This is a genomic window from Rhizobium aureum (assembly GCF_030182495.1).
In the GTDB taxonomy this organism is placed as follows: Bacteria; Pseudomonadota; Alphaproteobacteria; order Rhizobiales; family Rhizobiaceae; genus Rhizobium; species Rhizobium tropici_C.
On record NZ_JAQJCI010000001.1, the window covers coordinates 1,148,926 to 1,241,710 of the forward strand.

Genomic DNA, 92,785 nt, shown 5'->3' on the forward strand with positions numbered 1-92,785 from the left:
CGCGTGCGCTGCTCGCCGCTTCGTGCCGTCGAGAATTTTCTCGACATCGCGCATTTTCCGTTCGTTCACACCGACATCCTCGGCGCGGAGCCGCATACGGAGGTCGAAAATTACAAGGTCGAGATCCGCGAGAACGAGGATGAAGTCTGGGCGACACAGGTAAAATTCTACCAGCCGCAGGCTGCAAAATCGGCATCCGGCGGCATTACGACCGAATATATGTATCGCGTGCCGGCTCCGACCTGTTCGGTGCTCTACAAGACCTGTCCGCCGCGACCCAGCGAATGGGACGTCATTACCCTGTTCGTCCAGCCGCTCGCGGAGGATCTTTGCGATGTATGGCCGTGGATGGCTCTCTTCGACGACGAGACGCCGATGACCGATCTCATTCACTTCCAGCAGATGATCTTCCTGCAGGATCGCTCTATCCTCGAAAACCAGATACCCACGCTTCTTCCGCTTGATCCCGGCATGGAAATTCCGACCAGGGCCGACTTAACCTCGGTCGCCTACCGGCGATGGCTCAAGCGCCATAACTATACCTACGGCGCACAGTTGGTCGCACAATGAAGCTCTATGACTACATCTTATCGCCGAGCTGCTACAAGGTACGGCTGATGGCCGCCATCCTCGGCATCAAGCTCGAAATCCGGTCGGTCGATTTCCATCCCGGCGCGGAGCATCGCGGGCCGGAGCTTCTGGCGCTCAATCCGGCGGGTTCCATCCCCATCCTCGAGGATGGCGATCTTGTGCTGACCGAGTCCTCGGCGATGCTTGCCTATCTAGCTGCCAGCGGTGCACCGGAATGGCTGGGGCAGGGTTCACCGCAGGAGACGGCGCGCGTGCAGCAATGGCTCTCCTTTTCGCATCGCCTGACGGCGGACCTTGGCGGCGCGCGGCTCCACGAAATGCTTCTGCGGCCAGGAGATATCAAGGCATTGCAGGCTCAAGGGATCGCAGCACTGCGCGAGCTGGAAGCAGGCCTCTTTGAACAGGGCGAGCGCGGCATGCAGTTCCTTGCGGCAAGCCGGCCGACGATCGCTGATATTGCCTGCTTCCCCTATGTGGCGCTTGCGCCCGACGGCGGCATCACGCTTGATCCCTATCCCTCGATCCGGCTCTGGATGCGTGCCATCCGCAGCCTGCCCGGTTTCATCGAAATGCCCGGCATTCACCGCCTGCACGAGCTGAAACCCGATCCGCATCCGGCAGGAGAGACGTGACTGGATGACCGGTTATCTTCTGAAAAATTGCGCGGCTGTGATCGTCGATGAGGGCAACGGGCCGAGCGTGCGCCGGAACGTCGATCTGCTCACCAAAGGCCCGGCTATCCAGGCGATCGGTGAGAACCTGTCGCAGAACGCGCTTCCCGAGGGCACCATCGTCCAGGACGCTACCGGCTGGTTCGTCTATCCGGGGCTCGTGAACACCCATCACCACTTCTTTCAGTGCTTCGTACGCAACCGGGCCGAGCTCGACTGGACGAAGCTTTCCGTCATCGAATGGCTCGACCGGATCTATCCGATCTTCTCGCGGCTGACGGAGGACTGCTTTTATCATTCTTCGGTCACCGCCATGGCCGAGATGATCAAGCACGGATGCACGACCGCCTTCGACCATCAATATTGCTTTCCCCGCCATGCGGGAAAACGCCTGATCGACCGTCAGTTCGAGGCAGCCGACCTTCTCGGCATGCGCTTTCATGCAGGCCGTGGCGGCAACACCCTGCCGAAGTCCGAGGGGTCGACGATCCCGGACGCCATGCTCGAAACCACCGACGAATTCATCGCTGATTGCGCGCGGCTGATCGACAGCTATCACGATGCCGGCCCCTTCAGCATGCGTCAGGTGGTGGTCGCACCCTGCCAGCCGGTCAATTGCTATCGCGAAACCTTCGTCGAGTCGGTCGCGCTGGCGCGCGATCGCGGCGTGCAGATGCACACCCATGTCGGCGAAGGTGAAAGCCCCGTTATCGAGGCGCGGCATGGCATGCGCACGGTCGATTACTGCGCCGAATTGGGCTTTGCCGGCCCCGACACCTTCTATGCTCATTGCTGGGAACTGACGCATGGCGAGCTACGCAAGATGGCGGCAAGCGGCACCGGCGTCTCCCATTGCCCCGAGCCGGTTTACCTCGTCGGGGCCGAAGTGACCGACATCCCGGCGATGCAGGCTCTCGGACTGCGTATCGGCCTCGGCTGCGATGGAGCCGCATCGAACGACAACTCGAACCTGATGCACTGCATCCATTCCGCCTACATGCTGCAGTGCCTGACGGCATCCACGCGCGCGCATGCCGTTCCGGCCCCGCTCGACTTCCTGCAATATGCGACCAGCGGCGGCGCAAGCCTATTGGGGCGCAGCGATATCGGGCGCCTCGCTCCGGGCATGGCCGCCGACCTCTTCGCGATCGATACGCGACGGATGGACTATGTCGGGACTCGGCATGACCCGCTGAGCCTGATCGCCAAGGTCGGGATCGGCATGCCCACCGATCTGACCATGATCAACGGGCGCATCGTCTGGAAAAACGGTGAATTCACCGGACTGGATGAGACCGCGCTGTTTGCGGCGGCCGAGGTGGCACTTGCAACAGTAGAATTCTGAAAGCCAAAAAGGGGAACTGGGATGCAGAAGAATCTGACCCGCAGAACATTGATGAAAAGCGCGGCCGTCGCAGGCCTCGCAACGGCCTTCACCGGCCGCTCCGCCTTTGCCGCGGCCGAACCGCTCGGCATTACGCTCGTCGTACCCTCGCCGATCGGCGACGTCGGCTGGGGCCATGCGCTGGCCGCCGGCCTTGATCCGATCAAGGCCGCCTATGGCGACAAGGTCAAGGTGACGGTGATCGAAAACATCGCCGAAGGCCCGGATGCGGATCGCATCATGAACAAGACGGTTGCCGACGGGAACCATTTCCTCATCGCCGGCTCATTCGGCTATCAGAACGGCGCGCTGCAGATTGCCCGTCGTAATCCGAAGGTGAGCGTGCTGCATGCTTCCGGCTTCCAGGTCGCTCCGAATTTCTCGCCCTTTGCCGCCAAGTATTTTCAGGGGACCTATCTGCTCGGCATGGCGGCGGCCGCCGTTTCGAAGACCGGCAAGCTCGGCTCTGTCTCCGCCTTCGCCATTCCCGAACTGATCACGTCAATCAATGCCTTCACGCTCGGCGCACAGGCGGTGAAGCCCGACATCGAGGTATCGGTCGTCTGGGTCAATTCCTGGTTCGATCCGGCCAAGGAACAGGAAGCAGCCAAGGCCCTAATCTCGCAGGGCTGCGACGTGATCTTCTCGAACGCCCAGGATACGCCCTCGGTCATCTCGGCCTGCGAGGAAGCTGGCGTTTATGCCTTCAACCTGAATTCCTCGATGAAGAAATATGCGCCGAAAACCTATCTCGGCTGCGTGTCCACGGACTGGTCGCCCTTCTTCAAGGCATCGGTCGATGCCCATCTTGCCGGCACCTTCAAGGGCGCCAATGCTTTCCTCGGCGTTTCGGACAAGGTCGTCGAAGTGGTCGACTGGAGCCCTGCAATTCCGGCCGACACGATGGCGAAGATCAAGGAAATCGAAGCGAAGATCGCAAGCGGCGGCTTTTCGCCGTTCACCGGCCCGATCACCAAGGCCGACGGCAGCGAAGGCGCGGCTTCGGGCGCGACATTGACGGATGCCCAGATCGTCGCGATGGACTGGCATGTCAAAGGTGTGAAGACGCCTTTGCCGAAGTAAGTCGCTCATGACCATTCCGCTGCTTTCGCTACGCGGCATCTCCAAAAGCTACGGCCAGGTCCATGCCAACAAGCATGTCGATCTGGACGTGGCCAAGGGCTCGATCCATGCCATCCTCGGAGAAAACGGCGCCGGCAAATCGACACTGATGAAGCTGATCTACGGCGTCGAACAACCGGACGACGGGACTATCGCCTGGCATGGGCAGCCCTTGAGCCTTGCCTCCCCCGCGGAGGCGAGACGTACTGGCATCGGGATGGTCTTTCAGCATTTCTCGCTGTTCGAGAGCCTGACAGTCGTCGAGAATATTCGCCTGATCGTCTCCGGCGGCAGGGCCGAGCTTGCGCAGCGCATCCGTGCTCTCGGGGATGAATTCGGTCTCGAAGTCGATCCGTTGGCGCATGTGCATGAACTGTCGGTCGGCGAGCGGCAGCGGGTGGAAATCATCCGGTGTCTGATGACCGATCCGAAGCTGCTGATTCTCGACGAGCCGACTTCGGTGCTGCCGCCGCAGGCGGTCGGGAAGCTGTTCGATACGTTGCGCCGGCTGCGCGACGGCGGCGTATCGATCCTCTTCATCTCGCACAAGCTGGAAGAGATCCAGTCCCTGTGCGACCGTGCGACCATCCTACGCGGCGGACGCGTGACCGGACATGTGGATCCGCGTGAGCACGACGCCCATGATCTCGCCCGCATGATGATCGGCCGCGACATGCCGGAGCCAATACCAGCATTGCCCTTGGCCGAGGGCGAAAAGCGCCTGGAAATCATCGGCCTCGATCACCGGCCGGACGATCCTTTTGGCATGCCGCTTTCGACCATCAGCCTGAGCGTGCGCAGCGGCGAGATTCTGGGTATTGCCGGCATTTCCGGGAATGGACAAAAGGAACTTGCCGCGCTCATCTCGGGGGAAACGCCCCTGCCCCGGGACAAACGCGATCAGATCTTCATGATGGGGCGGGATGTCGGCAGCCTCGACGCCGCCAGCCGTCGAAAACTAGGCTTTGCCTTTGTCCCGGAAGACCGGCTCGGGCATGGTGCCGTCCCCGAAATGTCGCTGACGCTCAACAGCCTGCTGACGGCTCATCCCTTGAAGCTTGTGCGACATGGTCTCCTTGACAGCACCAAGGCCACCGCCTTCGCAGCTGAGTGCATCCGGGACTATGATGTGCGCACGCGCGGCCCGGATGCGGAAGCCGGCTCGCTTTCCGGAGGAAACCTGCAGAAGTTCATCGTCGGCCGCGAAATCATGCTCGCGCCGAAACTGCTCTTTCTTGCGCAACCAACCTGGGGCGTCGATGTCGGCGCCGCCTCCGCCATTCGCAAACGGCTGATCGAGCTGCGCAATCAAGGCATGGCCATTCTCGTCATATCCGAGGAACTCGAGGAATTGTTCGAGCTCAGCGACTTTATCCAGGTGCTTTACCACGGCACGCTGAGCCCGCCGCTCGGCACGCGCGATACCCGACCGGAAGACATCGGTCGATACATGATCGGCGCACAGCCCCAACGGGAAAACCTATCCGCATGAGCAGTTCTTTCGTCGCCGCTTTGCCCACCTTTGTCCGCCGGGAACGGGCCTCATTCACCGCGAAGCTGCTAGCACCGCCGATCGCTCTCATCGTCACCATCATACTCAACCTCGGCCTCTATATCGCCATGGGTCGCGATCCGGCAGCGGTGATCTACGCCATGCTGGTCGAGCCGTTCTTCTCCTGGGCCTCATTCTCGGAAGTACTGCTGAAGACCGGTCCGCTGCTTCTGATCGCACAGGGTCTGGCGATCGGCTTTCGGGCGAAAGTCTTCAACATCGGCGCCGAGGGCCAATTCATTCTCGGCGCAATCTTCGCCTCCGCCATACCCATCTGGATACCGCAGGCAACGGGCCAATGGATCTGGCCGGCAATGCTGCTCTTCGGCACCATCGGCGGCGCGCTGTGGGCCTCCTTGACCGCCTTCTGGCGCGTCAGGCTCAATGCCAACGAAATCCTCGTCTCGCTGATGCTGAGCTTCGTCGCCGCGCAATTGCTCAATTACCTGCTTCTCGGCCCATGGAAGGATCCGAACGGTTTCAATTTCCCGCAATCTGTCATGTTCCAGTACGATGCCATGGTGCCGATCCTGTTCGAAGGAACGCGCGTCAACGTCTCGCTCATCCTCGCGGCCGGCCTATCGATCGCGGCATGGATCTTCATGCAGAAGAGCTTCGCCGGATATAAATTGCAGGTCGGCGGACTGGCCCCCCGGGCGGCAGGCTATGCCGGCTTCAAGGAGAGCTGGGCAATCTGGCTCTCGCTGATGATAGGCGGTGCTGCTGCCGGTCTTGCCGGCGCTGCCGAAGTTGCCGGCCCGCTTGGCCAGCTGCAACGTTCCATCTCGACCGGATATGGCTATGCGGCAATCATCGTTGCCTACCTCGGCGGTCTCAATCCCATCGGCATCGTTATTTCCTCGATCGTCATGGCCGCACTCTACATCGGCGGCGACAATGCCATGGTCTCCGCCAATCTACCGATTGCCGCCGTCCGCGTCTTCCAGGGCAGCCTGCTCCTCATCTATCTGATTGCTGTCGCCTTCGTGCGCTATCGCATCGTATGGCGTCCCATGTCCGCCCGGAGCACATCATGAGTGCCGTCCAATTCATCCTCGCGGGCATGCTGGCAGCCGCAACGCCGTTTCTGCTGGCAGCCTTGGGTGAGCTTGTCGTCGAGCGCGCCGGCGTCCTCAATCTCGGTGTTGAAGGATTGATGGCGCTTGGTGCCGTCATCGCCTTCATCGTCGTCTATCACGGGGGCGGCCATTTTCTGGCTTTCCTTGCTGCCGGTTTCGGAAGCGCTCTGCTTTCCATGGTCTTTGCCGGAATCGTTCTTGGCTTCAACGCGAACCAGGTCGCCGCCGGCCTTGCGCTCGGTATCCTGGGCCAGGGCCTCTCGGCGCTATTCGGCAAGAGCTATGAGAGCCTGACCGTCACCACGCTGCCGAAGATCGCGATCCTCGGGCTCTCGCAAATTCCCCTCATCGGTGGCCTTTTCAATCAGGATATCGTCGTCTGGATCTCGCTCGTCGTGACAATCGGCATATGGGCGATGTTTGCCTACGGCAAGATCGGCCTTATCCTGCGCGCCGTCGGCGAAAATCCCAAGGCCGCCCATGCCATCGGCTATCCCATCATCGCGATCCGTTTCGCCGCGGTTGCCTTCGGCGGCATGATGGCAGGCTTTGCCGGCGCCTATGCCGCAACGATCTACACGCCGCTCTGGGCCGACGGCATGATCGCCGGCCGCGGATGGATTGCCATTGCCCTCGTCGTCTTCGGAACCTGGCTGACAACGAGGATCTTCTTAGGGGCCTGCTTGTTTGGCGCGGTATCACTGATGGGGCTTGCCGCCCAGGCAAGCGGACTTGCCGTTTCCTCGCAGCTGCTGGCATGCCTGCCCTATCTCGTGACGATCGTCGTCCTCGGCATCATCTCGGCGGACCGCCGCCTGCTGAAGCTCAATGGTGTCGCCTCTCTTGGTGAGCCATTCGAACGGTAGCAGGACCACTCGACCAGCACTCCGTGCAGTCGGCAATATGTTGCGTCTGCAAGGCGAAATCAACCGGAAACTATGCCGTATATCGCAGCTTATGGATGTTTCATGGCTCTGAAATCCTTCGATAATTGCATAGTGTGAATACAAGGTTGACCGATGGGAGGCGCGCCCAACATTACCTTGCGGCGGCCCGCCGCTCTTGCCGCAAGGGGACGAACCTGCCTTGTGAGGGGGGAAGGTTTGCGCCTGCACGAGCGGCGATATTTCCGTAATTTTCCAAACATGCCAGTTTGTTTCAAACACGTGATCAACCGCAGCCTTATCGGCCCCGAATTGCCCAAGTTTGGCCGGATTTCATTCGGACGCCTCTAAAGGTCGCCCGGCAAGTTCATCGGGTTTATCCGGTGGGTAAGAAGAAGAGCATCTGCAAGCCGCAGAGTATAGGGAGCTGGCGCCATCAATGAGGGGTCCGAAATAGGCTGAAAACCGGGGGTGTTTATGCTTAGTATGCGCGACCGCCAATTGGACGGCCTGAGAACCATTGCCGTTGCCATGGTGCTCTACGCACATTTTTTCGCGGCCGATGGGTCCATCTGGGGTCATCTCGGCGTTCGTCTCTTTTTCGTACTCAGCGGCTTCCTGATCACGCGCCTGTTGTCGGAAGCGCGAGCCGATGCGCGCTATCAGCCGGCTACCGCACTGAAGGCATTCTACATCCGCCGCGCGCTACGCATATTTCCTCCCTATTTCGCGGTTCTGGCGCTGGTGTGGTTCATCAATCTCGAAGGCGTTCGCGGCACCGGCACTCTGAAATGGCATGCGCTCTACCTGGCAAACTACTGGTATGCCCTGCGCGGCGAATGGACGCCCTGGGTTCTATGCCATACCTGGAGCCTTAGCATCGAGGAACAGTTCTATATCGTCTGGCCGCTGGCAATCCTGCTGGCGCCGCGCCGGATAATCGGGCGTCTCTGTATTGCCGTCATTGCCTGCTCGCTTGCCTATCGCCTCTACTGGCCGCTGACAGGAACGCCCTCCTTGACGCGCGACTTGCTTCCTTCCGCTTCCATGGATGCGCTGGCGAGCGGCGCCCTGCTCGCAGTCCACCGCGAGAGGACACGAGCCTGGCCACAATGGATGCGGCTGGGCTGGATGCCATTGGTGGCCGCCGCCACCGTAGCGCTATGGCTCAGACCTGATCCGATAACGCCTGTTCTCGACTGGTGCATCTGGATCGGCTCGGAGGTCTTTCCGCTCGTGCCGCTCGTCATGCTGGTCGGCGGTGCCTCTTCGGGTTTTCGATCCGGTTTCGGCCCGCTGCTCGAATCCTCGCCGATGGCAGCCACCGGGCGGGTCAGTTACGGCATCTATCTCTTCCATCCGATCGTCCTTTCGCTGATCATCAAGGCTCAAGCCTGGATTCCGGTCAACGTCTCGGAACAGGGCTTCGGCCGCTTGATCGTCGGAAGTGTAGCCACCTTGGCTCTGGCTTCGATTTCCTGGCGCCTTTTCGAAAAGCCGTTGAACGGCCTCAAGCGCTATTTTCCCTATGTCGACCGCAGTCATCCGCCGGCGGCCGCGATCGGCGAACCAAGGGAAGAGCGGCGTGGTGGTAAAATATACGAAACGGCGCTCTATCACCGTGGCGACCACGATCGCGGCGACGCCGTCCAAACCTCCGATCTGCAATAGTGCGCGAGCTGAAGAATGACCGTTCCACTGGTTTCCGTCCTGCTGCCCGTCTATAATGGCGAACCTTATCTCGCCGCAGCCGTCGAGAGCATCCTGCGACAGGATCACAAGCGCCTCGAGGTCATTGCCATCGACGATGGTTCGACCGACCGCTCGCTGGACATCCTGCGACGCCATCAAGCGGCCGACGACCGCCTCCGCATCGTCTCGCGTGAAAACCGCGGGCTCATTGCGACGCTCAACGAAGGCATGACCATGGCGAAAGGCGATTTCATCGCCCGAATGGATGCCGATGATATCGCCTATCCCGAGCGCTTTTCACGCCAGATCGCCCTCTTTCGGGAGCGGCCCGTGCTTGCGATCAGCGGCACCGGCGTCGACCGGCTCATCGGCAATCGCGTCGTGCGCGGCACGCCCAACCCGATCCATCAGTCAGCTGACTGGGGTGTTTTGTCGATGTTTTACACGGTCTTCATGCATTCGACCGTCATGTACAACCGCAATGTCATTCCGGCTGGCATGCTGACCTATGATGCAAGCTATGTGCACGCGGAGGATTTCGATCTGTTCCGGCGGATCACCCGTGAATTCCCCGCCGCCATGATCGATGACAGCCTTGTTGCCTATCGCGTTCACGACGAAAGTGTCACCAACAAGCATAAGCGGCCGATGCGCCGCACGCATCTGGCGATCGCGGCAGAAAATCTCCAGCGGGAAGGTCTGATCGACGATCTCCATGCCTTGCACGATATCGGTGCGGCGGTGACGCATGACACGGTTGCCCGTGCCGCCGACTGTCTCCTCTCCATCGAAGGAAGGATCGCCGCGCGCGGCCTACAAGCCTCCGCGAGCCATCAGGAAGGACTGATGTGCTTCTTCTATTTCCTCTACCAGCTCATCGCGGACGAAAAGCAGCCCGCGTTGACGCATCAGTTCCTCACACAAACAGGCAAATGGCATACGATCCGGCGACGCGAGCGGTATGGACTTCGCGCCGCCACCTATGCGCCCTGGTGCAGCCGCCTTTGGAGTGATGCGAGCCTGCGCCTCGACGCCCTGGCGAGGTATCGGCAATCGGTACCGGCAAGCAGCGTGCTGCCGCTGCAGGGACTTGCCTGACATGGCCGGGGAGAATCCTGCCATCTCGAGAGGACATGCGCGGAAGGTCGCCATGCCCCCCGGTCCCTCCGTCGAGCGAGGTCCGGCGGCGAGTTTCATCGTCTGCACCCGCAACCGCGCCCAGGCGCTCGAGGCTTGCATCCGGTCGATCGAAGCAGCCAGTCTGGCCCATGGTTCGATGACAAGCGAGCTGGTGGTGGTCGACAACGGCTCGACCGACGATACCGCCGACCGGCTGGCCCGGATAGTGGTCACATCGAGCATCACGATCATACCGGTGGTGGAGCGCCGCCGCGGCTTGGCGGCCGCCCGCAATGCGGGGATGGAACGCTCTCGCGGGCGCATCCTGATCTTTATCGACGATGATTGCGAAGTGGACCTGCATTACCTGCGGGACCTGGAGCGGCATTACGCAGGCGGAGAGCGCCTCGTCATCCGGGGCGGCCGTGTCGAACTCGGCGATGCGCGGGATCTGCCGTTTACGATCAAGCGATCACCGGAGCCCGCCCGTTTTACGCCCGATGTCCATCCAGGCGGTTTCATCCTCGGCTGCAACATGACGATGCACCGGGAAGTCGCCAGGCGCGTCGGCCGCTTCGACGAGCGCTTCGGCGCCGGCAGCGCCTTGCAATCGGCCGAGGACACCGACTATCTCGTCCGTGCCTTCAAGCTCAGTATTCCGGTCGAATATGTTCCCGACATGAACGTGCTGCATTATCACGGACGCAACACGCGCGAGGCGATCGAACGGCTTCACCGCAATTATAGCCTCGGAAATGGCGGCCTCTGTCTGAAGCATCTGCTCGGCGCACCCTGGCTCCTTCGTCATTTCTGCTGGACTTTCCGCTCGGCCTGGCGGGAATTATGGGGTGGGCCACGCTTCGATCCGGAAGTATCCTTGTCTCATTGGCCGATCGTGTCCATGAATTTGCTGGGCGCTTTCGAATTCGCGCGATGTGCGATGACGAGTCGCCCCCGACAGCCGGAGCTGAACCAGATCAAGCAGACAACCCGTTCGTTGAGGTGATATCCGTCATGCTGAAACTCCTCCTGCCGGGCCTGCAACTCCTACGACAGGCGCTTGGCCGGCAGATCCGGCTGCTGCCTGTCGTCGTCGTCCTTGGCCTGATCGGCGCCGTGCTCGAGGGCACCGGCATCGGCCTCATCATTCCGATGCTCGGCATTATCGGCGGTGAAAAGGCCCCGACGGGATTGAGCGGATTTTCCGCCCTCTTCCAGCAGGCCGGATCGGGTCTGGACGACCGGCAGCGGATGATGGCCATTGCCGCCTGCATTCTCGCGCTGATCACCTTGAAGAATATTCTTGCCTTCGCCAATACGGCCCTCACCAACTTCATCCATGGCAAGGCCGGTCATGCGATCCGCAGCGCGCTCGCCGATCAGCTCCTTAAGATCGGATATCCATTCTTCCTGCAGGAAAGCCCAGGCCGGCTGCTCAACATCATCTCCAATGAATCCTGGCGGGCATCCGATGCGATACAGACGGTGCTTGCGGCGATCGTGAACGCGTCGGCGGCAATCATTCTGCTTGCCTTTCTGCTGCTGCTGTCGTGGCAAATGACGCTCTGCGTCGCGCTCGGCCTCATCCTCGTCCAGGCCGCGCATGCGGGCTTGTCAGCGGGCCTGAGGATGCCGAGCCGCAAGGTCGCTTCTTCCAACAATGAACTCGCCAGCCGAATGCTGCATCTCGTCCACGCCGGGCGGCTGATCCGGATTTTCGGTCAAGAGGCGCGCGAAAAGGCCGTGTTCAACGGCGCATCCAATGCTGTGAGGAAGGCGGGCTTCGTTCTCCAGACCCGCCAGGGCGCGCTGCCGCCGCTGACGGAGGTTTTGCATTCCGCGCTTTTCCTCGCGGTGGTCGTCAGCGCCTGGGCGTGGGAGGTCAGCTTTCCCATCATCGTGGCCTTCGTGGTCCTGCTATACCGGCTGCAGCCGCACGTGCGTGCCCTGCAGCAGGCATGGAGCCAGATGCAGGGCTGGAGCGGGTCGCTGGAGGAAGTCCGCTGGCTGCTGGATGCCTCCGACAAGCCACAGCCGCCGGCTGGAGACCTGCCGGCTCCCCGACTGAGCCGGGAGATAAAATTCGACGGCGTGACCTTTCAATATCCGGGCTCTGCCGCGCGGCCGGTGGTGCTGCGCTCCGCCAGTTTCGAGATCGGTCACGGTCGCTCCACCGCCCTCATCGGTCGATCGGGTGCGGGAAAGACGACGATCGTGAACCTGCTGTGCCGTTTTGTCGAACCCGACGAAGGCGAGATCCTGATCGATGGATCGCCGCTGAGCCGCATCGATCCCACGCAATGGCGAAACAGGCTTGCGCTTGCCAGCCAGGACCTGGAACTGGTTGACGGCACCATTTTCGAAAACATCGTCTACGGGCAGCACGCCTCGCCGGCCGAGGCCGAACGGGCCGCCAGGCTTGCCGAAGCGCATGAATTCATCGAAAAGCTCCCCGAAGGATACAAGACGCTCGTCGGCTACAGGGGCGCCAGCCTTTCGGCCGGACAGCGGCAGCGAATAGCGCTCGCAAGAGCGCTCGTTCGCGATCCCGATATCCTCATTCTGGATGAAGCCACCAACGCCATGGATGGACTGTCGGAGGCCGCCATCGTGGAGACGCTGAAATTGCGCGCCGGCCGCCGCACCACGATCGTCATCAGCCATCATCGCAGCACGATCTCGTTCTGTGACGACGTCGTCATCCTCAGCGGCGGGCGCGTCCGCAACCAGACGGCATTCTCCGAAGTCGCATCGCTGAGCATGGATCAGCTCTATGAGCAAGAACTGCCATAGTTTCGAGTGGATAGATTTGCTCTTGATGGGAATCAAACCTAAGGCCAATTTGTTATCGAAACCGTCGAAGTTTCAAGAATGCTCGAGTCTGGAGCTGAAGCGAAATTCTCACGCGCTAACGCCACAATGCCGATATTGGAACAGCGGACAGACGTTCCCCGAAAGGGATCACCCTGTCATGGTCGTACAAGACGATACCCGAAACAAACTTTTCTCCAGATGCTTCGGCCAAAATTCGCAACCCCGAAAAATCGGAATTCGAGACGGTTGCTGCCGCTTTTATCTCAATACCGACGATCCGCCCTCTTCTATCTTCGATGACGATATCGACTTCGTTCTGCTGCTTGTCCCGAAAGTGCGAAAACTCGAAGCGGGTTTGCCCACCGCTGGCGAGTTTGAGGATCTCCCCAAAAACGAAAGTCTCCAGCAACGCCCCGAATTCGCCCCTGTCGTCGCGGAGGCGCTCAAGAGAGAGGTCGCGAAGGGATGCGAGAAGACCAGAATCGAGGAAATGTACTTTCGGCGTCTTTGTCAGGCGTTTCAGTTTGTCGGAAAACCAAGGTTGCACGGTTCGAGCGAGGAACAGGCTCTCGAAGATTCCGACGTATTTTGGCGTTGTGATGTGGTTCATCCCGATGGCAGCCCCAATCCCGGAATAGTTCACGAGCTGGCCCGAATGCTCTGCCAGAACGCGTAGCAGTCGCGGCATTTGAGCAATCTGCTCGATTTGCGCAATATCGCGAACGTCGCGTTGAACGATCGCCTGGATGTAATCCGCATACCAGTCCTGTCTGCGGCTCAAGGTTTTGCGGCCCAATGCCTCGGGATATCCACCGGCCAGAACCGCAGCCATCAGGTCGTCTCCGACGATTGGTTCTCCGGCCTTTGCTTCGTTTTGAAAAGCGTCACTCAGGAAGCTGCTGCCGGCCCGTCTGATCTCGCTTTGCGCAAGCGGCAGCAATCGAACGACCTCCATGCGCCCTGCGAGCGAGTCTGCCACGCGTGGCAGCGTCATAAGATCGGCTGAACCGGTCAGGAGGAAACGCCCTGGGCGCTGGTCGGAGTCCACACTCTCCTTGATCGCCAACAACAGCTCGGGAGCGCGCTGAATTTCATCGATAATGGCGCGGTCCATACCCCTTACAAAGCCAACTGGATCCTGTCGCGCTGCCTCAAGGGTCGTCCCATTGTCCAGCGTGTAATACTCCATCCCCTCGTTAGCCATCTTCCTGGCCAACGTCGTTTTACCTGATTGTCGGGGACCTACGATCAGAACGACTCGCGTGTCCGACATGGCGTCGGCAACGCGTTGCTCAACGAGCCTTGGATACAGCGCCATAGCTTCATTCCATTGGTGACCGTTTGAAACTACGGTGACGACCAATTGAAAGTCACGTCGCGACCGATTGAAACAGCAAATCAAAAGTCGGTGGCATGCTAGATAGCGATATGAGGTAGGCGAGAGGCCATCGCATCCCCAAGCCCACCAGCTTTAGCAACGGAAATAATGCAGCTCTTGATGGAATTCGAACCAATGGTCATCCCGTTTGGATGGGCTGACGCCTTGAACATGGCGCACGGCTCGATAAGTGAAAGCCGCAAGGCAACTACTTCGCGAACTCATGATACGGCCCGACCGCCGATGCCTATGTATCAACATCGCGCTTGCCCGATCCTGGACACAGGCGCTGATGCGGGCAAGAACGATCTGACAGACGTCGCGACCCTTGAATAACTATCACCTTGGACTAGATCAATTGTTGTCGGCGCCCATCGCAGGACCGACAGCCGCGAAGGCGCCGAGGACGCCTTCGCGGAAGGATCCACCGGTTCTGTCCATTTTCGCAATTGCGCAAACGGTCGCGCCTTGGCGTGAGAGCGATTGTGAACAAAAGTAGAATCGCCAGAAGCGCATAACCCTCAAGCCGCCGTGGCCATGCGCTTCGTGTCGTACGAGGCAAACCATCGCGTTGCCTTGGAGCAAATCGGCTCCTCGAATTGGAGCTGATATGACAATAAGACAAGAAATTATCCGCAATAGGCTTCTCAAAGCCTTGCCACCGAAGGTCTTTGCGACGTTTTTGCCCCATATGCGCTTCGTGGATTTGCCGGCACGACACGTGTTGGTTCAAGCTGATGAACCGACAACGGAGGTCTGTTTCATCGAGAGTGGCCTTGCCTCGGTGGTTGCAGCCACGATCGAAGACGAGAGCATAGAAGTTGGTCATGTGGGCCATGAAGGCATGGCGGGAACACACATTCTGCTCATGGTTGACCAAACGCCCAACAAGACTTTTATGCAGGTGGAAGGACGGGGCGTTCAAATTCCGGTTCAGCCTTTCGTCGAGCTGCTATCTTCCGAACCCAATGTGAGAAGCTTTCTCCTCCGTTATCTGCATACGACCGATCTGCAACTTGCCCATTCCGCGCTGGCAAACGCCAGATACAACATGCATGAGCGCCTTGCACGCTGGCTGCTTATGTGCCACGACCGGCTCAATGGACCCGATCTCCCGCTGACGCATGAATTCCTCTCATTGATGCTTGGTGTGCGACGTTCCGGCGTAACCAACGAACTCCATGTCCTCGAAGGAATCCATGCCATCAAGGCCACTCGCGGAAATGTCCGCATTGTAAATCGAGAGAAGCTTCTGGAGATCGCCGGCGGCTGCTATGGCACACCCGAACGCGAGTATGAACGGGTAATGGATCTCGCCTTCGTCGCTTTCCTTTAATTTTTCAAGGTTATCGCATCAGCAAGCCGTAAAACCAGGAGGAGATATTCTTGCTGGCTGCGGATTTCGGCGTGCGGCGAACAATACCGCGCCCGATACCAGTGGCCGCCAAGATCCTCCAGAACATCGTCAAGAACGGCATTTGCGCCTCGGTGCCATGCTGTTCTGTACGTTTTCGCACATGCCGTATCATCCCGCGATGAATGTGCTAGTTTTTGCCTTCCCGGGAAGGAGCGCGCGATGAATCTCTCAAATATCTCCATTCTTTTACTTGAGGATCAGCCGCTTGCGGCGCTCGATATCGAAGATTACTTACGAGATGCTGGGGTGACGGAGATCCGTGTCATCTCATCCTGTTCCGATGGACAGGCGTGGCTCAATGAACATAATCCTGATCTCACAATACTGGATATCCATTTGAGAGACGGTGACTGCAGCCGCATCGTCGGAACACTCAAAACGCGCAGCTTGCCATACATCATCTACTCGGCATCCGACAGATCGCAATACGGCGACTTGTCCGGATTCGCGGACGCGCCTTGGATGTCGAAACCGGCGGATCCCCAGTTGTTGGTCGCCGAGGTCAAGGCATGTCTTGGTTCTTCGAAGTATCGAAGTGAACGGAGGCCAGGGGCTGTTTCATTATCGAAACACTGACGGAGGCTTGGATGACAGAGGCGGCTCCAAGGTACTTCTCCTCCGTTCCGGCATGGCAGGCATGCTCCAACGAATGCCTGCCCCAAAATTCAGATCGTGCGGCGATAAAGTGTCGAAACAACATCTTATCGTTGGTGCGATCATTTGCTAACATTATACCCACGAGCGAATTAAGGATATCTTCGTCCGGACATGACGTCTCATTACCCGACTGACAGCGATAAGAGCGGAAACACGTATTCAGACGACAAGGATAACGGCTCGTCGAGTTTTCTCACTAGCCCACCCCACGGCCCGTGGAGCGGAGGATCCAGCATCGACAGCGTTGAAAATCCGCGGGCCTGGCTTGCGGCGATTGTCGAAAATTCCAACGACGCCATCCTGAGTAAGATGCTCAATGGTACAATTACCAGTTGGAATGCGAGCGCGGAACGCATCTTCGGCTTTTCGGCGGAGGAAGTGATCGGTCAATCGATTCTGATCCTGGTACCCGAGGACCGGGTGCAGGAGGAAAATACAATTCTCGAAAAGATCCGCCGTGGTGAGCGAGTCGAACATTTCGAGACCGTCCGAAAGCGCAAGGATGGGAGCCTTATCGAAGTTTCCCTCACGGTTTCGCCCGTTCGCGGCAAGAAAGGAAGGATCATCGGCGCTTCCAAGATTGCGAGAGACATTTCAGAACGGCGGCGCCTGGAGTATCGCCAAAAGCTGCTGCTGCGGGAGATGAATCACCGGATCAAGAATCTCTTTTCCGTGGCGTCGGCCCTGATTTCCCAGACCAAGCGGTCGGCACGGAGCGTGGACGAACTGGCGGATAGCCTGCATGCACGTCTGGCTGCCTTGACGCGTGCTCATGATCTCATCTTGCCCGATCTTATCGACAGCGAGATGAAAGGCGATCGCAAAACCACGTTATTTGCGTTGCTTGAAGCTATTCTTGCGCCTTATGGTGATGGGTCACGGACCATGACGAAAATCGAAGGAACGGATGTCACCGTCGGAGGCAGCGCTCTAACCTCCTTGGCCCTTGTTCTCAACGAATTCGCCACCAACGCCGCCAAATATGGATGCCTTGCGGTAGCCGAAGGCCACTTGTCCGTACAGTGTTTGACTGATGAGCGAAACCTCCACCTCACGTGGGTTGAGGCAGGAGGACCGACAGTAGATGCTTCGCATCGCAGGGAAGGGTTTGGGGGGCAGCTTGAAAGAGCGATCATCACGTCAGCACTGCATGGAAGAATTTCGCGCGAATGGGCATCCACCGGATTGGTCATCTCAATGCATGTGCCGTTATCCCAGCTCGAGATTTAGCGCTCTCAGTCGGCCAGGCGACCCTCGCGCAAGACGCTCGGCCGCATCAGTTTGCCCGCGGCGCCGACCCGTGGTCGACGACGCGGGTGAACTTCCCAGCGATGGAAACGATACTTGGCGGGCGCTGCAATTGCCAAAATGACGCGAAGGACGCCGAGCAGGCCAGCGGGCCCATTCCCCGCATGCCGCCATCCATCCTATCGTTCACCCATCGCATCCTCCTGTCATTCGGCGGCCTCGAGACGGCGCTCCTCATCCTCGGCAGACCGGCTTTGCAAAGATACCGTCGGTAGCCGCCACCCTTTCACTAGGCCGTAGACGGCCGGAATGACGATTAGCGTCAGCAATGTCGATGATACCATGCCGCCGATCATCGGCACTGCGATGCGCTGCATGATCTCCGATCCCGTTCCCGTCCTCCAGAGGATCGGCACGAGACCCGCCATGATGGCAACGACCGTCATCATCTTCGGCCGGACACGCTCGACCGCGCCGACCATGATGGCCCGATTGAGATCCAGCTTCGAGAAGAAACGGCCTTCCTGTTCGCAGGCCTCGCGCTGCTCCTTCATGGCATGGTCGAGGTAGATCAGCATGATCACCCCGGTTTCCGCCGCGACACCGGCAAGGGCGATGAAGCCGACCGCGACTGCCACCGAGGCGTTGAAGCCCATCCACCACATCAGCCAGATGCCGCCGACGAGCGCGAACGGCAGCGACAGCATGACGATCATCGTCTCGGTCAATGCCTTGAAGTTAAGGTAGAGCAGCAGGAAGATCAGCGCCAGCGTCAGGGGGACGACGACGGCGAGCCGCGCCGTGGCTCGTTCGAGATACTCGAACTGCCCGCTCCAGGCGACGGAATAGCCCGGTGGCAGCTTCACGCTCCTGGCGACCGCCTGCTGTGCCTCCGCCACATAGCCGCCGAGATCGCGGCCTGCAATGTCGACATAGACGTAGACGGCAAGCTGGCCATTTTCCGTGCGGATCGTCGTCGCCCCGCGGCTGAGCTTGACATCGGCGACCTCCCCGAGCGGAACCATTCCGCCACCCGGCAGCGATATCTGCACGTCCCTTGCGATCGCCTGCGGGTCGCTGCGCGATGCGCGAGGATAGCGTACCGCCACACCGTATCGCTCGCGTCCTTCGACGGTCGAGGTGACGACCTCCGAGCCGAGGGCCATGCCGATCACATTCTGCACGTCGTTGACCGTCAGCCCGTAGCGCCCGAGCGCTGTGCGGTCGGGAACAATGTCGAGATAGTAGCCGCCGAGCATCCGCTCGGCATAGGCGCTCGATGTTCCTGGGATTTCCTTCAAGACGCCTTCGATCTGCCTGGCGATCTTTTCCATCTCGCCGAGATCAGTACCGTAGACCTTCACGCCGACCGGCGTCCTGATCCCGGTCGACAGCATGTCGATGCGTCCGCGGATCGGCATAGTCCAGGCGTTGGAGACACCTGGAAACTGCAGCGCCGAGTCCATCTCCTGCTTGAGACTGTCGATGGTCACGCCCGGTCGCCATTTCAACTTCGGCTTCAACTGTATGATCGTCTCGAACATCTCCGATGGCGCCGGATCCGTCGCCGTCAGCGCCCGGCCGGCCTTGCCGAACACCGTCTGGACTTCGGGGAAGGACTTGATGATGCGATCCTGCGTCTGCATCAGCTCGGCTGCCTTGGTGACGGAGATACCGGGAAGGGTGGTCGGCATGTACATCAACGTGCCCTCGTCGAGATTGGGCATGAATTCGCTGCCGATGTGCTGGGCGGGCCAGACCGTCGCCGCCAGGATGGCGACGGCAGCCAGGATCGTCAGCGACTTTGCTTTCAGGACACCGGAGATGATCGGGCGGTAGAGCCAGATCAGGATACGGTTCACCGGATTTTTCTGTTCGGGTACGATATGTCCCCGCACGAAGAGCACCATCAGTGCCGGCACCAGCGTCACTGACAGCAGTGCTGCCGCCGCCATCGAGAAGGTCTTGGTAAAGGCGAGCGGGCCGAACAGCCGGCCTTCTTGTGATTCCAGCGTGAAGATCGGCAGGAACGACACGGTGATGATCAGCAGACTAAAGAACAGCGCCGGACCGACTTCGCTCGCCGCCTCGACGAGAATCTCCACCCGCGGCTTGTCGGGTGGCGCCCGTTCGAGATGCTTGTGGGCGTTCTCGATCATGACGATCGCCGCGTCGATCATCGCGCCGATAGCGATGGCGATGCCGCCGAGGCTCATGATGTTGGCGCCGAGGCCGAGCAGCCGCATGGCGATGAAGGCGATGAGAATGCCGACGGGCAGCATGACGATGGCGACCAGCGCACTGCGGACATGCAGGAGAAAGGCGATGGTCACCAGCGCGACGACGATCGATTCTTCGACCAGCGTGCCCTTCAGCGTCTCGATTGCCGCCTCGATCAGGGTCGAGCGGTCATAGACGGGAACGATCTCGGTGCCAGGCGGCAGGCTGGCCTTGATCGTTTCCATGCTCTTCTTGGCGTTGTCGATCACCGTGAGCGCGTTCGCTCCGAAGCGCTGCAGCACGATGCCACCAGCCACTTCGCCTTCGCCATTGAGCTCGGTGATGCCGCGCCGCTCGTCCGGAACCAGTTCCACCCTCGCCACGTCGCCGAGACGCAATGGCACGCCGTTCTGGCTCTTCAGCACGATGTTCTCGATATCGGGGATACCCTTGAGATAACCACGGCCGCGCACCGCGAACTCGAACTCGGACAGCTCGATCGTTCGGCCGCCGATGTCGGTATTGCTGGCGCGCACGGCATTGGCGACATCGTTCAGCGATACCCCTTGCGCCTTGAGCCGAGCGGGATCGACAATAATGGAATACTGCTTGACGAAGCCACCGACGCTTGCGACCTCGGCGACGCCCTCCGACTTGGAGACACCGAAGCGCACGATCCAGTCCTGCAGCGAACGCAGTTCGGCGAGCGACAGCTCCTTGGCGACAAGCGCGTATTCGTAGACCCAGCCGACGCCGGTCGCATCTGGTCCAAGCGTCGGCGTGATTCCCTGGGGCAGGCGGCTCGACGCGACATTCAGATATTCCAGCACGCGGCTGCGCGCCCAGTAGGGATCGGTGCCATCGTCGAAGATCACGTAGACGAAGGAGACGCCGAAGAAGGAGAAGCCGCGCACGACCTTCGACTTCGGTACTGTCAGCATCGATGTCGTCAGAGGATAGGTGACCTGGTCCTCGACCACCTGAGGAGCTTGTCCAGGATATTCGGTATAGACAATGACCTGCGCATCGGAGAGATCGGGAATGGCGTCGAGCGGCAAGGAGCGCAGCGCGTAGATGCCGCCGGCCACGGCAAGTGCCGCGGCGACGAAGATCAGGACAAGATTATGGGCGGACCAGGAGATGATGCGCGAGATCATGGCTTGGCCTCTTTGGGGGTCATGGCGCTCAGCGCCGCGTTGAGATTGCTTTCGGCGTCGAGCAGGAAGTTCGCCGAGACGACCACCTTGTCGCCGGCGGCGACGCCCTGTCGGATTTCGGTGTTGTCATCGCCACGAACGCCGAGCTTGACGTCCTTTGGCTCGAATTTTCCATCGCCCTTGTCGATGAAGACGACCTGACGGTCGCCGGTGTCGATGACGGCGCTGTTGGGGACGGCGACGACAGGGGCCGGCGCGCCAGCCTCGATGTCAACGTCGGCATACATGTTGGAAAGCAGCTCGCCGTCAGGATTGGGGAGCTCGATGCGCACTTTCGTCGTCCGAGTCTGCATGTCGACTTCGGGATAGATCAGATCGACAACGCCCTTGAAGGTCTTGCCGGGAAGGCTCCTGATGCTAACATTGACTTCGGCACCGTTCCGGACCGAAGCCAGGTCGTATTCCGGCACCTCGGCCATCACCCAGACGTTGGAGATATCGGCGATGCGAAACAGGATGTCGCCGGGCTTCGCCATCATCCCCGTCGTTGCCATACGTTCCAGGACGATGCCGTCGCGCTGGGCGACGTAGCTGATGCTCGGTGGCACCTGGCGGGTGTTTGCTATCCCGTCGATGACCTCCTGCGGGACACCAAGGTTCTTCAGCCGCAGCGCCGAGCCGGCGTCGCCATTGCCATGCCCATCGCTCTTGCCGGCGGCATATTCCGACGCTGCGGTCGCAATCTCCCTGGAATAGAAGCGGAAGAGCTTCTCGCCCTTGCGGATGTGGCTGCCCGTCGTGACGTCGGCGACGTCGTCGACAAAGGAATCCGTCCGCATCGAGATGATGCTGACGAGGCGCTCGTCCAGGGCGACGGTCCCCGGAACCTGGATTTTACGGCCGATGCTGGCCAACTCGGCGGTGGCGGTCTTCACGCCCGTGCGCTGTAGCTTGCCGAGCGAGACCTTCACCGTCGAGGTGTCGGACTGCTCGCCTTCGTAGATGGGGATGTAATCCATGCCCATGGAATCCTTCTTCGGTACCTTTGAGGTATCCGGAAGGCCCATCGGGTTTCGGTAGTAGAGGATCTTTCCCTTCGCAGGAGCGGCTGCGGGTTCCGCCTTCGCGGCTTCAGCAACGGCAGGCGCCTTCGCCGTGTCGTCGAAGCTGATGTCCTCGCTGGCGTGCACGGCGACGAACGGCCGCCCGCCGTCGGCGTTCCTCGGCGTCGACGAGAACTGCGGCAGCCCGTCAGGATGACGGTAGTAGACGATCGCGCCCGTGGGCACGGTCATCGGGGCAGCCGGCGTGGCCATCGCCGTCTCGGCCAGACCGAGGCCGATCATGGAGGCCAGGTTGTTCGTGCCAGCCCAATAGCCTCCCCCGCCCAGCAATACGGCGAGGGAGAGCGTGGCTGCCACGCGAAATGGCGTGCTCAAGGGGCGGCCTTCAGCACGAGTTCGCCCTGAACGGTGTCCGGCTCGCCCTGGATCTTGGCAGCGAGCTTGAAGCGCCAGCTACCCGCCATAGTGAAGTCGGTGTTGAAGGCATAGACGCCGGGTTCCGTCGAGGTTGCCGCCCGGACGGGCGTCGTCATCATTTCCATGCCCTCGGGGGCCATGTCCATGCGTGTGGTGAAGACGACCGCGTCCGGGACGGGCTTGCCCGTCCGCTTGTCGATCAGACGGACGGAGACCGGTGATCCCTGACCTTGCTTTACGTCGGTCGAAACAGGCTGGAACTCGTAGTCCTGAGAGGCAGCAAGGGTCACGGTGGCGGAGCCGGCGACCAGCACGCCGGCGAGGAGCATCGCTCCTGCGGAAAGAGAGGTGTTGTTCATGATTTCCGATCTCATCGGGACGCACTCTTTGATCGCGTCCTCGGGTCAAAATTGATGGCTGTCGGATCTCAGCGGACGCGTTAATGCGCCCGGCGTGAACCGCAGGCATGTTTCAAGAATGGCTTGAGATCAGGCTTTTGGAGGTCGGGCCGGCGGCTCGAGGAACGCAGACGCCAATAGAGGAGCAGGCATCAAGTCGTAGCGATGGGACAACCAGGAAATGGCGAAGGACCAGCCGTGGTGGTCGGACACGTGTGCAGAGATGGATGTCGTGCAGACCACTGCCAGCAGGCAACCCTTGGCGCACTCCGGCTTGACCGGCTGCTTCTGAGGACAGCAGGGCATGTCCTCGGCCATCTTCATGCCGAACACCTCGCTCCTCACTGCGTCCGTTGTCATGTGACCCGAAGACGCCATCGCGCTGCTCGCCAGCCCGATGGTCATCGGGCCGATAACGACCGCGAGCATGGCGACGAGCAGGAACAGACGATGGAGGGTCCGCAGGAGAGTCATAATGCGATAATTGCACGACGCTTCCGGTATTGGAAGCCGGGCTCACGGAGATGTGTTGTATGTTGCTGAGTGCGAAGGGCCACTTCCCGGGCGATCATGCCAGCACCGCTGTCGCCGTCGCGAGCGCAATATAGCGACCCGCCTTGGCGACGGTGACCAATAGCAGAAACGTCGGCAACGGCTCCCTCAAGATTCCAGCGACAACGGTGATTGGATCGCCGACGACCGGCAGCCAGCTTGCCAGCAGCGACCATCGCCCATAGCGGCGGTACCATGCCTGCGCCCGATCGAGCGCTTTGGAACCGGCCGGAAACCACCGTCGCTCACGAAACCGTTCGATCCCGCGCCCGAGACACCAATTGACCGTGGATCCCAGCACATTACCGAGGGTCGCGACGACGATCAGCCAGAAGACGGGATAGTCTTCCGTCAGCACAAGGCCCACCAGGATGGCTTCGGTCTGCATCGGCAGGATGGTCGCGGCAGCAAACGCTGCCATGAACAGGCCGATATAACTGCCAAGCTCCTCCATTCGCTCAGAGGTATTTTGTGATCGTGTTGAACTCCTCGATCGATTGCCGCCGGTCCCTCGGAAGCGAGCCGACGGTCTCCACGAGGCAGTGGTCCAGATGCTCCTGGATCAGCGTCCGCTTGGCGTTAATGATCGCCTTTTCGACCGCGGAAAGGTGCTGGGCGATGTCGAGGCATGGCTTTCCGCCCTCGGTCATCGCGATGACGCTCTTCGAATGCCCTTCGGGCCCCTTGGCAATCTCTGAATGCGTGGCATGCGTATGTCCCATCATAGTTCTTATTTCCCCAAGGACAGGATTAGTGTCAACACAGACGGCCAACACCTGCCTTGCCCGTCCTTATGGGTTCAAAGGTGATGACCGTCCGAAAGTGCTGAGGTCGTCGGGCTAACGAGAGCCGTCCGGCGCTTGAGGAAGCCTAATCAGAACTCCGACCACTCCTGCTGAAGACGTTTAAGCGCAGCATTGCCCTGCGTGACGGGAGCGGGGCGTGCAACTGGCCGGCCAGTTGCCGGGGCTGAGGCAAGCCGGGCCACGGGCCTTGCCTGTGGCTCCATGCGCTCGGCTTCGCCTGTGCGAAATGCGCTCAGAAGCTCGCCAAGACGCTTGCTTTCTTCGGCCAAACCAGCGCCGGCAGCGTTCATCTCTTCAACCATGGCGGCATTCTGCTGTGTCGCCTGATCCATGTGATTGACAGCGCTGTTGATCTCCGAAAGCCCCATGGACTGCTCCTGAGCGGCGGTGGCAATCGCATCCATGTGCTGATTGATCTGCAGGACCAGGTCGGCAATAGCTGCGAGGCCCTCGCCGGTGTCGTTGACGAGTTTCACGCCTTCGCCGACGGCGACTTCAGAATTGCCGATCAGAACCTTGATCTCTTTGGCGGCATTGGCCGAACGCTGGGCCAGTTCGCGCACTTCCTGGGCGACGACGGCAAAGCCCTTGCCGGCCTCACCCGCACGTGCTGCCTCGACGCCGGCGTTGAGCGCAAGCAGGTTTGTCTGGAAGGCGATCTCGTCGATCACGCTGATGATCTGGCTGATCTGCTTGGACGAATGCTCTATCCTTCCCATGGCATTGACGGCATTGTTGACGACCTGGCTGGAGTTTTCGGCTCGCGATCGGGCACCGCGTACCAAGTCACGGGCATCGCCAGCCCGCTTGGAGGTCGACTGAACATTCGCCGTAACCTCTTCGAGCGCTGCTGCCGTCTCTTCCAGCGAGGCGGCCTGCTGCTCCGTGCGCTTGGAAAGATTATCGGAAGCCTGCGAAATCTCGTAGCTGCCGCTGTTTACAAGTGACGCGGCGTGGCCGACCTGAGACATCGCAGCGCGCAACTGGCTGACCGACGAATTGAAGTCGTGACGCAGAGCTTCGAACTGCGCAGCCAGCGGCGTTTCGATCTCGCACCGCAGGTCGCCGGATGCCAAATGACGAAGTCCTGTCGCAAGCGAACCCGTTGCTTGCAGCAGCCTCTCTTCGGCTTCCTCCTCGGCGCGGCGCTGGACTTCGAGGCGTTCGTTCTCCGATCTAATGCGAGCGTCGGCGGCTTCGGCTTCAAGCGCCTTGTTGCGCAGAGCTGCCTGCTGGAAAATCTGGACAGAACGCGCCATGGCGCCGATCTCATCACGCCGTTCGACGCCACCGATCAAGACCGAGAGGTTGCCTTCGGCGAGTGCGGTCATGGAATGAGTTAGCGCCCCGACGGGCCTGGTGACGCGAAAGATGATGACGCAGATGCCCGTAATGCTCAGAACCACGGAAACAAGGAAAGTAAGCCCGTAGGCGATCAAGCTGACGAACGCATCGTTCTGACTGGCGGATGCGTTCGCGACCATGCCGTCTGCGGCTGCCGCGGCGGTGTTCGTGATGGTCAGAAGGGCGGCGTTGCCAAGCGGGCGCCAGTCGTCAAGGGGCATGGCCTTCTTCTCACCAGCTGCGAACTTCGCAAGCAATGCACTGTGTTTTGCTGCAAAATCACCGTTGAAGAAGCTCGCGCTGCTGACTTTATAGGCGTCTCTGACGACCTGTGGCGTCGATGGATGATCGACCAGAGTGCCGATCTGTTCCCAGGTGAAATTCGCAGTGTAATCGAATTGTTGGATCTTGCTGACGTCCTCGGGCTTCATCGCCTCTCCGGAGGCGAGCGTGTTGACGAACAACAGGTTTGCAGCCCCAGCCGTTGCGCGCGTGTACCATGTCAGTGCACGGATCTGAATGAGTGCCGTCATTGAGGGATCACTTGTGCGGATCCGGCTTTCAATGGCGGTCGAACCTGTCTCCAACGCGGTCAAGAACTGCTGACCAATGTCCAGGGTCGCAGCCTGCAGTGTCGGGTCGCGATCAGCGAGTTTCTTTACGACTTCGCTGTCGAGCTTTGAGCGGAATGCGACCACCCGATCATAAGCGTTCATGACATCGGTGATCGGGGCTTTGACCGTCTGGTCGTCGATATCTGCAAGGACCGATTTTGCGTCACTCATATATTTGTCGACGATGCCCCTGTCCTTTTTCAACAAGGCGAGCGTTGCATCTTGCGAGCCAAGCTCAAGTTTGGCGAGCGACGAGCCGTCACCTCGCTCGTTGCGAAAGTTGGCGAGTGTCTGGAAGAGCGCGCGGTCGAGCACGGTGAACTTCGAGACGTCAGCATACTTGCCTGCATCGCGATAGGCATCAAGCGTCGACGATCCCGTCAGCACACATAGAGCGATGCTAAGAAAAAGGAAAATTCCGACAAGTATATTGCGCAGAGAAAAAATCATAATTGCTCACCTACGTTCGGGGTGCTGTGACGCTGACCCGCTTCGCCAAACCCGTATTTCTGGAGCTCTTGTGGTGAAACTTCTAAAAGAAAAGCAATCCGTGAGCCGTCGAGGCGCCGCCCGACCACAGGCGCATCATGCCCTGCCCAATCAGAAGAGAAGTTACCTCAGCTTTATTGAAACAGGATTAATAATTTCCCCTAAAAACACAGGGGGTGTTTAGACAGATCCTTTGTAAGATGAGCAGGAGCGCGAAAATAATCTTCCGCCTGCCGCACTCAACGAGATCTGCCTTCGTATCAATATCCTCTCGGCTGGGCTGAACCGGAAGAGACAGATGGGAATGCCATTCTCCGAGACAGCCGATGCGGCGGAAGGCGCAGCCGGCCTTCTCAGAACAAGCAGCCTGTGCTCGCTAGTGAAGGGCTTGGTCGCGTCGGCCCTGCGCCCCAATGATCGTCAATGCTGGTGAGCTTCGGCATCTCACCGGAGCTCCGGCTCTCGAACCTGTGTGGACCGATGCCGACCAGTGACCGACCGGCAACTTAGTCAAGCGACAGAGGACTTTATCTAGGAGGTTACCCCGTCAGTCTGCGAGGCAGTGCCGCGTGCTCGGTCGACGAAGGCAGCTCAATGACAAATTCGCCGGCCCGCCATTGCCACCTTCGGTTTAGCCCTGCCTTTTCAAGTAATTTCTTGGTGTACTGCAGTATCGCCGCAGGGCCATCTCAGTCTCAAAATCGGGAATAACTGCGAATGCGGAAAGCGCCTTCGATTTCTATCAAACGGAAGCGTCGGTGAAGTTTCAGCAACTCCTGCCTTTGTCACCGCCTGGAGCCAGCGTCAGGTAATGACGGCATCAAGCAAGTAGCTCCCGCAAGCGTACCGCCAGCTCGCGAGCTGTATAGGGCTTCTTCAACCAGGCTCCCGACTGAGCGAGACCTCGGCCGGCGATGGCTGGCTCCGCGTAGCCGGACGTAAAGAGAATCTTGATTTCCGGCCGGGTAATACGAACGGTCTCAGCAAGCTCGTCACCTGTCATGCCGCCAGGCATGGCGATATCCGTAAAAAGCAATGCAACGTCTGGGTTTTCCTCAAGCCGTTCAAGCGCCTCCTTGCCGTTGGATGCCTCAACTACGTTGTAGCCGGCATCGGCGAGCCTCAAAACGGCAACGCGCCGCACGCGCGCGTCATCCTCGACGACAAGAATCTTCTCCGATCCCCCCGGAATTGCGGATTGAGCCTGGTCTCGCTGGCTTTGATCGTGCGAATCGAGCGTATCCTTCTGCACGACAGGCAGGAAAATGCGCACACTCGTGCCCTGCCCCACTTCGCTGTAAAGCTGAACATGACCGCCGGATTGTTTGGCAAAGCCATAAACCATCGAGAGACCAAGCCCTGTGCCAGAGCCGACATCCTTGGTTGTGAAAAATGGCTCAAAGGCATGTTGCTTGGTGTCTGCCGACATTCCCATGCCAGTATCTGTCACCGCGATGAGGATGAAATTGCCGGCACGAACTTGCGGGTACATTTGCGCGTAATCGGCGTCGAGGTGCACACGGGAAATTTCAATCGAGAGACTGCCGCCGCGCGGCATGGCATCGCGCGCGTTAAGAACAAGATTCAATAGTGCGTTCTGCAATTGAGATGCATCAACAAGCGCCGTATTTGCCGAGCCGGAGATAACGGTGCGGAATTCAGTTGTCTCGCCCAGTGTCCGTCTTAGCAGGTCGGAAAAACCCGACACGAGTTGGCCGACATCCACGAGCTTCGGATGAAGTGGTTGACGCCGTCCGAAAGCGAGCAACTGACCTGTCAGTTTGGCACCCTCTTCGGCAGCTCCTTGTGCCTCCCGCAACAATGATAGAAGTTTTTTATCTCGAAGCTTGGTCTCGATCATCTCGAGATTGCCGCCGATGATGGTGAGCAGATTGTTGAAGTCGTGTGCTAGCCCGCCCGTGAGTTGGCCGATGGCTTCCATCTTTTGCGCTTGGCGCAACTCCTCCTCAATTTTGTGCCGGCTGGTCAAATCCCTGATAAACCCAGTGAAGATGCGTCGGCCGTTCGCTATCGCCTCACCAACGGCAAGCTCCATGGGAAACAATGAGCCGTCCTTGCGCTGTCCCTTCACTACCCGCCCGTAGCCGATGATGTGGCGCTCGCCAGTTGCCAGATAACGCGCAATATACCCGTCGTGCGCGTCACGATCGGTTTGTGGCATGAGGATTTTAACGTTCTTGCCGCATACTTCCTCCGCCGTGTAGCCAAAGAGCCTTTCGGCAGCGACACTGAAGGACGAGATCGTCCCGGCTTCATCAACGATCACCATCGCCTCCGGCACGGTGTCAAGGATCGAGCGCAGATGCGCCTCTCTCTCCATGAGGTCGCCCTGCGGTTTCGTCATTTGCTCACGTCCTTGCTAGCCTGAGGGATTAACGCCCTTGCGTTGTCTTTGGTGTCCAATCTGGGCAGATCACATCCAATTCTTATTTTAGACATGAAAGGATAGTGCGAACCAACAGAGCGGATGCCGAAGAGCTGAAACAATGCAACATCCGGGATGCGACCGCTTTGATCCCGGTCAATCGGTCAGCATTGTCGAGGCAACCACATCACCAAAGACAGATGCTTCCAATAAGATGCGCGGTTTGGACGGCCCAGCCCATATCGGCTCCATTTTCACGGCACCACGAGCATCGATGCTTGCGACAGACAGGTGAATGGTCCGCGCCGCGACCGGAAAAGGCCATCTTCAGATATCAAAGGCGGCCCTACCGCACCTGCGCGACGGTCGAGCGGAATCGGATGAGAGCGACAATAAAGAAGGCTGTACCGAGCAAGAGCAATGCGGCTGCTTCAGACCAAACGACCTCGAAGCCGGCCCCTCGGTAAAGGATAGCCTGAGAGAGAGCGACAAAATGGGTCGAAGGTGAAATCGTCATCGCATATTGCAGCCAGAGTGGCTGGCTGTCCATCGGTGTTGTGCTGCCGGACAGCAGGTTCATCACGATCAGGACCGGCATCGAGATCAGCCCGAACTGTGCCATCGAACCGGATGCCGTTGCGATGAGAATACCGAGCGACGTCACCGAGAATTGATAGAGCACAGCGCAGAAGATGAAGAGACCGATCGAGCCCGCGATCGGCACCGAAAGCAGCCGCTCGACGACGATGACGAGGGAAAACACCGCTGCGGCCACGATGACGAGCCCGTTCGCCCAGATCTTCGACATCATGATCTCGGCTGGCGTCAGCGGCATGACGAGGAGATGTTCGATCGTGCCATGCTCACGCTCACGGATCAGGGCAGCACCGGTCAGGATGACGGAGAGCATCGTGACGTTGTTGATGACCTGCATCACCGCGGTGAACCAGGTCGATTGCAGATTGGGATTGAAACGGGTGCTGATAACAAGATTAATCGGCTGGGCGGCCATGCTGTTCGGTAGCGCCGTCGCCACCTCCTGCAGGACGATGCTTTGGATATAGGAGGCGCCGTTGCCGGCCTGCGACATGGCCGTCGCATCGATATCGAGCTGGAGGGACGGCTTGCGCCCGGCAATCGCGTCCTCTTCGAATTTCGGCGGGATTTCTACGACGAACACGAAGCGGCCCGCATCCATCGCCGTATCGATCTCGTTTGCCCCGATCAGCACTGGCTCCTTGAAAAAGGGAGGCGCCAGTGCATCCCTCAGTCGGGCCGACAGCATCGAGCCATCCTCGTCAACCACAGCGACGGAGGCATTTTCGACTTCGAGCTTGGCACCGGTCGAAACCGTGTAGACGGCGATCGTGAAGGTGTAGATGACGAGAATGAGCATCACCGGATCGGCTCTCAGGCTATAGAGTTCCTTGATGCCAAGCCGGAAGATACGGCTAAGCTTTCCCCACATGTCATCCGCTCCGCTTTTTGAGCGCCGCAAGTGCTGCTCCGACAAAGACGATGCCAAAGGCGGCAAGCGCCAGCAGATTTGGCCAGAGCTCCGCCAGACCCAGCCCCTTGGTGATTACACCGACGCTCAGCGGCTGATACCAGGCGGCTGGGAAAAAGAGACCCATGGCTCGCCCGCCTCCCGAAAGCGAGGAAACCGGCACCAAGAGGCCGGAGAAGTTGACCGAGGGAATCATCGCGACGATCGCCGTGGCGAAGATGGCCGCTACCTGGCTGCGGACGAAGCTCGATACGACAAGGCCGAAGGCCGTCGTCGCAAAGACATAGAAAATCGTACCGACAACCAACAGGCTTACGGAGCCTTTGATGGGTACGCCGAAAATCGTGCGGGTCATGACGAGCAGCATCACAAAGCTGACAAAGGCGATCGCGATGTAAGGAAGCTGTTTACCAAGCAGAAACTCAATGCGCGTGACTGGTGTCGCCTGGAAATTGGCGATCGAACCGGTCTCCTTCTCCTTGACGATACCGAGCGCCGTCATGATCGCCGGGATGAGCACCAGCAGCAGCATGATGACGCTCGGCACGATGGCGTTGGCGCTCTTGAAATCCTGATTGTAGCGAAAGCGACTTTCGACGTTGATCGGATAGGGCGAAGCGTTACGTCCTGTCCGCCGGGCTGACGAGTCTGCGAGGTAGGACGCGACAAGACCCGATAAATAGCCCCGCGCCGTCTCCGCGCGAAACGGCATGGCGCCGTCGAGCCAGACCGAAACCTCCGGCTTTTCCTTTCGTATCAGGTCGCGGCCGAAATTAGGAGGAATTTCGACGCCAACTCTGAGTTCACCAGTCTGCAGGCGTGTCTGCAGATCGCCGGCCGATGCGATCACTGTCTTCTCCTCGAAATAGCGCGAGCCCTGCAGGCTCTCGACCAGTTGTCGACTTTCGGCCGACTGGTCCTGGTCGTAGACGGCAAAGGGCAAATGCTCGACATCGAAGGAAATGCCGTAGCCGAACGTCAGCAACAGGATCGCCGGCCCCAACAGGGCAAAGACGAGCCGCGCTCTGTCGCGCAATATTTCCAGTGTCTCGCGCCGCGTATACGCCCAGAGCCGACCCGGGTCGAAAAAGCGCTGTGGCGACGCATGTTGATCGGAAAACACCGCCGCTCCATCGGCCCCGGCAACATTTTCGCCCATACCCGCCTCAGCCAGGACGTCGATAAAGGTTTCTTCCAACGTTGCTTTGCCGCGCCTGGCACAAAGTTCGGCTGGGCTCCCGATCGCCAGCACCTTGCCCGCATACATCAACGAGATCCGGTCGCAGCGCTCGGCCTCGTTCATGAAATGCGTCGACAGGAAAATGGTGACCCCGTCGTCCCGCGACAGGGCAAGCAGCGACCGCCAGAAGGCATCGCGCGCCACAGGATCGACACCGGACGTAGGCTCATCGAGGATCAACATCTCCGGACGATGAATGACTGCGGCCGCAAGCTGCAGACGTTGACGAATGCCGAGCGGCAAATCCTCCGGCCGCTGGTTTGCGACCTCGCTCAGGTCATATTCGGCAAGCATCTCGGCGACCCGGGACTCGACCTCGTTGGCCGACAAAGCAAAGAGCCGCGCATGCAGCACCAGGTTCTGGCGCACGGTCAGCTCGCCATAAAGCGAGAAGGCCTGGGACATGTAACCGACGCGTTTGCGCGTATCGATGTCTCCGGCCTTTAGCGGTTGGCCGAACAGTCGGGCAGCACCTTCGCTGGCCGGCAGCAATCCCGTCAGCATTTTCATCGTCGTGCTCTTGCCGCTGCCGTTCGAACCGAGGAAGCCAAAGATCTCGCCCTTCGGGATTCGGAAGCTCACGTGATCGACCGCGATGAAATCGCCGAAACGTCGGGTAAGCCCTTCGGCCTCGATCGCCGGCACTCCATCGGCGATCACGCGCGGCGTAACGATCAGGGGACTTTGCTCCGCGACCGTGTTGGGCATTAGGGCAGTAAAGGCTGCCTCCAATGATGGTCGTCCCACCCTCTGCATGATTGCGGCCGGGCTGCCGGTGGCAATCAGCCGCCCTCCATGCAATGCAGCCAGCCAGTCAAACCGTTCTGCCTCCTCCATATAGGCGGTTGCGACGATGACGCTCATTTGCGGACGCTGTGCCCGGATATTGTTGATCAGTTCCCAGAACTGCCGACGGGAAAGCGGATCGATACCGGTCGTCGGTTCATCGAGAACTAGGAGATCTGGATTGTGCAGCAGCGATGTGCAGATGCCGAGCTTCTGCTTCATGCCGCCCGAAAGCTGGCCGACCGGCCGGTCGCGAAAGGGAAGAAGTCCGGTTACACGCAGCAGCTCATCCATGCGCGCTCGCCGCTGGCGGTTGTCCTGCCCGAAGAGACGGCCAAAGAAATCGAGATTTTCCGCAACACTCAGCGTCGGGTAAAGATTGCGTCCCAACCCTTGGGGCATGAAAGCGATCCGGGCGCAAACGGCGCGGCGGTAACGCATCTCGGCCATATCACCACCCAACACCTCGATTTGTCCGCGCTGGATTCGGATGGTGCCAGCCGCAAGGCCAAGCAGTGTCGATTTTCCGACGCCGTCCGGACCGATCAACCCCGCCATGCAGCCGGAGGGAACTACAAGATCGACGGCATCGAGCGCTGTCTGCGCGCCGTAGCGGTGGGTTACGGCAGTGAAACGAATGGCCGCCTCACTCATTGCGGCAGTTTCACTTGTAGCTCCCCCGGCCAATGAGCCGAGGGATCGATCCGAACATAGCCGACACCCCTCACCCCGGTTTTGACACGGGCTTCGTAATCCTTCAGCAGATCCGGCGCTATCCTCAACTTGACGCGGAAAACGAGTTTCTCACGCTCCTCCTGTGTTTCGACGGTTTTCGGCGTAAACTGCGCTTCCGACGCGACGAAGGAGACGCTCGCCGGCACGACATATTGCGGCGCGGGGTCGAGAATGATGCGCGCCTCATCACCGATCGCCAGACGACCGGCCGCCCGCGCCGGCAGGAAAATCGTCATGGAGACGTCCGAAAGGTCGAGCATGGTCGCAACCGGGGCACCCGCGGCAACCACCTCGCCGGTCTGCGCAAGCTTGTACTCGACACGCCCGCGCCGCGGCGCTCTGAGCACGGCGTCCTGCAGCAGGGACTGGATGCGCGCAACCTCGGCACGCGCCGCCTCCGTTGCCGCCTGCGTCGCATCCCGATTGGCTTGAGCAGCCCGCACCGAAGCCTCTGCGACACTCAACTGGCTACGCCTGAGATCCAGCTGCTGAATCGTTCCACTGCCGGAATTGCTCATGGCCTGCGCCCGCTCAAGCTCCTGACGCGCCAGCACGAGCTCGCTTTCGCGCTGAGCAATCGCCGCGGTCGCCTCTATTTCGCTTGTTTCTGATTTTCGCACCTGGGCCTTTGCTCCGGCAAGCTCTGCCTCGAGATCGGCAGTATCGATCCTGGCGATCGGAGCGCCGGCGTCGACGATCTGGCCTTCATCGACAAGCACCTCCGCAAGCCTACCGGCAAACTTAGCCGAGATGAGTATTTGCTGAGCTTCGATGCGGCCATTCGACATAGTGATATTTTGGGGAAGCTGTTGGCCAGCGACCTTGCTCCAGAGAGCTTTGATCCCAGCCAGCGCGCCTGAGCCGGCATCATCGGCCCAAGCATCGCTACACAGGCTCAGCCCGATCACACTGGCAATGATAAGAGCAATCTGTTGGCGCATCCTGGTATCCCCAAGCCTAACAATGCTCTGTCGGCTTCGAATTGCCTTTTACGCAGGGCGGATGCAGCGATCCTTGACCTAGATCACATTCGGACACACGGCGATCGCCGCGATCCCATTTGCGGTCCTGTTATCGCCGCGGCAGCGTCACCAGGCCGGATATGATTCCCGTCGCCAACATGTGGCAGTTTTCCAGCCGCAGGACGCAGATTCATGGACGACATCACGCGAGAAATTAAACAAACAATCCAAAGGCTTTCACTGATTTCGCAATGCTATGGATACCAGGCTGGTTTCGAACTCTCAAATCCGGCAAATCGCGCTTCCTGATACCCCCGCGGCTTTGCGAAATGCCGAGTTGCTTGTTCTTTTTCCACAAAAGCGGCTTAAGCGAGTTAAGTTCATCAAACCCCTAAGGTTACCGAAGCTCTACATGAGGCTGAAATCACAAAATCCCGCTCTTGCGACCTCCTGGGTGGCTCAACCGAAGTCGTAGATGTTATTGAGGGGAGTGCGTGTGACTATCGAAATGCTAATACCATGGCGCTTCGGCATGGTATTGGCACCGTTGCATTCACGGATCCGGCAATTGCCGAAAGAGTTGAGATTCGATGCAATAACCTGATATCTCGTCCACCCACATGCCGAAGCATATTGCCACTTCCTTCTTGCTGTCGGAGAAGACGTCATCCAGCTTCTTACCTTTCCAAGATGGATTGCGATCCTGCAACAGTCTCCACGTATGAGCTCGTTCGCCTTTGAAGGCTTCTGTCACGGGAAATTGCTGTGAAGGTCCTGAGATGACGACGAGATACCACTGGTCACCTTTGATCTCGTTTGCCACCAGTCGCCAGCGATCGGGATCCCTCGCCGCGTGCATGTCAACGCTGGTGACCAGCATCAGTCCGAATATCTTGTTCCCCTCCCGGACGAAAAACGCTGGAAAAATGTTAGGTGGGGCATCATTGCGGACGATAATGTTTCCAAACGCGATCTCATCCAGCAGCTTGAGGCAATCTTCCTTTTCGATCGATACAAATGTCGAGGACATGGCTTTTCTCCTCAAAGAACCCAAGTCTCTACCATCTTAAGCCGTGGAAGTTTGATTTGGCGCAAAGGATTTCCAACTTACATCCCCATCAAGCAAAACACCGTATTGCGTGCCGCCCGTGCACTGTTCATTACAGCATCAGCAAGCTGAAATCCTAATGCGCAACTCTGAAGTTCGCCTCCTCCAAGATGGAACCGGTGCTGAATTCTCGGCGAATAGGGTGATGTGTTGCGACCTTTGACGTCCAACCGAATTATCACCTACCAATTTTGTACGGATATTGTTGATTTCTAATTCTGGTTAAATCGCCGGATGACATGAGGTGATGAAGATCGCTCCATCTTGAACGATGACCTCTTTGAAGTGATGGCTCCGCATGAAGATCGACCGTCTGTCCAAATTTGATGACAATGCAACAATGACTGCGGACCTGGTCATCGTGGGAGGCGGACCGGCGGGACTGACGATTGCAACACAATGCGCGAAAGCGGGCAGAAAGGTATTCGTCGTCGAAAGCGGCCTCGAGTTTGAAGACGCCGAGCATTCGGCACTCAATGAAGTCGAAAATGTCTGCGAGCTTCAATCGGAAGCGCAGATCCGCCGACGGGTGGAATTTCACGGCCCACAAGCAGAGTTTTGGTCGAGTGAGATCCAACCATTCGGCGTTCGCTGCCGAGCGCTTGGGGGATCGACGCACGCATGGGCCGGCAAATCAGCACCTTTCGATGTCATGGATTTTAGGCCTCGCTCATGGGTCCCCTGTTCGGGCTGGCCAATGGATCGCAGCCAAATAGAGCCCTATCTTCTGCGGGCAATGGAGCTGCTCAATCTCAGCCCCAAGGAGCCGCCAAGGCGCTTTGACGCGGCGGATCTTCATTCCTTTTATTGGCAGTTTGCCCGCTCCCGCGTCGAGCGGCTCGACATTATGCGTTTCGGACGGGAGTTCATGGCGAAGCGGTCGGATCAGATACATGTTCTTCTGGATGCGACCGTGACGCGTATCGGCTTGACCACTGACGGATCGCGTTTTTCACACCTTGACGTCGCGAACATGGCGGGCAAGCGTGCACGCATTAAAGCCAGATTGTGTGTCTTGGCCGCAGGCGGAATTGAAAACGCCAGATTGCTGCTGGCATCCAATGATGTGCACCCGAAAGGAATTGGCAATCACTACGATCTGGTCGGGCGATATCTGATGGATCATCCTAGCGCTCGTATAGGCCGCATAGAGGCCAACCAAATGTCCCCTCTGGCCAAGCTCTTTGGGTTCTTCGGGGTTCACCACAAAGGACGTGCACATATGTTCATGCACGGCTTGGCACTAACGCCGCAGATACAGGAACGCGAGCAATTACTGAACGCCGCGATCTATTTCGCCACGGAACGCGCTCCGGATGACCCCTGGGACGCGTTAAAGCGGTTGCTGCGTCACGACGCAAATTTTCGTCGTGACCTATGCTCAGTTGTCAAAGGTTCCGGTCTCATAGTCAAGGGCGTCGGAATGAAGATCCTCTCAGATCATCGAACCCCGAAAATGCTCAAGGATTTCGTAGTCAACACTGCGATAAGACTGTCTCCGAATTTAGTCGCAGATGAATTTCAATGTCGGGGGCTTCCTCACAAGCTGACAGGCCTTCGGATCGAGGCGATCTGCGAACAGATGCCGAATGCCGACAGCCGTATCAGCCTCAGCACCAGGAGGGATCCGTTCGGAACGCCGCTTGCCAAAGTCGATTGGCGCATCAATGATGTCGAGCGCCAGACGCTTCTCAGGATAGCGCAGATATCGGCTGCATCCCTTTCAAGCGCCGGGCTGCCCGTGCCCAAGCTCGAAGACTGGGCAGTCGAGCGGCGACCTGAAGACATCGTAATCATCGACATGGCCCACACGCTCGGTACGACGCGCATGTCGGTTGACGCAAAGACAGGCGTCGTCGACCAGAATTGCAGGATCCATGACGTGCACAATCTTTATGTCGCCGGCGGATCGGTGTTTCCCACCAGCGGCCATGCAAACCCTACATTGATGATCCTTGCTCTCGCGACCCGGCTGGCCGATCACCTGAACCAGCAGCTGGCAGCCGGCTAATTCTCAGGAAAGCAAATCGCAGGCTTTTCGAGATATCAGGATCACGCTGGCGGCATCAGCAATTAAGAGCGATCTATGGTTGGTGGGCGTTGGCGAGCGCCTATCCAATTCCACACCTTGCTCCAGCGCCCGCATATATGACGTGCCTATACTATTTAACGATGCAACGCGCGAAGCTGCGGTTTTCCGGCATCGATATTGATCCCACTTGGCCCGACGACAGCGAACCGAGTGGGATTTTCTCATGACGCGTACCTTGACTAAGGCGTAGGCAGCTGCACCGTTTCGTCAGCCGGTTCTTCGCGCACCGCGCGAAGCTCGTACCAGAGCGCATTCAAAATGCCGACTGCAGCGGCCAGACCCAACCCAAGAATCCAGGCAAAATACCACATAACTTGATCTCCGATATTTTCAGTAGGCTGAATGCCCAGCCTTCTCGATGCTCGTTTCGCTCACCTTGCCCCACAGAGTCCGGTAAACCCAGGCGGTATAAAGAAGAATGATCGGCATGAAGATGACCGTCGCCAGAAGCATGTTGCGCAAGGTGGCGCGGCTGGACGATGCATCGAATACGGTCAGCGAATGAGCCGGATTTGTGCTTGAGGGTAATATCATCGGAAACATTGCCAGACCGACCGTCGCGATAATCATAGCGACCGAAAGCTTCGAAGCGAGAAAGGTCAAGCCTTCGCGACGGGCGCGAAAGCCGAGTGCCACGAAAAATGGGCCGATGACGCCGACGATGGGAACCAACCAGAGAATCGGGTGAGCCTCGAAATTGGCTAACCACGCGCCGCCGTCATTTGTCACGCTCTTCAGCAATGGATTAGAAGGGCCATCCCATTTGATGAGCGACGTGACGCGATAGCCACCGAGTAGCCCAAGCCAGACCAGAACCCCGCCGCCAGCAAAAAGGAAACCGGCAGCGATTGCTGCCTTGGAACCGATTGTCTTTGCGCGCTCTGCAACGGTGCCTTCGGCCTTGAAAGCAAGCCATGCCGCTCCATGCATGACGAGCATCGAAAGCGATACCAGGCCACAATACAGTGCCAACGGATTGAGCAACCCGAGAAGTGTGCCCTCATAGATCGGGCGCAAATCCGTGGTCAGGTGGAATGGCACGCCCTGAAGTGCGTTGCCGACGGCAACCCCGAAGATCAGCGACGGAACGGCGCCCCCGACGAACAACGCCCAGTCCCAGCGCGTGCGCCATGCCTTCTCTGGCTTCTTCGAGCGGTATTTGAAGGCGACGGGTCGCAAGATGAGGGCAAGAAGCACTAGGAACATCGCAAGGTAGAACCCTGAAAAGCTCAACGCATAAAGCGCGGGCCATGCGGCGAAGATCGCACCGCCTCCCAGGATGAGCCATACCTGATTGCCTTCCCACACTGGCCCCACCGTATTGATGGCAACGCGGCGCTCAAGATCCGTTTTCGCGACAAAAGGCAGGAGTGCACCCACGCCCATGTCGAAACCGTCCATGACGGCAAATCCGATAAGCAGCACACCGAGCAGAATCCACCAAGTGACGCGTAGCGTTTCATAGCTGAAAAGAAATTCGATCATTGAGTTGGTTCCTTTTAAATTGGGCTATTGACCGGCCTGTAACACCGGTTCGACCTCCTCGGTGGAGACCGGTCGCTGACCGGTCATCGGCACCGTTGCATCGGGTCCCTTGCGGATGGCGGCCACCATCAGCCGCACCTCGATGACAGCAAACACACCGTAAACCAGAGTAAAGCCAGCAATGGTCAGGACGAGATTGTAGATACCGAGCTCCGATGTGGCGAGAAAGGTCGGCAATATGCCATCGATGATCCAAGGCTGACGACCGAATTCCGCCACAAACCATCCGAGCTCGACCGCGATCCACGGCAATGGCATCGCAACCACCGCCAGGTTGAACAGCCAACGCGGAGCGTCTTGTTCACGTGTCGTGTACCAGAGGGAGATGACAAAGAGGATGAGCAGGGCAAAACCGCAAACCACCATGACGCGGAAGGAGAAGAAGAGCCACGGTACCTGCGGCACCGACGACCACGCGGCATCCTTGATCTGCTGATCACTCGCCGTACGCGGATCTTCGACATACTGCTTTAAAAGCAGGGCATAGCCGAGATCTTGGGATTTTGCCTCAAAAATCGTCCGTGCTGCACCGTCCCCCAGATTCACCTTCAGTTTCTCAAGCGCATCATAGGCGACCAAACCATTGCGGATGCGTTCCTCCGCCTTCGCCACCAGCTGGTTAATGCCCGGAATTTCCTTGTCTATCGACCGGGTGCCAATCAGTCCCATGACCCAGGGAACATGGACTGCATAGTGGGTCTTGTGGTCCATCAGGCTTGGAATTCCGAACGCGGTGAAGGATGCAGGTGCAGGTTCCGTCTCCCACATGGCTTCAATGGCGGCGAGCTTCATCTTCTGGTTATCGGTCAATGCGTAGCCGCTCTCGTCACCCAGCACGATAACCGAAAGGGAGGAGGCCACGCCGAAAGCCGCGGCAATGACAAAGGAACGCTTTGCGAGCGCGACATGCCGATTTTTCAAAAAATACCAGGCGGAAACACCAAGGACGAAAACCGCGGCACAGACATAACCGGCCGAAACTGTGTGGACGAACTTCGCCTGCGCGACAGGATTGAACAAAACGGCCATGAAATCCGTCACTTCCATGCGCATCGTATCGGGATTGAAGGCCGAGCCCACCGGATTCTGCATCCATCCATTGGCAATCAGGATCCAGAGCGCCGAGAAATTCGTGCCAAGCGCCATCAACCAGGTCACGATCATATGGGCGCGTGGCGAAAGGCGATCCCAGCCAAAGAAGAACAGGCCGACGAAAGTTGCCTCGAGGAAGAAGGCCATCAGGCCCTCGATTGCCAGCGGCGCGCCGAAGATGTCACCAACATAATGGGAATAATAAGCCCAGTTCATGCCGAACTGGAATTCCATGGTAATGCCCGTCGCAACCCCGAGCGCGAAGTTGATGCCGAAGAGCACTCCCCAGAATTTCGTCATGTCGCGCCAGATGGTTCGCCGCGTCATCACATAGACCGTTTCCATCATCGCGATCATGATTGAGAGGCCAAGCGTCAGCGGCACGAAGAGGAAGTGATACAGCGCAGTAAGCGCAAACTGCAGCCGGGATAGGTCGACAAGGAGTGGGTCGAACATAGATAGATCCTTTCTTGGTCGCCATTTTTTAGCGCGAACGATCCTCTCCCGAGTTGACATAGATCAACCTTAAGTACGCCGATCGATGTCAAAAGAGCGGCATGAGCAAAGACAAGGCATCAGCAGAAAACCCAGGATGCGCCCGCAGCGGCGCTGACAAGATCGACATGCTCGCGCTTGCGCGCAACGGCGCGAAAGGCAGCCTGCAAACTGTGTTTACGCTTCAGTTAATGCGCCTGCTTCTGCGGCTGGGCTTCTCGGCAGTCGCCGCCGTAGGCGCTGGGCGGCTGGTAATGGAACAAACGGTTGATCTGTGGCTACCGATCCTCGCGATCGGCCTTCTCGCTTGCTCAGCCATAGTCGGATTGTTCGGCGACACGCTCCAGGCAAAAGCGGAGGCCTCAATCGCGACGGGGTTGCGTGATCTCGCAAGAAGAAGACTAGACGCCATGCCACCAAGACAATTGCACCAACTGCCCATCGGGACTTTGGTTGTCGCCATGCAGCGCCATCCGGAGTCGGTGGCATCGCTCGTCATCGGCCATCGCATGGCCTCCCTGATGATGGGAATTGGTCCACTCGCGGCCGCAGCCATGCTCCTGCTCGTTTCCTGGCAGGCTGCTGTCCTGATCATCTGTCTGACGCCAGTCATGATCCTGTTCTTTGCATTGGTGGGCGATGCGATCCGCGGCCGCGCGGAAATTCAGGAACGGGCCTTCGGCCGTTTGGCGGGTCAATTTGCCGATCGCATCCGGGCATTACCGACCATTCTGGCCAATCACGCGCTTGCCGAGGAAGAGAACAAACTCTCCGCCCGGCTTGAGACCTATGCGCAGGAGACAATGGGCGTTCTCGCCATTGCATTCATCAATGCCGGCATCATCGACTTTTTCGCCTCGCTATCGATCGCCGTGCTCGCCGTCTTTCTCGGCCTTGGGCATCTCAAATTGACGATGATCCCAGGCTTTTCCAATCTCGCGCTGTGGCAAAGCCTGTTCATCCTAATGATCGCCCCTGACTATTTTGCGCCTTTCAGGCGGTTCTCGGAACAATATCACGCCAAGGCGGAGGGGCTCGCAGCAGCGAGAGCACTCGACCGGTTGCTCAACGTCGAGGTTCCCGAGGCGATAGCCGTCCGCGCGCTGAACCGCCCCCTTCCTCCCCTGCCCGAACACGGCCTCGTTGCAATCGTCGGCCCGAGTGGCTGCGGCAAGTCGACTCTGCTGCGCCGGCTTTCGCGGTTGGAACCAACAGCAAGTCCTGCCCAGTCGATTTCACGGGAGATCGCATGGGTTTCGACCGACAGCTTCGTTGCGGGGCGCACCCTTGGAGAGGCGATCGCATGGGGGCTCCCGCCCGTATCGCAGACAAAATTGCTCGATGCCGCAAGCGCGGTTGCTCTCCTTGACGATGCGCTTCTGCCGGGTGGCCTCGATGCGCCGCTTGCGCGCGGCGGTGGCAATCTTTCAGGCGGCCAGAGACTTCGCATTTCCGTAGCCCGCTGCATTCTTTCGGGAAAAGTGGTCGTCGCTGATGAGCCAACGGCCAAACTTGACGCAACGACATCTGCCCTCGTGCGGCACGCGCTTCTTCAGATAGCGCGCTCCCGGCTGGTGATCGTTGCTACCCATGACAAGGAACTGGCGAGCAACGCGGGGCTCACAATCAATCTTTCAAACAACGAAAGTATCGAGGTGGCTGCATGATCGGCGCCCCCTTCTTGGCAACGAGGAAGCAGTGGCGGCGGGCGACGCTGCTGGGCTGCTGCGCTCTTGGTTGCGGCATTTTACTGGGTGGAGTCTCCGCCTGGTTTTTGGGCGCCGTCGCGACGGTAGGACTGACGGCGGCGGCCGCCACCTTTAATTTCCATATTCCTTCGGCGTTCATCCGCCTGTTCGCCATCGGACGCACGGCGGCACGTTACGGCGAACGCCTTATCGGCCATAAGGCCGCACTGAACGATCAGATCCATCGCCGGGTGGACCTTTTTGCGGCCATGGCGGCGGCACCGGCCGTGCGCAGCGCCGGCTGGCAGCTTGGCGACGAGGCCCGCCTCGCCGATTATCTGGATGACGTTGACGATGTCGACTATGCATGCCTGCGCGCCAACCTTCCGCTGTTCACGCTGACAATGGGCCTTGCGTCACTTCTCATTGGCTGCGCCATCATCGCGCCATTGTCGCTGTTGCCCATCGTCATCATGTTGTCGCTTGGCGTCATTGTTGCCCGCAGACTGACAAAATCCGGCGCCGTCCTCTGGTCGCTGGCGCGGCGCCAACGTCGAAGCGGTGCGGAGCGACTGGGAGCCATCATGGCTTCAGCTGTTGCCTTGAAGGCCGAACGTCTTTGGAACGAACAATGCCACTTTGCCATGAGCGCCTTACGCGAAGCCGATAGCCAAGTATCCGCCTTGCGTCGCCTGCAATCAGGATTTGATGCGCTTGCTTCCCTCATTGGCCCGATCGCCGGTTTCAGCGTCATTGTTGCCGCGTGGCTTGCAGGCGCCCGTGGTGAAATGATGCTCCTGCCGATTGCGCTCGGATTTGCGTGGCTTGCACTCGGCGAAGCCATGAATGGAGCATCCCGAATTCAGGTCGCCAATCTGCGGCGCAAAGCCGCCTGGACAGAGATCCGTCAGTGGAAGCGCGATGCAGAGGCCCCGGCAGTTTGTTCGAAAGACAAGACACCGCCCGAGCTCCGACAGGAGCTCCTCCAGCGAATTTCTCCGTCGGGCGCCCCGATCGGCGATAGGCCGATTGCGCTTTGTTTGAAACCGGGATTTCCGACCGTCCTGGTCGGCGCCAGCGGCAGCGGCAAATCGAGCCTCTTGAAGCAGATTGCCGGCTGGATCGGCGAAGACATATTCGATGGACCGGGAACAAGCCTCTCGGCGGCGCAGCGACGCGCCATGACGACTGTCGTCCTGCACGATGCGACCATTCTTGAGGACACCGTCAGAGCCAACCTTTTCGATCCCTCGGATACCGACGAAACGATGTGGCGTGCCCTCGCGGCCGTTGAGCTCGACGCGCGTATGCGAGATGCGGGCGGTCTCGATGCTTGGATCAGGCAGGATATGCTCTCGCTCGGCGAGGCGCAGCGGCTCAATCTAGCGCGCGCCTTCCTGGCACATACGCCGGTCGTGCTGCTCGACGAGCCGACCGAGCATCTCGATGCAGCGCAGGGTCGACGGATCCTCGCTCGCCTTGCCGATCACCTGAACGACCGCATTCTCGTGATCTCGACTCATCGCCCCGTCCGGCTGCACAACGGCGCCATCCTGGAATTATGAAAATGACAACTGTCCCAAATCATCGCCTGATCGACATGAAGGTGCCGCGCTACACCAGCTATCCAACAGCGCCGCATTTCCATGATGGGGTCACCTCAACGACGGTCGCAGGCTGGATCGATGCAATTGCCGCCGATGAAGCAATCTCGCTCTATCTGCATATCCCCTTCTGCGACCGGCTCTGCTGGTTCTGCGCGTGTCATACGAAGCAGACGCTGCGATATGCTCCCCTTGCCGATTATCTAGCGACGCTCCATGCGGAAATCACCGTGCTTGGCCGGCACCTCGCGGGCCGAGGTATCGTGCGTGCGATCCATCTCGGCGGGGGCTCGCCGACTATGATCAGGCCCGACGATCTGCAAAGTCTGTTCCAGCAATTGCATGCCAGCTTCACGATCGCAGCGGATGCAAGCGTCAGCATCGAGATCGACCCTAACGATATGGACGAGGCGCGGCTGGATGCTTTGGCCATGGTCGGAATGACGCGGGCAAGCCTTGGCATACAGGACTTCGATCCCCATGTTCAGAAGGCAATCAACCGCGAACAGGGGTTTGAAGCGACGCGTCGTGTCATCGACGGGGTACGAACCCGCGGGGTTGGGTCCGTCAACATCGACCTGCTCTATGGCCTGCCGTTTCAGTCACTTACAACGCTTGGCAAGACCATCGACCTGGCACTGTCGCTAGGGCCGGACCGCATTGCGATTTTCGGCTATGCCCACGTGCCCTGGTTCAAGAAGCACCAGACGATGATCGATGAGACCGCGCTACCCGGCCCCGACTTGAGGTTCGAGCAGGCAAAGAGCGCAGCGACGCTCATAGCCGCGGCGGGTTACCAACCGATTGGCATCGATCATTTCGCCCTGCCCACGGACAGCCTCGCAATCGCGGCGCGCGAGAGCCGTCTGGCAAGAAACTTTCAGGGCTATACGGACGATTCTTGCGAAACGCTCATTGGCCTTGGCCCTTCCTCGATCAGCCGGTTTCGTGAGGGCTATGCGCAAAACGTGCCTTCAACCGCTCTTTTTAGCCGCATTGTCGCAGCAGGTGGCCTTGCTGTCGCCCGCGGATTTTCCCTTTCCGACGAGGATCGTCTGCGCGCTTGGGTTATTGAACGCTTGATGTGCGACTTCGGCTTTTCCACCACCGTCTTGCGTCACAGGTTCGGTAAACAGTCAGAACGCATTTTACGCGAGGCAGCCATGCTAGCACGGGCATCGCCGCATTTCATCGCAGACACCAATGGCTTCTTCATCAAGAGGGATAGCCGCATCCTCGCCAGGTCGATTGCGGCCCAGTTCGATCGCTATTTGCATACGGACGAGGTGCGCCATTCCCTGGCGGTATAGCGTTTGCGCGCCCTGTGGCGCATTTGCCCTGACGATAAAACACATGTTCAAGAAAGGAGATCCTGAAATGACTGATCTGCTGAAGACTGAAAACGGCGCTGTGACATTGCCGCCCTCAACCATAGGAAGCTTCGTCGAGGCATGGCAAACACCAATGAAAATCCTCTTGGAAGAGCAGGCCGAGCTGCTTGAAGAAGGTTGGACGGTCAGCACCACGTGGATGAAGCGCAGACAGGCAACCATAGACGCTGCCATAAAAACCACTGATATCATATTCCATTCACGCAATCCTGTCGTGATCATCGCAGCTTGCAGCGACTGGCTCACAGGAAACATGGACCGGCTTATGGTCGATATGAACGATGCCTGCGACCAGAGCCTGCGGCTGGCTCAGATTGGCCGAAAGTCGGCGATGGCATTTTTCTCACAAAAGGGCGACAATCACGTATCAGGCGGCTCGGCGCGCGCAACAGCAATGAAAACCGAGGCCTTCTTGAATTTCCAGCCTCAAGATATCCCCTTTGTTTTGACGGGGCACCACGCCACATCAGAACATGCTACGATATCGTGACGAACCTTTGGGAGGCCGTTATCATGCGCGCGATGATCTTAGATAGCGCCCATAAGATGCTGCGGCTCGACGAGAAGAAAGCGCTTCCGCGCCCGGGGCGTCATCAAGTGCAAATCAGAGTCTGCGCCTGCGGTGTGTGTCGCACCGACCTGCACGTCGTCGACGGTGAGCTTGCCAATCCAAAGCTTCCCCTCGTCCCGGGCCATGAGATAGTTGGCACCGTTACCGCGCTGGGGGCACAAATAACGACTATTGGGATCGGTGACCGTGTCGGAGTACCTTGGCTGGGCTGGACATGTGGCAAATGCATCTATTGCAAGAGCGGACGTGAGAACCTCTGCTCAAAGGCTCGCTTTACGGGCTATCAGATCGACGGTGGCTACGCCGAATATGCGATCGCCGACGAGCGGTTCTGCTTTCCTATTCCGGCTGAATTTAGCGATGTCGAGGCAGCGCCTTTACTTTGCGCCGGATTGATCGGCTATCGCGCTCTCAGACTGGCGGGCGATGCACCTCGGCTCGGCCTCTATGGTTTCGGAGCCGCCGCCCACATTGCCATTCAGGTCGCTCGCTATCACGGGCAGCAGGTCTACGCATTCACCAAACCGGGCGACGTCGCTGGGCAAGCCTTCGCCCGCGAACTTGGCGCAATCTGGGCGTCTGGATCCGACACGCTGCCACCTGAACCGCTCGATGCCGCCTTGATCTTTGCACCTGCCGGCGAACTCGTGCCGGCTGCGTTGAGAGCCACGGCCAAGGGCGGCACGGTTGTCTGCGCCGGCATTCACATGACGGACATACCGAGCTTCCCCTATAATATTTTGTGGGAAGAACGCGTCGTGCGCTCCGTCGCCAACCTCACGCGAAGAGACGGGAATGAATTTCTGGCGATCGCGGCAAAGATCCCGGTGCGTACCACAATTTCGCCCTTTGCGCTGAACGATGCAAACGAGGCCTTGAGACGATTACGCGATGGAAAGATCAAGGGCGCTGCGGTGCTTGTGCCCTGATAAAGCAAGGACATGCGACACCGTCGCACCCTGCATTTGATATCGTCCGTGAGAGGTTTGCGCTCATCTGGAAGGATCCGCCCGCGGATATTGGCATTCGGTTTCAATACGACGTTTGATCGAGCTCTCCTGCCAGGCATTTATCCAAGCAAACGATTTCGATCAACGGCGCCAATCAAGGCGGTCTGCCTTGCTTGCCTGGTGGACGATCTTCGATCGTATGGCCTCCAGAATGGTGACAATGTCTATCCGGGAATAATCATGCCAATCGCCGCCAAGCCCATAATAGCTGTTGCAACCCAACCGAGAATTACGATCGATCGAGGGGCGGTCAAATCACCCATAACGGATTTGCTGGAGGCAAGAAGGATCACAACCGCCATGAGGGGGACAGCGACAACGCCGTTGATGACAGCGCTCCAAAACAAGGCTCTCATAGGACTAACGGGCGAATATTGGATAATCATGCCGGCAAGCACACTGACAGCAATCACGCCATAGAAACCGCGCGCGTCTGCCGGTTTCAGCTCAAGCCCTTCTCTCCATCCCATCGCCTCGGAAAGAGCATAGGCCCCCGACCCCGCCAAGACCGGCACGCCGATCAAACCGACCCCCAGAATTCCGAGGGCAAACAAAATGAAGGCAAAGTCGCCTGCGAGCGGCTTTAGTGCGCTGGCGGCCTCGGCGGCCGTATTGATTTGGGTGATGCCGGCAACATTGAGCGTCATGGCCGTTGTCAGAATGATGAAGTAGGCGGTGATATTGGAATAGAACATTCCGCTCCATGTGTCCCAGCGAATGCGTCGCAGTTCTGCATTGGCGCTCGGGCTGCCCTTCATGAGAGCAACGCCGCCCCATTTGCGCTCCAGATCTTCGACTTCCTCGGATGCCTGCCAAAAGAAAAGATATGGGCTGATGGTCGTACCGAAAACCCCCGTGACGACTGCCGCGGCATCGGACGTGAAGGAAAGGTCGGGCCATATTGTCCTCAAGCCAACCTCACCCCAAGGAACATGCATCGTAAACAAGACGGCGGCATAGGCCAGCAGCGATAGTGTCAACCATTTCAGAAATACAACATAGCGGTGATAGGGAACCAAAACCTGAAGCAGCAAGGTGGCGACCACAAAGAAGATCGTCATGGCATGACGATTGACGCCGATAACCAGCTCCGCGACTTCGCCCATGGCTGCGACGTCGGAGCCAATATTTAGAATATTTGCGACAAGTAGAAGCGCCACAACGCCTCGAAGTATCGACGGTGGAAAGGCCGTCTTGATGTTTGCGGCCAACCCTTTGCCGGTCACGCGTCCAATTCGAGCGCACATGGATTGGATTGCCGCCATCAAGGGGAAGGTGAGCGGCATCGTCCACAGCATGTTGAGCCCGAATTGCGCTCCTGCTTGCGAATAGGTCGCAATTCCGCTCGGGTCGTCGTCGGCAACTCCAGTGATCAGACCAGGTCCGACGCGTGCAAGCGGATGCTCCCTCAGTCGGGACCAGAATTCGCCTGTCATCTTTATACGCCAGGTTTGGCCGGTATTTTCAGGGGATGCCATAGGCGCCTTCTTCTCCAGCGGGGCCGAGCAACTTTCGCCCTCTTCGAGCCGTCCGCGGTTGCGGCGGTTTGCGACGGCCTCATAGCGTTACAACTGTCGATACCATCGCCGTCATGCCAGTATGCGGCATTGCGTTGGATCAAGAAATGCGATGGGAGGCTGCCTCGCTTTCGGCCGATGCTCAGCTTTCTTACGGGTATCAGGTGAAATTGCGCTTCTTTGATTGCGATCAATGCTCAGCTGGACGGCGCGAACCATCCTTGCGAGCTGTCTCAGCCTGTCTTGCATCTTCGAAAGAATAGCGAGAATGCCATATCGGAGGGAGAGCAAATGCCCCATGACCCTGTCACCACCCGAAATGAGGAAGCGCTGCTCGCAGGCGCCGGTTATGCGCCGATGCACAGCGACCATTGCGATTTTCGCCTCACCCGCCTCGATGAAACGCGATGGCAGATCAATGCTATTTCTCCTCGCGCTGAGGCGTGGATACGCGAGACTCTATTGTCTCCCCTGGCGCAATGTTTCGCCGGGGATATTGTCGTCGACGTGATGAGCGCCGACCGGCTTCTCAGGGAAGCGCATGCCAGGGGGTTGCGGACAGAATTCATCTGCCGTTCGGGCACCGACATATTTTAAGGAGACGGCAATGTATGCACGGATCATCTGCGCAATCGGACTTGGATCGCGTGAGCGCGCCGAACATCTTCTGCGAACCTCCTACTCGCTGTTGGCGCCGGAAGGCGAATTGACGGTGGCGCATATCGTCGAGCGCTTCCCCGCCGAGCAAAAATGTCCTGACAGCTGGGCAATTTCAGTGATAGGTGAGGCAGAGGAAAAACTTAGCACACTGTGCAAAAATCTCGACATACCGGCATTCATTCATGTGCGATCCGGCTCTGCATCGCGGACGCTGTTGAAGATCGCCGAGGAAAGAGAAGCGGATCTGATCGTCGTCGCTGCCCATACCTCAGATATATTCGACCATATCTTCGGCTCGACCGTCGACTACGTCGTACGCCACGCCCGGTCTTCTGTGCTTATCGACCGAGTTGGCGCAAGTCAGGCCGTCAAAGCGCAACATGCGATAACGACAAATGAGAGCTAGGTTGGAAACCTCCCAAGAGCAGCCAAACCCGTAGCGCCGTTCTATTGATCGCGATCAAGGCAATGCCCAGCAGGCCCGAATATTCTTTCGTCAATTGCATGCCAGATGTCCTCGGCATGCATCGTCAAAAGGAAGTGAGGAACAGACTATGCTTATTCACGCGGTCATGACATCGCCTGTAATATCCGTCCGACCTGAAACGCCGATCGCTGAAGCCGCGATGCTAATGCTCGACAATCATATCAGCGGCCTTCCGGTCATCGATGACATCGGTGATCTGGTTGGCATCATCAGCGAAGGCGACTTCGTCCGGCGTGCTGAACTGCGAACAGAACGCAAGCGCTCCTGGCTGGTGGATTTCCTGACCAGCCCAGGAAAGTTGGCTGATGAATATACCCAGACCCATGGCCGCACCGTCGGAGAGGTTATGAGCTGCGATGTTGTGACGGTCACGCCGACGACAATGCTCCGCGAAGCGGTCGACCTCATGGAAAAACATCATGTCAAACGTCTTCCCGTACTGTCGCGCGGCGTATTGGTAGGGATTGTATCTCGATCCGACCTTCTGAAGACGCTCCTAGGAAAACTCCCATCCTCGCGGGGATCGAACGAGAGGGATCACGAGATCGAAGCAGCGATCGTAAATGAATTGGCTGCGCAGAGCTGGGGACGGAGTGGTTCCATCCGCGTCAAAGTCGTAGACGGAGTGGCCGAGCTTTCCGGCGGGATACTCGATGAGCGAGAACGCCTCGCGGCCAAGATCGCCGCCGAAAACATTCCCGGCGTGCGTGCCGTCTCCGACCAGCTCGTCTATATCGATCCCCTCATTGGCGTTGGCATGATTTAAGTCCGAAGCGAACCAAACATGGCCTTGCCTTGCCAGCGACGCCTGTCCAGGCCTCGTCCGATGCTGATTGCGGCGGCAGCACTGCGATGCTTTGCGTTCTTCTGGGTATCGCAGTCATGTGTTGGACGAGGCAGGACTTATCTCGACCGAGGTGTTTCATCCATCGAGAAGCTCGCGCAAGCGTACGGCCAGTTCGCGCGCGGTGTAGGGCTTCTTCAGCCAACTCCCCAACTGAGCCAACTCCCTTTCTGCGATAACCGGCTCTGCATAACCGGACGTGAACAGTATCCTGATCTGTGGATGCGTCATGCGCACCCGGCGCGCCAGCTCGTCACCGGTAAGTTCACCCGGCATAACGATGTCGGTGAGCAGCAATGCAACATCCGGCGTATTCGCAAGCTGCGCGAGAGCTTGTTCACCATCCGCCGCTTCGACAACGCGATAGCCTGCATCCAGCAGTCTGGCAACCACGACACGGCGAACGCGCGCGTCGTCCTCGACCACCAGAATCGTCTCAGATCCACGCGGAATATCGTCCAGCGTTGCAGGCTCTGTGCGAATATCCCGCGGGCCGGGTTGCCCACTCCGCGACTTTGCCGTTGGCAGAAACACGCGCACGCTGGTGCCCTGTCCGACCTCGCTATAGAGCTGCACATGACCGCCCGACTGCTTGGCAAAACCGTAAACCATGCTGAGCCCCAATCCGGTTCCCGCGCCGACCCCCTTTGTCGTGAAGAAGGGTTCAAACGCACGTTCCAGCACGTCCTTGGACATGCCAGCTCCGGTGTCGGTGACTGCCACCAGCACATATTCGCCTGGCCGTACCTGTGGATACATCTGCGCATAATCCGCGTCGAGCCGCACTTTTGAAATCTCGATGGAAAGGCGCCCTCCCCGAGGCATCGCATCACGCGCATTGAGAACCAGATTGAGCAACGCGCTTTGGAACTGAGGGCCATCCACAAGCGCATGATTTTGCCCGCCGGTAACGATGGTCCGCAGCTCAATCGTCTCTCCGAGCGTGCGGCGTAGAAGATCAGAAAAGCCGGAAAGATGCTGGCCGATATCCAGAACTGTCGGATTGAGAGACTGCCTACGCCCGAAGGCGAGCAACTGGCCAGTCAACTTTGCGCCATCGTCAGCGGCATCCTGAGCTTCCCCCACCAGTATTTTGAGAGCGGGATCACTTATTTTGCGTTCGAGCATTTCAAGATTACCGCTGATGACGGTCAAAAGATTATTGAAATCGTGGGCCAGACCGCCAGTCAATTGCCCAATCGCCTCCATCTTCTGGGATTGGCGCAATTCCTCTTCGATCTTGTGCCGGCTTGTCAGGTCCCGGATGAAGCCCGTGAAAATCCGATTACCGTCAATCGCGACCTCGCCGACCGACAACTCCATCGGAAATATCGAGCCATCCTTGCGCAAGCCGCTGACAACACGCCCATAGCCGATAATGCGACGCACACCGGTATTTAAATAGCGTGACAGATAGTCGTCATGTGCCTCCCGATCGGGTGAAGGCATCAATAACTTGACGTTCTGCCCTATGACTTCTGAAGAGGAATATCCAAAGAGGCGCTCGGCAGCGGCGCTGAACGAGGCGATGATGCCAGCTGAATCAATGACGATCATGGCCTCTGGAACCGTGTCCAGTATCGATCTCAAGTGGGCCTCACGGGCCGCCAGCTCGGCCTGAGTACGCTTAAAATCGCTGATATCATTGTTTGTCTGCACGATTACATGTTTTGAAGGTTCGCCGACAGACACCTTAACCCAGCGACTGACCACGAAAATGCGCTCGCCCTTCTTGTTGTAGTGGACGAGTTCGCCTTGCCACATGCCTTGCTCTGCAACGCACGCACGGATCGCTTCGAGGGAAATTGGCCTTTCGGTGCGCAACAGCTCGTGCACCACCTTGCCGACGGCCTCCTCCTTGCTCCACCCGTAGAGCTGTTCACATCCCTTGCTCCAGCGGCTGATGACGCCGTCGAAGCCATGAACAATGATATAGGCCGCAGTCAGGATGCGGGCCATATCGTCCAAACCGCTCTCGCTTGTGTCTGAAGATATACTTTGCTCGTTCATGTCGCGCGCAATCTAATCATCCGAATGGTTACTGAGAAGGGACCGCGGCCGGTCACTCACTGGTCTTTTGCGAAAATAGTGAGCGTCTTAGCCGATTTTGGCGGTCTCCGGTTCGTTGGGTAGATGAAATCCGATAAGGTATCGCAATTTCCCTTTAGATAAAATATCGCTGGACCCTCGCGTGATTCGCGAAAATGCCACATGATATAAATACCTTTGTTAGTATATCGTGTTGTTTGCGGGCGTGCTCACATTTCTCCGGGGTTTGTGCGATGATTTCTGAACAGCGGCGACAAGACCACCTTCTCGTCGTCGATGATGATCAAAGAATTTGCCAGATGTTGACGCGCTACTTCGAAGACGAGGGGTATCAGGTCACCACCGCTTCGGATGGTGCCGAAATGCGTCTGCGGCTAAAGCAAGATGCCTTCGATATGATTTTGCTCGATCTCATGCTGCCGGGCGGAGAGGACGGTCTGACGCTTGCCAAGGAAATTCGCATGCAATCGGACGTTCCGATCATCATGCTGACGGGCCGTGACGATGTGGTCGATCGGATCGTCGGTCTGGAGATAGGGGCGGATGACTATATCGCCAAGCCTTTTCATTTGCGCGAGGTCCATGCGCGAATGAAGACCATTTTCCGTCGACGCGTGCCGGCATCGAAGACGGAAGCCAAGCAAGAAGATATCGTTCGATTCGACGACTGGCAGCTGAATTTCGACCGCCGCCAGCTCATTGCCGGCGATGGTAGCGAAATGCAGCTGACAACAGGCGAATTTGACATGCTGGCGGCGTTAGTGCGTCATGCCGGGCGCGTTCTCGGCCGCGAGCGGCTCATGGATCTGACGCGGGGACGCAATCTGGAGGCATTCGACCGCTCGATCGATGCGCAGATCGGGCGCTTGCGAAAGAAGATCGAGAAGGATCCCAAGCGCCCCAAGCTCATCAAATCGGTGCGCGGCGTTGGATATGTCTTCACAGCCCGCCTGTGAATGGCATCTCCCACAGACTTTTGCGGATCGGCCGTTCTATCGCCCGAGAAATATCGGCAATTTCGCATGTTCAAGCATGGCGCGGGTGACCCCGCCAAAGATTCTCTCACGCATTCGCGAGTGGCCATAGGCTCCCATAACAATCAGGTCCGCTCCGACATCGACCCCATGTCGGAGCAATGCCTCGTCGGTAGACCGCGTCTCGCTTGCGATCACATCAACGGATACTTCGGCGCCATGCCGAGCCAGATAGGTGGCAATATCGGCCCCAGGTTCCTCGCCCTGCAGGCCGGTCAGAGCGACTGGGTCGACCATGGCGACGTGCACTCGTTCGGCTGCCTTCAAGGCATCAAGTGCCTTGTGAACCGCGCCAGCGGCCTCCACACGCGCGTTCCAGGCAACCATGACGATGCGCGGCGGCCATACCGGCGAAAAACACTTCGGCACTATGAGAGCTGGCGTCGGAGAGTGGAACAGCACGCCATCGATCGCAAACGCTCTGAGATCTTCGTCCGCTGCCATCTCTGCGCCGATGATGGTCATATCTGCATACATTGCTCGTTGCCCGAGCAAATCCGGGGCCCATGGGAAGTCGCAGAAAAACTCCTGCACTTCATAGGATATGCCAGCGGCAGTGAGCCTGGCCTTGGCCGTTTCAATCTTCTCGTTGAGCAGTGCCGTTTCGTGTCCGCGTTCATCGATCCAAATACTCGCGGTCTCACCTGAGTAGCCGCTATAGGGAGGCATGGCGCCGAATGCGACCACCAGGAGGACAAGATGGGCTTCCATAGTCGTGCTGAGCGAGATCGCCGTTTGCAGATCCTGATCGCCGTGGCGAGCGGCGGTGACGCATAATAGTGTCTTGCATGCCATCGGCTTGGCCCTCGATCAGCTATTTGAATGGCCCGATACTAAGAATTTTGTCTTGTGAGTACTTTGATCGGTATCAACAATCCCATTCAAAGGCCGCTGACAGATACGTTTAAGCACTCGCCCACGGAGTTTGACGCCGATCAATGATCCCGTTCGCATTTGCGGTGAATGTGCTGGCGTTCCGGCGATCGCCATTCAATCCGGCCAGGACTTTTCTATTGGGAGTGATCACCATGTTGGCTCGCGACATCATGACAGCGAAGGTCATTACGATCGATGCCAGTGCCAGTATCAGCCACGCGATCCGGTTGATGATCGACAATCGGGTCAGCGGCCTGCCCGTCGTCGACGATCAGGGCGGTGTGTGCGGCCTCGTAACGGAAGGTGATTTGCTGGGACGATGCGAAATCAATTCGCTACCTCCGATTGCGGAAAATACAGGCGATTCCGGAATCCGCCACTATATCAAGAATAGCGCATGGCGTATCGCCGACATCATGACCCCCAACATCGTCGCGGTCTCGCCAGACACACCCATTTCCATCATCGCAAGGCTCATGGCCGCTCACAACATCAAGCGCGTCCTTGTTCTTGAACAGGGCCATCTCATCGGGCTCGTGAGCCGTCGCGACCTCCTGATTGGGCTTGCCGAGATCAAACCCGATATCATCGCCTGTGGAGACGATGCGCTCAGATTGGCTGTCGCAACGCGATTGAAGAGCGAGCTGGGGCTTGACGACCACAGGATTAATGTCGCGGTTCGAAACGCGCGGGTCTCCCTGACTGGAACCATTGATTCCGAACTGCAACGCCAAGCGATCAAGGTCCTTATCGACCGCATCAGCGGCACAAGCGGTCTCGTCGACCATCTCCAGGTGGCATCACAAAACGCATGAAATCCGCCAGTGCTTGTCTGATTTACCCTTCTGGACCACTCGGCGTCGCCGACATCAGCGCCGATACGCGCGTCTTGTTGAATGGCGAAAGCGCGCGGGCAAAGCAGGCGCTTGAGCTCTTCGCGCTTCGTATTGCCGGAAAGTCTATCCAGTGGCGGTAACGCTTGGCGGACTGGAAGGTCTTGTCCTTATGGCCGGCATTGGCGAGCATCAATCCCAAATTCGCACGATGGTTGCACGCCATCTTGGCTGGCTCGGCCTTGAGCCGGATGCCGCCGGCGATGTGTGGAACGCGATAGTCGTCCATTCAACGCGAAGCCTTCTTGCTGCATGTGCGATTCCGGCGGACGAGGAACAGGTCATATCCAATGAAACCCTCCGGTATTATGGCCTGCGAGCAAAACCAGGATGTAAAGCCTATGTTGGGGCTGGCGCCTCGCATGACGATCTCAGAAACGAATGCCACGCCATCAGATCGTTTGCCGGAGCCGAACAGACTGCAATACCGGCAGAAAAATGAAGCCTCACGACGCGGGGAAGCCTACAGGCTCACATCAATGTTAAGAGGCGTCGCGCGGAGCTGGAGAATTGCAATGCTCGAAAATCGCCCCAAGAGGGAATCCTCGTTTACCCCCCGGGGAGCCACACGGCGCTTGGACCCTATGGTCAAAGCTCTCAGAAGAACTGTCCTTTGTTGAACCTGGAGCGTAGTGTATCAATTGATTTGCGACACATCTACGCCCCAGTTCGCCGGACAGTCGAGGCAATGCTAGTGGCGGCGTTGGGCGATTACGGTCCTGCTATCGATTGCGTCGTCATCGTCTTCGTATTCTCCTGCCTGGTGCGCAAGACCTGCCCTACTGAGGATCCTGATGCCGTGACGACCGCATACGCTGATAATTCCCTTGCTGGACAATTTCGTCACTGTTCGTGACACAGTTTCGATCGTCAGACCCAGATAATCGGCAATATCCAGCCGCGTCATGGGCAGCGTGACTACGCCGCGCGAACCACCATGGGCTTCGTCGGATTGCAGTTGGTGCAGAAGAAAGCTAGCAAGACGTTCTTCAGCGCTTTTGCAAGATAGCAGCACCATTTGATCTTGTGCCGCGGCAACCTCGTCACAAACTCTCGAAAATACCAGAGGGCGAAGCTGCGGGCACGCGATGAGTTCCTCTTCGAAAGACCGCTTGGTTATGCGTCGGAAAGCGACCTCATCGATCGCCTCGGCGCTGTAGAGATACCTGTTCTTGAATGAAACGCCCACCGCATCGCCACTTCTCAGAAAACCGGTAATGACGCGCCGACCGTCTGACAGCAAACGACAAATCCGAAGGTTTCCTTCAACTAGTGAAAAGACGTGTTTCGCCGGGTCGCCTTCGAAGAAAAGAATTTGCCCCGGTTGCGCGTGCTCGAGAGGCTGTCTGCAAAATATGCCACTAAAATCAGACAGTTCTGTCGCGGTGACCGTATCGCCTCTTCCGTCGCGAACCAAATGTAGATTGCCCGTCAGCATGTCCGTTACTCCCCTATATCGATGAAGAGCAATTGACGATTTTCGCGTGACGGGGAAATGCCAGCTATGTGCTAATTGGTGCGAATTTGTAACCGAATGTAACAAAGCCAGATCAGTCGCCGAGCGATTGAACAAGGGAGGGATTGAGGCAATGCATCAGGCCGTGATCCCAGCGATTGCAGTATGAAAGATCATTAAGTCGATCGAGCACATCGGGTGACCAGGTCCAGACGCGCATGAAATCGCAACGCTGAACGATCGCCCGGCGTTTAGCCTCCAGGAAAAGCAATTCCGCTATCGCTTTTTCGTGCGTGACACTCCCGACAATCAAGATGGGCATATCGAGCAGCTTCTGCGCGATAGGATGTATACGCACGAGTGAGAAGGTCAATCCACGAATGTAACCGGATCCATCGGTTGCCACCATCATTGTATAGCCCTGCCCCGCGATGGCCTGCCAGCGTTCGGCGCTGAGCTCCGGGACGAAGGCCCGAAGAAAGGCCAAAGCTTGGACAACCTGGCCACCCCTCATGGGGTTGAGCGCGTAGCTATCTCTCATCGGCTTCACCTCATGATTGATCCGCAAGTGAATAATGGAAGCCAGTCGGCGCAATCTGCGTCATTGCGTCAGATCAATGTTGCGCCCGCTCATTACGGCAGACTTCTAACCTAGCGTCGGTTCGATCTGGGACGGAGATTTCCATGGAAAAATTCATGCGGGCAGCAATCGTAAGAGAGTTCGGCGGGCCTTTGAGGATCGAACAAGTGCCGGTCCCGCAGCCTGGCGCGGGCGAAATTCTTGTCAAGGTCAAAGCCTGTGGCGTCTGTCACACGGATCTGCACGCCGCCGACGGCGATTGGCCGGTGCGCCCCAAATTGCCTTTCATACCGGGACACGAGGTTGCAGGTGTTGTTGCCGCGATCGGACCAGGCGTCACCAATGTGAAGGAAGGTGACCATATCGGTGTCGCATGGTTGCACGATGCTTGCCTTCAATGCGAATATTGCGAGACAGGATGGGAAACACTGTGCGACCATCAACACAATACCGGGTATAGCTGCGATGGCGGCTTTGCCGATTATGTTATTGCTGACGCGACCTTCGCCGCCCATCTTCCAGGCCATATCGACTTTGCCGAAATCGCCCCCATTTTGTGTGCCGGAGTCACGACATATAAAGGGTTGAAGGAGACGGAAGCAAAACCCGGCGAATGGGTTGCCATCTCTGGCGTCGGTGGCCTCGGGCATGTCGCAATCCAGTATGCCAAGGCAATGGGATTGAAAGTCATTGCCCTCGACATCGCGCCGTCAAAGCTCAATCTCGCGCGCATGGCCGGCGCTGATATCGCCATCAACGCCAGTGTACCGGATGCGGTCTCGGAAGTGATGAAAGTTACCAATGGCGGTGCTCACGGAGTCCTTGTAACAGCAGTCTCGCCGATGGCATTTTCGCAGGCCCTCTCATTGGTTCGCAAGAAGGGGACCATTAGCCTGGTCGGCCTGCCACCTGGCCAGTTCGCCACACCGATCTTCGACGTCGTTCTTAAACGCATCACGGTTCGAGGGTCGATCGTTGGAACGCGCCGAGATCTCGATGAAGCGATAGCTTTTGCCGCTGATCGCAAGGTCAAGGTTGCCGTCCGCCGCGCCCCCCTTGAAGACGTCAACCAGGTGTTCAGCGATCTGAAGCAGGCACACATCGATGGGCGCGTCGTCCTGGATATGGCGATGAAAGCAGAAACGCAAAAAATTGCAACCGCGCCGCTCTATGCTTGAAAATGCGAAGTCCGTCCGTAGGTCAGGATCGATATCGTGCCTTGCCCCGCCAAGGTAGCGCTCTAGGCGCAATCCCTCCCGCACCGGCGATTGGCTGTTCCGGCCAACTGCGCTGGCTCGACCTTTTTGCAGACTTTGACGAAGGTCAAGGCGTCACGGCGGTAGCGATCCGATCATGGTGGGCGATTAACGGCTTTCTTCCGGAGCCCAAAAGGAAACGGCTCATGACATTCAGATCTATTCTGGTTCATTTTGACATCGAAGCGCGTCCGGAGAGACGTATCGCCTTCGCACTTCAGCTGGCTGGCAGGTTCGATGCCGAACTGAAATGCGCCTGCTTTGCCGATCCCACATTCGCACTCGCCATGGGGCGCAGCGCAGCTCTGGCTGTCAACATCATGCGCAAGGACGCAGCTGCCATTGAAACCCGACAGCGGGATTTGCATGAACAGATCATGGAAAATGCACCATTCTCAACGCACGTCGAATGGTGCGCTGAAATCACTGATCCGACAACGACGATTGTCAAGCGAGCCCGCGGTGCCGATCTTGTGGTGCTTTTTCGCCTCGACAAGGGGCAGGTGGACGACCATCAAAGAACCGCCGACCAAGGTGTTGTATTGCTGTCCGCTGCTCGCCCCGTGCTGATCCCCTCTCCGACGATGAATGATCTCGTAGCACGCACAATCGTGGTTGCCTGGAAGGATACCGGGCAAGCGAGACGGGCAATAACTGATGCGCTGCCTCTGCTTCGGCAAGCCGAAGACGTCGTGCTGCTGACTGTACGGGAGACAGACCACGATAATGATACTGCCGAGGATGTGGTGCATTACCTCATACGGCACAATGTTCGAGCGCGAGGCTTGATTGAACCACCACGGCTAGGCGGCAGCGGCGAAGCGATCATCGATATTGCAGCAAAACTTCAGGCTGATTTGGTCGTCGCCGGCGGTTACGGGCATAGCCGCATCAGGGAGCGGATATTTGGCGGTGTCACGGAGCATCTGCTTCGGCATTGCACGCAGCATCTTTTTTTGTCGAACTGATAAGACGACCTCCGTGCGGATAGCTCGCAGGCTGGCCGCATCGTTCGACGACGTAATCTGATCGCTATCGATGGTGGGTCGGCAATTGATCGCCACCCAAAAGCCGAATCGGTCCTCCCGATGCGATGCCGCGAAATGGTGATGTCGCAGCCTACGAGCACCGCTTCCTCACCCGTTAGGCCGTCGCAGGACCATGTGCAGCAAGCTCTGGATACCCGATCGCCCGATTATCCAACATGGCGACGATTACCGGCAAGCCTCACTTTAGGTAGCCAGTTCGGATTTCGCATCCGAGGGCAGGACGCCGGCTCGGCTTTGCGCCTTGGCAACCTTGCTTGCACCACGGATCAAGGCATATTTGACTTGCGTTGCCTTCAGATCACGATACCAATCCACCAAGGCACTCCAGGGATCGGTCAACTTGGAAAGGCCGGACAAGAAGGCAACGACCGTGCCAATCTCGGTCTTTCCAGTCACGACGTAGTAGCCTCCCAGAACGAAAATTCCAACATAACCCAGTTGGATCATCAGATTCATCATGAAGTTCATGCTGAACTTCAATTTGAAGATGCTCATGTTGGTGGAAAAGAGCACCTGGACGTGCTGAGCCTGGGCGGCAGAGGCTTCATCTGAGCCAACATGCTCCATCATGCCCTCGCTGATCTCACGCATCACGCTAATCTTTGTTCCAATCCTGCGATTGATCGCAGACTGCATAAGGGGAACGAAGCCAAACTGCGGACAATAGACAACGGCGATGGCAAGCGCCATCAACGGCTGGAGAAAAATCAAGTAACCACCGACAGAAAGCAGGATTCCCGCTTGCAGAAGGGGTTCAGAGATGCTGGTGCCAACAAAGCCGCCCACCGGTTCTGCTTCGGCAAGGACGATGGACAGTTGAATGCTTTCGGCAACGACCTCGACCGATGATCCGTCTTGATGTGCCGAGGATGCCAGTGCCCACCGGCGCAACCATCGAATTGCGGTCTCGCCGATCCAACTCCGATAGATATTGAGAATCAGTTTTGTAATACCCTCGGCGGTAACAAGACCAAGATAGCCAAGCGCAAGCAGCAGAATGACACGATAAGCGGCTCCAGTTGTCGCGGCATTCACGATACGCCTTTGCAGTTCCAGAGGCGCTGCCTCGACAATGAAAAGCACAATGGAAATCACCGCGAGCGCAAGCTGATGGCGTCGCCCCATCGTCAAGATAAAGCCAAATAGGCTTTTAGGCACCTTAGGCTCCTTGATCAGCTTGCGCAGCAGAGGGATATTGGACCACCTGCATTGCGCCAGGATTATGCTCGTCCATATTCAGGAGATCTATCAAGCGGCGATCAGTATTCCTGTTTACGGTTATCAGCCGGTCGCCAGGCGCGAATGAATGAGGATGTCAAACATCGGCCTGGCGTTGCAAGTGAGCCTCAATTTCATAAACAGGCAATTTCGTAAGATCCTTATTGACGACCGCCTTCATCGCGTTCATGACGGCTACACTCATATATTTGCGCAGGAAACCCAGTGTCCTTGGCGGCGCTACCAATACGAAATTGGCGATGATGCCGCCTCGTACGTAGTCATCAAGACGATCGGCGATTTTCGTGACGAATTCCTCCTCCGTCTTGTGATGAAGGTCCGTGGACTCGATCGAGCTGCGTGCGCCACCTTCGGACGCATAAACCCGGCCCGGTCGATCAGCGCCCAGGTCATGCGTAGCCTTCAGCGGCTCGTGGTAGGCATCGACCTCAACAAGGTTGAGGACTTGTCCGTCACCGTCGTTGCGCAGGAAAAGCGCCGTGGCTCCATCACAGACGATCACCCAGTTTTTCCGGCCAATCTTGAATCCGTTCATAGTCGATCTCCTTTACATGCGCCTCTTTTTGCCCGGACCGTATGTGGGAAACGCATCAAGTGCGTTTGCTTTGCCAAAAGCCAATGGTTGCGAGACCAATGATGCAGCGGGGAAGAATACGAGGGAAGCGCAGACGATACTGAACCAAGCCACTCCGCCCACAACGGAAACGCCGATCATCCACGGCGACACGGCAAGCCAAGCCGCCAAGGCGATCCGCTCCCATGCCAACGCATTTCGATCCCGTACGGAAGCACCGGAAAGCAACAACACTCCGGTCAGGGCAAGATTTGCTGTCGAAGCCGCCAGGCCAGGCAAATCAGGGCAAAGGAAAAGCAGCGTGACGGATGCAACAACAAGCACAATACCAATCATGTCTGTCATGTAGTCGCCAAAGGTATGGCTTGGCATGGTCGTCTCCTATGATTTGGAATAGCATAAGGCCCTCGCGAATTTCCGCATTGCGTTCGGTCAATTCGGCGGCACGAGACAAGTTGCGTATTGTCCTTCAAGGCATCGGCATGGCGACGCCGATATAGGGGTCGATCCAAGTCAAGCAATCCTTGACAGCCTTTACGCCCGGAACATTTTCGGCAAGAACCTTGGCAGCCAGGCGCTCGCGCTCATCAAAAATTGAACCTGAGAGCTCAGCTATCCCGTCCTTGACATCCACGCGGATGAAGCCGTTCTGGCTCCAGCTTCGCTTTCCAAGTTCTGTGATGATGAGCGCTTCAATCTCGGCATCGCTGTGCGGCTTCGCTTTGTTGGCAAGAATGTCTGCAAGAGCGCGCAGGAGGTCAGAACGCGTGACGATACCGACGAGCTTTTCTCCATCGACGACCGGCAGCCGATTAATGCCGTCGCGTTCCATCGTCTCGACGGCTTCACTGACCAGCGCTTGGGGCGAAATCGTCTTCACCGGCGAAGTCATCACTTCCCCGATCAGCCTGCCATAGGCACGCACATATTCATCCGCGAGCCGCCCCGGACTTACAAAAAATTCAAGAAAGGCCGAGCGTCGGCGCTCGGTGTCGAGCTCTCCTCGCCGCAAGAAATCTCCTTCGCTGACAATGCCAACAATCGCGCCGTTGTCGTCGACGACTGGAAGCCCGCTAATGTGATTGTCCAACAACAGCCTGGCAGCGTCTGCGATCGATGATGACGATTTCACCGTTATGGGTGCTCGTGTCATGATATCCTGAATCAGCATGGGTCTTCTCCATTTGAATTGATGCGTCGGCCTGGTCCATATCGTGGCCTTTCCGCTTGAGAGCCCGCCAGTCGCCGTGATTTAGACCAATATTCAGCGGGGCGCTGCGTTCGAAGCCCATTTAACCAATAATGCAAATGCCGAGGATGAGGCTTGATCGAGGTCAAAATCTTAGAGCAAATCCAGTGTCAATTGCGTCGAGCGCGCTTGAATCGTATCGATCGCGACGAGGCATCACCACCCATGGCGGCCAAGCGTCTCTACCCGCGCAAGCCATTGCATTCTTCTCTGCTGGCCAACCTGCTCGACCATGCCAAAATAGGTCTGGCGGACGGGACGAATTCCGGCGAAATTCAGGATGCTTCGGCGCAGCGCATTTATACCATGCGCACCGTACCAGAATCGGTAGACTGTCGCTGGCATCCCCATGGTGACGATAATTCTCGCAGTGCAACCACCCAGCAGTCTTTTGGCAGCACCGCCGTCTTGATATTGAAAGGCAAGGCCAGGTCGAAACACCTGTTCCAGAAATGCCTTGAGGAGAGCCGGCATGGTGCCAAGCCATAGCGGAAAGACCAAGACGATATGCTCCGCCCACTGGATCGCCTCACCAGCAGGGATAAGAGATTGGGGCAAGGTACCGATCTCAAATGCCTCACGTGAACGCAGCAATGGAAAATTCAACTCTGAGATGTCCAGCCGGCGCAGCATGAAACCCGCTTTGGCGGCTCCCTCCGCATAGGAATCGGCAAGTGCCCCGCAAAGATGCTTATCATGACCGTCCGGATGCGCTTCAATGATAAGTATGTGCCGTGACAAGATCGCATCTCCTGCTTTCAAGGAAGAACGGGCGTAGGGGAATGTCTATGTGCATCGACCGCGCCGTCACACTTGATCCGATTGCTTTTCTGATCTTTCGATCGACACCGATCATCTTCAGTTTCGTCGATCCCACCTTGATCTATCGCAATCCGGCGGAATGGCAAAACGCCCTCGTCTCGATGATCTTTGAGCGGGATCAATGCCCCTTCATCTCCCCATATCGCATGATTTCCTCGTGACGGAGCAACCCATATGGGAGCAGCAGCCCCGTCTCGATGGCTGCGGTCACTGAAGAGCAAGTATCGCGGTGATGAAACAGATCGAGAGCCTTGGTACGAACATAGTCGTGGTAACACCGGGAGCGGCAGCCGGTGGCGGCTTGGCCAGCGGTTTTAAGCAGAATCTAAGAAACCAGGAGAGGGAAAATGCAAAATCGGCGTTGGCAAGATCACACAATATTTGTTCTCGGCCTCTGGCTGATGGTGACACCCTGGAGTCTTGGAGCATATGGCTCCGATTCCTTTCCGGTTGGTGCCGCGGCATGGAGCTTCTTTTTCTGCGGCTTGATGGTTGCAGCCTTGGGAGGACTTGCATATACCTCCCGTTACGTTTGGGAAGACTGGCTGGATGTTCTGCTCGGTATCTGGCTTATCGTCTCTCCATGGATCCTGCAATTTACCGATCACGCGCTGCTGACCTGGAATGCACTGCTTACGGGATTACTACTGACGATCCTGGCAATTTGGGTTCTTTGGAGAAAGCATCTGACGGATATCACAGAACCTGAATGATATTCGGTACAACGACCGACTTTTGCGGAACATAGGCAACACGGCTATGGAATTACGGTGAACGCCGCGCCTGGCCGTGGCGATACGGGATATATATCCTTTTCTCTCTCATAGTTCGTGCAACGGCAATTCATGACTTATCCAGCAATGGACTAGGCACTAATGAGTTCAGTTAAGAGAGTTCTCCAAGTGGGTGTTGCGCGGAGAAATTTCGTTTCCCGGTCGGATAAACAGCACCGCAACCACCGTTGCCATCATGATAATGATAATGATCATTAGAAGATGATCGAGAATGAACCAGCGCAACCACCGAAACCTGTCCTGCAAGTACAGCATAATTTATTACTCTCGATGTTGTTCATCTTGCATATCGCCATTCGACGGGAAATATCGTTTTATTCGATTTCGCGATTGTAAATAAATGACCATTCACTTCACTACCTGCTCTATGTTGTAGTGAATAGTATCTCTGTTTGACTGTGATCGCATTGTTCAAGATCAATTGCGCCGACGTCGGAGTAAGGTCCACAATATCAACCGATGAATATACTGACACATAATTCCAAATAGTGCCCTGCACGGCGAGCGTCTCGTCATTCGGAAAATCAGGTGCAACTGTTTGACGGTGATCAATGTCGCAACGGCGTTTCTCGATTTCACTATCAATGCCGGAAAGGCGTTAATATGTCTGTTGCCGGCTGGCGTGGCGACTAGGCTGATCGCCACTTCATTTTTCACCAAGAGGAGAATAGAAATGGCCGATACAGCAACCAAGCTGCCTGTAAAAACAGATGATAAAGCCGTCAAGACGCCGGATTTAGGATGGCTTCCCTTCGAAAGTCTGAGAAGGGAAGTTGATCGCTTGTTCGATGACTTCACACCGACATTTTGGCATCGCCCTTTCGGGCGCCTATCCCAAGCCAAGCCGTTTTCGGTTATCACAGCGCCGGCCGTCGATGTAGCCGAGAAGGAAAATGCCTATGAAATAACGGCGGAATTGCCAGGCATCGACGCCAAGAACGTCGATGTGAAGCTTTCCAACAGTACGCTTACTATCAAGGGTGAAAAGCAGGAGGTGAAGGAAGAAAAGGACAAGGAATATTTCCTATCCGAGCGCCGCTACGGCTCTTTCCAGCGAAATTTCCAGCTTCCGGAAGGCATTGACGCCGCAAAAATCGAAGCATCCTTTGCTAACGGCGTATTGACGGTCGTGCTGCCCAAGACTGCGGAAGCACGCAAGGGCGAGCGTAAGATCGCCATCAAAGCTTCCTGATTTAACACCTGCATCAACACTTAAAACAGGCAGGATGATCGGTCTTGCCTGTTTATATTTCGGGCTGTTCGGCTTCGTTTGAAGGTTAATCGTCCTGTAGGAGCGTAAGGCTTGCACACCTCTCTGCCCGACATGACCAGTCAGAGGCAGCGGCACCTGCAGACTCAAGACCTGCAGGCGCTCAACCAAAAAGCACGGGCCGACAATCAGCCGACGGTCAGGTGATTTTCGACGGCAGTCACGCCAGGCACCGACCAGACCGCCCGTTCGGCTGCGTTGCGTTCGCTCCATGCATGCACAGCACCCTCAAGGGCAACTCGCCCCCCGGTGATATCGACGCGAATGCGGTCAGCCTCCACCTCCGCGTTGCGTCTCAAGGCACCTTCAATTCGGCCCTTGATATCCGCAATCAGTGCACTGGGCCGGATGGTGAGGAGATTGGAGACACCTGTGACACCACCAAGCTTCCTGACTGCGTTTTCCGCGGCCAAGCGCTGGAAATGCCAAGGCACCTCACCCGAAAGCGTCACCCAGCCGCGCTGGACCTGGACATCGATAACGCCGTCCGGCAGCGCGGTGTCCCATTCGATAATGTCGAGCGCTCTAGAAGCGATCTCATCATCGGCATGCATTTTTCGTCCTGCATAGCGCACTTCGATTTCTTCGGCGATGGCACGCACACCGCGCACGCGCCTGGCGGCACTTTCTGCCGCCGACTTTTCCGCATAGCTGCCGACATGGCCTGAAAGCGTGACGACGCCGTTCTTGACCGCGACACCGATATTGGCGGCATCTATACTCGGCTCGAATTGCAGTTCGTCCATGACGTCCTGACGCAAGGAAAGATCATTCATCGCAGTTCTCCGATTTGCTGAAAACAACTTGAGGCGAACCTCAAAAGGCATGATCGCCTTTTCGTCGATCGTGTCATTGCGCTCAATCAATCAACAGCCTGCGTCCGCGGAAGAGGCGCATGGTCACCTGGAACGGACAAGTCGCAATTCGGCAGCGACAATCGAACCTGCCAGAAATCCGCGTCCCCAGATGGGGCCTTTATCGCAAAGCCGACTTTGCGACAAAAATTCAGCATCTTGAAATTATCGGACAGGACCGAACCACGGATCTCTTTCAGACCTTGCGCATTGGCAAAATCAGCAAGCTTGCGCAAAAGGATTTTTCCCAGACCTATCCGCTGGCGATCGCTTCGCACGAGCAAACCAAAATCGCCCGATTGCCTGGAATCGTCCATCACCAGCCGGGCGACACCAACAATCTGCTCGTCTATGTCGGTCACCACGAACGCCATTTCCCGCTCGTAGTCGATATGCGTCATGCGCACGACTGTCGCATTGGAAAGCTTCGTCTGTCCAAAGAAACGCGCACGTATGTCAGACGGCGAGGTGTGCTCCAGCATAGTGCCATAAGCATATGCATCCATGGGGCGAATGGGACGCAATGTGAAGGCCTGGTCGGCAAGACTGATCCCTTCCGCCCACTCGCCGGGATATGGCTTGATAACAAGGTTGCGATTTGGCGCAGCATCATTCAGACGAAGAAGATCGAGCTCGATGCGCGCATCCATTGCCACTAAGATTTCATCTCCAACAGCCAGGGGATTGATGTCGATCGCGCGAATGAAGGGAAAATCGATCGCGATTTGCGACAGGGCAAGAAGAGTCTTTCTGATAGCATCCATATTCGCAGGCCGAACATGACGGAACCCGTGCAACAATGTCGATACTCTGGTTTGACTGATTAGATCGGAGGCCAATGCGTCATCGAGCGGCGGCAAAGACACAGCGACATCATCAAGCTGGCTTATGGCGATCCCACCGGCGCCAAAAGCGATGACAGGCCCAAAAACCGGATCGACGGAGAGGCCGGCGAATAATTCAACGCCGTTTTCCATCTTAATCATCGGCTCGACGACGAAGCCGTCGATTTGCGCCTCCAGCCCGACAGCAGTAACTCTTTTTTGTATATCGCGGGCAGCTCGACATGCCCCAATCCGACTGCGGATATCGAGTGCGACACCACCGAATTCGGATTTATGTGTTATGGAGCGTGACAGGAGCTTGACGACGATGGACTTGTGCTTGCGAAGCATCTTTGCGGCGAGCTGCCCGACTGCTGCGACATTTCCTGCAATCGAGCATTCGGCAACTGGGATTTGATAAGACTTTAGGACCTCCTTCGCCTCGACCTCGGTCAGCATCGTTCGCGATTGGCGTGCCACCTCCTCCATCAGCTGCCGCGCCGCACGTCTGTTGGCTGCCAGTTCAAACGTGGTCGCAATATGGGTCAACGCGTCCTGCCGTCGTCCCCACTCGCCTAGAATATGCAGTGCGGCAACAGCATCGTCGGGCATGCCATAGTCCGGAATACCTGCAGCGCGCAGAGCAAGGCGACCTTGACGACTAGCTCTGCCTCCTAGAAGACAGGCCAGAAGTGGCTTGCCCAGCCATTCTTCTGCCTGCACCGCGCTAACGATGGCTGCAGCAGTGGCGGCAGGTTCTGCGGCTCGAACCGGGCAATGTAGAGCAAGAACGACATCGACATTCGGATCGCGTGCCGCAATCTTGATCGCTTCGGTAATCTGTGCCGGCGTTGCATCCCCCAAGACATCGATTGGATTGCTTCGCGACCACCCTACGGATAGTGCACGATCCAAATCTTTTATCGTTTGCTCGCCCAGTGATGCCAGGCATTCGCCGCGATCAAGAAGACTATCGACGGCGAGAACGCCTGCACCGCCGCCATTGGTGACTATTCCGACGCGCAAGGATTTCGCAGGGTGAACTTTCTGCGTAATTTCAGCGGCAGCGAGAAGCTCGGACAGACTTTTGACGCGGATGATGCCTGCACGCCTGAGAACGGCATCAATTATGCGGGCGTTCCCCGTCAATGCGCCTGTATGTGTCACGGCGGCCCTCGCGGCTTCGAGGTGCCTGCCCGGCACGATGGCGATCAGAGGCTTCTGGCGGCCGGCCGCGCGTGCGGCAGAAACGAATTTCCTCGGATTGGGAATAGTTTCCAGATACAAGACGATCGCCTCTGTCTGATGGTCGGCGGCTAGAAAATCGATCGCATCACCTGCATCGACATCGATCATATCGCCGAGAGACAGAACCTGGGAGAAACCTATCGAGTGATCACAAGCCCAGTCGAGAAGGGAACTGACAATGGCTCCCGATTGTGAGATCAAGCCGATTCTTCCCGGTTGCGCGCCGGTCAAGACGAAACTCAGATCAAGCTTGGCTTCCGGAAGAATGAGACCGACAACATTGGGTCCGAAAATACGCAGACCATATGGCTTGGCGGCCTCAACAATGGTCTGCTTCAGCTCATTGTTGAGATTTCCGGTGACGATGACGGCAACTTTGGTTCCCTTTTCTCCGAGCTCATGAACAAGGGGGGCAACAGTACGCGCCGGCGTCGCGATCACTGCGATATCGGGCGCCTGCGGTAGAGCTGCGACATTTGTAAAACACCGACGTCCAGCGACATGATCATATTTCGGATTGACCGGCCACACCTCTCCCGAAAATCCACCATCGATGACATTCCGCAAGATCCTCGACGCGATCGCATCCTGACGTGTTGATGCACCGATAATGGCTACCGAGTATGGATTTGATAACGCGGCGAGATTCTTGATGGACATCCCGATGCGCTCCCGCTTTAGCGATACACAAGAACAGGGATGTGGCTTTGGGCGATCACGCCGGCGGCGACACTTCCCAATAACAGGGACGACAAAGCGCCGCGCCCATGAGATGCCATGGCGATCAAATCGCAATTCGAATGATCGGCGGTATCGACGATGGTCTTGGCTACATCCATGCCGTTATCGACCAGGGTCTTGCAGGGGATTCCCCTGTCGAACGCCTTGATCTTCTGTCGTGCCAACATCGCGTCGAAATCCGAAGCAGCCGCTTTTTCCTGTCGCTGCCGCTGGTCCGAATATTCGTTGCTATTAATCGCCAGCATATGAAACGACTCGATCACGGCCAGCAGAGTGAGTTCGGCGTTCATTTCATCAGTAAGCGATATTGCCTGTGCAACCGCATGACACGCCATTGTCGAGCCGTTGGTCGGAACCAATATGTGCTTGAGCATCAACATCGTCCGGCTGGATTGGCCTAAGGTCTCTTAGCGGGTGCTCGACGTCTTCTAGTGACCCCAGAATATGGGCAGCTTTGCCGTCTCAAGCATCGACCGCGTGACGCCGCCGAAAATGAATTCGCGCAGGCGGGAATGACCATAAGCTCCCATAACCACCAGATCGGCGCTCACATCGATTGCATGCTGTTGAAGCATAGTCGCAACACCGCGCCCTTCGCTCGGAAGGGCATCGACCACGACCGAAACTCCATGCCGCGCAAGATAGGCAGCGATATCGGCTCCTGGTTCTTCCCCATTGGAAGCTGCGGTCCCGACAGGATCTATCATGGTGATGTGGACTTCGCTTGCGGCCTTCAACAGAGGCAAGGCTTGCTGGACAGCGCGAGCAGCCTCCACCTGCGAGTTCCACGCTATCAGCACAGATTGAGGCGCCAAAGTCGCAGTCCGATCGGTTGGGTTGATAAGCAGAGGTGCCGGAGACTGGAAAAGTGCACCATCCATGATGCGCTTTGCAAATTCTTGATCTGCAGCCGCTTTCGGACCGATCAACACGAGATCGGCATAGAGTGCGCGCTGAGCGATATCCTCCCCGGCCCAGGCATATTCCGCATAGATATCCTGAACATCGTAAGACAATCCTGATTGCTCGAGGTGATCCTTGGCAACCTCCACCTGGCTAGCCAGTTTTGTGATGTCGCCTTCACGCTCCTCCAACCAGGCGGCCGAAACAACCTCGCCAAAGCCACCGATCGGTGGCGGCGCCGCCATCGCCACGACCAGGACCGAAAGATGAGCTTCCACGGTCTCACTTAGAGCAATAGCCTGTCTGAGATCTTCTTCCAGATGATTTACCCCGACCGGGGCAAGGATGGTTTTGTAGCGCATTGCCATATCTCCGCATTCGAGCGTCTGCATTGGCTATCGATCATGCAGTCCCTGCTGCAATTTGCCTTGATCGATATCAACTTTGCGGTTCACCGATGCCACCGCGCGTATGGCCGTCACGATAGATTGATCCAAGGCAATGCAAACCGTTGAGGGCGGATGGAATCTCTTTCCGAACATCAATATTAACCGGAAGGAAACCATAATGTTTCGAGCAATATTCGTGTCTCTGGCCGCGCTCACCATCGCTTGTGCCAATCCCATTTCAAGGCCGAACTCAGAAGGCGCTCAGCAGAAGGAAAGCCCACGGAAGGAGGAAAAGAAGCCGCGGCTCGGATATGACGACCCCTATATCCCCCCGAACAAGGGGCACGGGTTTTGATATCGCGGTGGAGATAACGCTGCCATGGCTATTTTGAAGAGTTGAGCCGTCCTTGATCTTGATGATGGTCAGGAGGCGGGTCTCATGAGGCAGCAGCCAGTGCCCGGCCCGATCGGCAGCCAAAAAGTTCACATTTGCCCGGATGGCAGCGGCGCATGCGTAAATCCCAACTTGCGACAGGAACGCTGCCATAAGCCATACTGGTTCGGCCTAAACCAGTACCGAAATAAAGAGCCCCACATCGCCGCGATGCAGCACTAGAACGACAAGGGCGACAAGTAACAAGATGCCTGTGAGCCGGCTGACGGCGATCGCGAGTTTATTTCTTCGACCGTCCAGCAATGCCAGCTCATGGATCCACCGCCCAGGCCAATCGCCTTCCGGCCGATCTGTCATTACGCACTCCTATGGCATTTGGACCAGAACGTCTTTCAACACCGCAATGCCTTGGCTTTCGTCGCTCTTTCGCCGCAGAGGCTTGAAATCGGAAGGCGTAATCGTTTCGCGTTCGAGGAGAAGCCTTGCTCCGAAGCGCAGATCATCGACATGTGCCGACAAAATGCCTTTTGCAGTCGCGTAGGCTGTGTCGATCATGGCACGCACTTCGAGATCAACTTCGCGGGCGGTCGCCTCGGAATAATCCCGCTCATGCATTTCCGCATGATCCTGAGCCAACCATTCCAGGCGCTGCGGCTCGAGGACAGCTTGGCCGACCGGACTCATTCCGAAACGAGTGATGCACTGCCGGGCGATGTCCGTCGCCTTTGCAAGGTCGTCGGCAGCACCGGTCGAAACTTCGGCAAAAACTATCTCTTCCGCGGCCCGGCCAGCTAGCAGGGCAACCATGCGCTCATTCAGTTCACTCGCGGTAATCAGAAAGCGATCCTCAGTCGGGCGCTGCAGAGTATAACCCAGGGCGCCGATCGAACGCGGAATGATGGAAACTTTCTGAACAGGATCCGTCTTTTCCAGCAATGCCGCGGCCAGGGCGTGTCCCATTTCGTGATAGGCGACGCGCTCCCGTTCTTTGGCGTTCAAGAGACGGCTGCGCCGTTCGGAGCCGGCGATAATGCGCTCCACAGCCTGCATAAAGTCCTCCAGGGTCACCATATCGGCATTCCTGCGTGTCGCGAAGATCGCTGCCTCATTGACCAGATTGGCAAGATCGGCCCCGGTAAAGCCGGGAGTAAGGCCGGCGATATCGTCAGCGCGAACGCTAGGCGCCATCGCTATTTTCTTTGCGTGCACAGACAGGATCGCGGCCCGTCCCTTGTAGTCGGGCCGGTCGATGACGATCTGGCGATCAAACCGGCCGGCGCGCAGCAAGGCGACGTCAAGAATTTCCGGCCGGTTGGTCGCTGCCAGCAAAACAATGCCAACGCTTGGATCGAAGCCGTCCAACTCCGAGAGCAACTGGTTGAGCGTCTGCTCCTTTTCATCGCCACCGCCAAACCCGCCAAAGCTGGTGCGCGCCCGCCCCAATGCGTCGAGTTCGTCGATGAAAATGATGCATGGGGCAGCGGCCCGAGCCTGTTCGAACAGATCGCGTACGCGAGCAGCTCCAACACCGACGAAGAGCTCAACAAACTCCGATCCGGAAATGGAAAAGAAAGGTACATCCGCCTCTCCCGCGACTGCACGTGCCAAAAGTGTTTTGCCGGTACCGGGAGGGCCGACGAGCAGGGTGCCTTTGGGAACACGGGCACCGAGGCGGCCGTATTTATCCTTCTCCCTGAGAAACGAAACAACTTCCTCCAATTCTGCCTTGGCTTCATCGACGCCCGCCACGTCCTCGAATGTCACGCCCGTTTTGTGCTCGAGATAAACCTTGGCACGCGATTTGCCGATTTGAATCAGCCCACCCATGCCTTGTTGCCCTGCCATATTTCGAAATAAAAAGAACCAGATACCTGCAAACAACAATATCGGCAGGATCCACGAAAGAGCGATCGTAAGCCACGTGCTATCAGAACCACCGGACACCTGAACGCCAGCTTTTTCAAAATTTGCCGCCGCTGCAGGGTCGACACGCCTGCTGATGAATTTCGTTTTGCCGTTCTGTGGCTGCTTGAAGGCGCCTTCAATCATCGTTTCGGTTAACGTGACGGACTGAATCTTGCCCTCAGTAACCATCTGCATGAGGTCGCTATAGGCGATTTCCTGCACATTACGCGCGGCCAGCCAAAGCTGGAGAAGGGCTATCAACAAGAAGGCTATTAAGATATATCCGATATTGAACTTATGCTTGCGTTCCATCTCGTTCTCCTCGGCGACAATCCCCTGCCAATCTTGATTGTGGCGAACGATCATCTTCTGGCGACGGTCTCGCCGATCAGGCGCTCTTAAGTTTGAGAAAATCTGGATGTAAAAAGGGCTGTCCATAGCGCCGGGCAGGTTTCACGTTCGAAGTTTGACCTCAGATATCTTCGGCCACGGAGGAGAGAACCGGCTTCTCACTCGCGATGCGACGCATAATTTCGTCTGCGAGCTCGGCCGGCCGACGAGCTGCATTCAGTTTGATCCAGCCGATCGGAGTGGGCTTCCTCGAAAGCTGTTCTGCCAATATATCGACCGTCGCATCCGATACGCTATCTCGTCGCGCCTCGATGCGTTGCCACAGCAGCGCCGGGTCGGCTTCCAACCAGAAACCCGAGAATACGCAGCCCTTCTCTTTCGCAGCCCATTCGAGCAGCTTGCGATTTTCGACCTTGTCAAATACGGCATCGGCGACGACTGCCCCATCCTGGGCAAGAATGAGCCGGCTGCGCCATGATATTTCCCGATAAACCCGAACGGAAACTTCCGGATGATAGGCGCTTTGGGGTAATCGTGTTTCCGGCGGCACGTCATATAACGACTTACGAATGCGATCGCTCTCGATGATGCGCGCTCCTGGCGGAAGGCCGATGCATGGTGCCAACGTTTCGGCAAGCGTCGACTTTCCTGATCCGCTGAGCCCGCCGATGGCGACGAGGCAGGACTGAGGCGACCGAAGAAGACTGACCGCGAGGGCAAAATAGGATCGTGCCTCCAATGAAAGTTCCTGAGCGTTGACACCGGCGCCCTCCGCCTGCGTGGCAACCACGTGGGCTCGAACGGCCGCGCGCATGGCCATAAAGAACGGAAGCGTTGCAAATCCGTTGTCGTCTCCGGTTTCGTCCAGGTATCGGTTCATGACAAGATTGGCAAATTCGGCATGGCCACGATGCCAGAGATCCATCAGGAGAAATGCCAGATCATACAGCACGTCGCTGGTAGCGATTTCTTCGCTGAATTCTATGCAATCGAACAAGCACGGACGGCCATCACGCAGGAAAATATTGCGCAAATGCAGATCGCCATGGCAGCGCCTAACTTTTCCTGCCATCTCCCTCTTATCCAAACACCCCTCAAGCGCGGCGAGCCGTTTGTTGAAGGAAGCGGTCAGTTCCGCAACCTCTATCGGTGTGAAAACATGGCTGGTAGCAAAGCCGGCTTCATTGATCTTGAGAACCGATTGTACATACGCCGTTCCGCCACGACCGCGGGCAATCGGCGCCTGACGATGAAATTCCACGATTGTGCCGGCAAGTGCCGTCATCATCCGAGGTGTCAATCCGCCGGACTGAGCGATATGATCAAGCAGGAGCGATTGATCGAAGCGCTTCATCTCGACAACGGTCTCAATCACCAGTCCGTCGCCATCGATCGCGAGCGTGCCGTCTTTCGCCTGCGTAATAGCGCGCACACCGAGGTAGAGGCCGGGCGCCGTCAGACCGTTGAGCTCAACCTCTTTCACACAGGCCGCCTGTCTTTTGTCACAGGTGGAAAAATCGACGTAAGGCAATTTGACGGCTCGCTTCATCTTAAAGGCGCGATTCCCTGATAGGAATATTCGGGAAATATGCGTCTCCATCGTCTGCACGGGCTCACCGTCCCGGGAAAGAACGCTTTCGAGAAAGGATTTGGCCCTGGCTTGGTCTTCGACGATCATCGGTCCGCCCTGCGTCTCGTTTTTTTAGTCAACGATATCTGGCGCCAACAGGTGTCACCTGACATTGATGCTTATCAATGAAAAGCCCTTCATATCGGGATAACTGTCCCCGCAATAATGACAACGGGATTATGAGGAATGGAACTCGCCTCCCGACGACGGCTCGCCGAGGCCTTGATCCCGGTCGTTCGCAGAGCGGGGGATGTGATTTGCTCGTTTCAGAAAAACCTGCAGCCATCACGCAGCAAACCCGATGGCTCTCCCGTTACAGCAGCCGATCTCGCGAGCCACGATATTCTGTATGGCGGTTGCAGGGCCTTGACGACCGCCATTCCGGTGGTCAGTGAAGAGGATGAAAATTCGGCGATAAAAGCTCAGAACGCGGTCGCCTTCATCATCGATCCGCTTGATGGAACAAAGGAATTCATCTCCGGTCGCGACGAGTTTACGATCAACGTGGCATTGGTCGAACATGGTAGACCTACCATCGGCTTGATCTATGCGCCCGCTCGAGGGCGGCTTTTCTTCTCATATGGAGGCGGCCACGCGTTCGAAGAGAAGAGAGACGGGCAACGCAGTTGTCTTGCCGAACGCTCCATCCCATCGACAAGGTTCATAGCACTTACGAGCAGGTCTCATCTCGATCAGCGCACGCGCGACGTGCTATTCGCATCCCGACCATGTGCCGTACGCAAACTGGGATCTGCGCTGAAATTCGCCCTGATCGCCGCTGGCGAGGCCGATGCTTACATAAGGCTCTCACCAACGATGATATGGGATTGCGCAGCCGGTCAGGCGCTTGTCGAGGCTACCGGTGGCGTCGTCCTTGGGACCGATGGGTCTCCTCTGCTGGCATTAGGTTGCTCATCAATTAGGATCGACGGGTTCATTGCGAGCCGCACCCCGCAGCTCGCTGCGCAACTTATCAAAACAATGCAAGAAATATCTCCTCCAAACATCGCAGGAACCGGCAATTGAGCCAAGTCAATGTGACGGCAAAACATCGTCATAATCTTTCCGCGTTCGAGATATCAACAGAGGAGATTGTCTCATGGACGATATCACACTTCGTCAATTAATTCTCGATGAGCTCGAGTTCGAGCCAAGTATCGACGCAGCCAACATCGGCGTCGCCGCCGACAATGGTGTTATTACCCTGTCGGGTCACGTTGCGACTTATGCCGAAAAAGAAGCGGCCGAACGGGCAACACGACGCATCAAGGGTGTTAAGGCAATCGCGCAAGGCATCGAGGTCAGGCCCATTGGAACAAATAGGACGGCAGACGACGAAATTGCCAAGCGCGCCGTCAATACTATGGGATGGCATGTGACCATTCCCAAGGATGCGGTTCAGGTCAAAGTCCAGAATGGTTGGGTAACCTTGAACGGTCGCGTCGAATGGCAGTATCAGAAGAACGCGGCAGCCGATGCCGTTCGGGACCTGTCCGGTGTCGTCGGCGTGTCCAATATGATTGAAGTGGCTCCGCATGCCAGCTCAATCGACGTTAAAAGACGTATTGAGGACGCCTTCCGGCGTGACGCTGAAATCGAGGCGCATGCAATCAGCGTCAATGTCGCCGACGGAAAGGTAACGCTGCAGGGCAAGGTCAAAACCTGGTCGGAACGACGTGCCGCCGAACATGCAGCCTGGTCGGCACCTGGCGTACGAACCGTCGAAGACCGGCTGTCAGTCGGCTAGACGCAGGCGCCGGGTAGCCTGGAGTGGGTGGACCCGGCGCCGCCCCATAATTTCATGCCCGGGAATGGAGGATGGCAATGAGGAAGAAGCTCGACAAGGATCGGCCGGCCTGGCCATTGACCATATCGCCCGAAAAGGTCTGCTTTTTTGTTCTGAAAGCCCGCCAGTATGACGCGAAAGACGCACCGACCGACGAAGAGTCAGCCTCAAACCCATCGGACGACGCCATGATCGATGTGCTGGAAGACAGAGCGGACGATCCGGTTCAAGAAGAAATCCGCTCCGCCATATGGGCTCTCAGCGTTGACGAGCAGATTGACCTTGTGACTCTTGTTTGGCTCGGTCGTGGCGACGGAATTGCTTCAGATTGGCGAGATATACGCGAGGCGGCGGCAGACGCGCACAATAACCGGACAGCCGACTACCTTCTTGGCACGCCGCTACTCGGCGATTATCTCGAGGAAGCCTTGTCGATGTTCGGTGAATCCTGTCAGGCAATGGAAGCCGATCATCTCTAGCGTTTAAAATTCGGAAGCGGCAGCATTTTGCAGGGTTCCAGTGCACCGTTATACATCGAGAGTCGAGCCGATGTGTTGGCCAATTGGACCACTTTGTTTCTGGTCAATGCGAACCGGATCCCAATCGGATATTTTGTGGACCTTCAAAGGAGGGATGCAAGGCATGTCGAGAGGCTTGATCAGCGCGATGGGTCCGATGGGTGTCAGGGCAAGGCATTGTCCCCACATGTATAGGCGACACTTGTCGGCTTTCATGCTGATGGCGGGCTTGATCGTCATCGGCGACTGGTATCCGGTGCAATCGGCGTCCTTGCCCCTTCCCTCATTAGCGCCGATCTTGGAAAAGGTTATTCCGAGTGTCGTCAGCATCACCGTTCATTCGACGGGGGCAAACGATACCAACACCGCAACAGTGCCTCAAGTGGACGGATTGCTGGGCACCTCTGAGAATGTTGGGCCTATGCTTGAAATTTCTCAAACCGTCGGTGCAGGCGTGATCGTCGACGCATCCAACGGCTATATTCTGACGAACAATCATGTCATTGAGGGAGCCGACGACATCCGGATCACGACTGCCGACGGCTCCGGCTATGAAGGCAAAGTCGTTGGCGCAGATTCTGAAACGGACATAGCCGTCATAAAGATCAAGGCCGTGGGACTAACCGCTGCCCATATTGGTGATTCAAGTAAGCTTCGCGTCGGAGATTATGTCACCGCGATAGGCAGTCCATTTGGCCTCGGTCAAACAGCCACGTTCGGTATCGTCAGTGCGCTTGGCCGTGCCGAACTCGGCGTTGAAGGGTATCAGGATGTCATTCAAACCGATGCTTCTCTCAATCCTGGCAATTCCGGAGGTGCCCTGATTGATCTCGATGGCGAGCTTATTGGTATCAACAGTGCCATTATCGGACCTTCAGGCGGGAATATCGGCATAGGTTTTGCCATTCCGATCAACACGGCGCGATCCGTGATGCAACAATTGGTTGCTCATGGCGAAATTCGTCGCGGGCAGCTCGGGGTGATCGCGCAAAATAACAATGCCGATTTTGGAAAAGCTCTTCGCATCGACGTGGCGACCGGAGCACTGGTCAGCGATGTCATTTCTGGATCAGCCGGTGCGATCGCAGGAATAAAAGCTGGAGACGTCATCATCGCCGTCAACGACGCTCCAATCAAAACTGCCCGCGAACTGCATGCAAGAATATCCGCCTTTCCGCCCGATGCCTCCGTACGGCTCTCACTGGTACGCCCGACTGGAACGATAAACCTCAATGCGACATTGAGCGCAGCACTTCCTCAGAAGGAGCCGCCCACCGGTGTGGAAATCAAGGGCCACGGGTTGCTAGACGATGTGACACTCGAAAAGCTCGGCTCGGATTCCGATGCCTATGGCAATGTTCAAGGGGCGCTCGTGTCATCGCTGATCGATAGTAGCAGGGCGGCGGCAGCCGGCTTATTGCCAGGTGATGTCATTATGAGCATCAATCTGCACCCGGCATCAACGCCACAGATGGTTGCCGACCTTACGCAACAGCAAGATGAAGTCCTGCTTCTTGGTATCTTCCGCGACGGCCGCAAGCTTTTCCTTGTCATAAAATGAGCTCCTTCGCCATGCGCTGGCGCCACAAGGAGATATTCGTCGATCAACTGACGTCGATGGAAAAGATGATACCGGCGGCATGTTTGAAGTCAAACTCCCGATAATGGCACGAAGCCATTTGCACCAGGCAAGGCAAGTTTCGCGTTCATGTAAGAGCCTGCCGCCACGCTTCAGATATTGAAACGAAAAACAGGCACGGAGCAGGCAAATCCCTGCTCCGCTTCGACCACAATCATCGATAAACAAGGACGGGAATACGCGAGTGACTTAGAACTTTCGCCGTGACACTGCCGAGCAACAGGCTCCCGACGCCTCCCCGGCCATGCGATGCTATCGCAATCAGATCACAACCGTTTTCCAAGGCCACGCGGATGATTGCTGCATCGACGTCCTCATCCTCGATTGCGACAGAGCGGCAGACAAGCCCCTGACTGCGGGCCTTAGCCTCCGCCTCAGCCAAGAGCTGCGACGCTTCCGTATGAGCGAGCTTGCGGTAGTCTTCTGGACTGCCAGAAAGCTGTTTGCTATCGGTCGAGAACAAGTGAAAGGGCTCGATCACCGTCATGAAGATAACGGTTGCCCCGGCGTCACGTGCAAATTCGACAGCCTTATCGACTGCTGACTGAGCAATTGGCGAGCCGTCGGTCGGCACAAGAATATTTGAGAACATGACAAATTCCTCCCTTTCAACAAAGTTTAGCACATGCCGTCCGCATCAATCTTGATCGGCATCAAAGGCGTCCGATCGCAGCGAGCTGCACCACCCGCCGTAGCGCCGAAATGGCATTTCGAATGCACGATGCAGCTGATTTGATCGCCATCAACGTACATTGTGAAAATCGAGCGAAATAATGCCGACATCTCGGATGCCTGGTCGCTATGGGGAGTGATCAATCATGACGACCGGCGATAAGCAGCCCTGCGAGGCAAACGGATGTGATTACCAATATGGCTACAATCGAGGCATTCCAACGCCTGGGTCTCGCCCTTGCGATCGGTATCCTTGTCGGCATCGAACGCGGCTGGCAGGATCGCGACGTTGCGCCCGGCAAACGAACGGCAGGCATCAGAACCTATGGCCTAACCGGATTTCTAGGCGGGTTCTGCGGCTTTCTTTATCCGAGTGTTGGCTTGCTTCTGCCGCTTGCGATCTTTCTCGTCTTTAGCATCACCATGATCATTTTTAGCTATATGGAGGCAGAAAAGGCCGGGGATTATAGCGCGACAGGCATGATTGCCGCCGTCACCGTTTTTGCTCTGGGGTTTGGCGCAGTGATTGCCGATATGACGACAACGGCAGCCGCAGCGGTCGCCATAACAGCATTGCTGGCCGCTCGCGAGCCGCTACACGGCTTTTTGCGGAGGCTCACCTGGCTTGAGCTTCGCGCCGCACTCATCCTACTTTGCATGACGGTCGTCATCCTCCCGCTATTGCCAAACAGAGCCCTGGACAGCTGGAACGCGATCAATCCCTTCGAATTGTGGATCATGACGATATTGGTCGCCTTCACCTCGTTTGCTGGTTATGTCCTCATCAAGCTCATGAGCCCGCGTGCCGGTATTCTTGCGACCGGCATTGCGGGTGGTATCGTTTCCTCCACTGCCTTGACGCTTTCCTTTGCCCGCCAATCCAGCCACACACCCCAGCTGTCGACAATTTTGTCTTCTGGTGCCATGGCCGCGGGTGCCGTGTCTTTGATGCGAACCTTACTGCTTTGCAGCGCAATTGCGCCTGAAACCGCAGAAACACTAGTTGCAGTGCTCTTACCGTCGTCAGCGGCTCTCGCTATCGGCAGTATCGCCGGGTTGCGACGGACCAGTCGCGGCACGGCGAACTTCATGCCCACCAACCCGTTGGAGATATGGGCAATCCTTCGTTTCGTTGCGATATTGTTGTTCATCAGCCTCATGTCGCGTGCCGCCTTGGCCGTGCTCGGCACTAACTCCTTATTCACGATCGCCTTCGTCTCAGGACTGGGTGATCTCGATGCAATTACATTGACTCTGGCAAAACTGACATCCATAGAAATCAAGCCGAACACGGCGGTTTATGGTATTGCACTTGCGGCAACTGGCAATCTCCTGACCAAGAGCGCATTGGCGACTACCGTCGGCACAAAGCTCTATTCGAGCCGCCTTCTCTTGGCCACCATACTCGCAATAGCGGCGGGAACGCTTGGCTTATTGGTGCCTTATTGGAGCGACGTCGTGACACTTTTGCCGGCGAACCAGTAGGGCAGCACTGCAAATGCTGAAGTTGTATGATGCGCAGCGCCAATGAAATCAGCTGGAAATACAACGCTGGGCGGCTCGGGTCCGGCAAGTCACGCCCTATGCGATGATCTCGGCTCCAAGGGTGCGATGGCTCATTAAGGGTTGGCACCTGGACTTGCTTCTCGTCATACACCGCAAAAGCATTGAAAACATTGTGATCAAACAATTTTCGGCTGCAGGATTTGACGCGCCGGCTTGCGGGCGGGCCAATTTTCAACCGTACACACGAGTGTGGACTTTGCCCCCAAATATGTCGGACCGCGGAGCCGAAGCGGGCAACTGAAATGACAAGCAAAGCCGCGAGTTTTTATACCCCGACGCATAAGCTGGGGTGATTTCCCAGAACGCCTTTCGGCACGTCTTCGATCGCTGGCGAGCATCTGGAACGCTAAGGGGCGTCGTTTGGCCCAAACGAGCTGCACGCTTAAAGCGCACATATCATTCTTCAACAACTTGTGGCGCCGCCGAGAACTCAAACCAATACACGAAAGGAATAAAGTATACTAATATTTGTCCAAGGTTTTCAGTTTTCGGAGGTAATCATGCACAATGAAGTCATTCGAGAAAACAAGGACGTCATCGTCGAGCGCCTCAACCGATTCAGATCGCAGATCGAAGGGATCAAGGGTGGTGAACGCATCTTCGCGCTGTACCCACCAGCCGAGGACTATGTCGAAATTACTCCCAACGTCATTGTCCGTTATCAATGGATGATCGAACTATGTGAATTTACCCTTCAGTTGCTCGACAGTTTTGCCCAGGCGAATCTCGACATGGGACCACTCCCCATCGATTTGCGTAAGGAGAAACGGTGAGACCGGATCTACGAGACCAGGCATCGCTACCCGCATTTAGTAAGCAGTAGATCTTGTCTGTAAGGTAATAGGGTCATTACACGCGAAACATCGCTTTAGCAGTAGCTTTGTTTCACTCGAGACATCCTGAGATAGCAGCGTCGCGACCAAGGGATGCTGGAACGACTTTGAGCCGCGGATGCGCCGTCAAATAAAGGATTCTGGAATAAAACCCATACTGGGCTTCGTTGCTGGATATGCTTAGCACGGCTGTCTTTGACAATTCTTCGTCAAATAGAGAAAACAGCATCTTCCGATCATCGTCGTTGAGATGACATAAGGCTTCGTCGCTCACAACCCATTCGGGCTTATGGACAAGGAGCCTGGCAAACGCCAGATGCTGCTGCTCGTCCACCGTTAGCTCCTTATCCCACCGAGCCAGGCGGTCGAGAGAGGAAATGAGATGGGTCAGGTTCGTGCGCGCAAGCGCGCGACCAAAAGCCTCTTGTTCAAAGACCGAAGCCTCGTATGGGTAGGCAAGGACATCCCGCAGCGACCCATCCGGGAGATACAACCTTTGCGGCAGAAAGATGATCTTTGTCTTCGACGGAAGTGAAAGCCGCCCGGTTCCCCACGGCCACAGTCCCGCAAGCGCTCGAAACAGCGTACTCTTGCCCGTTCCTGGCCTGCCAACGACGAGGAGCCGCTCGCCCGCGCGAATCTCCACCCTCGGTTCGCTGATGGAGATCGTGCGATCAGGTATCTCCACGGTCATGCCCTCGATGACAAACGCCGGCGCATTCTCAAGTACGGTGATGCGGTTCTCTGAGGGCACGGCGCGATCTAGCGCGAGAAGCGCCTGTCGCAGATCCATCACGCGCTCGAGCGTAGCCAGCCAGTCCGCTATGTTGCCCGCATTGTCAACGTACCAACGGAGTGCCTGCTGTACCTGATTGAAGGCGCCGACGACCATCATTAGCCCACCGAAAGTGAGGTGACCGCCGAAATAGCCTGGAGCGGCGGCGATGATCGGAACTACGGTGGTGAACCACCCATATCCTGCGGTGATTCCCGTCAGCCGCGTTGTTACGTTGGCAATACGCCTGACGATGCCAATAACACTGTTAAATTCCCGTTCGAGCCGCATCCGCTCGCCCTCCTCGCCTCCGCTGAGGGCGATCCCATCACGGGATTCGTTTGCCCGCATGAGCCCGAAACGAAACTCCGCTTCTTGAGCATAGCGCGTCGCATTGAGTCCGATTAGCGGGCGCCCCAGGCGCCAGCTCAGCCAAGAGCCGGATGCTGCATAAATCAACGCAACCCAAACCATGAACCCTGGAATCTGAAAGCGACGTTCCTCGAATTCGAACACGAAACCGCGGGAAAGCAGCCATAGCACGCCGACGAAGCTGAGTAGCAGTAATGTCGACTGAAGCATCCCTACGGCGAGGGATACAGTAAGCTCGGTCAATCGCCTGGCATCCTCCTGTATCCGCTGATCAGGATTGGTTCCGACTGGAACTGCGCCGCTGAGAAGGACAGCTCTTCGCGGTGTAAACCATTGGACGAGGAGGTCGCGCGTGATGCATTGGCGCAAGGCAATTTTTGTCCATTGATCGAGCCATCCCTGCACAATGTTCAGGACAATGAGAACCCCGGCTACGCCGGTAAACACGACAAGCTGTCGGCCGAACAGGACGAAATCCCGGTTTTTCAGCGCATCAAAGAAAGGCTCGTTCCATGCATTCAGCCGAAGCTGACCAATTGCCGTGGCACCCACCACGACTGTCAGACAAAACGCGAGCAGAAGAAGCCTGTTACGGCCGGGTGAGCCGTGGATGGCGTCAGCATAAGCTCCCAGCCGGCGAGTAGTTCCAGACGCGCCTGTAGAGAAAGGGAGCAAGGGCCGGTCCTTTGGCATGGTGCCTCGATGTTGGATTGGCTAAGTTAGTTAGCGACTTTTGCTTTTCACTAGAAAGACATGCAGTCTTTGAGGACATCCCAAAATGGCGCACCGTTGGCCGTAGATCAGATTGAAGATGCGTCTCGGTTATTCGACAGTCTGCCTTGCCGAGGCGCTGTCGGTGCAATTTGCGGCCCGAATTCGCGTTCTATCCTTCAACAATGTGGCCAGCGATCAGATATCATGACTGTTATGTCTAGTTTCGATGCTTCCCAACTGCGCGGCAGCAATGCCCTGTCGGCGCCGCCGGGCAAGAACGTGGCTAAGAGGCAAAGGACCGAAAGCGTAGCCAGGAGGTAATCCTCGGTCCGCTTAAGGACTATCAGAAGCCTATTGCAGCCAGAACGCCCGCACCTCTTCAGGCGTAACCTGACCATCCTTGTTCGCATCGATGACGTTGAAAATCCGCTTGTGGATGGCCACGATCTCATCGAAGGATAGCGAACCATCCCCGTCCGTGTCAGCGATGGCAAACATGATCTTCATCATGTCCCCGCCCATGGCCATTGTCGACATGCCGCCCATCGCGCCGGGCATCATCCTGCACTGGAATTCTTTGGACATCATGCGCGATCCCGGCATCGCATGCTGGTCCAATCCCATCATGCTCTCCATTCCCGAAGGCGGGTTCGTCGCTGACGAGGAACCGGGATGATGGTCATCCGCGCCGTTTGTCTGCGCAAACACCAAGCACGGGCCGCCGATGGCGATCGCGGAGGCGAGCAGGACCAGCAATGGATTTCGTATTATACTCATATCGTTTCTCCTTTTGCCCTTGTGATATCTGCCGATGTCTTCGAGATACAACCCAAAGGTGTTGTTCGGCAAACCGGACAAGCTTCCAGCCGATCGATTGCCCTCGCCTGGACAAATGCAGATAGTGCCCCAAGAGGCATGCTGTATCGCGAGCGAAGAGCGGTATCGCCCAAGGAGAGCCATAGCCATCCTCGCCATGGACGAACCGGGTGCGACAAATGTTGCTGCCTAAGAATCCAACTTCCTCATTGGGAAGGTTGCCAGCCGCCACGAAGAATTGTGTTCACCATCGAACAGTTCTTGGCGTCGGCAGTCCTCGCAGCAATGAACATAAATTCATCATCCGCCATTGATCGGCGTGCAGCCTTGATCCAAGTCAAGAAAACGTCTGCCGTATTTACCCGTGAGGCTCGCTCACTTTGCCACAGCATTTGCGGGCAAATGCAATAGCAACTGGAGGATCTTTCTTGCGCATCAGCCTAGAACAACATGCTTCTACGCGGCGACCTCAGGGGTAGCGATCGCCTCGCGCAGCATCGAGCGGAGCGTTTGCGCCAATGCCGAAACGAGGCCTAGAGAGCACAGCTTTGCTATTGTCGAGAGATCCTCACGGCTCGTTCATTTGAAGCTACGGTCGAGCGTGTAGGTCAATGGATCTGCCTCGTCGACGATAGGCGGGCAACCGGCTGCGTCGATGAGGCAAATCCAGGCAAGAAAACAGTGATCCAGATGATGGCAGAGCGATGGGATTTGATGCGCTTTCAAATCGAGGAGATAACGGCCGGCAGATCTCAATTGGAAGACTGCTCCATCACGGCAAAGTCTGCAGCATCGCCACCTCTCGCCCACAATAGGACACGAAGTCAATGCCTGCCCCTTTGATGCACGTCAAGGCGAAGGGCGCTCAATCAGTCTTCCATGGTGCCAAACATTTCGCAAAACGCGTCTTTTTGGCTCCGCGAGAGATTACCTGCATGGAATTTGCAAGCCGAAATCGAATAAAAACCGTCCTTCTGCTGGTGGCACTGGCAGGCCTGCTATTAGGGCTTACGCTCTATCTTTTGGCTCGCAGCGAAACCGGCAGAATGGTGTGGTCCGCGGGCGCCCTTACGATACTCGCAGCGCTTCTGATGGAGATCTTTGGCGATTTGCGACGTGGCGAGATCGGACTAGATATCATTGCAGCACTATCAATGTCAGCCGCACTTACCTTCGGTGAGGCTCTTGCTGCCGCCGTGGTGGCGGTAATGTATTCCGGTGGGGCTTTCCTGGAAGGCTTCGCTGAAGGGCGTGCGCGCCGCGAAATGCATGACCTCCTTTCACGCGTCCCGCGCGCAGCGACAAGGCATCGCGATGGCGAGCTTGAGGACGTCCCGCTGGACCAAATCATGCCAGGCGACAAGCTGCTGGTACGACAAGGCGATGTCGTCCCGGTGGACGGGACGGTAGCTTCGGCACTTGCCTTCCTCGATATGTCGGCACTAACCGGAGAATCCCTGCCCATCCGGCTGACAATGGGTTCTGAGGCAATGAGTGGCTCGACCAACGCAGGGGAGGCATTCGACCTGACAGCCACGCGGCGCGCTAAGGAGAGCACATATGCGGGAATTGTTCGCCTCGTAAACCAAGCACAGCGGTCCAAGGCACCAATGTCAAGGCTTGCCGACCGCTGGTCGTTGGGATTTCTCGCCATTACGGTGACACTCGCTCTTACAGCCTGGTGGTTCACGGAAGATCCGATTCGAGCCGTTGCCGTTCTGGTGGTCGCCACGCCCTGTCCGTTGATTCTGGCAGTGCCAGTTGCATTGGTCGCAGGCGTGTCGCGTGCCGCACATTTTGGCGTACTGATCAAGGGGGCAAAGCCTCTGGAAAAGATGGCACGCATCCGGACGCTCGTTCTCGACAAAACAGGCACTCTGACGGACGGGCGGCCACACATCATATCGATCGACAGCTATATCGACATGCCTAAAGATGAAATACTTCGTTTCGCCGCCGCCCTCGATCAGGCCTCGAAGCATCCCGTGGCGCAAACCATCGTCACGGCCGCTAAGCAACGAGGGCTGACGCTACAAATACCATCTGGAGTAGAAGAGTTTCCAGGCGAGGGAATCCTTGGAACTGTTGACGGCCATAGCGTTGTCGTAGGTGGCGAAGATTTCGTGACGCGACGTTTGAGGCAAAAGGCTGGCGGGCACCCCGACATCGCGGCCGGCTGCACGCTCGTGGCCGTCGCAGTGGACGGTCGCCTGACGGGTTGCCTGATCATGGCCGATCCCCTGCGCGAGGGAGCCGCAGCGGTGCTCAGCGCACTACGTTGGGAGGGTATCACACGCATTCTGCTGGCGACTGGCGACCGTATCGAGGTCGCCGAACGCGTCACGCAGGGGCTTGGTCTCGACGGACTTTATGCCGAACTGACGCCTGATCAGAAAGTTTTGACGGTATTGACGGAGCGGAAGAACGGACCAGTGATGATGGTGGGTGATGGGATCAACGATGCACCTGCGCTCGCCGCCGCTGACGTGGGGGTGGCGATGGGAGCCCGCGGAGCCGCCGCTGCCGCCGAAGCGGCCGATGTCGTTCTTCTTATTGACCGCATCGACCAGCTCGGGGCGGGGCTCGAGATTGCCAGACGTTCTCGCCGCATCGCGCTTGAGAGTGTGTGGGTGGGAATCGGCTTTTCCGTCCTCGGCATGCTGGCGGCGGCGTTTGGTTATCTCACGCCGGTAGAGGGAGCGGTGCTCCAGGAAATGATCGACGTTGCAGTCATTCTGAACGCTCTGAGGGCACTCCATATCAAGGTACATACGTCTGCCACCGCTGTGCAGGGCTCCTCTCGCGGCGGCATCCAACTAACCGCTACCTGAGGCCAATCTTGTTATGCACTCGATGGTCAACATGCCGCTTGGGGCTGACGTTGAACACTGACAGGGCGCATTGACCGAAAGCAAAGATGATGACGTCGATTCCGTGTATTCGAGACTTGCTTCATTCGCTCACCACTACTGCGGCCTGGAATTGTCATTCAGAGCCGGCGAGCTCGGGACAATAGTCTGGTTGACGAAGGTCCTTACGGCGAAGACGATAAGCGTCTTGCTTGAAAGGATGAGACTCACTGCCGACGATAAGATACGCAAAGGTCTAAAACTGCAGGGGGACCGGTCGATGAACAAGACGTGCAGTTTGAAAGGTGCGGTTGTTGCCGCTCTCGTTCTTATATTCTTTGACCAAGGCGGTGCGGCAGACCTCACACACGGACGTAATATCGCGCTGCGCTGGTGCAGCCAGTGCCATGTCGTTGCCTCGGGCCAGACCATCGGTTCCGATTCGGTACCGACATTTGCTCAGATCAGTCAATCCATGCATCTCGACGAGACGCGATTATCAGCGTTTCTGGCAAATCCCCAGCATTCGCGAATGCCAAATCTCTCACTGACCCGCGCGGAAATTGCTGATTTAACCGCCTATATCAAGGCCCAGCATCGCTAGCCGGGCCCTTTTGCGAAGAAGAGAGCCACCGCATCGTCGAGCCCGACGATATTGTAGAAATGCTTGTGAGCGCCGGCTTCAGGCGGAACAACATGACGATCAAGCTGGTTCAACTTTCGTTTGGCGTTCGCGGACTGGTGATTGGCGCGACCGAACGCTGACACGAGCAAAAGAAAATAGACCAAACTGTGGTTGCTTGCTTAAACTTTCAACACGTAGCGAATCCGGCGATAATATTCGGTAAGGCGCAAGAGGTGCGTGGGCAGGCGTTTCAAACCTGGGAACTTGACGTGATCATAGTCTATCCGCCTTCCAATCTGGCTGATGCGGCTGCAGCTCATTAGGTCTACGACGTTATCGCGGACACTCAGAACATTAAGGCCATGGTGCCATCCCCGTTCAAGCGCGACATCGAAGGGGAAGCTCATAACTCGCAGGAATGGAAGGGCGATCTGCGCGCCGCGCCTGGTGATCACATAACAGGCTGCCGAACCTTGCGGACCATGCAGGCAACGACCGACTTCATCGCCGAAATCGCTTATCGCGATACCGAGAAAGCCGTAACTCCTGTGATTGAACAATTTCACGACATCAGCGCTTGGAACGACGGCCAGAACGGCTGCCGTCCTGTCAAGCAGGTCGCCGGTGACATCGATGTCATCCTCCATGACCAAAGCCGCATCGAAATCGCTTTCAAGGAAACTGGTGAGGCATCTGACATGGCTGCGATAGCAGCCATACTCTCCCGGAAGAATTGTGCGTCCACCGTGCCGGGCGAAACCCTTCCAATCCACATCGCGAAATTCTTTCCGTGACAGATTGCACCCGTCAGTGGCACTCACCCTGATGATGTCGATGCTATGTTCCGCGGCCCTAGAACATATGATACTCCATCGCTCGACCGACCTGTCCAGATTAATGACGTAAACACCCAACCTCATCGCATCTTGCCCATCTGCTTTGCCGAGCTATCTAAAAGAGTTATCTCTCCGGTCTCGACGGTTTCCCTGCTGAGTTTTTTTTCTCTCATTCGCGCGCATGTCAGGTGGCCGATAAGGCACATAAGCCGCGCCGGCAATCGCATGGTTTCTACGAAGGTTCGGTAGGGCATTACTGTGAGGTAATGGCGCCGTGATCTGTGATAGCGCCGGCGCCTTCCCTGGATTTGCGAAGGCAGGTCCAATTGCTGGTCCACGGGGATGGGTACGACAAAAGCTGACCTCAATCCTGCAAAGAATTCAAGGTCGAATGCCAAGTCAAACGGCAATTGCATTGGCAAGAGCTTCTCGACAAACCAATACGCCGCGCGTCGATTGATGATATAGGCACCTGAGCCCTTTTCACGAGTCAATGCGACCGCCAAGCTCCGAGTTTTGGTAAGCGTCGAGAAGCGAAACTTTCGTCCGTTGCTGACCGTCGAAAGGCGCAGAATGTCCCATTTCTCGTTCTGTTGGAGCGCCGCATCCAGAAGTTCTGCAAAGTCGCCCGAAAACTCCAGATCATCCTCAAGAACCAGAGCGAATTCGCTGTTCGAGGCAAGAAGGCGCCTGGCACATTCTATATGGCTCAGATAGCAGCCGACTTCGGCGGGATTGCGCCAGCGGCCATGCTTGAAGCGAAAGGCAACCTCGTTGAAGTCCGGGATCGGAAATTCGATGACGGCACCATCAAGCGCCGAAACTCGTTCAGCATACAAGCCGATGCGCCCAAGTTTATGTTGCATGGCAGCCAGCCGGTCGACCGCACGATCAAGATTAATTAAGAATACCGCAAGCGACGTTTCGCCTAGCTTCGCATTTACCATGTCGCATCCACTCCGAGGCGGCGACATCACAGTCGCATCGGAGCGAACATGTTGAGTTCGGCTTACGGCACACTTACAAAATCCCGGCGAAAAGATGGAATTTGTCTCAACCCTCCTCGTCTTGTACCCAATTCGTGCCTATCGAGACCTCTTGACAGAGGCCTCTGCCCCGGAAGTGTAGCGCCAGCGACTTCAGGCTGGTGACAGTAACACGCACTAAGTTGGCGCGGTTTAAACAATCTGTCCCATCTTCAACGGTCATGATTGTGAATTAAAGCCGTCCCGTATGGGACCGTATTTGAGAGCGCTTGGTCGTTTGGAACGCTGCGTACGAACTTATGATTCAATTGATGACGCCTTATGCCGCAAATCCTTTGCTGAGGTTGGTATTATTCCGCTGGCCAGCGCGTTCGTTGCGCGTCGACGTCTCCAGGCTGCGAGTGCCTGCGAGCAAAGCTACGCCTCAGCGGGTGGGCGCCATTGTCCAAAAGACGGCGACGGGATGCGTTGTGGAAGATCCAAATGCTCCCGCACTTCTGATCCCATCAATCGAGACCGGTTATTCCATGCGTGTGTTATTGGTTGAAGACAACGTGAAATTGGCCTCTGTAACGCATGATGCCATGCGTTCACACGGCTTTACGGTCGATCACGTCTCCAATGCAAATGATGCTGAAGAGGCTGCAGAGACGGTCGACTATGATTCCATCATACTTGATCTCGGCTTACCGGACCGTGACGGCCTTACACTGATCGAACCGCTGCGGAAAACGGCGCCATCGACGCCACTCCTGATCCTGACCGCACGCGATTCGCCAAGTTCGATTATCGATGCGCTCGACAGCGGTGCAGACGACTATCTTTGCAAGCCCTTTGTCATGGGCGTGCTGATCTCCCGTTTGCGCGCGATCATGCGCCGCGGCCAGCCTCGTCATGGCACGATCCTGCAGCATGGTGATGTAACTTTTGACCTCGGCCAGTATTCAGCTTCCGTCGGCGAAACGCCTCTTGCCCTCAGCCGTCGTGAGTTTGCCGCTCTGCACCTCTTCCTACGGCGGCCTAACCACGTATTGTCGAGGGCCGAGGTCGAGGAGGCAATCTATGGCTTCGGTGACGAGCTCAGTTCCAATGCTATCGAGGTCTTGCTGCATCGGTTGCGCAAGAAGCTTCATGGGGCTGGATCGGCTCTGTATATACACAATATGCGTGGCATCGGCTACATGCTTATGGAAAGGCGGCCGTGAAGAGACGGCGATTGACGCTCCTGCAGCGACTAGTCCTGGCGATGTCGATCGTCGCTCTTGTTGCGATCTGCGCAAGCGTCCTGTTCTTGTATATCCGCTTCCAAGCCACCAATGACACTTTCCGCGAAGAAACACTTTCGACGTTCGCCGAGGATCTGCGGCAGGTCCTGTCTACGGATCCGCTACTTTCAAGCCCTCATGCAAGAGCCGTGAAGGCGCGCATCCGAGAACTTCGTGGTCAATACGCCGTTCTGGGGCGTGATGGACGGATTATCGATTCTTCCGGCTCTCCGGAACCGTTAATTCCTTCTGCCAGCGACCGAACTCAATATTTCGAGCTTCCGTCTCATGGGCGACAAAAGGCACTTTTCGGTATTTCCGTCTCAATTGCCGCGCCAAGCCCCGCACAGGCTATCCAGATCGCATTTCCCAAAGCGCATGTCATCTTCGACAGCGTCCTTGAGGAGTTCGTCAGAGATATCGCCTGGATCTGGATTCCGTTTGTGCTTGCGCTGCTCGCGACGAATACTGTCGTTCTTGGTTTTGCACTGAAACCTCTGCGCAGGGCGGCGCAAGAAGCAGCTCGCATCGGCCCGGCGAGTATTGCCACGCGCTTAACCGAGAGCGGCATGCCCGATGATGTCCTAGCCTTGATCTGGTCGGTTAACGCTGCTCTTGACCGCTTGCAAGCCGGCTTCCTTTCGCTGGAACGTTTCTCAGGGCAACTGGCTCATGAACTGCGCACACCGCTTACCATTGCCAAGACACGGTTATCCCTGTCTCAAGATCAGATCGCACGCGCCGTCGAAAGAGATTTCGAGGACATGGAACGTGTCATAACGCAACTCATTGATCGTGTGCGCGTACGTACGCTCCACTATGAAGCGACCGACGTAGTCGATCTGGGGAGCGTAGCCATCGAAGTCGCCCGCTATTTGGCCCCCACAATCATTGGAGCCGGTCGCAACATCGAACTAAAGCTCGAGAACGGACCGGTTTTCGTTAGTGGCGCCAATGATTTCATATTTCGAGCGCTACGCAACTTGGTTGAAAACGCGCTGCATCACAGTCCGGAGAATGGAGTGATTACGATCGCTGTATTCAATGCGGGCATCAGCGTCGCCGATCAAGGTCCTGGTTTCACGAGCAGGCGCTTGAGCGAAGGTGGCGAATTGTTGGGAAAGACGGATCGCGAGGACGGCTTGGGTCTCGGTCTCTCCATTGTCTTGGAAACGATGGCCGCACATGATGGACGACTCGTATTGGCAAACTTGCCGTCAGGTGGAGCGCTTGCGACGATGGCCTTCTAGCGGCAACGGCTTGGCTGCAACTCCGCAGCAGAATGACACGCGTGTCCGATCACGGTTGATCACTGTGGGCATTTATTGCCATCACCTAGTCCCGGTGCTTGTTAAATCTAGGTTATGAGCCGCTCAAGCCAATGAATTATCGAGATCCATTTTCTGTCTGCAGGTGAGTATCCATATTCCTGCGAGAGCGGTCTATCTGCGTCAATGTAGACTGAATGTAAGCGGTTAGCTGATGGCGTCAGGCCTGAAGTTCCATGGCATAAGCGCCTCGAGCTCGGATACTGGCCAGCCTTGAGCGATGCGGGTCAATGTCTGGGAGAGCCAGTCGAGCGGATCGACGCCATTTATTTTGGCTGTCTGCAAGAGGGTGGCGACCGTCGCCCAGGTGCGTCCACCACCCTCGCTGCCGGCGAATAGACTGTTCTTTCTCGTAATTGTTTGGGGCCTGATCGCGCGCTCGACGACATTGGAGTCGATTTCGATCCGGCCGTCCGTCAGGAAGCGCTCCAGTGCT

At 57.2% G+C, this 92,785-nt stretch carries 82 protein-coding genes (1 of these 82 cut by a window edge); 41 read left to right on the forward strand and 41 right to left on the reverse strand.

Annotation, left to right across the window (positions count from 1 at the left end; translation table 11 throughout):
- The 11 genes from PH552_RS05440 to PH552_RS05490 form a co-directional block, all read left to right on the forward strand.
- Positions 1-570, forward strand: partial view of an aromatic ring-hydroxylating oxygenase subunit alpha gene (locus tag PH552_RS05440; protein WP_285165737.1) — the 3' portion only. Its footprint begins 276 nt before the window's first position; only the last 570 of its 846 coding nucleotides appear in the window; its start codon lies beyond the left edge, outside the window; its stop codon occupies positions 568-570.
- The gene (locus PH552_RS05445; RefSeq protein WP_285165684.1) at positions 567-1,223 is read left to right on the forward strand and encodes a glutathione S-transferase family protein; all 657 of its coding nucleotides are present in this window, start codon (positions 567-569) and stop codon (positions 1,221-1,223) included. Before PH552_RS05440 ends, PH552_RS05445 begins: the two co-directional genes overlap by 4 nt.
- A 4-nt stretch (positions 1,224-1,227) precedes the next feature.
- Positions 1,228-2,607 (forward strand): amidohydrolase, encoded by a 1,380-nt coding sequence (locus PH552_RS05450; protein WP_285165685.1) that lies wholly within the window; start codon positions 1,228-1,230, stop codon positions 2,605-2,607.
- A 21-nt stretch (positions 2,608-2,628) separates the two neighbouring features.
- The gene (locus PH552_RS05455) at positions 2,629-3,729 is read left to right on the forward strand and encodes a BMP family ABC transporter substrate-binding protein (protein WP_113251269.1); all 1,101 of its coding nucleotides are present in this window, start codon (positions 2,629-2,631) and stop codon (positions 3,727-3,729) included.
- Positions 3,730-3,736: 7 nt separating this feature from the next.
- Positions 3,737-5,260 (forward strand): ABC transporter ATP-binding protein, encoded by a 1,524-nt coding sequence (locus PH552_RS05460; protein ID WP_113251268.1) that lies wholly within the window; start codon positions 3,737-3,739, stop codon positions 5,258-5,260.
- Positions 5,257-6,357, forward strand: a complete 1,101-nt coding sequence (locus PH552_RS05465; protein WP_113251267.1) for an ABC transporter permease — start codon at positions 5,257-5,259, stop codon at positions 6,355-6,357. The genes PH552_RS05460 and PH552_RS05465 overlap by 4 nt, the downstream gene beginning before the upstream one ends.
- Positions 6,354-7,265, forward strand: coding sequence for an ABC transporter permease (locus tag PH552_RS05470; protein WP_113251266.1), 912 nt, complete (start codon positions 6,354-6,356; stop codon positions 7,263-7,265). Before PH552_RS05465 ends, PH552_RS05470 begins: the two co-directional genes overlap by 4 nt.
- Before the next feature lie 495 nt (positions 7,266-7,760).
- Positions 7,761-8,954, forward strand: a complete 1,194-nt coding sequence (locus PH552_RS05475; RefSeq protein ID WP_285165686.1) for an acyltransferase family protein — start codon at positions 7,761-7,763, stop codon at positions 8,952-8,954.
- Positions 8,955-8,969: 15 nt separating this feature from the next.
- Positions 8,970-10,073, forward strand: coding sequence for a glycosyltransferase family 2 protein (locus tag PH552_RS05480; RefSeq protein ID WP_285165688.1), 1,104 nt, complete (start codon positions 8,970-8,972; stop codon positions 10,071-10,073).
- Between the two features lies 1 nt (position 10,074).
- Positions 10,075-11,100: a glycosyltransferase family 2 protein gene (locus tag PH552_RS05485; RefSeq protein WP_483315469.1), complete on the forward strand. Its 1,026-nt coding sequence runs from the start codon at positions 10,075-10,077 to the stop codon at positions 11,098-11,100.
- A gap of 8 nt (positions 11,101-11,108) precedes the next feature.
- Entirely contained in the window at positions 11,109-12,887 is a 1,779-nt protein-coding gene (locus PH552_RS05490; protein ID WP_285165691.1) for an ABC transporter ATP-binding protein, read from the forward strand.
- A gap of 115 nt (positions 12,888-13,002) precedes the next feature.
- On the opposite strand, the gene PH552_RS05495 is transcribed toward PH552_RS05490, so the two are convergent.
- Positions 13,003-14,226 carry an ATP-binding protein gene (locus PH552_RS05495; protein ID WP_285165692.1) on the reverse strand — a complete coding sequence of 408 codons (1,224 nt, stop codon included), beginning with the start codon at positions 14,224-14,226 and terminating at the stop codon, positions 13,003-13,005.
- 670 nt (positions 14,227-14,896) lie between these two features.
- Here PH552_RS05495 and PH552_RS05500 point away from each other — a divergent pair.
- From PH552_RS05500 to PH552_RS05510, 3 genes are all read left to right on the forward strand, one after another.
- Positions 14,897-15,622: a Crp/Fnr family transcriptional regulator gene (locus PH552_RS05500; protein ID WP_113251259.1), complete on the forward strand. Its 726-nt coding sequence runs from the start codon at positions 14,897-14,899 to the stop codon at positions 15,620-15,622.
- A gap of 240 nt (positions 15,623-15,862) precedes the next feature.
- Complete coding sequence (locus PH552_RS05505) at positions 15,863-16,279, forward strand: response regulator (protein WP_113251258.1); 417 nt, start codon at positions 15,863-15,865, stop codon at positions 16,277-16,279.
- Positions 16,280-16,471: 192 nt separating this feature from the next.
- A complete protein-coding gene (locus PH552_RS05510; RefSeq protein WP_113251257.1) occupies positions 16,472-17,590 on the forward strand; it encodes a PAS domain S-box protein in 1,119 nt (372 codons plus the stop codon).
- Positions 17,591-17,814: 224 nt separating this feature from the next.
- Here the strand turns inward: PH552_RS05510 and PH552_RS05515 are convergent, their stop codons facing one another.
- The 12 genes from PH552_RS05515 to PH552_RS05570 all read right to left on the reverse strand — a co-directional run bounded on the left by PH552_RS05515 (position 17,815) and on the right by PH552_RS05570 (position 35,315).
- Positions 17,815-20,985: an efflux RND transporter permease subunit gene (locus PH552_RS05515; protein ID WP_113251256.1), complete on the reverse strand. Its 3,171-nt coding sequence runs from the start codon at positions 20,983-20,985 to the stop codon at positions 17,815-17,817.
- Positions 20,982-22,424 (reverse strand): efflux RND transporter periplasmic adaptor subunit, encoded by a 1,443-nt coding sequence (locus PH552_RS05520; RefSeq protein WP_285165693.1) that lies wholly within the window; start codon positions 22,422-22,424, stop codon positions 20,982-20,984. The genes PH552_RS05515 and PH552_RS05520 overlap by 4 nt, the downstream gene beginning before the upstream one ends.
- The gene (locus tag PH552_RS05525; RefSeq protein ID WP_285165694.1) at positions 22,421-22,840 is read right to left on the reverse strand and encodes a FixH family protein; all 420 of its coding nucleotides are present in this window, start codon (positions 22,838-22,840) and stop codon (positions 22,421-22,423) included. The genes PH552_RS05520 and PH552_RS05525 overlap by 4 nt, the downstream gene beginning before the upstream one ends.
- 114 nt (positions 22,841-22,954) lie before the next feature.
- Entirely contained in the window at positions 22,955-23,338 is a 384-nt protein-coding gene (locus PH552_RS05530; RefSeq protein ID WP_113251255.1) for a hypothetical protein, read from the reverse strand.
- Between the two features lie 94 nt (positions 23,339-23,432).
- On the reverse strand, positions 23,433-23,870 hold the full coding sequence (locus tag PH552_RS05535) for a YqaA family protein (RefSeq protein ID WP_113251254.1): 438 nt from the start codon (positions 23,868-23,870) through the stop codon (positions 23,433-23,435).
- A 4-nt stretch (positions 23,871-23,874) separates the two neighbouring features.
- Positions 23,875-24,141 (reverse strand): metal-sensing transcriptional repressor, encoded by a 267-nt coding sequence (locus tag PH552_RS05540; protein ID WP_113251253.1) that lies wholly within the window; start codon positions 24,139-24,141, stop codon positions 23,875-23,877.
- 149 nt (positions 24,142-24,290) lie between these two features.
- Positions 24,291-26,630 (reverse strand): methyl-accepting chemotaxis protein, encoded by a 2,340-nt coding sequence (locus tag PH552_RS05545; RefSeq protein WP_113251252.1) that lies wholly within the window; start codon positions 26,628-26,630, stop codon positions 24,291-24,293.
- A gap of 859 nt (positions 26,631-27,489) precedes the next feature.
- The gene (locus PH552_RS05550; protein ID WP_483315470.1) at positions 27,490-29,034 is read right to left on the reverse strand and encodes a PAS domain S-box protein; all 1,545 of its coding nucleotides are present in this window, start codon (positions 29,032-29,034) and stop codon (positions 27,490-27,492) included.
- Positions 29,035-29,401: 367 nt separating this feature from the next.
- Positions 29,402-30,523: an ABC transporter permease gene (locus PH552_RS05555; RefSeq protein WP_113251250.1), complete on the reverse strand. Its 1,122-nt coding sequence runs from the start codon at positions 30,521-30,523 to the stop codon at positions 29,402-29,404.
- Position 30,524: 1 nt separating this feature from the next.
- On the reverse strand, positions 30,525-33,242 hold the full coding sequence (gene rbbA, locus PH552_RS05560) for a ribosome-associated ATPase/putative transporter RbbA (protein WP_113251249.1): 2,718 nt from the start codon (positions 33,240-33,242) through the stop codon (positions 30,525-30,527).
- On the reverse strand, positions 33,239-34,264 hold the full coding sequence (locus PH552_RS05565) for an HlyD family secretion protein (RefSeq protein ID WP_113251248.1): 1,026 nt from the start codon (positions 34,262-34,264) through the stop codon (positions 33,239-33,241). Before PH552_RS05565 ends, rbbA begins: the two co-directional genes overlap by 4 nt.
- Positions 34,265-34,838: 574 nt before the next feature.
- Positions 34,839-35,315, reverse strand: coding sequence for a hypothetical protein (locus tag PH552_RS05570; protein WP_113251247.1), 477 nt, complete (start codon positions 35,313-35,315; stop codon positions 34,839-34,841).
- A 376-nt stretch (positions 35,316-35,691) separates the two neighbouring features.
- On the opposite strand from PH552_RS05570, the gene PH552_RS05575 reads away from it, so the two are divergent.
- Complete coding sequence (locus PH552_RS05575) at positions 35,692-37,404, forward strand: GMC oxidoreductase (RefSeq protein WP_113251246.1); 1,713 nt, start codon at positions 35,692-35,694, stop codon at positions 37,402-37,404.
- 260 nt (positions 37,405-37,664) lie between these two features.
- On the opposite strand, the gene cydX is transcribed toward PH552_RS05575, so the two are convergent.
- The 3 genes from cydX to PH552_RS05590 are packed head-to-tail and all read right to left on the reverse strand — an operon-like array spanning position 37,665 to position 40,578.
- On the reverse strand, positions 37,665-37,796 hold the full coding sequence (cydX, locus tag PH552_RS05580; protein WP_113251245.1) for a cytochrome bd-I oxidase subunit CydX: 132 nt from the start codon (positions 37,794-37,796) through the stop codon (positions 37,665-37,667).
- A gap of 19 nt (positions 37,797-37,815) precedes the next feature.
- On the reverse strand, positions 37,816-38,970 hold the full coding sequence (cydB, locus tag PH552_RS05585) for a cytochrome d ubiquinol oxidase subunit II (RefSeq protein ID WP_113251244.1): 1,155 nt from the start codon (positions 38,968-38,970) through the stop codon (positions 37,816-37,818).
- A gap of 24 nt (positions 38,971-38,994) precedes the next feature.
- Positions 38,995-40,578, reverse strand: a complete 1,584-nt coding sequence (locus PH552_RS05590) for a cytochrome ubiquinol oxidase subunit I (RefSeq protein WP_113251243.1) — start codon at positions 40,576-40,578, stop codon at positions 38,995-38,997.
- 101 nt (positions 40,579-40,679) lie between these two features.
- On the opposite strand from PH552_RS05590, the gene PH552_RS05595 reads away from it, so the two are divergent.
- From PH552_RS05595 to PH552_RS05615, 5 genes are all read left to right on the forward strand, one after another.
- A complete protein-coding gene (locus PH552_RS05595; protein WP_113251242.1) occupies positions 40,680-42,284 on the forward strand; it encodes an ABC transporter transmembrane domain-containing protein in 1,605 nt (534 codons plus the stop codon).
- Complete coding sequence (locus PH552_RS05600; RefSeq protein ID WP_113251241.1) at positions 42,281-43,870, forward strand: ATP-binding cassette domain-containing protein; 1,590 nt, start codon at positions 42,281-42,283, stop codon at positions 43,868-43,870. The genes PH552_RS05595 and PH552_RS05600 overlap by 4 nt, the downstream gene beginning before the upstream one ends.
- 2 nt (positions 43,871-43,872) lie before the next feature.
- Positions 43,873-45,219: an oxygen-independent coproporphyrinogen III oxidase gene (gene hemN, locus PH552_RS05605; RefSeq protein ID WP_113251240.1), complete on the forward strand. Its 1,347-nt coding sequence runs from the start codon at positions 43,873-43,875 to the stop codon at positions 45,217-45,219.
- 67 nt (positions 45,220-45,286) lie between these two features.
- Entirely contained in the window at positions 45,287-45,790 is a 504-nt protein-coding gene (locus PH552_RS05610) for a hypothetical protein (protein ID WP_113251239.1), read from the forward strand.
- A gap of 23 nt (positions 45,791-45,813) precedes the next feature.
- Entirely contained in the window at positions 45,814-46,800 is a 987-nt protein-coding gene (locus tag PH552_RS05615) for a zinc-dependent alcohol dehydrogenase family protein (RefSeq protein WP_113251238.1), read from the forward strand.
- Positions 46,801-47,045: 245 nt separating this feature from the next.
- Here the strand turns inward: PH552_RS05615 and PH552_RS05620 are convergent, their stop codons facing one another.
- Positions 47,046-48,359 (reverse strand): NRAMP family divalent metal transporter, encoded by a 1,314-nt coding sequence (locus tag PH552_RS05620; RefSeq protein WP_113251237.1) that lies wholly within the window; start codon positions 48,357-48,359, stop codon positions 47,046-47,048.
- Positions 48,360-48,578: 219 nt separating this feature from the next.
- Between PH552_RS05620 and PH552_RS05625 the strand changes: the two genes are divergently transcribed.
- From PH552_RS05625 to PH552_RS05635, 3 genes are all read left to right on the forward strand, one after another.
- On the forward strand, positions 48,579-48,995 hold the full coding sequence (locus tag PH552_RS05625; protein WP_113251236.1) for a hypothetical protein: 417 nt from the start codon (positions 48,579-48,581) through the stop codon (positions 48,993-48,995).
- A gap of 10 nt (positions 48,996-49,005) precedes the next feature.
- A complete protein-coding gene (locus PH552_RS05630; RefSeq protein ID WP_113251235.1) occupies positions 49,006-49,464 on the forward strand; it encodes a universal stress protein in 459 nt (152 codons plus the stop codon).
- A 148-nt stretch (positions 49,465-49,612) separates the two neighbouring features.
- The gene (locus PH552_RS05635) at positions 49,613-50,311 is read left to right on the forward strand and encodes a CBS domain-containing protein (protein WP_113251234.1); all 699 of its coding nucleotides are present in this window, start codon (positions 49,613-49,615) and stop codon (positions 50,309-50,311) included.
- A 156-nt stretch (positions 50,312-50,467) separates the two neighbouring features.
- Here the strand turns inward: PH552_RS05635 and PH552_RS05640 are convergent, their stop codons facing one another.
- The gene (locus PH552_RS05640) at positions 50,468-52,348 is read right to left on the reverse strand and encodes a hybrid sensor histidine kinase/response regulator (RefSeq protein ID WP_285165738.1); all 1,881 of its coding nucleotides are present in this window, start codon (positions 52,346-52,348) and stop codon (positions 50,468-50,470) included.
- Positions 52,349-52,671: 323 nt separating this feature from the next.
- Here PH552_RS05640 and PH552_RS05645 point away from each other — a divergent pair, with 323 nt between their 5' ends.
- Complete coding sequence (locus tag PH552_RS05645; protein WP_113251232.1) at positions 52,672-53,394, forward strand: response regulator; 723 nt, start codon at positions 52,672-52,674, stop codon at positions 53,392-53,394.
- A 36-nt stretch (positions 53,395-53,430) separates the two neighbouring features.
- Here the strand turns inward: PH552_RS05645 and PH552_RS05650 are convergent, their stop codons facing one another.
- Positions 53,431-54,267: a universal stress protein gene (locus PH552_RS05650; RefSeq protein WP_113251231.1), complete on the reverse strand. Its 837-nt coding sequence runs from the start codon at positions 54,265-54,267 to the stop codon at positions 53,431-53,433.
- A 233-nt stretch (positions 54,268-54,500) separates the two neighbouring features.
- On the opposite strand from PH552_RS05650, the gene PH552_RS05655 reads away from it, so the two are divergent.
- On the forward strand, positions 54,501-55,163 hold the full coding sequence (locus PH552_RS05655; protein ID WP_162737050.1) for a CBS domain-containing protein: 663 nt from the start codon (positions 54,501-54,503) through the stop codon (positions 55,161-55,163).
- 22 nt (positions 55,164-55,185) lie between these two features.
- Here PH552_RS05655 and PH552_RS05660 read toward each other — a convergent pair whose 3' ends face one another.
- Positions 55,186-55,470, reverse strand: coding sequence for a hypothetical protein (locus tag PH552_RS05660; protein WP_285165696.1), 285 nt, complete (start codon positions 55,468-55,470; stop codon positions 55,186-55,188).
- On the opposite strand from PH552_RS05660, the gene PH552_RS33735 reads away from it, so the two are divergent.
- A complete protein-coding gene (locus tag PH552_RS33735; RefSeq protein WP_350223710.1) occupies positions 55,354-55,683 on the forward strand; it encodes a hypothetical protein in 330 nt (109 codons plus the stop codon). The genes PH552_RS05660 and PH552_RS33735 overlap by 117 nt on opposite strands.
- Before the next feature lie 249 nt (positions 55,684-55,932).
- Here PH552_RS33735 and PH552_RS05665 read toward each other — a convergent pair whose 3' ends face one another.
- On the reverse strand, positions 55,933-56,679 hold the full coding sequence (locus PH552_RS05665) for a Crp/Fnr family transcriptional regulator (RefSeq protein ID WP_113251228.1): 747 nt from the start codon (positions 56,677-56,679) through the stop codon (positions 55,933-55,935).
- A gap of 112 nt (positions 56,680-56,791) precedes the next feature.
- On the reverse strand, positions 56,792-57,292 hold the full coding sequence (locus tag PH552_RS05670) for a hypothetical protein (protein ID WP_162737049.1): 501 nt from the start codon (positions 57,290-57,292) through the stop codon (positions 56,792-56,794).
- Positions 57,293-57,381: 89 nt separating this feature from the next.
- On the opposite strand from PH552_RS05670, the gene adhP reads away from it, so the two are divergent.
- On the forward strand, positions 57,382-58,455 hold the full coding sequence (gene adhP / locus PH552_RS05675) for an alcohol dehydrogenase AdhP (RefSeq protein ID WP_285165697.1): 1,074 nt from the start codon (positions 57,382-57,384) through the stop codon (positions 58,453-58,455).
- 41 nt (positions 58,456-58,496) lie between these two features.
- Positions 58,497-59,501 (forward strand): universal stress protein, encoded by a 1,005-nt coding sequence (locus tag PH552_RS05680; protein ID WP_285165698.1) that lies wholly within the window; start codon positions 58,497-58,499, stop codon positions 59,499-59,501.
- Between the two features lie 264 nt (positions 59,502-59,765).
- Here PH552_RS05680 and PH552_RS05685 read toward each other — a convergent pair whose 3' ends face one another.
- From PH552_RS05685 to PH552_RS05705, 5 genes are all read right to left on the reverse strand, one after another.
- Positions 59,766-60,740: an ABC transporter ATP-binding protein gene (locus PH552_RS05685; RefSeq protein WP_285165699.1), complete on the reverse strand. Its 975-nt coding sequence runs from the start codon at positions 60,738-60,740 to the stop codon at positions 59,766-59,768.
- Between the two features lie 157 nt (positions 60,741-60,897).
- Positions 60,898-61,356, reverse strand: a complete 459-nt coding sequence (locus PH552_RS05690; RefSeq protein WP_113251225.1) for a host attachment protein — start codon at positions 61,354-61,356, stop codon at positions 60,898-60,900.
- 12 nt (positions 61,357-61,368) lie between these two features.
- On the reverse strand, positions 61,369-61,767 hold the full coding sequence (locus tag PH552_RS05695) for an SPW repeat domain-containing protein (RefSeq protein ID WP_285165700.1): 399 nt from the start codon (positions 61,765-61,767) through the stop codon (positions 61,369-61,371).
- Positions 61,768-61,864: 97 nt separating this feature from the next.
- Positions 61,865-62,566, reverse strand: coding sequence for a CBS domain-containing protein (locus tag PH552_RS05700; protein ID WP_285165701.1), 702 nt, complete (start codon positions 62,564-62,566; stop codon positions 61,865-61,867).
- 234 nt (positions 62,567-62,800) lie between these two features.
- Positions 62,801-63,385, reverse strand: coding sequence for an NAD(P)H-dependent oxidoreductase (locus PH552_RS05705; protein ID WP_285165702.1), 585 nt, complete (start codon positions 63,383-63,385; stop codon positions 62,801-62,803).
- A 47-nt stretch (positions 63,386-63,432) separates the two neighbouring features.
- Here PH552_RS05705 and PH552_RS05710 point away from each other — a divergent pair, with 47 nt between their 5' ends.
- From PH552_RS05710 to PH552_RS05720, 3 genes are all read left to right on the forward strand, one after another.
- Positions 63,433-63,627 carry a hypothetical protein gene (locus tag PH552_RS05710; RefSeq protein WP_113251221.1) on the forward strand — a complete coding sequence of 65 codons (195 nt, stop codon included), beginning with the start codon at positions 63,433-63,435 and terminating at the stop codon, positions 63,625-63,627.
- A 186-nt stretch (positions 63,628-63,813) separates the two neighbouring features.
- A complete protein-coding gene (locus PH552_RS05715; RefSeq protein ID WP_113251220.1) occupies positions 63,814-64,179 on the forward strand; it encodes an SPW repeat protein in 366 nt (121 codons plus the stop codon).
- 754 nt (positions 64,180-64,933) lie between these two features.
- Entirely contained in the window at positions 64,934-65,452 is a 519-nt protein-coding gene (locus PH552_RS05720; protein WP_113251219.1) for an Hsp20/alpha crystallin family protein, read from the forward strand.
- A gap of 206 nt (positions 65,453-65,658) precedes the next feature.
- Here the strand turns inward: PH552_RS05720 and PH552_RS05725 are convergent, their stop codons facing one another.
- The 8 genes from PH552_RS05725 to PH552_RS05760 all read right to left on the reverse strand — a co-directional run bounded on the left by PH552_RS05725 (position 65,659) and on the right by PH552_RS05760 (position 74,817).
- A complete protein-coding gene (locus PH552_RS05725) occupies positions 65,659-66,306 on the reverse strand; it encodes a BON domain-containing protein (protein ID WP_113251288.1) in 648 nt (215 codons plus the stop codon).
- 86 nt (positions 66,307-66,392) lie between these two features.
- On the reverse strand, positions 66,393-69,116 hold the full coding sequence (locus tag PH552_RS05730) for a bifunctional acetate--CoA ligase family protein/GNAT family N-acetyltransferase (protein WP_285165703.1): 2,724 nt from the start codon (positions 69,114-69,116) through the stop codon (positions 66,393-66,395).
- Positions 69,117-69,133: 17 nt separating this feature from the next.
- On the reverse strand, positions 69,134-69,571 hold the full coding sequence (locus PH552_RS05735; RefSeq protein ID WP_162737048.1) for a universal stress protein: 438 nt from the start codon (positions 69,569-69,571) through the stop codon (positions 69,134-69,136).
- Between the two features lie 54 nt (positions 69,572-69,625).
- Entirely contained in the window at positions 69,626-70,462 is an 837-nt protein-coding gene (locus PH552_RS05740; RefSeq protein WP_113251287.1) for a universal stress protein, read from the reverse strand.
- Between the two features lie 277 nt (positions 70,463-70,739).
- Entirely contained in the window at positions 70,740-71,036 is a 297-nt protein-coding gene (locus PH552_RS05745) for a hypothetical protein (RefSeq protein WP_113251215.1), read from the reverse strand.
- An 18-nt stretch (positions 71,037-71,054) separates the two neighbouring features.
- Positions 71,055-71,240: a hypothetical protein gene (locus PH552_RS05750; RefSeq protein ID WP_113251214.1), complete on the reverse strand. Its 186-nt coding sequence runs from the start codon at positions 71,238-71,240 to the stop codon at positions 71,055-71,057.
- 9 nt (positions 71,241-71,249) lie between these two features.
- The gene (gene ftsH / locus PH552_RS05755) at positions 71,250-73,100 is read right to left on the reverse strand and encodes an ATP-dependent zinc metalloprotease FtsH (protein WP_113251213.1); all 1,851 of its coding nucleotides are present in this window, start codon (positions 73,098-73,100) and stop codon (positions 71,250-71,252) included.
- A gap of 160 nt (positions 73,101-73,260) precedes the next feature.
- Positions 73,261-74,817 carry a bifunctional aminoglycoside phosphotransferase/ATP-binding protein gene (locus tag PH552_RS05760; RefSeq protein WP_113251212.1) on the reverse strand — a complete coding sequence of 519 codons (1,557 nt, stop codon included), beginning with the start codon at positions 74,815-74,817 and terminating at the stop codon, positions 73,261-73,263.
- A 138-nt stretch (positions 74,818-74,955) separates the two neighbouring features.
- Here PH552_RS05760 and PH552_RS05765 point away from each other — a divergent pair, with 138 nt between their 5' ends.
- From PH552_RS05765 to PH552_RS05780, 4 genes are all read left to right on the forward strand, one after another.
- Positions 74,956-75,795: a 3'(2'),5'-bisphosphate nucleotidase CysQ family protein gene (locus tag PH552_RS05765; protein ID WP_113251211.1), complete on the forward strand. Its 840-nt coding sequence runs from the start codon at positions 74,956-74,958 to the stop codon at positions 75,793-75,795.
- A 73-nt stretch (positions 75,796-75,868) separates the two neighbouring features.
- Positions 75,869-76,516 carry a BON domain-containing protein gene (locus tag PH552_RS05770; RefSeq protein ID WP_113251210.1) on the forward strand — a complete coding sequence of 216 codons (648 nt, stop codon included), beginning with the start codon at positions 75,869-75,871 and terminating at the stop codon, positions 76,514-76,516.
- A gap of 71 nt (positions 76,517-76,587) precedes the next feature.
- Positions 76,588-77,034 carry a DUF3775 domain-containing protein gene (locus tag PH552_RS05775; protein WP_113251209.1) on the forward strand — a complete coding sequence of 149 codons (447 nt, stop codon included), beginning with the start codon at positions 76,588-76,590 and terminating at the stop codon, positions 77,032-77,034.
- A gap of 241 nt (positions 77,035-77,275) precedes the next feature.
- Positions 77,276-78,634 (forward strand): trypsin-like peptidase domain-containing protein, encoded by a 1,359-nt coding sequence (locus PH552_RS05780; RefSeq protein WP_162737047.1) that lies wholly within the window; start codon positions 77,276-77,278, stop codon positions 78,632-78,634.
- Positions 78,635-78,866: 232 nt separating this feature from the next.
- On the opposite strand, the gene PH552_RS05785 is transcribed toward PH552_RS05780, so the two are convergent.
- The gene (locus tag PH552_RS05785; RefSeq protein WP_113251207.1) at positions 78,867-79,304 is read right to left on the reverse strand and encodes a universal stress protein; all 438 of its coding nucleotides are present in this window, start codon (positions 79,302-79,304) and stop codon (positions 78,867-78,869) included.
- Positions 79,305-79,570: 266 nt separating this feature from the next.
- Between PH552_RS05785 and PH552_RS05790 the strand changes: the two genes are divergently transcribed.
- Together PH552_RS05790 and PH552_RS05795 are read left to right on the forward strand one after the other, a co-directional pair.
- Entirely contained in the window at positions 79,571-80,869 is a 1,299-nt protein-coding gene (locus PH552_RS05790; RefSeq protein ID WP_113251206.1) for an MgtC/SapB family protein, read from the forward strand.
- Between the two features lie 581 nt (positions 80,870-81,450).
- Complete coding sequence (locus tag PH552_RS05795) at positions 81,451-81,723, forward strand: hypothetical protein (protein WP_285165704.1); 273 nt, start codon at positions 81,451-81,453, stop codon at positions 81,721-81,723.
- Between the two features lie 112 nt (positions 81,724-81,835).
- On the opposite strand, the gene PH552_RS05800 is transcribed toward PH552_RS05795, so the two are convergent.
- Positions 81,836-83,623 carry an ABC transporter ATP-binding protein/permease gene (locus tag PH552_RS05800; protein WP_113251204.1) on the reverse strand — a complete coding sequence of 596 codons (1,788 nt, stop codon included), beginning with the start codon at positions 83,621-83,623 and terminating at the stop codon, positions 81,836-81,838.
- A gap of 372 nt (positions 83,624-83,995) precedes the next feature.
- Positions 83,996-84,421 carry an EF-hand domain-containing protein gene (locus PH552_RS05805; RefSeq protein WP_113251203.1) on the reverse strand — a complete coding sequence of 142 codons (426 nt, stop codon included), beginning with the start codon at positions 84,419-84,421 and terminating at the stop codon, positions 83,996-83,998.
- A 974-nt stretch (positions 84,422-85,395) separates the two neighbouring features.
- Here PH552_RS05805 and PH552_RS05810 point away from each other — a divergent pair.
- Both PH552_RS05810 and PH552_RS05815 read left to right on the forward strand, forming a co-directional pair.
- A complete protein-coding gene (locus PH552_RS05810) occupies positions 85,396-87,291 on the forward strand; it encodes a heavy metal translocating P-type ATPase (protein ID WP_113251286.1) in 1,896 nt (631 codons plus the stop codon).
- A 298-nt stretch (positions 87,292-87,589) separates the two neighbouring features.
- Positions 87,590-87,913 carry a c-type cytochrome gene (locus tag PH552_RS05815; RefSeq protein WP_113251285.1) on the forward strand — a complete coding sequence of 108 codons (324 nt, stop codon included), beginning with the start codon at positions 87,590-87,592 and terminating at the stop codon, positions 87,911-87,913.
- Positions 87,914-88,113: 200 nt separating this feature from the next.
- On the opposite strand, the gene PH552_RS05820 is transcribed toward PH552_RS05815, so the two are convergent.
- On the reverse strand, positions 88,114-88,854 hold the full coding sequence (locus tag PH552_RS05820) for a glycosyltransferase family 25 protein (protein WP_285165705.1): 741 nt from the start codon (positions 88,852-88,854) through the stop codon (positions 88,114-88,116).
- A complete protein-coding gene (locus PH552_RS05825; protein WP_285165706.1) occupies positions 88,851-89,717 on the reverse strand; it encodes a glycosyltransferase family 25 protein in 867 nt (288 codons plus the stop codon). Before PH552_RS05825 ends, PH552_RS05820 begins: the two co-directional genes overlap by 4 nt.
- Positions 89,718-90,067: 350 nt before the next feature.
- On the opposite strand from PH552_RS05825, the gene PH552_RS05830 reads away from it, so the two are divergent.
- The gene (locus PH552_RS05830) at positions 90,068-90,961 is read left to right on the forward strand and encodes a response regulator transcription factor (protein WP_285165708.1); all 894 of its coding nucleotides are present in this window, start codon (positions 90,068-90,070) and stop codon (positions 90,959-90,961) included.
- Between the two features lie 11 nt (positions 90,962-90,972).
- Positions 90,973-92,271 (forward strand): ATP-binding protein, encoded by a 1,299-nt coding sequence (locus tag PH552_RS05835; RefSeq protein WP_285165709.1) that lies wholly within the window; start codon positions 90,973-90,975, stop codon positions 92,269-92,271.
- 225 nt (positions 92,272-92,496) lie between these two features.
- On the opposite strand, the gene PH552_RS05840 is transcribed toward PH552_RS05835, so the two are convergent.
- Positions 92,497-92,785: transposase domain-containing protein (locus PH552_RS05840; RefSeq protein ID WP_285165710.1), on the reverse strand; the 289-nt coding region annotated here is incomplete at its 5' end.

What these genes read in the sequence shown, in the direction of transcription:
- PH552_RS05445 (WP_285165684.1), top strand. Translation starts at nt 567, where the DNA reads ATGAAGCTCTATGACTACATCTTATCGCCGAGCTGCTACAAGGTACGG.
- PH552_RS05450 (WP_285165685.1), top strand. Translation starts at nt 1,228, where the DNA reads ATGACCGGTTATCTTCTGAAAAATTGCGCGGCTGTGATCGTCGATGAG.
- PH552_RS05455 (WP_113251269.1), top strand. Translation starts at nt 2,629, where the DNA reads ATGCAGAAGAATCTGACCCGCAGAACATTGATGAAAAGCGCGGCCGTC.
- PH552_RS05460 (WP_113251268.1), top strand. Translation starts at nt 3,737, where the DNA reads ATGACCATTCCGCTGCTTTCGCTACGCGGCATCTCCAAAAGCTACGGC.
- PH552_RS05465 (WP_113251267.1), top strand. Translation starts at nt 5,257, where the DNA reads ATGAGCAGTTCTTTCGTCGCCGCTTTGCCCACCTTTGTCCGCCGGGAA.
- PH552_RS05470 (WP_113251266.1), top strand. Translation starts at nt 6,354, where the DNA reads ATGAGTGCCGTCCAATTCATCCTCGCGGGCATGCTGGCAGCCGCAACG.
- PH552_RS05475 (WP_285165686.1), top strand. Translation starts at nt 7,761, where the DNA reads ATGCTTAGTATGCGCGACCGCCAATTGGACGGCCTGAGAACCATTGCC.
- PH552_RS05480 (WP_285165688.1), top strand. Translation starts at nt 8,970, where the DNA reads ATGACCGTTCCACTGGTTTCCGTCCTGCTGCCCGTCTATAATGGCGAA.
- PH552_RS05485 (WP_483315469.1), top strand. Translation starts at nt 10,075, where the DNA reads ATGGCCGGGGAGAATCCTGCCATCTCGAGAGGACATGCGCGGAAGGTC.
- PH552_RS05490 (WP_285165691.1), top strand. Translation starts at nt 11,109, where the DNA reads ATGCTGAAACTCCTCCTGCCGGGCCTGCAACTCCTACGACAGGCGCTT.
- PH552_RS05495 (WP_285165692.1), bottom strand. Translation starts at nt 14,226, where the DNA reads ATGGCGCTGTATCCAAGGCTCGTTGAGCAACGCGTTGCCGACGCCATG.
- PH552_RS05500 (WP_113251259.1), top strand. Translation starts at nt 14,897, where the DNA reads ATGACAATAAGACAAGAAATTATCCGCAATAGGCTTCTCAAAGCCTTG.
- PH552_RS05505 (WP_113251258.1), top strand. Translation starts at nt 15,863, where the DNA reads ATGAATCTCTCAAATATCTCCATTCTTTTACTTGAGGATCAGCCGCTT.
- PH552_RS05510 (WP_113251257.1), top strand. Translation starts at nt 16,472, where the DNA reads ATGACGTCTCATTACCCGACTGACAGCGATAAGAGCGGAAACACGTAT.
- PH552_RS05515 (WP_113251256.1), bottom strand. Translation starts at nt 20,985, where the DNA reads ATGATCTCGCGCATCATCTCCTGGTCCGCCCATAATCTTGTCCTGATC.
- PH552_RS05525 (WP_285165694.1), bottom strand. Translation starts at nt 22,840, where the DNA reads ATGAGATCGGAAATCATGAACAACACCTCTCTTTCCGCAGGAGCGATG.
- PH552_RS05530 (WP_113251255.1), bottom strand. Translation starts at nt 23,338, where the DNA reads ATGACTCTCCTGCGGACCCTCCATCGTCTGTTCCTGCTCGTCGCCATG.
- PH552_RS05535 (WP_113251254.1), bottom strand. Translation starts at nt 23,870, where the DNA reads ATGGAGGAGCTTGGCAGTTATATCGGCCTGTTCATGGCAGCGTTTGCT.
- PH552_RS05540 (WP_113251253.1), bottom strand. Translation starts at nt 24,141, where the DNA reads ATGATGGGACATACGCATGCCACGCATTCAGAGATTGCCAAGGGGCCC.
- PH552_RS05545 (WP_113251252.1), bottom strand. Translation starts at nt 26,630, where the DNA reads ATGATTTTTTCTCTGCGCAATATACTTGTCGGAATTTTCCTTTTTCTT.
- PH552_RS05550 (WP_483315470.1), bottom strand. Translation starts at nt 29,034, where the DNA reads ATGACGAAACCGCAGGGCGACCTCATGGAGAGAGAGGCGCATCTGCGC.
- PH552_RS05555 (WP_113251250.1), bottom strand. Translation starts at nt 30,523, where the DNA reads ATGTGGGGAAAGCTTAGCCGTATCTTCCGGCTTGGCATCAAGGAACTC.
- rbbA (WP_113251249.1), bottom strand. Translation starts at nt 33,242, where the DNA reads ATGAGTGAGGCGGCCATTCGTTTCACTGCCGTAACCCACCGCTACGGC.
- PH552_RS05565 (WP_113251248.1), bottom strand. Translation starts at nt 34,264, where the DNA reads ATGCGCCAACAGATTGCTCTTATCATTGCCAGTGTGATCGGGCTGAGC.
- PH552_RS05570 (WP_113251247.1), bottom strand. Translation starts at nt 35,315, where the DNA reads ATGTCCTCGACATTTGTATCGATCGAAAAGGAAGATTGCCTCAAGCTG.
- PH552_RS05575 (WP_113251246.1), top strand. Translation starts at nt 35,692, where the DNA reads ATGAAGATCGACCGTCTGTCCAAATTTGATGACAATGCAACAATGACT.
- cydX (WP_113251245.1), bottom strand. Translation starts at nt 37,796, where the DNA reads ATGTGGTATTTTGCCTGGATTCTTGGGTTGGGTCTGGCCGCTGCAGTC.
- cydB (WP_113251244.1), bottom strand. Translation starts at nt 38,970, where the DNA reads ATGATCGAATTTCTTTTCAGCTATGAAACGCTACGCGTCACTTGGTGG.
- PH552_RS05590 (WP_113251243.1), bottom strand. Translation starts at nt 40,578, where the DNA reads ATGTTCGACCCACTCCTTGTCGACCTATCCCGGCTGCAGTTTGCGCTT.
- PH552_RS05595 (WP_113251242.1), top strand. Translation starts at nt 40,680, where the DNA reads ATGAGCAAAGACAAGGCATCAGCAGAAAACCCAGGATGCGCCCGCAGC.
- PH552_RS05600 (WP_113251241.1), top strand. Translation starts at nt 42,281, where the DNA reads ATGATCGGCGCCCCCTTCTTGGCAACGAGGAAGCAGTGGCGGCGGGCG.
- hemN (WP_113251240.1), top strand. Translation starts at nt 43,873, where the DNA reads ATGACAACTGTCCCAAATCATCGCCTGATCGACATGAAGGTGCCGCGC.
- PH552_RS05610 (WP_113251239.1), top strand. Translation starts at nt 45,287, where the DNA reads ATGACTGATCTGCTGAAGACTGAAAACGGCGCTGTGACATTGCCGCCC.
- PH552_RS05615 (WP_113251238.1), top strand. Translation starts at nt 45,814, where the DNA reads ATGCGCGCGATGATCTTAGATAGCGCCCATAAGATGCTGCGGCTCGAC.
- PH552_RS05620 (WP_113251237.1), bottom strand. Translation starts at nt 48,359, where the DNA reads ATGGCATCCCCTGAAAATACCGGCCAAACCTGGCGTATAAAGATGACA.
- PH552_RS05630 (WP_113251235.1), top strand. Translation starts at nt 49,006, where the DNA reads ATGTATGCACGGATCATCTGCGCAATCGGACTTGGATCGCGTGAGCGC.
- PH552_RS05635 (WP_113251234.1), top strand. Translation starts at nt 49,613, where the DNA reads ATGCTTATTCACGCGGTCATGACATCGCCTGTAATATCCGTCCGACCT.
- PH552_RS05640 (WP_285165738.1), bottom strand. Translation starts at nt 52,348, where the DNA reads ATGGCCCGCATCCTGACTGCGGCCTATATCATTGTTCATGGCTTCGAC.
- PH552_RS05645 (WP_113251232.1), top strand. Translation starts at nt 52,672, where the DNA reads ATGATTTCTGAACAGCGGCGACAAGACCACCTTCTCGTCGTCGATGAT.
- PH552_RS05650 (WP_113251231.1), bottom strand. Translation starts at nt 54,267, where the DNA reads ATGGCATGCAAGACACTATTATGCGTCACCGCCGCTCGCCACGGCGAT.
- PH552_RS05655 (WP_162737050.1), top strand. Translation starts at nt 54,501, where the DNA reads ATGTTGGCTCGCGACATCATGACAGCGAAGGTCATTACGATCGATGCC.
- PH552_RS33735 (WP_350223710.1), top strand. Translation starts at nt 55,354, where the DNA reads ATGGCCGGCATTGGCGAGCATCAATCCCAAATTCGCACGATGGTTGCA.
- PH552_RS05660 (WP_285165696.1), bottom strand. Translation starts at nt 55,470, where the DNA reads ATGGACGACTATCGCGTTCCACACATCGCCGGCGGCATCCGGCTCAAG.
- PH552_RS05665 (WP_113251228.1), bottom strand. Translation starts at nt 56,679, where the DNA reads ATGCTGACGGGCAATCTACATTTGGTTCGCGACGGAAGAGGCGATACG.
- adhP (WP_285165697.1), top strand. Translation starts at nt 57,382, where the DNA reads ATGGAAAAATTCATGCGGGCAGCAATCGTAAGAGAGTTCGGCGGGCCT.
- PH552_RS05690 (WP_113251225.1), bottom strand. Translation starts at nt 61,356, where the DNA reads ATGAACGGATTCAAGATTGGCCGGAAAAACTGGGTGATCGTCTGTGAT.
- PH552_RS05695 (WP_285165700.1), bottom strand. Translation starts at nt 61,767, where the DNA reads ATGCCAAGCCATACCTTTGGCGACTACATGACAGACATGATTGGTATT.
- PH552_RS05700 (WP_285165701.1), bottom strand. Translation starts at nt 62,566, where the DNA reads ATGCTGATTCAGGATATCATGACACGAGCACCCATAACGGTGAAATCG.
- PH552_RS05710 (WP_113251221.1), top strand. Translation starts at nt 63,433, where the DNA reads ATGTGCATCGACCGCGCCGTCACACTTGATCCGATTGCTTTTCTGATC.
- PH552_RS05715 (WP_113251220.1), top strand. Translation starts at nt 63,814, where the DNA reads ATGCAAAATCGGCGTTGGCAAGATCACACAATATTTGTTCTCGGCCTC.
- PH552_RS05720 (WP_113251219.1), top strand. Translation starts at nt 64,934, where the DNA reads ATGGCCGATACAGCAACCAAGCTGCCTGTAAAAACAGATGATAAAGCC.
- PH552_RS05725 (WP_113251288.1), bottom strand. Translation starts at nt 66,306, where the DNA reads ATGAATGATCTTTCCTTGCGTCAGGACGTCATGGACGAACTGCAATTC.
- PH552_RS05730 (WP_285165703.1), bottom strand. Translation starts at nt 69,116, where the DNA reads ATGTCCATCAAGAATCTCGCCGCGTTATCAAATCCATACTCGGTAGCC.
- PH552_RS05735 (WP_162737048.1), bottom strand. Translation starts at nt 69,571, where the DNA reads ATGCTCAAGCACATATTGGTTCCGACCAACGGCTCGACAATGGCGTGT.
- PH552_RS05740 (WP_113251287.1), bottom strand. Translation starts at nt 70,462, where the DNA reads ATGCGCTACAAAACCATCCTTGCCCCGGTCGGGGTAAATCATCTGGAA.
- PH552_RS05745 (WP_113251215.1), bottom strand. Translation starts at nt 71,036, where the DNA reads ATGGCAGCGTTCCTGTCGCAAGTTGGGATTTACGCATGCGCCGCTGCC.
- PH552_RS05750 (WP_113251214.1), bottom strand. Translation starts at nt 71,240, where the DNA reads ATGACAGATCGGCCGGAAGGCGATTGGCCTGGGCGGTGGATCCATGAG.
- ftsH (WP_113251213.1), bottom strand. Translation starts at nt 73,100, where the DNA reads ATGGAACGCAAGCATAAGTTCAATATCGGATATATCTTAATAGCCTTC.
- PH552_RS05760 (WP_113251212.1), bottom strand. Translation starts at nt 74,817, where the DNA reads ATGATCGTCGAAGACCAAGCCAGGGCCAAATCCTTTCTCGAAAGCGTT.
- PH552_RS05765 (WP_113251211.1), top strand. Translation starts at nt 74,956, where the DNA reads ATGGAACTCGCCTCCCGACGACGGCTCGCCGAGGCCTTGATCCCGGTC.
- PH552_RS05770 (WP_113251210.1), top strand. Translation starts at nt 75,869, where the DNA reads ATGGACGATATCACACTTCGTCAATTAATTCTCGATGAGCTCGAGTTC.
- PH552_RS05775 (WP_113251209.1), top strand. Translation starts at nt 76,588, where the DNA reads ATGGCAATGAGGAAGAAGCTCGACAAGGATCGGCCGGCCTGGCCATTG.
- PH552_RS05785 (WP_113251207.1), bottom strand. Translation starts at nt 79,304, where the DNA reads ATGTTCTCAAATATTCTTGTGCCGACCGACGGCTCGCCAATTGCTCAG.
- PH552_RS05795 (WP_285165704.1), top strand. Translation starts at nt 81,451, where the DNA reads ATGCACAATGAAGTCATTCGAGAAAACAAGGACGTCATCGTCGAGCGC.
- PH552_RS05800 (WP_113251204.1), bottom strand. Translation starts at nt 83,623, where the DNA reads ATGCCAAAGGACCGGCCCTTGCTCCCTTTCTCTACAGGCGCGTCTGGA.
- PH552_RS05805 (WP_113251203.1), bottom strand. Translation starts at nt 84,421, where the DNA reads ATGAGTATAATACGAAATCCATTGCTGGTCCTGCTCGCCTCCGCGATC.
- PH552_RS05810 (WP_113251286.1), top strand. Translation starts at nt 85,396, where the DNA reads ATGGAATTTGCAAGCCGAAATCGAATAAAAACCGTCCTTCTGCTGGTG.
- PH552_RS05815 (WP_113251285.1), top strand. Translation starts at nt 87,590, where the DNA reads ATGAACAAGACGTGCAGTTTGAAAGGTGCGGTTGTTGCCGCTCTCGTT.
- PH552_RS05820 (WP_285165705.1), bottom strand. Translation starts at nt 88,854, where the DNA reads ATGAGGTTGGGTGTTTACGTCATTAATCTGGACAGGTCGGTCGAGCGA.
- PH552_RS05825 (WP_285165706.1), bottom strand. Translation starts at nt 89,717, where the DNA reads ATGGTAAATGCGAAGCTAGGCGAAACGTCGCTTGCGGTATTCTTAATT.
- PH552_RS05830 (WP_285165708.1), top strand. Translation starts at nt 90,068, where the DNA reads ATGACGCCTTATGCCGCAAATCCTTTGCTGAGGTTGGTATTATTCCGC.